The sequence below is a fragment of the Curtobacterium poinsettiae genome, assembly GCF_047226435.1.
Taxonomy (GTDB): Bacteria; Actinomycetota; Actinomycetes; order Actinomycetales; family Microbacteriaceae; genus Curtobacterium; species Curtobacterium poinsettiae.
In genome coordinates this window covers 1,931,630-2,046,972 of record NZ_CP178434.1, presented here as the reverse complement: position 1 = coordinate 2,046,972, position 115,343 = coordinate 1,931,630, and the positions used below count along the sequence as shown (strand labels likewise).

99 protein-coding genes, 1 tRNA gene and 1 pseudogene (2 of these 101 running past the window's edge) are annotated in these 115,343 nt (G+C 70.8%); 79 read left to right on the top strand and 22 right to left on the bottom strand.

Translation table 11 applies throughout. From position 1 onward, the window contains the following. Positions 1-361 carry the 5' end (the start) of a peptidylprolyl isomerase gene (locus ACL00U_RS09680; RefSeq protein WP_412873332.1) on the bottom strand. 452 nt of this gene lie to the left of the window's left edge, so 361 of the gene's 813 nt are visible here — the first part of the coding sequence; the start codon lies at positions 359-361; its stop codon lies off the left edge, out of view. 129 nt (positions 362-490) lie between these two features. On the opposite strand from ACL00U_RS09680, the gene ACL00U_RS09675 reads away from it, so the two are divergent. From ACL00U_RS09675 to ACL00U_RS09565, 23 genes are all read left to right on the top strand, one after another. Then, positions 491-1,843: a replication-associated recombination protein A gene (locus tag ACL00U_RS09675; protein ID WP_083389349.1), complete on the top strand. Its 1,353-nt coding sequence runs from the start codon at positions 491-493 to the stop codon at positions 1,841-1,843. Positions 1,844-2,092: 249 nt separating this feature from the next. After that, on the top strand, positions 2,093-2,722 hold the full coding sequence (gene rpsD, locus ACL00U_RS09670) for a 30S ribosomal protein S4 (RefSeq protein WP_017887166.1): 630 nt from the start codon (positions 2,093-2,095) through the stop codon (positions 2,720-2,722). Positions 2,723-2,845: 123 nt separating this feature from the next. Beyond that, positions 2,846-3,028: a hypothetical protein gene (locus tag ACL00U_RS09665; RefSeq protein ID WP_017887167.1), complete on the top strand. Its 183-nt coding sequence runs from the start codon at positions 2,846-2,848 to the stop codon at positions 3,026-3,028. 60 nt (positions 3,029-3,088) lie between these two features. Further along, complete coding sequence (alaS, locus tag ACL00U_RS09660) at positions 3,089-5,746, top strand: alanine--tRNA ligase (RefSeq protein ID WP_017887168.1); 2,658 nt, start codon at positions 3,089-3,091, stop codon at positions 5,744-5,746. An 8-nt stretch (positions 5,747-5,754) separates the two neighbouring features. After that, complete coding sequence (gene ruvX, locus ACL00U_RS09655) at positions 5,755-6,198, top strand: Holliday junction resolvase RuvX (RefSeq protein WP_031259739.1); 444 nt, start codon at positions 5,755-5,757, stop codon at positions 6,196-6,198. A gap of 92 nt (positions 6,199-6,290) precedes the next feature. After that, a complete protein-coding gene (mltG, locus tag ACL00U_RS09650) occupies positions 6,291-7,871 on the top strand; it encodes an endolytic transglycosylase MltG (RefSeq protein ID WP_284761260.1) in 1,581 nt (526 codons plus the stop codon). A gap of 42 nt (positions 7,872-7,913) precedes the next feature. Then, entirely contained in the window at positions 7,914-9,134 is a 1,221-nt protein-coding gene (gene aroC / locus ACL00U_RS09645) for a chorismate synthase (protein ID WP_031259741.1), read from the top strand. Next, positions 9,131-9,712, top strand: coding sequence for a shikimate kinase (locus tag ACL00U_RS09640; protein WP_214585010.1), 582 nt, complete (start codon positions 9,131-9,133; stop codon positions 9,710-9,712). The genes aroC and ACL00U_RS09640 overlap by 4 nt, the downstream gene beginning before the upstream one ends. After that, complete coding sequence (gene aroB / locus ACL00U_RS09635) at positions 9,709-10,806, top strand: 3-dehydroquinate synthase (protein ID WP_017887173.1); 1,098 nt, start codon at positions 9,709-9,711, stop codon at positions 10,804-10,806. The genes ACL00U_RS09640 and aroB overlap by 4 nt, the downstream gene beginning before the upstream one ends. 178 nt (positions 10,807-10,984) lie before the next feature. Then, positions 10,985-12,676: an ABC1 kinase family protein gene (locus tag ACL00U_RS09630; protein ID WP_017887174.1), complete on the top strand. Its 1,692-nt coding sequence runs from the start codon at positions 10,985-10,987 to the stop codon at positions 12,674-12,676. Between the two features lie 110 nt (positions 12,677-12,786). After that, complete coding sequence (efp, locus tag ACL00U_RS09625; protein WP_017887175.1) at positions 12,787-13,350, top strand: elongation factor P; 564 nt, start codon at positions 12,787-12,789, stop codon at positions 13,348-13,350. Between the two features lie 11 nt (positions 13,351-13,361). Further along, positions 13,362-13,814, top strand: a complete 453-nt coding sequence (gene nusB, locus ACL00U_RS09620; RefSeq protein WP_017887176.1) for a transcription antitermination factor NusB — start codon at positions 13,362-13,364, stop codon at positions 13,812-13,814. Between the two features lie 24 nt (positions 13,815-13,838). Beyond that, the gene (gene pyrR / locus ACL00U_RS09615; RefSeq protein ID WP_017887177.1) at positions 13,839-14,438 is read left to right on the top strand and encodes a bifunctional pyr operon transcriptional regulator/uracil phosphoribosyltransferase PyrR; all 600 of its coding nucleotides are present in this window, start codon (positions 13,839-13,841) and stop codon (positions 14,436-14,438) included. Continuing rightward, positions 14,438-15,412, top strand: coding sequence for an aspartate carbamoyltransferase catalytic subunit (locus ACL00U_RS09610; RefSeq protein ID WP_194590527.1), 975 nt, complete (start codon positions 14,438-14,440; stop codon positions 15,410-15,412). Before pyrR ends, ACL00U_RS09610 begins: the two co-directional genes overlap by 1 nt. Beyond that, complete coding sequence (locus ACL00U_RS09605) at positions 15,409-16,767, top strand: dihydroorotase (RefSeq protein ID WP_017887179.1); 1,359 nt, start codon at positions 15,409-15,411, stop codon at positions 16,765-16,767. The genes ACL00U_RS09610 and ACL00U_RS09605 overlap by 4 nt, the downstream gene beginning before the upstream one ends. After that, complete coding sequence (locus ACL00U_RS09600; protein WP_042540296.1) at positions 16,764-17,327, top strand: hypothetical protein; 564 nt, start codon at positions 16,764-16,766, stop codon at positions 17,325-17,327. Before ACL00U_RS09605 ends, ACL00U_RS09600 begins: the two co-directional genes overlap by 4 nt. Beyond that, positions 17,324-18,523 (top strand): glutamine-hydrolyzing carbamoyl-phosphate synthase small subunit, encoded by a 1,200-nt coding sequence (gene carA / locus ACL00U_RS09595; RefSeq protein WP_140448092.1) that lies wholly within the window; start codon positions 17,324-17,326, stop codon positions 18,521-18,523. Before ACL00U_RS09600 ends, carA begins: the two co-directional genes overlap by 4 nt. Further along, complete coding sequence (gene carB, locus ACL00U_RS09590) at positions 18,523-21,816, top strand: carbamoyl-phosphate synthase large subunit (RefSeq protein ID WP_263136368.1); 3,294 nt, start codon at positions 18,523-18,525, stop codon at positions 21,814-21,816. Before carA ends, carB begins: the two co-directional genes overlap by 1 nt. An 11-nt stretch (positions 21,817-21,827) precedes the next feature. Beyond that, positions 21,828-22,712: an orotidine-5'-phosphate decarboxylase gene (gene pyrF / locus ACL00U_RS09585; RefSeq protein WP_235517503.1), complete on the top strand. Its 885-nt coding sequence runs from the start codon at positions 21,828-21,830 to the stop codon at positions 22,710-22,712. Next, positions 22,709-23,632 (top strand): guanylate kinase, encoded by a 924-nt coding sequence (gene gmk / locus ACL00U_RS09580; RefSeq protein ID WP_017887185.1) that lies wholly within the window; start codon positions 22,709-22,711, stop codon positions 23,630-23,632. The genes pyrF and gmk overlap by 4 nt, the downstream gene beginning before the upstream one ends. Positions 23,633-23,659: 27 nt before the next feature. Further along, positions 23,660-23,923: a DNA-directed RNA polymerase subunit omega gene (rpoZ, locus tag ACL00U_RS09575; RefSeq protein ID WP_017887186.1), complete on the top strand. Its 264-nt coding sequence runs from the start codon at positions 23,660-23,662 to the stop codon at positions 23,921-23,923. 5 nt (positions 23,924-23,928) lie between these two features. Continuing rightward, positions 23,929-25,140, top strand: a complete 1,212-nt coding sequence (gene metK / locus ACL00U_RS09570) for a methionine adenosyltransferase (protein ID WP_017887187.1) — start codon at positions 23,929-23,931, stop codon at positions 25,138-25,140. An 8-nt stretch (positions 25,141-25,148) separates the two neighbouring features. Next, a complete protein-coding gene (locus ACL00U_RS09565) occupies positions 25,149-27,131 on the top strand; it encodes a primosomal protein N' (protein WP_214519316.1) in 1,983 nt (660 codons plus the stop codon). A 124-nt stretch (positions 27,132-27,255) separates the two neighbouring features. On the opposite strand, the gene ACL00U_RS09560 is transcribed toward ACL00U_RS09565, so the two are convergent. Further along, positions 27,256-27,711 carry a DUF4383 domain-containing protein gene (locus ACL00U_RS09560; protein ID WP_017887189.1) on the bottom strand — a complete coding sequence of 152 codons (456 nt, stop codon included), beginning with the start codon at positions 27,709-27,711 and terminating at the stop codon, positions 27,256-27,258. A gap of 111 nt (positions 27,712-27,822) precedes the next feature. Here ACL00U_RS09560 and ACL00U_RS09555 point away from each other — a divergent pair, with 111 nt between their 5' ends. The 20 genes and pseudogenes from ACL00U_RS09555 to ACL00U_RS09460 all read left to right on the top strand — a co-directional run. After that, the gene (locus ACL00U_RS09555; protein ID WP_412873331.1) at positions 27,823-30,777 is read left to right on the top strand and encodes a hypothetical protein; all 2,955 of its coding nucleotides are present in this window, start codon (positions 27,823-27,825) and stop codon (positions 30,775-30,777) included. A gap of 67 nt (positions 30,778-30,844) precedes the next feature. Beyond that, positions 30,845-31,780: a methionyl-tRNA formyltransferase gene (fmt, locus tag ACL00U_RS09550; protein WP_259495616.1), complete on the top strand. Its 936-nt coding sequence runs from the start codon at positions 30,845-30,847 to the stop codon at positions 31,778-31,780. Then, positions 31,777-33,345: an RsmB/NOP family class I SAM-dependent RNA methyltransferase gene (locus ACL00U_RS09545; protein ID WP_259495618.1), complete on the top strand. Its 1,569-nt coding sequence runs from the start codon at positions 31,777-31,779 to the stop codon at positions 33,343-33,345. Before fmt ends, ACL00U_RS09545 begins: the two co-directional genes overlap by 4 nt. A 35-nt stretch (positions 33,346-33,380) precedes the next feature. Beyond that, a complete protein-coding gene (gene rpe, locus ACL00U_RS09540) occupies positions 33,381-34,040 on the top strand; it encodes a ribulose-phosphate 3-epimerase (protein ID WP_017887193.1) in 660 nt (219 codons plus the stop codon). A 101-nt stretch (positions 34,041-34,141) separates the two neighbouring features. Further along, entirely contained in the window at positions 34,142-34,405 is a 264-nt protein-coding gene (locus ACL00U_RS09535) for a phosphoribosyl-ATP diphosphatase (RefSeq protein WP_031259753.1), read from the top strand. Between the two features lie 70 nt (positions 34,406-34,475). Further along, positions 34,476-35,315 (top strand): ATP phosphoribosyltransferase, encoded by an 840-nt coding sequence (hisG, locus tag ACL00U_RS09530; RefSeq protein ID WP_017887195.1) that lies wholly within the window; start codon positions 34,476-34,478, stop codon positions 35,313-35,315. Beyond that, positions 35,312-36,082 (top strand): imidazole glycerol phosphate synthase subunit HisF, encoded by a 771-nt coding sequence (gene hisF, locus ACL00U_RS09525; RefSeq protein WP_259495622.1) that lies wholly within the window; start codon positions 35,312-35,314, stop codon positions 36,080-36,082. Before hisG ends, hisF begins: the two co-directional genes overlap by 4 nt. A gap of 25 nt (positions 36,083-36,107) precedes the next feature. Continuing rightward, positions 36,108-36,506, top strand: coding sequence for a phosphoribosyl-AMP cyclohydrolase (gene hisI / locus ACL00U_RS09520; protein WP_017887197.1), 399 nt, complete (start codon positions 36,108-36,110; stop codon positions 36,504-36,506). Continuing rightward, entirely contained in the window at positions 36,503-38,047 is a 1,545-nt protein-coding gene (locus ACL00U_RS09515) for an anthranilate synthase component I (RefSeq protein WP_017887198.1), read from the top strand. The genes hisI and ACL00U_RS09515 overlap by 4 nt, the downstream gene beginning before the upstream one ends. Beyond that, on the top strand, positions 38,044-38,742 hold the full coding sequence (locus tag ACL00U_RS09510; protein WP_017887199.1) for a Trp biosynthesis-associated membrane protein: 699 nt from the start codon (positions 38,044-38,046) through the stop codon (positions 38,740-38,742). The genes ACL00U_RS09515 and ACL00U_RS09510 overlap by 4 nt, the downstream gene beginning before the upstream one ends. Further along, the gene (locus tag ACL00U_RS09505) at positions 38,739-38,978 is read left to right on the top strand and encodes an HGxxPAAW family protein (RefSeq protein WP_017887200.1); all 240 of its coding nucleotides are present in this window, start codon (positions 38,739-38,741) and stop codon (positions 38,976-38,978) included. Before ACL00U_RS09510 ends, ACL00U_RS09505 begins: the two co-directional genes overlap by 4 nt. A gap of 19 nt (positions 38,979-38,997) precedes the next feature. Next, positions 38,998-39,783 (top strand): indole-3-glycerol phosphate synthase TrpC, encoded by a 786-nt coding sequence (gene trpC / locus ACL00U_RS09500; protein WP_031259757.1) that lies wholly within the window; start codon positions 38,998-39,000, stop codon positions 39,781-39,783. Positions 39,784-39,911: 128 nt separating this feature from the next. Then, a complete protein-coding gene (gene trpB, locus ACL00U_RS09495) occupies positions 39,912-41,126 on the top strand; it encodes a tryptophan synthase subunit beta (RefSeq protein ID WP_017887202.1) in 1,215 nt (404 codons plus the stop codon). Beyond that, positions 41,123-41,917: a tryptophan synthase subunit alpha gene (gene trpA / locus ACL00U_RS09490; protein ID WP_017887203.1), complete on the top strand. Its 795-nt coding sequence runs from the start codon at positions 41,123-41,125 to the stop codon at positions 41,915-41,917. Before trpB ends, trpA begins: the two co-directional genes overlap by 4 nt. A 96-nt stretch (positions 41,918-42,013) precedes the next feature. Beyond that, positions 42,014-43,000, top strand: a complete 987-nt coding sequence (lgt, locus tag ACL00U_RS09485) for a prolipoprotein diacylglyceryl transferase (RefSeq protein WP_175470759.1) — start codon at positions 42,014-42,016, stop codon at positions 42,998-43,000. A 160-nt stretch (positions 43,001-43,160) separates the two neighbouring features. Beyond that, a complete protein-coding gene (gene gltB, locus ACL00U_RS09480; RefSeq protein ID WP_412873330.1) occupies positions 43,161-47,765 on the top strand; it encodes a glutamate synthase large subunit in 4,605 nt (1,534 codons plus the stop codon). A gap of 53 nt (positions 47,766-47,818) precedes the next feature. After that, complete coding sequence (locus tag ACL00U_RS09475) at positions 47,819-49,276, top strand: glutamate synthase subunit beta (RefSeq protein WP_017887206.1); 1,458 nt, start codon at positions 47,819-47,821, stop codon at positions 49,274-49,276. 233 nt (positions 49,277-49,509) lie between these two features. Beyond that, positions 49,510-50,955, top strand: a complete 1,446-nt coding sequence (gene pyk / locus ACL00U_RS09470; protein WP_017887208.1) for a pyruvate kinase — start codon at positions 49,510-49,512, stop codon at positions 50,953-50,955. Between the two features lie 130 nt (positions 50,956-51,085). Next, complete coding sequence (locus ACL00U_RS09465; RefSeq protein WP_140448086.1) at positions 51,086-52,180, top strand: VIT1/CCC1 transporter family protein; 1,095 nt, start codon at positions 51,086-51,088, stop codon at positions 52,178-52,180. Between the two features lie 38 nt (positions 52,181-52,218). After that, a pseudogene (locus ACL00U_RS09460) lies at positions 52,219-53,310 on the top strand (acyltransferase family protein); the annotation flags it as partial. Between the two features lie 98 nt (positions 53,311-53,408). Here the strand turns inward: ACL00U_RS09460 and ACL00U_RS09455 are convergent. Then, on the bottom strand, positions 53,409-53,948 hold the full coding sequence (locus ACL00U_RS09455) for an HdeD family acid-resistance protein (protein ID WP_412873329.1): 540 nt from the start codon (positions 53,946-53,948) through the stop codon (positions 53,409-53,411). Positions 53,949-54,099: 151 nt separating this feature from the next. On the opposite strand from ACL00U_RS09455, the gene ACL00U_RS09450 reads away from it, so the two are divergent. From ACL00U_RS09450 to ACL00U_RS09440, 3 genes are read left to right on the top strand one after another with little or no spacing between them, the layout of a single operon-like run. Continuing rightward, on the top strand, positions 54,100-55,641 hold the full coding sequence (locus tag ACL00U_RS09450) for an aldehyde dehydrogenase family protein (protein WP_412873328.1): 1,542 nt from the start codon (positions 54,100-54,102) through the stop codon (positions 55,639-55,641). Next, complete coding sequence (locus tag ACL00U_RS09445) at positions 55,641-56,039, top strand: DUF779 domain-containing protein (RefSeq protein WP_194590534.1); 399 nt, start codon at positions 55,641-55,643, stop codon at positions 56,037-56,039. Before ACL00U_RS09450 ends, ACL00U_RS09445 begins: the two co-directional genes overlap by 1 nt. 52 nt (positions 56,040-56,091) lie before the next feature. After that, positions 56,092-57,315, top strand: coding sequence for a GAF domain-containing protein (locus ACL00U_RS09440; protein WP_017887236.1), 1,224 nt, complete (start codon positions 56,092-56,094; stop codon positions 57,313-57,315). Positions 57,316-57,340: 25 nt separating this feature from the next. Here the strand turns inward: ACL00U_RS09440 and ACL00U_RS09435 are convergent, their stop codons facing one another. Then, complete coding sequence (locus tag ACL00U_RS09435; protein ID WP_259552582.1) at positions 57,341-57,829, bottom strand: hypothetical protein; 489 nt, start codon at positions 57,827-57,829, stop codon at positions 57,341-57,343. A 149-nt stretch (positions 57,830-57,978) separates the two neighbouring features. Here ACL00U_RS09435 and ACL00U_RS09430 point away from each other — a divergent pair, with 149 nt between their 5' ends. From ACL00U_RS09430 to ACL00U_RS09410, 5 genes are all read left to right on the top strand, one after another. Continuing rightward, positions 57,979-58,662 (top strand): response regulator, encoded by a 684-nt coding sequence (locus ACL00U_RS09430; RefSeq protein ID WP_259495636.1) that lies wholly within the window; start codon positions 57,979-57,981, stop codon positions 58,660-58,662. Continuing rightward, positions 58,659-60,149: a sensor histidine kinase gene (locus ACL00U_RS09425; RefSeq protein WP_140448083.1), complete on the top strand. Its 1,491-nt coding sequence runs from the start codon at positions 58,659-58,661 to the stop codon at positions 60,147-60,149. Before ACL00U_RS09430 ends, ACL00U_RS09425 begins: the two co-directional genes overlap by 4 nt. A gap of 12 nt (positions 60,150-60,161) precedes the next feature. After that, positions 60,162-60,243: transfer RNA gene (locus ACL00U_RS09420), tRNA-Leu, on the top strand. Between the two features lie 128 nt (positions 60,244-60,371). Then, the gene (locus ACL00U_RS09415) at positions 60,372-60,977 is read left to right on the top strand and encodes an ANTAR domain-containing response regulator (protein ID WP_017887240.1); all 606 of its coding nucleotides are present in this window, start codon (positions 60,372-60,374) and stop codon (positions 60,975-60,977) included. A gap of 116 nt (positions 60,978-61,093) precedes the next feature. After that, positions 61,094-61,564 (top strand): GNAT family N-acetyltransferase, encoded by a 471-nt coding sequence (locus ACL00U_RS09410; protein ID WP_017887241.1) that lies wholly within the window; start codon positions 61,094-61,096, stop codon positions 61,562-61,564. A 20-nt stretch (positions 61,565-61,584) separates the two neighbouring features. On the opposite strand, the gene ACL00U_RS09405 is transcribed toward ACL00U_RS09410, so the two are convergent. Continuing rightward, a complete protein-coding gene (locus ACL00U_RS09405; protein WP_017887242.1) occupies positions 61,585-62,007 on the bottom strand; it encodes a PaaI family thioesterase in 423 nt (140 codons plus the stop codon). Positions 62,008-62,081: 74 nt separating this feature from the next. Here ACL00U_RS09405 and polA point away from each other — a divergent pair, with 74 nt between their 5' ends. The 15 genes from polA (at position 62,082) to ACL00U_RS09330 (ending at position 83,184) form a co-directional block, all read left to right on the top strand. Next, on the top strand, positions 62,082-64,724 hold the full coding sequence (polA, locus tag ACL00U_RS09400; RefSeq protein WP_412873327.1) for a DNA polymerase I: 2,643 nt from the start codon (positions 62,082-62,084) through the stop codon (positions 64,722-64,724). A 127-nt stretch (positions 64,725-64,851) separates the two neighbouring features. Next, positions 64,852-66,531 carry a DUF885 domain-containing protein gene (locus ACL00U_RS09395; protein WP_412873326.1) on the top strand — a complete coding sequence of 560 codons (1,680 nt, stop codon included), beginning with the start codon at positions 64,852-64,854 and terminating at the stop codon, positions 66,529-66,531. Positions 66,532-66,689: 158 nt separating this feature from the next. Continuing rightward, complete coding sequence (rpsA, locus tag ACL00U_RS09390; protein ID WP_042540921.1) at positions 66,690-68,168, top strand: 30S ribosomal protein S1; 1,479 nt, start codon at positions 66,690-66,692, stop codon at positions 68,166-68,168. A 92-nt stretch (positions 68,169-68,260) separates the two neighbouring features. Beyond that, positions 68,261-68,863, top strand: coding sequence for a dephospho-CoA kinase (coaE, locus tag ACL00U_RS09385; protein ID WP_412873325.1), 603 nt, complete (start codon positions 68,261-68,263; stop codon positions 68,861-68,863). A 120-nt stretch (positions 68,864-68,983) separates the two neighbouring features. Then, positions 68,984-71,056 (top strand): excinuclease ABC subunit UvrB, encoded by a 2,073-nt coding sequence (uvrB, locus tag ACL00U_RS09380; RefSeq protein WP_031259778.1) that lies wholly within the window; start codon positions 68,984-68,986, stop codon positions 71,054-71,056. Next, entirely contained in the window at positions 71,046-71,963 is a 918-nt protein-coding gene (locus ACL00U_RS09375) for an SDR family NAD(P)-dependent oxidoreductase (protein ID WP_412873324.1), read from the top strand. Before uvrB ends, ACL00U_RS09375 begins: the two co-directional genes overlap by 11 nt. A 48-nt stretch (positions 71,964-72,011) precedes the next feature. Next, positions 72,012-75,068: an excinuclease ABC subunit UvrA gene (gene uvrA, locus ACL00U_RS09370; RefSeq protein WP_056068716.1), complete on the top strand. Its 3,057-nt coding sequence runs from the start codon at positions 72,012-72,014 to the stop codon at positions 75,066-75,068. Beyond that, positions 75,069-77,123 (top strand): excinuclease ABC subunit UvrC, encoded by a 2,055-nt coding sequence (uvrC, locus tag ACL00U_RS09365; protein ID WP_042540917.1) that lies wholly within the window; start codon positions 75,069-75,071, stop codon positions 77,121-77,123. It begins immediately after the preceding gene. A 103-nt stretch (positions 77,124-77,226) separates the two neighbouring features. Next, entirely contained in the window at positions 77,227-78,126 is a 900-nt protein-coding gene (gene rapZ, locus ACL00U_RS09360) for an RNase adapter RapZ (RefSeq protein ID WP_017887251.1), read from the top strand. Positions 78,127-78,200: 74 nt separating this feature from the next. Continuing rightward, a complete protein-coding gene (gene whiA / locus ACL00U_RS09355; RefSeq protein WP_017887252.1) occupies positions 78,201-79,181 on the top strand; it encodes a DNA-binding protein WhiA in 981 nt (326 codons plus the stop codon). 269 nt (positions 79,182-79,450) lie between these two features. Continuing rightward, positions 79,451-80,455 carry a type I glyceraldehyde-3-phosphate dehydrogenase gene (gene gap / locus ACL00U_RS09350; protein WP_017887253.1) on the top strand — a complete coding sequence of 335 codons (1,005 nt, stop codon included), beginning with the start codon at positions 79,451-79,453 and terminating at the stop codon, positions 80,453-80,455. 3 nt (positions 80,456-80,458) lie between these two features. Next, positions 80,459-81,676: a phosphoglycerate kinase gene (locus ACL00U_RS09345; protein ID WP_017887254.1), complete on the top strand. Its 1,218-nt coding sequence runs from the start codon at positions 80,459-80,461 to the stop codon at positions 81,674-81,676. After that, positions 81,673-82,452, top strand: coding sequence for a triose-phosphate isomerase (tpiA, locus tag ACL00U_RS09340; RefSeq protein ID WP_031259782.1), 780 nt, complete (start codon positions 81,673-81,675; stop codon positions 82,450-82,452). Before ACL00U_RS09345 ends, tpiA begins: the two co-directional genes overlap by 4 nt. Before the next feature lie 108 nt (positions 82,453-82,560). Continuing rightward, entirely contained in the window at positions 82,561-82,812 is a 252-nt protein-coding gene (gene secG, locus ACL00U_RS09335) for a preprotein translocase subunit SecG (protein WP_017887256.1), read from the top strand. Positions 82,813-82,815: 3 nt separating this feature from the next. Then, positions 82,816-83,184, top strand: a complete 369-nt coding sequence (locus ACL00U_RS09330) for an RNA polymerase-binding protein RbpA (RefSeq protein WP_027465686.1) — start codon at positions 82,816-82,818, stop codon at positions 83,182-83,184. A 299-nt stretch (positions 83,185-83,483) separates the two neighbouring features. Here ACL00U_RS09330 and pgl read toward each other — a convergent pair whose 3' ends face one another. The 6 genes from pgl to tkt all read right to left on the bottom strand — a co-directional run bounded on the left by pgl (position 83,484) and on the right by tkt (position 91,799). Further along, positions 83,484-84,254: a 6-phosphogluconolactonase gene (pgl, locus tag ACL00U_RS09325; RefSeq protein WP_412873323.1), complete on the bottom strand. Its 771-nt coding sequence runs from the start codon at positions 84,252-84,254 to the stop codon at positions 83,484-83,486. A 100-nt stretch (positions 84,255-84,354) separates the two neighbouring features. Next, positions 84,355-85,299, bottom strand: a complete 945-nt coding sequence (locus ACL00U_RS09320) for a glucose-6-phosphate dehydrogenase assembly protein OpcA (protein WP_027465684.1) — start codon at positions 85,297-85,299, stop codon at positions 84,355-84,357. Next, the gene (zwf, locus tag ACL00U_RS09315) at positions 85,296-86,834 is read right to left on the bottom strand and encodes a glucose-6-phosphate dehydrogenase (RefSeq protein ID WP_017887260.1); all 1,539 of its coding nucleotides are present in this window, start codon (positions 86,832-86,834) and stop codon (positions 85,296-85,298) included. Before zwf ends, ACL00U_RS09320 begins: the two co-directional genes overlap by 4 nt. 22 nt (positions 86,835-86,856) lie before the next feature. After that, positions 86,857-88,455 carry a hypothetical protein gene (locus ACL00U_RS09310; protein WP_017887261.1) on the bottom strand — a complete coding sequence of 533 codons (1,599 nt, stop codon included), beginning with the start codon at positions 88,453-88,455 and terminating at the stop codon, positions 86,857-86,859. After that, complete coding sequence (gene tal / locus ACL00U_RS09305) at positions 88,455-89,567, bottom strand: transaldolase (protein WP_017887262.1); 1,113 nt, start codon at positions 89,565-89,567, stop codon at positions 88,455-88,457. Before tal ends, ACL00U_RS09310 begins: the two co-directional genes overlap by 1 nt. Before the next feature lie 138 nt (positions 89,568-89,705). After that, the gene (gene tkt / locus ACL00U_RS09300; RefSeq protein WP_017887263.1) at positions 89,706-91,799 is read right to left on the bottom strand and encodes a transketolase; all 2,094 of its coding nucleotides are present in this window, start codon (positions 91,797-91,799) and stop codon (positions 89,706-89,708) included. Between the two features lie 424 nt (positions 91,800-92,223). On the opposite strand from tkt, the gene ACL00U_RS09295 reads away from it, so the two are divergent. Beyond that, positions 92,224-93,150: a heme o synthase gene (locus tag ACL00U_RS09295; protein WP_017887264.1), complete on the top strand. Its 927-nt coding sequence runs from the start codon at positions 92,224-92,226 to the stop codon at positions 93,148-93,150. A gap of 412 nt (positions 93,151-93,562) precedes the next feature. On the opposite strand, the gene ACL00U_RS09290 is transcribed toward ACL00U_RS09295, so the two are convergent. Beyond that, entirely contained in the window at positions 93,563-94,537 is a 975-nt protein-coding gene (locus ACL00U_RS09290) for a COX15/CtaA family protein (RefSeq protein ID WP_017887265.1), read from the bottom strand. 251 nt (positions 94,538-94,788) lie between these two features. On the opposite strand from ACL00U_RS09290, the gene sufB reads away from it, so the two are divergent. The 5 genes from sufB to ACL00U_RS09265 are packed head-to-tail and all read left to right on the top strand — an operon-like array spanning position 94,789 to position 99,016. Next, positions 94,789-96,207: a Fe-S cluster assembly protein SufB gene (gene sufB, locus ACL00U_RS09285; RefSeq protein ID WP_017887266.1), complete on the top strand. Its 1,419-nt coding sequence runs from the start codon at positions 94,789-94,791 to the stop codon at positions 96,205-96,207. After that, positions 96,208-97,533 carry a Fe-S cluster assembly protein SufD gene (gene sufD / locus ACL00U_RS09280; RefSeq protein WP_017887267.1) on the top strand — a complete coding sequence of 442 codons (1,326 nt, stop codon included), beginning with the start codon at positions 96,208-96,210 and terminating at the stop codon, positions 97,531-97,533. Beyond that, positions 97,533-97,859: a non-heme iron oxygenase ferredoxin subunit gene (locus ACL00U_RS09275; RefSeq protein ID WP_017887268.1), complete on the top strand. Its 327-nt coding sequence runs from the start codon at positions 97,533-97,535 to the stop codon at positions 97,857-97,859. Before sufD ends, ACL00U_RS09275 begins: the two co-directional genes overlap by 1 nt. A 57-nt stretch (positions 97,860-97,916) precedes the next feature. Next, positions 97,917-98,687, top strand: a complete 771-nt coding sequence (gene sufC / locus ACL00U_RS09270; protein ID WP_110864537.1) for a Fe-S cluster assembly ATPase SufC — start codon at positions 97,917-97,919, stop codon at positions 98,685-98,687. Then, positions 98,687-99,016, top strand: a complete 330-nt coding sequence (locus tag ACL00U_RS09265; RefSeq protein ID WP_017887270.1) for a metal-sulfur cluster assembly factor — start codon at positions 98,687-98,689, stop codon at positions 99,014-99,016. The genes sufC and ACL00U_RS09265 overlap by 1 nt, the downstream gene beginning before the upstream one ends. A gap of 307 nt (positions 99,017-99,323) precedes the next feature. Here the strand turns inward: ACL00U_RS09265 and ACL00U_RS09260 are convergent, their stop codons facing one another. Continuing rightward, positions 99,324-99,923 carry a biotin transporter BioY gene (locus tag ACL00U_RS09260; protein ID WP_412873322.1) on the bottom strand — a complete coding sequence of 200 codons (600 nt, stop codon included), beginning with the start codon at positions 99,921-99,923 and terminating at the stop codon, positions 99,324-99,326. Between the two features lie 115 nt (positions 99,924-100,038). On the opposite strand from ACL00U_RS09260, the gene ACL00U_RS09255 reads away from it, so the two are divergent. Further along, a complete protein-coding gene (locus ACL00U_RS09255) occupies positions 100,039-101,637 on the top strand; it encodes an ABC-F family ATP-binding cassette domain-containing protein (protein WP_031259783.1) in 1,599 nt (532 codons plus the stop codon). A 595-nt stretch (positions 101,638-102,232) separates the two neighbouring features. On the opposite strand, the gene ACL00U_RS09250 is transcribed toward ACL00U_RS09255, so the two are convergent. Genes ACL00U_RS09250 through ACL00U_RS09240 form a run of 3 tightly spaced genes read right to left on the bottom strand, consistent with a single transcriptional unit; the run spans position 102,233 to position 103,958 of the window. Continuing rightward, positions 102,233-103,231, bottom strand: coding sequence for an SURF1 family protein (locus ACL00U_RS09250; protein ID WP_159558059.1), 999 nt, complete (start codon positions 103,229-103,231; stop codon positions 102,233-102,235). After that, entirely contained in the window at positions 103,228-103,536 is a 309-nt protein-coding gene (locus ACL00U_RS09245; protein WP_081612300.1) for a hypothetical protein, read from the bottom strand. The genes ACL00U_RS09250 and ACL00U_RS09245 overlap by 4 nt, the downstream gene beginning before the upstream one ends. Next, a complete protein-coding gene (locus tag ACL00U_RS09240; protein WP_052481935.1) occupies positions 103,536-103,958 on the bottom strand; it encodes a DUF3099 domain-containing protein in 423 nt (140 codons plus the stop codon). Before ACL00U_RS09240 ends, ACL00U_RS09245 begins: the two co-directional genes overlap by 1 nt. A gap of 165 nt (positions 103,959-104,123) precedes the next feature. Here ACL00U_RS09240 and fabG point away from each other — a divergent pair, with 165 nt between their 5' ends. Then, positions 104,124-104,837, top strand: a complete 714-nt coding sequence (gene fabG / locus ACL00U_RS09235; protein WP_031259788.1) for a 3-oxoacyl-ACP reductase FabG — start codon at positions 104,124-104,126, stop codon at positions 104,835-104,837. A 91-nt stretch (positions 104,838-104,928) separates the two neighbouring features. Here fabG and serB read toward each other — a convergent pair whose 3' ends face one another. Further along, the gene (gene serB, locus ACL00U_RS09230) at positions 104,929-105,567 is read right to left on the bottom strand and encodes a phosphoserine phosphatase SerB (protein ID WP_017887276.1); all 639 of its coding nucleotides are present in this window, start codon (positions 105,565-105,567) and stop codon (positions 104,929-104,931) included. 95 nt (positions 105,568-105,662) lie between these two features. Then, on the bottom strand, positions 105,663-106,904 hold the full coding sequence (locus tag ACL00U_RS09225; RefSeq protein WP_412873321.1) for a glucose-1-phosphate adenylyltransferase: 1,242 nt from the start codon (positions 106,902-106,904) through the stop codon (positions 105,663-105,665). A 47-nt stretch (positions 106,905-106,951) separates the two neighbouring features. Here ACL00U_RS09225 and glgA point away from each other — a divergent pair, with 47 nt between their 5' ends. From glgA to ACL00U_RS09210, 3 genes are all read left to right on the top strand, one after another. Next, positions 106,952-108,151 carry a glycogen synthase gene (gene glgA, locus ACL00U_RS09220; RefSeq protein WP_031259795.1) on the top strand — a complete coding sequence of 400 codons (1,200 nt, stop codon included), beginning with the start codon at positions 106,952-106,954 and terminating at the stop codon, positions 108,149-108,151. A gap of 9 nt (positions 108,152-108,160) precedes the next feature. Next, a complete protein-coding gene (locus ACL00U_RS09215) occupies positions 108,161-108,943 on the top strand; it encodes an ABC transporter ATP-binding protein (protein ID WP_017887279.1) in 783 nt (260 codons plus the stop codon). A 102-nt stretch (positions 108,944-109,045) separates the two neighbouring features. Next, entirely contained in the window at positions 109,046-109,294 is a 249-nt protein-coding gene (locus tag ACL00U_RS09210; RefSeq protein WP_017887280.1) for a type B 50S ribosomal protein L31, read from the top strand. A gap of 178 nt (positions 109,295-109,472) precedes the next feature. On the opposite strand, the gene ACL00U_RS09205 is transcribed toward ACL00U_RS09210, so the two are convergent. Together ACL00U_RS09205 and treS are read right to left on the bottom strand one after the other, a co-directional pair. Continuing rightward, complete coding sequence (locus ACL00U_RS09205; protein WP_197068681.1) at positions 109,473-110,219, bottom strand: 3'-5' exonuclease; 747 nt, start codon at positions 110,217-110,219, stop codon at positions 109,473-109,475. Between the two features lie 35 nt (positions 110,220-110,254). After that, positions 110,255-111,964, bottom strand: a complete 1,710-nt coding sequence (treS, locus tag ACL00U_RS09200) for a maltose alpha-D-glucosyltransferase (protein WP_017887282.1) — start codon at positions 111,962-111,964, stop codon at positions 110,255-110,257. Positions 111,965-112,077: 113 nt separating this feature from the next. On the opposite strand from treS, the gene ACL00U_RS09195 reads away from it, so the two are divergent. Together ACL00U_RS09195 and ACL00U_RS09190 are read left to right on the top strand one after the other, a co-directional pair. Continuing rightward, positions 112,078-113,154 (top strand): alpha/beta fold hydrolase, encoded by a 1,077-nt coding sequence (locus tag ACL00U_RS09195; protein WP_412873320.1) that lies wholly within the window; start codon positions 112,078-112,080, stop codon positions 113,152-113,154. A gap of 5 nt (positions 113,155-113,159) precedes the next feature. Beyond that, positions 113,160-114,230, top strand: coding sequence for a glycosyltransferase family 4 protein (locus ACL00U_RS09190; protein ID WP_412874066.1), 1,071 nt, complete (start codon positions 113,160-113,162; stop codon positions 114,228-114,230). Between the two features lie 154 nt (positions 114,231-114,384). Here the strand turns inward: ACL00U_RS09190 and ACL00U_RS09185 are convergent, their stop codons facing one another. After that, positions 114,385-115,116: a hypothetical protein gene (locus ACL00U_RS09185; RefSeq protein WP_412873319.1), complete on the bottom strand. Its 732-nt coding sequence runs from the start codon at positions 115,114-115,116 to the stop codon at positions 114,385-114,387. A 67-nt stretch (positions 115,117-115,183) separates the two neighbouring features. Next, positions 115,184-115,343, bottom strand: partial view of a histidine phosphatase family protein gene (locus ACL00U_RS09180; protein ID WP_412873318.1) — the final stretch only. Its footprint extends 479 nt past the window's final position; 160 of the gene's 639 nt are visible here — the last part of the coding sequence; the start codon falls outside the window, past its right edge; it ends in the stop codon at positions 115,184-115,186.

Here is a 115,343-nt window from a genome sequence, read left to right as displayed (position 1 = left end):
CGTCGAGCTCGATGCCGAGGTCGATGCTCTTGTTGAGCGTGAGCGTGCCCGTCCAGGTCGCGCCCTTCGCGATCGACTTGCTCGGCACGTCGCCGGTGTTGCCGGCCGTCGCACTGGCCGACGGCGTCGCCGTGGACGACCCGGAGGTGCTCGGTGTCGGGGCGTCCGACCCCCGCGACCCGGCGAAGGCGAGCTGCGACCCGGTGGCGAGGGCCGCGACGAGGACGAGGGCGCCTGCACCGATCAGGTTGTCGCGCACACGGCGGCTGCGCTGCCGCTCGTGCAGGCCCTGACGGGCTTGGTAGAGGCGGAGCCGCTCGCGCGCCTCACGGTTGTCACGCGCTGGGTTCTTCGGTGCCACGGTGCTGGTCTGCCCTCTCGTCGCAGTGTGCAACGAGCGTAGCCGAACGGTCACCGCCACCGGCTCGGAGGCGCGGCGTGCGTCGGTGGTGCGGCTTACGATTGCAGGATGGCAGCGGATCGTTCGGGCATGCACGCGCCCACCACGGGTGGTCGCGCCGGTCTCGCGCAGGGTTCCGTCCCGCTCGCCGTCCGGATGCGACCGACCAGCCTCGACGAGGTCGCCGGCCAGCAGCACCTGCTCGGGCGGGGCTCACCCCTCGTGCAGCTCGCCACCGGCACGCGTGACAACCCCGGCGGGGTCTCCGTGATCCTCTGGGGTCCGCCCGGCACCGGGAAGACCACGCTGGCGCAGGCCATCGCACGCCAGTCCGGCCGCGAGTTCGTCGAGCTCTCCGCCGTGACCGCCGGCGTGAAGGACGTGCGCGAGGTCATGGAGAAGGCACTGACCCACCGCGACCTGTACGGGTCGACCACGGTGCTGTTCCTCGACGAGATCCACCGGTTCAGCAAGGCCCAGCAGGACGCCCTGCTGCCCGGCGTCGAGAACGGGTGGGTGATCCTGATCGCAGCCACCACCGAGAACCCGTCGTTCTCGGTCATCTCGCCGCTGCTCTCCCGCTCCCTGCTCCTGACGCTCAAACCACTCACCGATCCCGACCTCGGCATGCTCGTCGACCGTGCGGTCGAGGACCCCCGGGGCCTCGGCGGCGCCGTCGTCCTGGGCGACGAAGCCCGCAGTTCGATCATCCGGCTCGCCTCCGGCGACGCCCGACGCGCCCTCACCGCGCTCGAGGCCGCTGCGGCATCGGCCACCGCGGCGCAGGACGATGACGACGACACCGTGCCCGTCGTCGACGCCGACACCGTCGCCGCCGCGGTCGACCGGGCACTGCTCCGCTACGACCGACAGGGCGACGAGCACTACGACGTCATCAGCGCGTTCATCAAGTCGGTACGGGGGAGCGACGTCGACGCAGCCCTGCACTACCTCGCCCGCATGATCGAGGCCGGCGAGGACTCCCGGTTCATCGCGCGGCGGATCATCATCTCCGCGTCCGAGGACATCGGCATGGCCGACCCGCAGGCGCTGTCCATCGCGGTCGCCGCGGCGCAGGCCGTCCAGCTCATCGGCATGCCCGAGGGCCGCATCCCCCTGGCCGAGGCGGTCGTCTACCTGGCGACGGCACCGAAGTCGAACGCCGCCTACAACGGAGTGAACCAGGCGATGGCCGACGTCAAGGCGGGGCGGATGGGCACCGTGCCGATGCACCTGCGCGACGCGCACTACGCCGGGGCGAAGCGACTCGGGCACGGCAAGGGGTACGTCTACTCGCACGACGCCGAGCACGGGGTCGCCGAGCAGCAGTACCTGCCGGACGCCCTCGAGGGCACCGAGTACTACACCCCGACGGCCAACGGGTACGAGCGAGAGGTCGGGCCGCGGCTCGAACGACTCCGGAAGATCACACGCGGGCACTAGTGTCGGTGCTTCTGCGCCGGGCTGGATGCTGCTAGCATTGCCGGGCCTACGTCCTGGTCCTCGAGCACGGCTGCGTCGAGGACAGAGTGCCACTCCGGTGGTACGGGGGCAGAGGTTCGGACTGTAGCCGTCCGATCCCACAGGCTCATCCCTCTGGATCCCGTCGTCGGGACCGAGCACGTGCTGCACCACTGAGCGTGCTGTTGGAGTGCCCGGCGAGTATTCAGTTCGAACAGAGAAAAGGACCCTGTGTCTACCAAGTCACGTACCCGCAGCAAGACCCGCCTGTCGCGCGCGCTCGGCATCCCGCTGACGCCGAAGGCGGCCCGTTACCTCGAGAAGCGCCCCTACGGGCCCGGTGAGCACGGCCGTACGCGCCGTCGTGCGGACAGCGACTACGCCGTCCGCCTCCGTGAGAAGCAGCGTCTGCGCGCCCAGTACGGCATCCGCGAGAAGCAGCTCCGCATCGTCTTCGAAGAGGCCCGCAAGACGAAGGGCCTGACCGGTGAGAACCTGGTCGAGCTCCTCGAGCAGCGCCTCGACGCCCTCGTGGTCCGTGCCGGGTTCGCCCGCACCACCGCGCAGGCCCGTCAGCTGATCGTGCACCGTCACATCCTCGTCGACGGCAAGCTCGTCGACCGCCCCTCCTTCCGCGTCAAGGAGGGCCAGCTGATCCACGTCAAGGCGAAGTCCGAGTCGATGGAGCCCTTCCAGGTCGCCGCTGCCGGTGGCCACCAGGAAGTCCTCCCGAAGGTCCCGGGCTACCTCGAGGTCGAGATCGAGAAGCTCCAGGCCCGCCTCGTGCGTCGCCCGAAGCGCGCCGAGGTCCCCGTGACCTGTGAAGTGCAGCTCGTCGTCGAGTACTACGCAGCTCGCTGATCCACTGATCACACCCGAACGGCGGGTCGTCCTCTCGAGGGCGACCCGCCGTTCGGCGTTCCGGCACCGGCGGCTAAGCTTGTCCGGGCATGCACCGCCCGGGTGCACAGAGGGAGAGGCACCGTGAAGCAGCTGTTCTTCGTCGCCGTCGGCATCGTCATCGGCTTCGCCGTCGCACACCGGGTCGCCCAGACCTCCGGTGGCGCCCGGCTCTTCGCCGAGGTGAACGCCAAGACGAAGGCCTTCACGGGTGCCGTCGCGGACGGCTACCGATCGCGCGACGCCGAGCTCCGCACGGACGTCTGAGCGCTCCGCTTCGAGCTGTCACGACTCTCCTCCACCCACGACCTGAACCCAGGAAGCACCATGCAGACCGCAGAGATCCGCCGCCGTTGGCTCCAGTACTTCGGTGACCGCGGCCACACCGTCGTCCCGTCCGCGTCCCTCGTCTCCGACGACCCGTCGCTCCTCTTCACGGTCGCCGGCATGGTGCCGTTCATCCCGTACCTGACCGGGCTCATCCCGGCGCCGTTCCCGCGGGCGACGAGCGTGCAGAAGTGCATCCGGACGAACGACATCGAAGAGGTCGGCAAGACCCCTCGCCACGGCACGTTCTTCCAGATGAACGGGAACTTCTCGTTCGGCGACTACTTCAAGGAGCAGGCGATCCAGTTCGCCTGGGAGTTCCTCACCAAGTCGGAGACCGACGGGGGGCTCGGCTTCTCGCCCGACGACCTCTGGGTCACCGTCTACGAAGAGGACGACGAGGCGATCGCCTTCTGGAAGCAGCACTCGTCGCTGCCCGACGAGCGGATCCAGCGTCTGGGCAAGGACACGAACTACTGGTCGACCGGGCAGCCCGGACCCGCGGGTCCCTGCTCCGAGATCTTCTTCGACCGCGGCCCCGACCACGGCATCGACGGCGGCCCGGCCACCGACGACGACCGCTACGTCGAGATCTGGAACCTCGTCTTCATGCAGTACCAGATCGCCGACGTGCGGTCGAAGTACGACTTCGAGATCACGGGCGAACTGCCGAACAAGAACATCGACACCGGCATGGGGCTCGAGCGCGTCGCCTTCATCAAGCAGGGCGTCGACAACATGTACGAGATCGACCAGGTGCGCCCGGTGCTCGACCGCGCGGCCGAGATCTCCGGCCGTCGCTACGGTGCCGTGCACGAGGACGACGTGCGCATGCGTGTCATCGCCGACCACGTCCGTTCCTCGCTGATGCTCATCGCCGACGGCGTGAGTCCGTCGAACGAGGGCCGCGGGTACATCCTCCGCCGCCTGCTCCGCCGGACCGTGCGCGCCATGCGCCTGCTCGGCGTCGAGGCCGCCACGTTCCCCGAGCTCTTCCCGGCGTCCCGCGACGCGATGCGCGACGCCTACCCCGAGGTGGCGTCCGACTACGACCGGATCTCCCGCATCGCCTACGCGGAAGAGGAGACCTTCCTCCGCACCCTGGCGCAGGGCACGACCATCCTCGACGTCGCGGTCGAGCGCGCGAAGCAGGACGGTGCCCCGTCGATCGGCGGCGACACGGCGTTCCTGCTGCACGACACCTTCGGGTTCCCCATCGACCTGACGATGGAGATGGCCGAGGAAGCCGGCGTGCACGTCGACCGCACGGCCTTCGAGACCCTGATGTCCGAGCAGCGCGCCCGGGCGAAGGCCGACGCGAAGAGCAAGAAGACCGCGATCGCCGACCTGAGCGTCTACAGCGCGTTCCGGGCGAAGGGCGAGACGACCTTCCTGGGCTACGACGCACTCGAGACCGAGACGCGCGTGCTCGGCATCATCGTGGACGGCGTCAGCGTCGACCGCGCGGTGGTGGGCGACATCGCCGAGGTCATCCTCGGCGAGACCTCGCTGTACGCCGAGTCCGGCGGCCAGGACGCCGACCAGGGCTCGATCGTCGGCAACGGGTTCGACCTCGAGGTCCTCGACGTCCAGCGACCGGTCTCCGGGCTCTGGAGCCACACCGTGCAGGTCCGCTCCGGCGAGGTCGGGGTCGGCGACGCCGCGAGCACCGTCGTCGATGCCGAGTACCGCCGTGGCGCGACCCAGGCACACTCCGCGACGCACCTGGTGAACGCGGCGCTCCGCGACATCCTGGGGCCGGAGGCGCTGCAGGCCGGTTCGTACAACAAGTCCGGCTACATGCGCCTCGACTTCTCGTGGTCGCAGCCCGTGTCGCTCGAGACCCGCTCCGAGATCGAGGAGGTCGTGAACACCGCGATCCGCACCGACCTCGAGGTGTCCACGCGCATCCTGCCCATCGACGAGGCGAAGGCCCTCGGCGCGCAGGCCCTGTTCGGTGAGAAGTACGGCGCCGAGGTCCGCATGGTCGACATCGGCGGCCCGTGGTCCCGCGAGCTCTGCGGTGGCACCCACGTGGCCTCGAGTGCACAGATCGGACTGGTCAACCTGGTGGGGGAGTCGAGCGTCGGTTCGACGAACCGCCGCGTCGAAGCGCTGGTCGGGCTCGAGGGGTTCCGCGACCTCGCCGTCGAGCGCACGATCGTGTCGCAGCTCTCCAGCGCGCTCAAGGCACCTCGTGCCGACCTGCCGGCCCGCGTGCAGAACCTGATGGAGGACCTGCGGAGCGCCCAGAAGAAGCTCGCCGAGTACGAGTCGGCGAACCTGCAGCAGCGCGTGCCCGCCATCGCCCGCAACGCCACGACCGTCGGTGCCACCACCGTGGTCGCCGAGACGGTCGACGGACTGCAGTCCGGCGACGACCTGCGCTCGCTCGCCACCGGTGTGCGGGGCCAGCTCGGTGACGGTGCTGCCGTCGTCGTGCTCGGGGCGGTCGTCGGTGGCAAGCCGATCGTGATCGTCGCGACCAACGACGCCGCTCGTGCTGCGGGCGTGCAGGCGGGCCCCCTGGCGAAGGAGGCCGCCGGCGTGCTCGGTGGCGGTGGCGGTGGCAAGCCGGACCTGGCGCAGGGCGGCGGGACCGACGCGGCCGCGCTCCCCGCGGCGCTCCGTGCCGTGACCGCACGGCTCGCGGGCTGACCGTGGGCATCCGGTCCGGGCGGCGGCTCGGCGTCGACGTCGGGCGCGCCCGGATCGGGGTCGCGGTGTGCGACCGTGACGGCCTGCTGGCGACGCCGGTCGAGACCGTCCGTCGCGACGACTCGAAGGACCTCCGGCGCATCCTCGAGCTCGCGGACGAGTACGACGTCGTCGAGGTCGTGGTCGGTCTGCCCCTGTCGATGTCGGGCGCGGACACCGCCTCGACCGAGGACGCCCGCGTGTTCGCCGCCCGGATCGCAGCGCGTCGTCCGGTGCGCCTGGTGGACGAACGACTGTCGACGGTGACCGCCCAGCGCGGGCTGCACCAGGCCGGCAAGAACACGAAGAAGTCCCGGGCCGTGATCGACCAAGCAGCCGCTGTTATCATTCTGCAACACGCGCTCGACCACGAGCGCAGTGCAGGTGCCCCTCCGGGCACCACGCTTCCCTGACAGGGCTGCCCGGTACCGCGCAAGGGTGCTCCCGTCGTCAGTCCGCGGACGACGGTGCCCAGGTGGAGTTCCCGACCGAGAGACCGAGGACGTTGGCAGACGATCTGGACTGGAACGCGATCATCGCGCCCGGCAACGACGCCGAGCGGCGGAAGGCGACTTCCGACCGCACGACAGGCACCGATGACCGCGACGACGCTGGTCGGGTGACCCCACCACCCGCGCCTCCGATGTCCCGACGCGAAGCCCGCGCACTCGAGGCCGAACGAGCCCGCGTCGCCGGCTCACCCGCCCCGGAGCCCACCGACGAGCCGCAGGCCCCCGAGCCGGCCGACGATGCTCCGGCGACCACGCGCGACGAACGCCCGGCGTCTCCCGCCGACGCACCGATCGCCACCAGCCCCGACGAGCTGCACCCCGAGGTCGCAGCACTCCTGACCGGCGAACTGCCGACCGGGTCCGCGGCGACCGCCGCGGGCGGCGGGTCCGGTGCCGACGGGACGGACCACGGCGACGCGACCGGCGGCGGTGGCGCCGCGGGAGGCGGCGGACGCGGGGGACGAGGCGGCAGAGGACGCTCCTCCAGGCAGCCGCGCGACCCGCGACCGAAGCGTCGACGCGGACCGCTCGTCGCCGGGCTCGTGATCGTCGCGGTGGTGCTGGCCGCGGGTGTCGGGGCCTACACGTTCGCCGCCCCGAAGATCCAGCAGCTGATCGGCGCGATCAGCGGTGCGCAGGAGCCCGACGACTACACCGGTGACGGCACCTCGAAGGTGACCATCACCATCAAGCAGGGGGACATCGGCGAGAACGTCGCCGCGACGTTGCAGCGCAGCGGCGTCGTCAAGGACTCGAAGGTGTTCTACAAGCTCCTGCTCGCCTCGCCGGACGTGCAGTTCCAGCCCGGTTCGTACGCGCTGAAGAAGCAGATGAGCTCGAAGTCCGCGCTGGCCGCCCTGCAGGACAAGGACAACCGGGTCCAGGCGTCGATCATCATCCCCGAGGGCACCGCGCTGGCCGACATCGAGGCCGGCATGGTCTCGAAGGCCGGCCTGACGAAGAAGCAGGTCGACGCGGCCGCGAAGGACCTGTCGGCGTACGACCTGCCGGCAGGCGTCACGACGCTCGAGGGCTGGCTCTTCCCCGCGACCTACCCGATCAACCCGGGCTGGTCCGCCGAACAGTACTTCAAGTCGATGGTCGACACGATGAAGGAGCACCTCGCCGCCGCCGGCGTCAAGGAGGCCGACCAGGAGCGCACCATCGTCTTCGCGTCGCTGGTGCAGAAGGAAGCCGGGCTCGCGGCCGACTACCCGAAGGTCGCGCGGGTGTTCCAGAACCGGCTCGACCAGGGCATGAAGCTCCAGTCCGACGCCACGGTCGCGTACGGCACGGGCAACACGCACACCGTGACCACGACCGACGAGGAGCGCGCGGACGCCTCGAACGAGTACAACACCTACGTGCACGAGGGGCTGCCGCCCGCGCCGATCTCGAACCCGGGTGACGTCGCGATCAAGGCGGTCACGGCTCCGGCCGCGGGCAAGTGGCTGTACTTCGTGACGGTCGACCTGGAGTCGGGCAAGACGGTCTTCTCGGACACCTACGACCAGCACCTGGTCGCGGTCGACCAGTTCCAGGCCTGGCTGCGGGCGCACCCCGACTACCAGTAGGCGCCGACGTCGCACGGACGAACGCTGTGGGAGGATTGCCGCATGCTTCGTTGGTTGACCGCTGGTGAGTCCCACGGACCCGAACTGATCGCCATGCTCGAGGGCCTGCCCGCGGGTGTCCCGGTGTCGTTCGAGTCCATCCGTGCCGACCTCGCACGCCGCAAGCTCGGCTACGGCCGCGGCTCGCGGATGAAGTTCGAGCAGGACGAGCTGCACGTGTCCGGCGGCGTCCGACACGGTTACTCGCTCGGCAGCCCCATCGCGATCCGCATCGGCAACACCGAGTGGCCGAAGTGGGTCGAGGTCATGAACCCCGAGCCGATCGAGTCCACCGAGATGTCCCGCGGCCGGAGCGCCCCGCTCACCCGACCGCGTCCGGGTCACGCCGACCTGGTCGGCATGCAGAAGTACGGCTTCGACGAGGCCCGCCCGGTCCTGGAGCGTGCGAGCGCCCGTGAGACCGCGGCACGCGTGGCGCTCGGCGCCGTCGCGAAGTCCTTCCTGGCCGAACTCGGCATCCGTTCGGTGGCGCACACGCTGCAGGTCGGGACGGTCCGGGTGCCGGACGGCACCGACCTGCCGCTGCCCGACGACGTGGACCGCCTCGACGAGGACCAGCTGCGCTGCTTCGACGCCGAGACCTCCGCGCGCATGGTCACCGAGGTCGAGGCCGCCAAGAAGGACGGCGACACCCTCGGCGGTGTCGTCGAGGTGCTGTTCTACGGTGTTCCGCCCGGCCTCGGCTCGCACGTCCACTGGGACCGCCGGCTCGACGCCCGCCTCGCCGCGGCGATCATGGGCATCCAGGCCATCAAGGGTGTCGAGGTCGGCGACGGCTTCGCGACCGCCGGTCGCCGTGGCTCCGCGGCCCACGACGAGCTGTACCGCGAGGACGGCGAGATCTACCGCACGAGCGACCGTGCCGGTGGGACCGAGGGTGGGATGTCCACGGGCACCGTGCTGCGCGTCCGAGCCGGCATGAAGCCGATCGCCACGATCCCGCACGCCCTGCACACGGTGGACGTCGTCTCCGGTGAGGACGCCGCGGCGCACCACCAGCGCTCGGACGTCTGCGCTGTGCCGGCTGCGGGGGTCGTCGCCGAGGCGATGGTGGCCCTGGTGCTCGCCGACGCGGTGCTCGAGAAGTTCGGCGGCGACAACGTCGTCGAGACCAAGCGCAACCTCGACGCCTACCTGGCCGCGATCCCGGAGACCCTGCGCACGCGCCGGACCGAGCCCTCGGCGACCTCGACCGACCTGTGAGCACCGACGTCCGACGCGCCGACGCGCCCGTGGTCGTCATCGGCCCGATGGGTGCCGGCAAGTCGAGCGTCGGCAAGCGGGTGGCGAAGGCCCTCGGTGTGCCGTTCACGGACACCGACCGGGCCATCGTCCGCGAGCACGGACCGATCCCCGGCATCTTCGCCGACCGCGGTGAGCCGGCGTTCCGTGCGCTCGAGGCCGAAGCCGTCCGGGCAGCGCTGTCCACGGGCGGCGTCGTCGCCGTCGGCGGGGGAGCCGTCACCCACGCGGACACCCGGCGGGCCCTGACCGGAGCGCGCATCGTCCTGCTCACCGTCTCGCCCGAGGCCGTCGCCGAGCGCATCGCCGGGTCCGACCGGCCGTTGCTGGCGAACGGTGGGATCGACGCCTGGCAGACGATCATGGACGAGCGAGCGGCCACCTACGCCGAACTCGCGCACGTCGTGGTCGACACGTCCCGACGGCCGATGTCCCGTGTGGTCGACGACGTCGTCACGTGGGTGCGCAGCGACGCTGGCACTCACGCCGCGCCCGGCAGCACGACCAGCAGCACCACCAGCACCGAAGGAGCACCGTGACCGAGCCGACCCTGCCCGCCGGGACCACCGAGATCCGGGTGGGCGGTGACGACGGCTACACGGTGGCCGTCGGCACGGACCTGCTCGGCACCCTGCCCGGGATACTGGGCCCGCGTGTCGCGAAGGTCCTGATCGTGCACTCGCCGACGCTCGGCGCCCGGGCGAACGAGCTCCGAGCACTCCTGGTCGAAGCAGGCCTCGAGGCCCTGATCGCCGAGGTCCCCGACGCCGAAGGCGCCAAGCGTGTCGAGGTCGCGGCGTTCTGCTGGCAGATCATGGGGCAGGCCGACTTCACCCGCACCGACGCGGTCATCGGCCTGGGCGGCGGTGCCGTCACCGACCTCGCCGGCTTCGTCGCCGCGACGTGGCTGCGCGGTGTCGCGTACGTGTCCGTCCCGACGAGCGTGCTCGGCATGGTGGACGCCAGCGTCGGCGGCAAGACGGGCATCAACACGAACGAGGGCAAGAACCTGGTCGGCGCCTTCTCCGCCCCCCGCGCCGTCGTCGTGGACCTCGACCTCGCCCGCACCCTGCCGCGCAACGAGATCCTGACCGGGTTCGCCGAGATCGTGAAGGCCGGGTTCATCGCCGTGCCCGAGATCCTGGACATCGTCGAGGCCGACGTCGCCCGGGTGACCGACCCGACGACGCCGGAGTTCCGCCGGGTCGTCGAGCTCGCCATCGCGCTCAAGGCCGAGGTCGTGTCGGACGACTTCACCGAGCAGGGCCGACGCGAGATCCTGAACTACGGGCACACCCTGGGGCACGCGATCGAGCACGCCGAGCGGTACCAGTGGCGCCACGGCGCGGCGGTGTCGGTCGGCATGGTGTTCGCCGCCGAACTCGCCCGGCTGACCGGACACCTGGACGACGCCACGGTCGACCGTCACCGGACGATCCTGGAGTCGCTCGAGCTTCCGACCTCGTACGGCGTCGGACGGTGGCAGGGGCTGCTCGCCACCATGCGTCGCGACAAGAAGGCCCGTGCCGGCATGCTGCGGTTCATCATCCTGGACGGCGTCGGCAAACCCGTCGTGCTCGAGGGCCCCGAGGACCACCTGCTCTTCACCGCCTACCAGGAGGTCGGCGTCTAGCCTGCTCGGTCAGCGCAGGCCCCGACGAATCCACTGCAGAGACCGAGCCCCGCGCCGGGCCCGCGCGGACCTGTGGAAGCCGCGCCGGGCCTCCAGGCTGTGGAGGAGGATGGGACGACGTGACGGACGGCACCACCCGCACGCGGCGGACCCAGCAGCGGGGAGCAGACTGACGGGCGTGCCCACCCCACCCCGACTGAGCGACCTCTCCGGCCCGCGCGACGCCGACACCGGCACGCTGCGCTCCCGGGGCCGGCGTTTCACCGAACTCCTCTCGATCGCCCGCCGACACCACCTGGTCCCCTTCCGCCGCCTCGACTTCTCGCACGACCCGGCGACCTCGGACCTGCGTCGCGACCAGGCCGAGCACCTGCGCCGCGCGCTCGAGGAAGCCGGCGGCGGGTTCGTGAAGATGGGCCAGCTGCTCTCCACGCGCGACGACCTGCTGCCCGAGGAGTGGACCGAGGGACTCGCGCACCTGCAGCGGAACGTCACGGCGGCGCCGGCGGACGAGGTCCGTGCGCTGCTCGAGCAGGAGCTCGGTGCGCCGGTCGACCAGGTCTTCGCCACGTTCGACCCGGTGCCGGTGGCGGCGGCGTCGATCGCGCAGGTGCACCGCGCCCGGCTGCCCGACGGCACCGCGGTCGCCGTGAAGGTGCAGCGGCCGGGCATCGACGCCGCCGTGCGCCGCGACGTCGACATCGCCCTGCGGGTCGTCCGGTTCATGGCCAGGTGGTCGACCGAGGCGCGACAGGTCGGCGTGCAGGACATCGCCGGCCAGTACGCGGACGACCTGATCCGTCAGGTGGACTTCGTGTCCGAGCTGCGGAACCTCACTGCGCTGCGTGCGGCCCAGGCCCGCAGCGCGCGTCCGGACGAGGTCCGGTTCCCGGACCCCTACCCGGACCTGTCCGGCCGGCGTGTGCTGGTGATGGAGTTCCTGGAGGGCGACACGCTCAGCGCGATCCGCGCCGAGCGCTCCGAGCGCGACCTCGACGCGCCGATGCGCGCGATCCTCCGCGCCTTCCTGCGCCAGGTCGTCTTCGACGGCCTGTACCACGCGGACCTGCACCCGGGGAACGTCCTGGTGCTGCCCGACGGGCGGCCCGCGTTGATCGACTTCGGATCGGTCGGGAGGCTCGACCCGGGTCTCCGGGACACGGTCCAGGACCTGTTGGCCGCCTACCTGCAGGACGACACGTCGCGGATCGCCGATGCGGTCCTGCGGATGGCGCCCGTGCGCGATGCGCACGACGAGCCCGACTTCCGTCGGGACATCGCCCGCTTCGTCGCGGACGAGCTCGGTCCGGGGGCACGCATCGGCGTCGACACCGTGGACGACGCGGTCGAGGTCTTCGGGCGGTACCGGTTGAAGCCGCCGCCGGACTTCGTCGCTGCGGCGCGTGCCCTGGCGATCTTCGAGGGCACACTCCGCACGCTCGCACCGTCCTTCGACCTGCTCGAGGAGTCCCGCGGACTCGCCCGGGAGCAGATCACCGACCAACTCCGGCCGGGCAAGCTCCGCGACCTGGCGGCGAAGGAGCTGCTCGGGGTCGTGTCCGCGGCCCGTCGGCTGCCCCGCCGGGTGGACCGCATCGGCGAGGCGATCGAGACCGGCCGGTTCACGGTGAACATCCGGCTCTTCGCGGACAGCCGCGACCGGCAGCTCGTGTCCGGCATGATCCGGCGCATCCTGCTCGTGCTGCTCGGGGCCGGGGCGGGGGTCCTGGCGATCGTGTACCTGTCGTTGCCGGCGCGGCCGACGGCGACCCTGTCCACCGGGGTCGCGGGTGCGTTGCTCGGGGGAGCGGCGGTGGTGCTGCTCGCCTGGGCGGCGATCGACGCCTGGCTCGCCCGACGACGGCGCTGAGCGCGACGGGCACCGCTCCGGCCGCCGGGCGGGCGTCCGCTACACTCGTCCGGGGCCGTCCGCGGCCCGAGGACACATCACAACACGACCGAACGGGACACCGACGACTCATGGCCAGTACCACAGACATCAAGAACGGCGCCGTTCTCATCATCGACGGCCAGCTGTGGTCGGTCGTCGAGTTCCAGCACGTCAAGCCGGGCAAGGGCGGCGCGTTCGTCCGCACCAAGCTGAAGAACGTCGTCTCCGGCAAGGTCGTCGACCGCACGTTCAACGCCGGCGCGAAGATCGACACCGCCGTCGTCGACCGTCGTGACTACCAGTTCCTCTACGAGGACGGCGACTCCTACGTGTTCATGGACACCGACACGTACGACCAGATCCCGGTCTCCGCGACCGTGGTCGGCGACGCCAAGAACTACCTGCTCGAGTCCGCGATGGTCACCATCGCCATGAACGAGGGCAACCCGCTGTACGTCGAGCTCCCGACGTCGATCGTCACCGAGGTCGAGACCGAGCCCGGCCTGCAGGGTGACCGTTCGTCCGGTGGCACCAAGGACGCGACCATCATCGCGACCGGTCACCGCATCCAGGTCCCGCTGTACCTGGAGAGCGGCACCCTGGTGAAGATCGACACGCGCGACGGCAGCTTCCTCGGCCGCGTCAACTCCTAGGCGCTGACCGTATGAGTGCTCGTTCGAAGGCCCGCAAGCGCGCCCTCGACATGCTGTACGTCGCCGAGGTGCGCGAGCTGCCGATCGCGGACGTGCTCGCCACCGAGACGGTCCGGCACCTGGACCAGCCGGAGCGTGCCTCCAGCTGGGACTACGCCCGGCAGATCGTCACGGGTGTCGACGACGCCCGTCACGAGATCGACGCCGTGATCGTCGACCACGCCCAGGGCTGGTCGATCGCCCGGATGCCGGTCCTCGACCGCTGCATCCTGCGGATGGCCGTCTGGGAGCTCCGGTTCAACCCCGAGGTCCCCGACGCCGTCGCGATCGCCGAGGCGGTCGAGCTCGCGCAGTCGCTGTCCACCGAGGACTCTGCCGGCTTCGTCAACGGCGTGCTCGGGGCCGTCGCCGGCGGTCGTGCACCGTCTGGTCGGACGGTCGCAGGAGACCAGGAGTCCCGGTAGGGTTGGCCACGTCAGCATCCTTTAATGCCGTCCAGTGAGGCGGGGAAGGGGGTCGACGTGGGAACCAGAACGGTCCTGCAACAGCCCGACATCACGCGTGCCCTGACACGCATCGCGCACGAGATCCTCGAAGCCAACCACGGGGGCTCGGACCTCGTGCTCCTCGGCATCCCGACCCGCGGCGCCGTCCTGGCGGAACGCCTCGGCCGGATCCTGGCCGGCATCGAGCCGGAGTGGTCCTCGGCCGCCGGTGGCATCGGGACGGAGCGTGTCGGCACGCTCGACGTCACCATGCACCGCGACGACCTCGGCCACGGCATCGGTCGAGCCCCCCACCGGACGGTCATCCCCGCCGGTGGCATCGACGGCAAGGTCGTCGTGCTCGTCGACGACGTGCTGTACTCCGGCCGCACCGTCCGCGCCGCGCTCGACGCGCTGCAGGGCATCGGCCGGCCGCGTGCCGTCCGGCTCGCCGTGCTCGTCGACCGCGGCCACCGCGAACTGCCGATCCGCGCGGACCACGTCGGCAAGAACCTGCCCACGGCGTCCGACGAGCGGGTCACGCTGCACCTGGCCGAGACCGACGGCGACGACACCGTGTTCATCGAGCAGGGGGTGGCGTGATGCGGCACCTGCTCTCCACCGCCGACCTGTCCCGCGACCAGGCCGTCCACATCCTCGACGTCGCCGAGGAGATGGCCGAGGTCAACACGCGCGAGGTCCGGAAGCTCCCGGCCCTGCGCGGCAAGACCGTGGTGAACCTGTTCTTCGAGGACTCCACGCGCACGCGCATCTCGTTCGAGGCCGCCGCGAAGCGTCTGTCCGCCGACGTCCTGAACTTCGCCGCGAAGGGCTCGAGCGTCTCGAAGGGCGAATCCCTGAAGGACACCGTGCAGACCCTCGGCGCGATGGGCATCGACGGCATCGTCATGCGCCACGGCGCGTCCGGTGCCCCGCGGGTGCTCGCCGACGCCGACTGGATCGACGTGCCGGTGGTCAACGCCGGCGACGGCACCCACGAGCACCCGACGCAGGCGCTGCTCGACGCCTTCACGATGCGCCGCCGCCTGCACGGCACCGGTTCGCGCGGCCAGGGCCTCGACGGCGTGCGGGTCCTGATCATCGGCGACGTCCTGCACAGCCGTGTCGCCCGCTCGAACGCCTGGCTGCTCCGCACCCTCGGCGCGAGCGTGACCTTCGCCGCGCCACCGACCCTGCTGCCCGCCACGACGACACCGTTCGGCGCCGCGGTGCACCACGACCTCGACACCGCCCTGGCCGAGGACCCGGACGTCGTCATGACGCTCCGCATCCAGCAGGAACGCATGAACGACGCCTTCTTCCCGAACCCGCGCGAGTACACGCGGCACTGGGGCCTGACGGCGGCGCGCTTCGGACGGCTGTCCGAGCGCACGCTGATCATGCACCCCGGTCCGATGAACCGCGGACTCGAGATCGCCGGCGTCGCCGCCGACGACCCCCGCTCGACCGTCGTCGAGCAGGTCGAGAACGGCGTCTCGGTCCGGATGGCCGTCCTCTACCTCGCCCTGACGGGCAACGCCGGCAACGGCACCGACGCGAAGGAGTCCGCCGCATGACCGCTCACCTGATCCGTGGCGCGCAGCTGGTCGACGGCTCGCGTGCCGACATCCGTCTGGAGGGCCGGCGCATCACCGCGATCGGGTCCGGTCTCGACGCGGTCGGCGCCACCACCGTGGACGCGGACGGGCTCATCGCCCTGCCCGGTCTCGTGGACCTCCACACCCACCTGCGCGAGCCCGGCCACGAGGAGTCCGAGACGGTCCTCACCGGCTCGCGTGCCGCGGCCGCCGGCGGCTTCACCGCCGTGAACGCGATGGCGAACTCGAGCCCCGTCGCCGACACCGCGGGCGTCGTCGAGCAGGTGCAGGCGCTCGGCGACGACGCCGGGTACGTCACGGTCCGCCCGATCGGCGCCGTGTCGCAGGGGCTGCAGGGCACGCACCTGTCCGAGATCGGTGCGATGGCGACCTCGCGGGCGAAGGTCCGGGTGTTCTCGGACGACGGCTCCTGCGTGGCCGACCCGCTGCTCATGCGCCGCGCACTCGAGTACATCAAGGGGTTCGGCGGGGTGCTCGCGCAGCACGCCCAGGAGCCACGCCTGACCATCGGCGCGCAGATGAACGAGGGCCGGCTGTCCTCCGAGCTCGGCCTCGCCGGGTGGCCCGCCGTCGCGGAAGAAGCGATCATCGCCCGCGACGTCCTGCTCGCCGACCACGTCGGGGCGCGGCTGCACGTCTGCCACGTCTCGACGGCCGGCAGCGTCGAGGTGATCCGCTGGGCGAAGTCCCGTGGCATCGACGTCACGGCCGAGGTCACGCCGCACCACCTGGTGCTCACCGAGGACCTCATCGCCGGGCACGACGGCGCCCCCGGGTACGACGCCCGCTACAAGGTGAACCCGCCCCTCCGCGCCCGGGAGGACGTCGAGGCGCTCCGCGCGGCCCTGGCCGACGGCACCATCGACATCGTCGCGACCGACCACGCACCGCACACCGCCGAGGCGAAGTGCTGCGAGTGGCCCGCCGCCGCGAACGGCATGGTCGGTCTCGAGTCGGCGCTGAGCGTGGTGCAGTCCGCCGTGGTCGACGACGGCCGGCTCGACTGGGCCGACGTCGCCCGGGTGCTGTCCGAGGCGCCGGCGCGGATCGGTCAGGTCGAGGGGCACGGGCAGCGCATCGCCGAGGGCGCGCCCGCCGAGATCACGCTCTACGACCCGTCGGCCAGCCGTGAGTTCGCGGTCACCGACCTCGCCGGCCAGTCGCAGAACTCGCCGTACCTCGGCATGACCCTGCCGGGCCGGGTCGTCGCGACCTTCCACCAGGGGTACGCGACGGTGCTCGACGGCCGGGTCGTCGACGCGGACACGATCGCGGCGCACGCCGCGGCGCTCCGGACAGGGGCGCGCGCATGAGCGGCGACACGCAGCGCTGGCTCCTCGGCGCGGTGATCCTGCTCGCGGTCGCCGCCCTGTTCGTCGCGATGGCGCGCACCTGGCGGACGCGGACCAGGAAGCAGGCGGAAGCCGTGCCTCCGGTCCGGGTGCCGGCCGACCTGGCACCGGCGGTCGGGTCGTGGGACGGGTTCACCGTCGCGACGACCCGCGCCGACCAGCCGTTGGAACGCATCACCGCAGGCGGCCTCGGGTTCCGCGGCCGCGGCGGGGTGACGGTCCACGCGACCGGCGTGGTGATGCGCCTCGCCGGTACCGACGACCGCTGGATCGCGCGCGACGCGGTCCGCGGCGCCGACCGCTCCACGTGGGCCATCGACCGCGTGGTCGAACCCGGGGGACTGGTCCGTCTGCGATGGACGGCGACCGGCGCCGCAGGTGCGACGGACCTGGACACCTACTTCCGGTTCCCGGAGGGCGACGCAGCCGCGCTGCACGCCCTGCAGGGACTGACCGAGACCGGGCCGCAGGCGACTGCGGCCGATGCTCCGCGAACCGCGGGCGAAGGGAAGAAAGCATGACACGCGAACGGGCCGTCCTGGTCCTCGAAGACGGCACCCGGTACGACGGCTGGGCCTACGGCGCCCGTGGGCGCACGCTCGGCGAGGTGGTCTTCGCGACCGGCATGACCGGCTACCAGGAGACGCTGACCGACCCCTCCTACGCCGGGCAGATCGTGGTGCAGACCGCGCCGCACATCGGCAACACGGGGGTGAACGACGAGGACCCCGAGTCCCGTCGCATCTGGGTCGCCGGGTACGTGGTGCGCGACCCCAGCCGCGTGGTGTCGAACCACCGCGCGAACGCCACGCTCGACGACCACCTGGTGCGCGACGGCATCGTCGGCATCGCAGGGATCGACACCCGCGCCCTCACCCGCCGCATCCGTGACGCCGGTGCCATGAAGGGCGGCGTCTTCAGCGGCGCCGACGCGGCACTGCCGGAGTCGGAGCAGCTGGACGCCGTGCGGTCGCAGGCCACCATGGCGGGCGCGAGCTTCTCGTCGCTGGTGTCCACCCCGGAGACGTACGTGGTGCCGGCCGAAGGTGAGCAGATCGGCACCCTGGCCGTCCTCGACCTCGGTGTGAAGGCGTCGACCACCCGGTACCTCGCCGCCCGCGGCTTCGAGGTGCACGTCGTGCCGCAGGACATCTCCGCCGAGGAGCTGGAAGCCCTCGCACCGGATGCCCTCTTCTACTCGAACGGCCCCGGTGACCCCGCCGCCTCGGACGCGCAGGTCGAACTGCTGCAGGGCAGCCTGCGCACCGGCCGGCCGTTCTTCGGCATCTGTTTCGGCAACCAGCTGCTCGGCCGTGCCCTGGGCTTCGGCACCTACAAGCTGCCCTTCGGCCACCGCGGCATCAACCAGCCGGTGCTCGACACGACCACGGGCAAGGTCGAGATCACGAGCCAGAACCACGGCTTCGCGGTCGACGCGCCCCTGGGCGAGGTCATCGAGTCGCCGGCCGGGTTCGGTCGGGTCGAGGTCTCGCACTACTCGCTGAACGACGACGTGGTCGAGGGTCTCCGAGCGCTCGACGTGCCGGCGTTCAGCGTGCAGTACCACCCCGAGGCCGCCGCCGGGCCGCACGACAGCATGTACCTCTTCGACCGGTTCGCGGACATGGTGCGCGAGCGTCGCGACGGTGAGCCGCTCGACGCGGCCACCGCCGACGCCACGACCCCCGCAGCAGACATCACCAAGGAAGCGAACTGATGCCCAAGCGCGCAGACATCAACTCCGTCCTCGTCATCGGTTCCGGCCCGATCGTCATCGGTCAGGCCGCCGAGTTCGACTACTCCGGCACCCAGGCGTGCCGCGTCCTCCGGGCCGAGGGCGTCCGGGTCATCCTGGTCAACCCGAACCCGGCGACGATCATGACCGACCCCGACTTCGCCGACGCGACCTACATCGAGCCGATCACGAACGCGTCGCTCGAGGAGATCATCCGCATCGAGAAGCCGGACGCCGTCCTGCCGACCCTCGGTGGTCAGACGGCCCTGAACGCGGCCATCGCGCTCGACGAGGCCGGCATCCTCGCCAAGCACGGCGTCGAGCTCATCGGCGCCAAGGTCGAGGCGATCCAGCGCGGCGAGGACCGCCAGCTCTTCAAGGAGCTCGTGCTCGAGTCCGGTGCCGACGTCGCCCGCAGCCACATCGCGCACACGCTCGAAGAAGCGAAGGAGTTCGCGAAGGACCTCGGGTACCCGCTGGTCGTCCGCCCGTCCTTCACCATGGGCGGCCTCGGCTCGGGCTTCGCCTACAACGAGGCCGAACTCGTCCGCTTCGTCGGCGACGGGCTGCAGTCCAGCCCGACGACCGAGGTCCTGCTCGAGGAGTCCATCCTCGGCTGGAAGGAGTACGAGCTCGAGCTGATGCGCGACAACTACGACAACACGGTCGTCATCTGCTCCATCGAGAACGTCGACCCGGTCGGTGTCCACACCGGTGACTCGATCACGGTCGCCCCCGCGCTGACCCTGACCGACCGCGAGTACCAGAACATGCGGAACATCGGCATCGACATCATCCGTCGCGTCGGCGTCGACACCGGTGGCTGCAACATCCAGTTCGCCGTCGACCCGTCCAACGGCCGCGTCATCGTCATCGAGATGAACCCCCGCGTGTCCCGCTCGTCGGCCCTGGCGTCGAAGGCCACGGGGTTCCCGATCGCGAAGATCGCCGCGAAGCTCGCGATCGGCTACCGGCTCGACGAGATCGAGAACGACATCACGAAGGTCACCCCGGCGAGCTTCGAGCCGACGCTCGACTACGTGGTCGTGAAGACCCCGCGGTTCGCGTTCGAGAAGTTCCCGGCGGCCGACGCCACCCTGACCACGACGATGAAGAGCGTCGGCGAGGCGATGGCCATCGGCCGGAACTACGCCACGGCGCTGCAGAAGTCGCTGCGCTCGCTCGAGAAGCGCGGGTCGAGCTTCCACTGGGACACCCCGGCGTCCGAGCTCGACAAGGACGCCCTGCTGGCGAAGTCGTCGATCCCGACCGACGGCCGCATCGTCACGGTCCAGCAGGCCCTGGTCGCGGGTGCCACCGCGGACGAGGTCTTCGAGGCCACCAAGATCGACCCCTGGTTCATCGACCAGATCGTGCTCATCAACGAGGTCGCGGACGAGGTCCGTGCCGCGGACACCCTCGACGCGGACACGATGCGCTGGGCGAAGGAGCACGGCTTCAGCGACACCCAGATCGCGAGCCTGCGCAGCACGGACGCGGCACCGGTCTCCGAGCAGCAGGTCCGTGACGAGCGGCACGCCCAGGGCATCCGGCCGGTCTTCAAGACGGTCGACACCTGCGCCGGCGAGTTCCCCGCCCTGACGCCGTACCACTACTCGTCGTACGACACCGAGACCGAGATCACGCCGAGCGACCGCAAGAAGGTCGTCATCCTCGGTTCCGGTCCGAACCGCATCGGGCAGGGCGTCGAGTTCGACTACTCCTGCGTGCACGCGTCCTTCGCGCTGAGCGCCGCCGGGTTCGAGACGATCATGATCAACTGCAACCCCGAGACCGTGTCGACCGACTACGACACCTCGGACCGCCTGTACTTCGAGCCGCTCACGGCCGAGGACGTCCTCGAGGTCATCGAGGCCGAGGCGGCGTCCGGCGAACTCGTCGGTGTCGTCGTGCAGCTCGGTGGTCAGACCGCACTGGGCCTGGCGAAGCCGCTCGAGGCCGCCGGGATCCCGATCCTCGGCACCAGCCCCACCGCGATCGACTCGGCCGAGGAGCGCGGGCAGTTCTCCGCCATCCTCGACGCGGCCGGGCTGCTCGCACCGCGGAACGGCACGGCCCACGACCTGACGAGCGCCACCACGGTCGCCGAGGAGATCGGGTACCCGGTCCTCGTCCGCCCGTCGTTCGTGCTCGGCGGCCGCGGCATGGAGATCCTCTACGACTCCCCGTCGCTCGCGGACTACTTCGACCGGATGGCCGACCAGGCGATCATCGGCCCGGAGCTCCCGCTGCTGGTGGACCGGTTCCTCGACGACGCGGTGGAGATCGACGTCGACGCGCTCTTCGACGGCGAGCGGCTCTACATCGGCGGCATCATGGAGCACCTCGAAGAGGCCGGCATCCACTCCGGCGACTCGGCGTGCACCCTGCCCCCGGTCGGTCTCGGCCGCGCGGAGATCCAGGGCGTCGTCGACGCGACCGAGAAGATCGCCCGCGGCATCGGCGTGCAGGGCCTGCTCAACGTCCAGTTCGCCATCGGCGCCGGCGTGCTCTACGTCCTCGAGGCGAACCCGCGCGCCAGCCGCACGGTGCCCTTCGTCTCGAAGGCACTCGGCATCCCGCTGGCCAAGGCCGCGTCCCGCATCATGACCGGCACCACGGTCGCCGAGCTCGTCGCCGAGGGCATGCTGCCCGAGCGCGACGGTGCCTTCGTGCCCGCGCAGTCGCCGGTCGCCGTCAAGGAAGCCGTGCTGCCCTTCCGGCGCTTCCGCACCCGCGAGGGCCAGGTCGTCGACTCGGTGCTCAGCCCCGAGATGCGCTCCACCGGCGAGGTCATGGGCATCGACCGCGACTTCCCGCGGGCCTTCCTCAAGTCGCAGGACGCCGCGTACGGCGGCCTGCCGACCAGCGGCACGGTCTTCGTGAGCGTCGCCGACACCGACAAGCGCGCGATCGTGCTGCCGGTGCACCGCCTGCAGCAGCTCGGCTTCACGATCATCGCGACCGAGGGCACGGCGGAGATCCTCCGGCGCAACGGCATCGAGGTCGGCATCGTCGGCAAGTACAGCCAGGGTGGCGAGAGCGTCGTCGACCTGCTGGCCACCGGCGAGGTCGACATCGTCATCAACACGCCGTCCGGTGCTGCCGGTCGTGCGGACGGGTACGAGATCCGTGCGGCCACGGTCGCGGCGGACAAGCCGCTGTTCACGACGATCGCGCAGATCGGTGCGGCCGTCGCGGCGATCGAGACGATCGGTTCGCCGCTCAACGTCCGCAGCCTGCAGGACTACGCGCTCGAGCGCGCCACCTGGTGACGGCTGCCAGCGTGGGCACGAACCGGTCAGGAGGCCCGGCCTCCTTCGGCGACCGACTCGCGTCCGCCGTGCGCGAGCGTTCACCGCTCTGCGTCGGCATCGACCCCCACGCCGCCACCCTGGCGGCGTGGGGGCTCGGCCGCGACGAGCAGGGCCTTGCCGCATTCGGCGCGGCCCTGGTCGACGCGGCTGCCGGCCGCGCGGCGATCGTGAAGCCGCAGGTCGCCTTCTTCGAGGCGGCGGGGGTGGCGGGCTACCGCGCGCTCGACGCGACGATCCGTCGGGCACGCGATGCGGGCCTCCTGGTCGTCGCCGACGTGAAACGGGGCGACATCGGGACGACCGGTGACGACTACGCGCTGGCGTGGCTGGACCGCGACGGGCCGTTCGCGGCCGACGCGATGACGGTGTCGCCGTACCTCGGGTACGGCTCGCTCCGGGGCACGATCGACGTCGCGCGCCGGAACGGTGCGGGGGTCTTCGTGCTCGCGGCGACGAGCAACCCCGAGGCCCGGGTGCTGCAGACCGCGGTGCTGGCCGAGGGACCGCGTACCGGCCGGACGGTCGCGGCCGGTATCGTCTTGGACGTGGCAGACGACAACCGGTCCGTGGGCGATCAGGCCCTGGGCGACGTCGGGCTCGTGCTCGGCGCGACCCTTCACCTCGACGACTTCGGCATCGACGCGGACGCGATCGGCTCCGCGCCGGTCCTCGCCCCGGGCTTCGGCGCCCAGGGGGCCCGCATCGAGGACCTCCGGGCGCTGTACGGCGCCCGTGCCGAGCAGGTGCTCGTGAGCGAGTCGCGCGGCCTGCTGACCGACGGTCCGGACGGGGTCGCGGCCCTCGTCGCCGACCGCGCCGACCGCATCCGCACGGCACTGGCGGCGGCAGCGTGACCGACGCGCCCGAGGGCCTGCCCGCGCACCGCACCCCGCCAGAGGTGGACCGCGTCGCCGCGGCGAAGGCCGCCGTCGCCGCACGACGCGCCCGGGCTGCGGTGAAGGCGGCGATCGCGTCGGGGGAGCGCTCCGCACTCGACGTCGCCCGTGCCGCGTGGGACGACTCGCTGGTCGAGACGACCTCGGCCGAGCGTTCGCTGCGGGTCCGCGACCTGCTCGTCAGCCTGCCGGGCATCGGCCCCGCACGAGCCGAGGCGATCATGGGGACCCTGCGGATCGCACCGTCGAAGCGCCTCGGTGGCCTCGGCACCCGGCAGCGGACCGCGCTGGCGGACTGGCTCGCCGCCCGCGGTCGCAAGCGTGGTGCCTCGAAGCTCGTCGTGCTCGCCGGACCCACCGCGGTCGGCAAGGGCACGGTGAGCGCGCACATCCGACAGCAGTACCCGGACGTCAACCTCAGCGTCTCCGCCACCACCCGGAAGCCGCGCCCCGGCGAGGTCGACGGTGTGCACTACTACTTCGTGGACGACGCCGAGTTCGACCGGATGATCCGCGACCGCGAGCTGCTCGAGTGGGCAACCGTCCACAACTCGTACCGCTACGGCACCCCGCGGCCGCCGATCGACCGTGCGCTCGACGCCGGCGAGAAGGTCATGCTCGAGATCGACCTGCAGGGCGCCCGACAGGTCCGTGACGCCATGCCCGAGGCCGTGCTGGTGTTCCTGCTGCCCCCGACGTGGGAGGAACTGGTGCGCCGGCTCATCGGCCGTGGCACCGAATCCGCGGATGAACAGGCGCGTCGTCTCGAGACCGCGAAGGTCGAGCTGGCCGCCCAGGACGAGTTCGACGTGCGGATCGTGAACTCCGATGTCGGCACCGCGGCACGTGAGGTCGTAGACTTGTTCTCTGCGCCCTGACGGGTGCACTGACTTCGAGGAGACACCATGGCCAACCCCCAGGGCATCATCGACCCGCCCATCGACGACCTGCTCAGCAAGGTCGAGTCGAAGTACGCGCTCGTCATCTTCGCGTCGAAGCGCGCCCGCCAGATCAACGACTACTACGCCGACCTGCACGAGGGCTCGCTGTTCGACAACGTCGGCCCGCTCGTCGACTCGACGATCGACGACAAGCCGCTGTCCGTCGCGCTCCACGAGATCAACGAGGACAAGCTCACCGTCACCAAGCAGCAGCAGCCCACCGACTGATCCCGGTGACTGCAGCTGCTCTCCGCCTCTTCACGTCCGAGTCGGTGACCGAGGGGCACCCCGACAAGATCTGCGACCAGATCTCGGACAGCATCCTCGACGCGCTGCTCACGGTCGACCCGAACGCGCGCGTCGCCGTCGAGACGATGGTGACCACCGGGCTCGTGCACGTCGCCGGCGAGGTCACGACCTCCGGCTACGTCGAGATCCCGAAGCTCGTCCGTGACGTCATCACCGGCATCGGCTACAACTCGTCGGACGTCTCGTTCGACGGTGCCACCTGCGGTGTCGAGGTCTCGATCGGTGCGCAGTCGCCCGACATCGCGCAGGGTGTGGACGAGTCGCTCGACTCCCGCACCGGTGCGGTCGATCCGCTCGACCGTCAGGGCGCCGGCGACCAGGGCATCATGTTCGGCTTCGCGACGAACGAGACCCCCGAGTACATGCCGGTCGCGATCTGGCTGGCGCACCGTCTCGCCGAGCGCCTGGCCGCGGTCCGCAAGTCGGGCGAGCTGTCGTTCCTGCGTCCCGACGGCAAGACCCAGGTCACCGTCGGGTACGACGGCGTCGTGCCGAAGACCGTCGAGACCGTCGTGCTCTCCACGCAGCACTCGCCGAGCGTCACGCTCGACGAGCTCACCGCCGCGATCACCGAGCACGTGATCCGTCCGGTCCTCGACCTCGTCGACCTCGACTCCTCGCACGTCGACGTCATCGTGAACCCGACGGGTCGCTTCGAGATCGGTGGACCCCAGGGCGACGCCGGACTCACCGGCCGCAAGGTGATCGTCGACACGTACGGCGGGGCCTCCCGTCACGGTGGCGGCGCGTTCAGCGGCAAGGACCCGTCGAAGGTCGACCGTTCGGCCGCCTACGCGCTGCGCTGGGTCGCGAAGAACGCGGTCGCCGCGGGGCTCGCCGACCGGCTCGAGGTGCAGGTCGCGTACGCGATCGGCCGCGCGAAGCCCGTCGGGCTCTACGTCGAGACCTTCGGCACCGGACACGTCGACGACGCCACGATCGAAGCCGCCATCCGCCAGGTGTTCGACCTGCGTCCGGCCGCGATCATCCGCGACCTCGACCTGCTCCGACCGATCTACGCGCAGACCGCGACCTACGGCCACTTCGGCCGCGAGCTCCCCGGGTTCACGTGGGAGCAGCTCGACCGTGTCGAGGAACTCCGCGCTGCCGCAGGACTCGTCGCCGCGACCGTCTGAAGCACCGCGTGACCACCGTCGCGCGCGTCGTCCTCGACTCGCCGCTCCCGCAGTTGGACCGTCTGTTCGACTACCGGGTGCCGGCCGAGCTCGAGGACGACTGCGTCGCGGGGGTCCGCGTCAAGGTGCCGCTGCGCACCGGGGCGCGGATGTCCGACGGGTACGTGGTCGAGATCGTCACCGAGGGTGAGTACCCCGGTGAGCTCAGCCAGATCGAGGCCGTGCTGTCCCCGGTGCCCGTCCTGGCGCCGGAGATCTGGACCCTCGCGCGCGCCGTCGCGGACCGGGCGGCGGGCGTCGCCTCCGACGTCCTGCGCCTCGCCGTCCCACCGCGGCAGGTGCGCGCCGAGAAGGCCTGGCTCGCCCGTGACACCGCGTGGTCGCCCCCGCCGGTGACCGCTCCGCCCGTCACCGGCTACGCCGACGGCGTCCTGGAGGCCGTGGTGACGGAGCACGGACGTGCTGCGGTCGCCGCCGTCCCCCAGCCCGTGGCGGTGGGTGACGCGGACGCACCGGTCTGGGTGCCGGGATGGGCTGCGACGCTCGCCCAGGCCGCGGCGCACACGCTGGCGGCCGAGCAGTCCGCGGTGGTCGCCGTGCCGGACTTCCGCGACGTCATCGACCTCGAGCGCGCCCTGCTCGCCGTGCTGCCGCCGGAACGGGTGGTGCGGTTCGACGCGAAGCAGACGAACGGGCAGCGTGCGAAGGCCCTGCTGCAGGCCCGCACGCACCCGGTGGTCGCGATCGGGAACCGCACGGCGATGTACGCGCCGGCGACGGAGCTCGGGCTGATCGCGATGTGGGACGACGGCGACGCCTCGTTCATCGAGCAGCGGGCGCCCTACGTGCACACGCGCGACGTCGCCCTGGTGCGGGCGGCCCAGTCCGGTGCCGCGCTGCTGTTCGTCTCGCACGCGCGCAGCACCGACGTGCAACGCCTGGTCGAGCTGCACTGGCTGCAGGACGTCGTCCCGTACCGCGTGAAGACCCCGAAGGTCATCCCCACCGTGCAGCAGACCGGGGCCGAGGGCTTCGCCGCCCAGGCGCGCATCCCGAGTTCGGCCTGGCGCGCCGCGCGCGAGGCGAGCCAGCACGGAGCCGTCCTGGTGCAGGTCGCCAGCCCGGGCTTCGGCACCGGCCTGGTCTGCGCCGAGTGCGGCGAACGGGCGCACTGCCGGGTCTGCGGCGGCCCGCTCGGCAGCCCCCACCGGGGCGCCACGCCCCAGTGCCGGTTCTGCGGTGCCCTGGCCGTCGGGTTCCGCTGCCCGACGTGCGGCAACGGCACCGTCAAGCCGGTCGGCCAGGGCGCACAGCGCACCGCGGAGGAGCTCGGGCGGGCGTTCCCCGGCACCCGGATCATCGTCGCGGACGGATCCCGTCCGCTCGACGAGGTCCCCGCCAAGCCGTCGGTCGTCGTCGCCACCCGCGGGGCGGAACCCTCGGTGCCCGGCGGTTACGCCTGCGTGCTGCTGCTCGACGGCGAGAAGATGCTCGCCCGCGAAGGGCTGCGCGTGCAGGAGGACGTGCTGCGCTTCTGGACGAACGCGGCGGCGAAGTCGGCCCCCGGCGCCGAGGTGTACCTGGTCGGGATCGGTGGGCGTCTGGCGTCTGCGATGGCCCTGTGGCGGCTCGACGGACCCGCGCACGACGAACTCACCGACCGCCGTGAACTCCACTTCCCGCCGGCCGTCCGGGTGGCGACGATGACCGGCACCGACGAGGCCGTCACCGCTGCGGTCGAGGCCCTGGGCGACGCCGTCGTCGGTCCGGTGCTCGGCCCGGTCCCCGTCGAGGACGACGCTCTGCCGGGCACGGTCCGGGCGATCGTGCGGTTCCCGTACGCCCACGGTGCCGAGGTCGCGGCGACGCTCAAGGCCGAGGTCATCCGGCGTTCGTCGACCCGGCGGGTGCTCAAGGGCGGCAACCGCCGACGGGCCGCTCCGACGCTGCGGGTGCGGCTCGACGACGCCGAACCGTTCTCCGAGGTCTGAGCCCGGCCGACCGGGTGGGCACGACTGGGTGGCCCCGACGCAGAACGACACCGCCGACGTCGTGGGACGTCGGCGGTGTCGTTCGGGGTCTGCCGCGTTGCTGCGACAGTCGGGTGTGCGCCGGTCAGGCGTTGGCGGGCCGGCGACGCTCGCGCGGCAGCACGACGCCGAGGGCGACCATGCCGATGGCGAGCACGAGGTGCAGCCAGTTGTCGGCGTTGTTCAGCGGGACGAAGTTCGCACCCGAGCTGTGCCCGGCGGTGAACAGGCCGTAGACCCACAGGACGAAGTAGACGACCCCGCCGAGCACGAGGTACATCCGCGAGCCGGTGGCCCGGTTGGCGGCGAGCAGTCCGACGACGCCGAACAGCAGGTGGACGATGTTGTGCAGCACCGACACCTGGAAGATGCCGAGCAGCATGCCCATCGACTCGTGTCCGGCGCCGGCCAGGTCACCGGTCGTGATGCCGGGGACGAACCCGGCGATCCCGACGAGCAGGAACACGATGCCGACCACGAGGGCGGCCTTCTGGACGGACGAACCGGCGTAGCGGTTGGTGGCGGTGGTGACGTCGCTCATGGTGGTTCCTTTCCTGATGTGGCTCAGACCGTACGCAGCCACCGCGCAGTCGGTTCACGGACGGTCCACGGAACGCATCCCGCCGCGCACGGCCCGTGGGAGACTCGAGGCGTGACGACGGGGGAACGGGGCGGTCCGCTCACGGGCTGGCGCTACCAGGGGACGCTGCGGCGCTACCAGCAGGACGTGCTCGACCGGGTGCCCGTGGTGCCAGGGGACCCGGTGCACGTGGTCGCGCCGCCGGGCTCCGGCAAGACCCTGCTCGGGCTCCTGCTGGCCGGCCGCGCCGGAGCCCGCGCGCTCGTCCTCGCGCCGACCGCGACGATCCGCTCCCAGTGGGCCGTCTCGGCTGCCGCGCTCGACGGTGCTCCGGCCGTCCGCGTGTCCGAGGACCCCGAGCACCCCGGTGACCTGACCGCGCTGACCTACCAGATGCTCTCGGTCCTCGAGACCGGCAACCCGCTCACCGAGCTCGCGGCTGCGGACTGGCGCCGCGAACTCGTCGAGGGCGGCCGCGACGAGCAGGCTGCGGCAGCGTGGCTCGTCGACCTCGATGGCTCCAACCCGACGGCGTACCGGAAGGGGATCGCGCGGCGCTCACGGGCCATCCGCCGTCGACTCGCCCGCGAGGACCCGGCGCTCCTCGCGACCGCGCTGCACCCGAACGCCCGGGCCCTGGTCGACCGGCTCGTCGCGCACGGCGTCGGCACCATCGTGCTCGACGAGTGCCACCACCTGCTCGACCACTGGGCCCTCGTGGTCGCGTACCTCGCCGCACGCATCCGGCAGTCCGGCCGTGAACCCCTGCTCATCGGGCTCACCGCCACCCTGCCGTCCACCGACGACCGGGACGCGCACGACAACTACACCGCGCTGCTCGGCGACGTCGACCACGAGGTCCCGACACCGGCCGTGGTGAAGGAGGGCAACCTCGCGCCCTACCGAGACCACGTCTGGTTCGTCGAACCCACGCAGGACGAGATCGCGTTCCTCCGCGAGCACGAGGACCAGCTCGCGAGCCTGGTGGCGACGACGTTCGACGACCCCGACGGCGCGGACTGGCTGGTGCACACCCTGCAGCCACCCGTCGACCAGTCCGACGGTGACCGCTCGGCCACGGCATCGCCCGAGACGCGGCTGGCCCGTGCGTTCGACACCGACTTCGCCGTCGCCGAGTCCGCCGCGCGCATGCTCGCGGAGGTCCGTCCGGACCACCCGGTCCTGGCCTTCGTCCACCACGCCGCCCGGAGCACACCCGACGCCGAGCAGCGACTCCGGCTGCTCGCCCGCTACGCCCTCGACCGGCTCCTGCCCGATCCCGACCGAGCGGAACAGTGGCAGCGGATCAAACGGTCCATCGTCGACTTCGGCTTCACCCTGACGGACCGCGGGGTCCGGCGTGGCCGCGACCCCGTCGACACCGTCCTCGCCTCGTCCGCGGCCAAGGACACCGCGGTGGGGGAGATCCTCCGGCTCGAACTCGAGCAGGAGGGCGCGGGCCGCCTGCGCACCGTCGTCGTCACGGACCACGCCACGCACGGCAACGCCCGTGGCTCGGGTGGGCGCGACGCCGGCGCGCTCCGCACCTTCGCGACGATCGCCGCGGACCCGACCCTCACCGGCCTGCACCCCGTCCTCGTCACCGCGAAGCACCTCCGCATCGCCGCCCGCGACGCCGACGTCCTGCTGCCCGCGCTCCGACGCCACCTCGGCACCGAGCTGCCCGCCAGTCCGGTGGACGGCACACCGGGGGTGCTCGCGGTGGAGACCGCCGGCACCGGCTCGGCCGCGGTCATCGCCGCCGTCTCGGCACTGCTCACCGACGCGACCACCCGTCTCGTCGTCGGCACCCGCGGACTCCTCGGCGAGGGCTGGGACTGCCCGGCGGTGAACACCCTGATCGACCTCACGGCCGTCGCGACGTCCTCCGCCACCCAGCAGCTCCGCGGCCGCACCCTGCGCCTCGACCCCGCCTGGCCCCGCAAGGTCGCCCACAACTGGACCGTCACCGCCGTCGTGCCCGCTGACGTCCCGCTCCTCGCAGCGCCGGACGTCAGCCGCATGCACCGGAAGCACGATCAGCTCTGGGGACTCCTCCGCGAGGACGACACCCAGGTCGTCCGCGGCACCGGGACCGCACTCTCCGACGCACACGCCCTGCGGCTCGCCGCGATCGTCGCCAAGGACAAGCGGCGGAGCGTCCGAGCGCTCGACGACGACATCGCGGCGGCGCTGCCGTCCCGTGAGCAGACCCACGCGGCCTGGCGCATCGGCGAGCCGTACGCCGACCGCGAGAGCACGGCGGCCGTCCTCCACGAACCCGATGCCGCGCCGTGGACCACCGGCCCCACCGCAGCCGCCGTGATGACCGTCGTGCTCGCGCTGGTGCTCGCGGTCGTCGCACAGTCGTTCCGTGTCGTCGTCGAACTCTGGCGCGCCGGCGTCGTCCTCGGCGTCGTCGGTGCGGTCCTCGCCGTGGTCGCCGCGACCGCGGTCGCCTGGCCGGTCGCCCGGCAGCTCGGCACGGCGCTGCGACAGCGGTTCGACACCGCGCACGGCTACCGGAGCGCCGTCCGCGTCGTCGTCGACGGCCTGCACCGCGCCGGACGCATCCCCGCGTACGGTGACGGCGACATCCGCGTCACCCCGACGATGGTCGGCAGGCTGCCGGTGGCGTTCACCATGGAGGCCCTCGGCGGGACCGTGGAGGACCGCCGCACGGTGACGAGCGCACTCGCCGAGGCGTTCGGTCCGGTCCGCACGCCGCGGTTCCTGCTCGAGACCGGGCGCGGCGAGGCAGCGCGGCTGCGCCGGGCACCGCTGCTGGCGCTCGCGCTGTGGATCGCACGGACGACCACCCGCGGCAACCGGTTCCTGGCGGTCCCGACGGGGATCGGACGACGGCGGGAGGACGCCGAGGCGTTCGCCGCCGACTGGGACCGTTCGGTCGGTCCGTGTCGGCTCCACGAGATCGACTCGCCGGCGTCGCTCGTGCTGCTGCTCCGCGCTCGACGTGACTCCGGAGCGACGAAGACGCCGCCGTCCCTGCGTGACCAGTGGTCCTGACGACGGGCTGGTGACGTCGGCCGGTGCTCGTGCCGGCCGCGGGCGACGCGCGTGGGACGATGGACCCATGCGTCTCGTCGTCGCCGGCAGCCCCGCTGCGGCCGTCCCCACCCTCCGCCGTCTGGCGGCGTCCGACCACGAGATCGTCGCGGTGCTCACCCGGCCGGCCACCCCGCAGGGCCGCAAGCGGGTCCTCACCCCGACTCCGGTGGCCGTCGTCGCCGCGGAGCTCGGACTGCCGGTCATCGAGGCCTCGCGCGTCGACGATGCCGTCACCGCCCAGATCGCGGACCTCGACGTCGACCTCGGCGTGATCGTCGCCTACGGCGCACTGCTCCGCCGCCCGGCCCTCGACGCCCCGCGACACGGGTGGATCAACCTGCACTTCTCCGACCTGCCGGCGTACCGCGGTGCTGCTCCCGTGCAGCGTGCGGTGATGGCCGGCGACACCCGGACCGCCGCCACGGTCTTCCAGCTGGTCGAGGCGCTGGACGCCGGCCCGGTCTACGCCGCGCGGCCCTTCGAGATCGACCCCGAGGCGACCTCGGGTGAGGTCCTCGGCGCGATGGCCGAGGTCGGTGCCGACGTCGTGGCGGACGTCGTGGACGGCATCGCCGCCGGCACCGCTGTCGCGACCGAGCAGTCCGGCGAGCCCACGCTCGCCCCGAAGCTCACGATCGACGACGGCCGCGTTGACTTCGCCGCTCCGGCAGCGGTCGTGCACGCCCGGCTGCGCGGCGTCACGCCCGAGCCCGGCGCGTACGCCCACCTGGGCGAGACCCGCGTGAAGCTGCTCCGCAGCACGCTCCAGCCAGGAGGCGCCGAGGACCCCGCCCCGTCGCTCGCGCCCGGTGCGCTCGCGCTCCACGGCGGTCGGCTGCTGGTCGGGACCGCCGACACCCCGCTCGTGCTGCTCGAGGTGCAGCCGGCGGGCAAGAAGGCGATGGACGCCGCCGCCTGGGCCCGTGGCCTCGGCGAACTGGACGGGAAGGTCCTCGCATGAGCCCCCAGACGAAGCCCCAGGCTGCCCGCCGTGGCCCCCGCCCGGCCAGTGCCCGCCGCGTGGCGTTCGACGTGCTCCGCGCCGTGCAGGTCGACGACGCCTACGCGAACCTGCTGCTGCCGACGCGCATCCGCCGTGCCGGACTCACCGCCCGCGACGCCGGGTTCGCGACCGAGCTCACCTACGGGTCGATCCGGATGCTCGGCCGCTACGACGTCATCATCGCGCTGGCCTCCGGTCGCCGGGCCGAGAACATCGAGGCGGACGTCCTCGACGTGATGCGCCTGGGCGCCCACCAGCTGCTCGCCATGCGCACGCCGACGCACGCCGCCGTCGACGCCACGGTGGAGCTCGCCCGCGAGGTCGGTGCCCGCCGCGCCACCGGGTTCGTCAACGCCGTGATGCGGAAGATCGCCGCCCGCACCGACGACGAGTGGGACGCCCTGATCACCGAGGGCCGCGCCGGGGACGCCCTGCTCGCCACCCGGTGGTCGCACCCGGTCTGGGTCGTCTCCGCGCTCCGCGACGCCCTGGCCGCCGAGCGCTCCCGCGACGAGCTCGCAGCCCTGCTCGCTGCCGACAACGCAGCACCCCGGGTGCAGCTCGCAGCCCTGCCCGGACTCGCCACCGACGAGGACATCGCCACCGCGACCGCGCGCACCGCGCCGGACGACGACCCGGGCGCCGCGTTCGCTGACGCGACCGGTGCGGACGACGTGCCCGCGGCCCTGGTGCCCGCCGTCGACGAACCGGAGGCCGACGGCGCGACCGGCACCGTGCCTCCCGTCCGGTCCACCGAACCCGTCGTGCAGGCGGACGCCGCGCCGGTGTCGCCCGTCGGGATCCGCGGCATCTCCGGCGACCCGGCACGCGTGCCGGGCGTCGCCGCCGGGCGCCTGCGCGTGCAGGACGAGGGGTCGCAGCTCGCCGCGCTGGCGCTGAGCCGCTCGTCGGCCGTGCGTGCGGGGGAGCGGTGGCTCGACATGTGCGCCGGTCCCGGCGGCAAGGCCGCGCTGCTCGCCGCCGAGGCGCAGCAGGGCGGGGCGACCCTGGTCGCCAACGAGCTCGTGCCCGCCCGGGCCGGACTCGTGCGGAACGCCCTCGGCGTGTTCGGCGACCACGTGCGGGTCGTCGAGGGCGACGCCCGTCGGTACGGCCGCGACGGCACCGGGATGACCTTCGACCGCATCCTGCTCGACGCCCCGTGCACCGGGCTCGGCGCGCTGCGTCGCCGGCCGGAGGCCCGCTGGCGGAAGCTCCCCGAGGACGTCGAGGAGCTCGCGGCGCTGCAGACCGAACTGCTCGACGCCGCCGTCCGCGTGCTCGCTCCGGGCGGGACACTGGCGTACGTGACGTGCTCGCCGCACCTGGCCGAGACGCGCGGGCAGGTCGACGCGCTGATGGGGCGGCACGGTGGCCGGCTCGAGCAGCTCGACACCGCCACGGTCGTCCGGGGTGTCGCCGCTCGTGACCCGGAGATCGCGGACGGCGCCACAGCGCAGCTGTGGCCGCACCGGATCGGCACGGACGCGATGTTCATCGCGCTGTTCCGCCGCGTCGACTGAGGCCCCGACGCGCGGCACGCCGGTAGGCTTGCCCGGTGACGATCCGCATCTCGCCGAGCATCCTGTCCGCCGACTTCGCGAACCTCGAGCGTGAACTCCACCGCATCGAGACCGCCGACCTGGTGCACGTCGACGTGATGGACAACCACTTCGTGCCGAACCTGACGCTCGGGCTGCCGATCGTCGAGCGCCTGCAGCAGGTGTCGCCGGTGCCGCTGGACGTGCACCTCATGGTCACTGACGCCGACCGCAACGCGCCGAAGTACGCCGAGACCGGTGCGTCGAGCGTCACGTTCCACTTCGAGGCAGCCGAGGACCCGGTGGCGACCGCCGCGGCGATCCGGTCGAACGGTGCCCGCGCGGCCGTCGCCGTGAAGCCCGGCACCCCGATCACCCAGGTGCTGCACCACCTCGACGCCTACGACATGATCCTGCTGATGACGGTCGAGCCCGGGTTCGGCGGCCAGTCGTTCATGCCGTCCGTGATGCCGAAGCTCGCTGACGCGCGCGCGGCGGTCGACGCCTCGGGGCTCGACGTCTGGCTCGAGGTGGACGGGGGCATCTCGGTGGACACCGTGCCCGAGGCCGTGCGGAGCGGTGCGGACACGCTCGTCGCGGGGTCGGCGGTCTTCGGCGGCGAGCCCGCCGCGCGCATCACCGACCTGCGCGAGGCCGCCGCTCGGGCACGCTCGTGACCGTGGGAGCGCCGGACGGTGCCGGCGTCGCCGAGGCGACCACCGCCTCCCGTCCGGACGGTGCGTCGGCCGCGTCAGCGGAGACCGGTAGCCTGGACCCCGTGAAGACGTTCGACGACCTGTTCCAGGAGCTCACCGAGAAGGCGCGCACGCGCCCCGAGGGCTCCGGCACCGTCGCCGAACTCGACGCCGGCGTGCACCAGATCGGCAAGAAGATCGTCGAGGAAGCCGCCGAGGTCTGGATGGCGGCCGAGTACGAGGGCGACGAGCGCACCTCGGAGGAGATCTCGCAGCTGGTCTACCACCTCCAGGTCCTCATGGTCGCCAAGGGGCTCACCCCGGCGGACGTCTGGCGACATCTGTAGGACGCGCTCGGGCACCAGCCCGCGCACCGACCTCGATCCGCCACGACCCCGACCAGAAAGCAGACCCCTGATGCTCCGCATCGCCGTGCCCAACAAGGGCTCCCTGTCCGAGACCGCGTCCGACATGCTGCGTGAGGCCGGGTACGCCGGTCGCCGTGACCCGAAGGCGCTGCACCTGCTCGACGAGCGCAACGGCGTCGAGTTCTTCTTCCTCCGCCCGCGGGACATCGCCACGTACGTGGGGTCCGGCGCACTCGACGTCGGCATCACCGGCCGTGACCTGCTGCTCGACTCCGGCTCCGAGGCGCACGAGGTCGACGCGCTCGGCTTCGCCGACTCCACCTTCCGGTTCGCCGGCACGCCCGGACGGTTCGCCTCGCTGCAGGACCTCGACGGCGTCCGCGTGGCCACGAGCTACCCCGGCCTCGTCGGAGCGTTCCTCGCCGAGCACGGGGTCACCTCGACGCTCGTGAAGCTCGACGGCGCCGTCGAGAGCGCCGTGCGGCTCGGGGTCGCCGACGCCGTCGCCGACGTCGTGTCGACGGGCAGCACGCTCCGACAGGCGGGCCTCGAGATCTTCGGCCCGGTGATCCTCGAGTCGACCGCGGTGCTCGTCTCCACCGACGAGACCATCGCCGGCATCGACGTGCTGCGTCGGCGGCTGCAGGGCGTGCTCGTCGCCCGCGGCTACGTGATGCTCGACTACGACGTCCCCACGGCACTGCTCGAGCAGGCGACGGCGGTGGCGTCCGGCATCGAGTCGCCCACGGTGTCGCCGCTGCACGACCGCGAGTGGGCGGCGGTCCGCGTGATGATCCCGCGCGACGACGCGAACCTCATCATGGACGCGCTCTACGACCTCGGCGCCCGGGCGATCCTCGTCAGCCCGATCCACGCCGCACGCCTGTGACCACCGGCGGCGTGTCGGTGCGGGTCATCCCGTGCCTCGACGTCAAGGGCGGCCGAGTCGTCAAGGGTGTCAACTTCCTCGACCTGCAGGACGCCGGTGACCCCGTCGAGCTCGCGGCGCGGTACTACGAGCAGGGTGCCGACGAGCTGACCTTCCTCGACGTCGGCGCCACGGTCGAGAACCGGGCGACGATGTACGACACCGTGACCCGGACGGCCGAACAGGTCTTCATCCCGCTCACCGTCGGTGGTGGGGTGCGCAGCGTCGACGACGTGTCGCGGCTGCAGCAGTGCGGTGCGGACAAGATCGGCGTGAACAGCGCGGCCATCGCCCGCCACGAACTCGTCGGCGAGATCGCCGACCGGTTCGGCGCGCAGGCCGTCGTGCTCTCGCTCGACGTCAAGCGGTCGGACCGGATGCCCTCGGGCTTCGTGGTCACCACCCACGGGGGGCGGACCGAGTCCGACCTCGACGCGATCGCCTGGGCACGCGAAGCCGTCGAACGCGGTGCGGGGGAGCTGCTCGTCAACTCGATCGACGCCGACGGCACGAAGAACGGGTTCGACCTCGAACTCGTGGCCGCGGTGCGCGCGGTCTCGTGCGTCCCGGTGATCGCCTCGGGAGGCGCGGGTCGCGTCGAGCACTTCGCCCCGGCCGTCGACGCGGGTGCGGACGCGGTCCTCGCCGCCAGCGTCTTCCACCGTGGCGAGATGACCGTGGGGGACGTCAAGGCCGCGCTCGGCGCGACCGGTCACGCCGTCCGCTGATCCGCCGCCGTAGGCTAGGAGTCTCATGACCGACAGCACCAGTACCGACACCGAGGCGGTCCTCGACCGCGCACACTTCGGTGCGGACGGCCTGCTCCCCGCCATCGTGCAGGAGGAATCGTCGAAGGACGTCCTCATGCTCGGCTACATGGACCGGGAAGCCCTCCGCCGCACCCTCACCGAGGGCCGTGTGACCTTCTGGTCGCGGTCGCGGAACGAGTACTGGCGGAAGGGCGACACGTCGGGACACGCGCAGTACGTCCGCGGGGCCGCGCTGGACTGCGACGACGACACGCTCCTCGTGACGGTGCACCAGGTCGGGGCGGCGTGCCACACCGGTGCGCACCGGTGCTTCGACGTCGACCCGCTCGCGCCCGTGACCATGTCCGCCCCGGCCGACGCAGCCGTGGAGGCGACCCGATGACCGCCGCGACGATCTCCGAGAACCCGCACACGACCTCCCGGCCGGAGTTCGACGGTCTGGTCGACGACCACCGTGTCATCCCGGTCGTCCGCGCCCTGTACGGCGACAGCGAGACGCCGGTCGGCGTGTACCGCAAGCTCGCCGACGGCCGCCCCGGGTCGTTCCTGCTCGAGTCCGCCGGCCAGGGCGGCCTGTGGTCGCGCTGGTCGTTCGTCGGGGTGCGGAGCTTCGGCGTCCTGACGCAGGACGGCGACCGCGCGGCGTGGATCGACACCGGCATCGACGCCGAGCGGGCCGTCGGGTCCCTCGACGGTGCCCCGCTGGACGTCCTCGCGCGGCTGCACGAGCGCTGGGCCACGCCCCGTGTGCCCGGCTCGCCGCCGCTCGTCGGCGGCACCGTGGGCTTCATCGGGTGGGAGGCCGTCCGGCAGCTCGAACACCTGCCGAACGTGCCGCCGTCCGACTTCGACGTCCCCGGTCAGGCCCTGTCCTTCGTGTCCGAGCTCGCCGCCCTCGACCACCGCACCGGGCTCGTGCTGCTCGTCGCGAGCGTGCTGAACGACGGCACGGACGACGCCGATGCCCTGTGGGCGGACGCGCAGCAGCGCCTCGACCGCATGCAGGGCGACCTGGTGCAGCCGAGCGTCGCGACCGTCGCCGAGGCGTTCGAGATCGCGGAGCCGACCCCGACGCACCGGACGAGCCCGGCCGACTACATGGCCGCCGTCGAGCGGTCGAAGGACTTCATCCGCGATGGCGACGTGTTCCAGGTCGTCATCTCGCAGCGGTTCGACCACGAGGTGACGGCCGACCCGCTCGACGTCTACCGTGTGCTCCGGACCCTGAACCCGAGCCCGTACATGTACTTCCTGGCGCTGGCGGACACCGCCGACGAGCGGTTCTGGATCGTCGGCGCCTCGCCCGAGGCGCTGGTGAAGGTGCAGGGCGACCACGCCGTCACCCACCCGATCGCCGGGTCCCGCCCGCGTGGTGCCACGCCCGAAGAGGACGTCCGCCTCGGCGAGGACCTGCTCGGCGACCCGAAGGAGCGCGCGGAGCACCTGATGCTCGTCGACCTGTCCCGCAACGACCTGCAGAAGGTGTGCGAGCCGGGCACGGTCGCCGTCACCGAGTTCATGACGGTCGAGCGGTTCAGCCACATCATGCACCTGGTGTCGAGCGTCGAGGGCCGCATCCGTCCCGAGGCCTCGGCCATCGACGTGTTCCGGGCGACGTTCCCGGCAGGCACGCTCTCGGGCGCGCCGAAGCCCCGAGCGCTCCAGATCATCGACGAGCTCGAGCCCGCCAAGCGTGGTGCGTACGCCGGTGTCGTGGGCTACTTCGACTTCGCCGGGGACGCCGACCTGGCGATCGCGATCCGCACCGCCCTGATCAAGGACGGCGTCGCCCGCGTGCAGGCCGGGGCCGGCCTCGTGGCCGACTCGGACCCGGAGACCGAGCACGTCGAGGCGGTCAACAAGGCCGCGGCCCCGTTGCGTGCCGTCGCGACGGCGAACCGGATGCGCGAGGTCCGTTCGTGAAGCGGTCGCGCCCGATCGTCGTCGTCGCCGGACTCCTGGTCGCCGGCATCATCATGCTCGCGTGGACCCAGACCTGGTTCACCGTCCGCCTGCACGCGGGAGCGGCAGTCACCTCGACGGTCGCCGCCGACGGCGCAGCGGTCGTGCCGCAGTTCACCGCGCTGGCGATCGCGAGCCTCGCGCTGTTCCTCGCGATGACCATCGCCGGACGGGTGCTGCGCATCGTGCTCGCCGCCGTGGAGATCCTGCTCGGCCTCGGCGTGGTCGTCAGCGGCATCACCGCGGCCGCCGACCCGATCGCCGCTGCACGCGGCGCCGTGGGCGAGGTCGCCGGGGTGAGCGACCTCGGCGCCGTCCGGAGCGTCGTGTCGAGCGTCAGCGTGAGCCCGTGGCCCGCAGTCGGCATCGCGGGCGGCGTGCTCGCCGTGCTGCTGGGCGTCGTCGTCATCGTGGTCCAGCGCGCCTGGCCCGGACCGAGCAGGAAGTACGGAGCCGCGACCGCCGGAGCCGCCGCCGCGGCGCGGGCCGCGGCACCCGTCGAGCGCGATGCGGTCGTCGACTGGGACGACCTGAGCGCGGGCGTGGACCCCACCACCGTGGACGGCGCGGGCGCGGGGGCGCCGAGTGACGACACGGTAGGATCGACAGGGCGTCGCTCGACCGACGACGCCGGAGCAGAACGAGGAGCACCGTGAGCAACACTGAGCCCGCAGAACTCGGCGAAGGCCACTCGCCGGCCGCCTGGACCGCCGTCGTGATCATGCTGATCGGATTCGCGGCAGGCACGCTGTTCTTCTGGTTCGACCAGCCGTGGGGCGTCTGGGCCTCCGCTGGCGTCGTCCTCATCGGCCTCATCGTCGGTGGCGTGATGAAGAAGGCCGGCTACGGCGTCGACGGTCCGAAGTTCGTCCCCAAGCACCACGGCGAATAGGGGTCTGCCGATGCCGAACGTGCTCGAGACCCTCGTCGCCGGCGCCCTCGAAGACGCCGCAGCCCGTCGTGTCGATCGCCCGTACGCGGACGTCGAACGCGACCTCGACCGGGTGGCGTCGCCCCTCGACGCCCTCGCGTTCCTGAGCCCGGGCGACCGGGTGAAGATCATCGCCGAGGTGAAGCGCGCCAGCCCGTCCCGCGGGGCGATGGCCGCGATCGCCGACCCCGCAGGCCTCGCCGCCGACTACGAACGTGGTGGCGCGTCGACGATCAGCGTCCTGACCGAGGGGCGCAAGTTCCTCGGCAGCCTCGCCGACCTCGAAGCCGTGAAGGCCCGTGTCGGGGTCCCCGTGCTCCGCAAGGACTTCATCGCCGACCCGTACCAGGTCATCGAGGCCCGGGCGTCGGGTGCCGACGTCGTGCTGCTCATCGTGGCGGCGCTCGAGCAGGCCCGCCTGGTCGAGCTGCACACGCTCGCCGAAGAACTCGGCATGCGCGTCCTGGTCGAGGCGCACTCCGGTGACGAGGTCACGCGTGGCCTGGACGCCGGTGCCCGCATCCTCGGCGTGAACGCCCGCGACCTTACCGACTTCTCGCTCGACCGCGACCTGTTCGGGTCGCTCGCCGACCGCATCCCCGACGGGGTCGTGCGCGTCGCCGAGTCCGCGGTCTCCGGTCCCGCCGACGTCGCCCACTACCGTGCAGCGGGCGCCGACGTCGTGCTGGTCGGCGAGGCGCTCGTGACGGGGAGCGACCCCGCCGCGACCCTCGCGTCGTTCATCGACGCCGCCGACCAGGCCTGACCGGCTCACCAGGCCGCCGAACCGCGGCCCGGTCCGCTCCACGCATCGAGGCCGCCGACCGCGGCCGCACGTTCCACCCGTCCGACGCGGCCGACCGGCCGCGTCGGACTCGTCCCGGGAGACACATCGTGACCTCACTCCGCGACCTGCACGGCCCCTACTTCGGCGACTTCGGCGGACGCTTCGTCCCCGAGTCCCTCGTCCTCGCGCTCGACGAGCTCGAGGCCGCCTTCCGTCAGGCCTGGGCGGACCCGGCGTTCCGTGCGGAACTCGACGCGCTGCACCGTGACTACACCGGGCGTCCGTCGATCATCACCGAGGTGCCGCGGTTCGCGAAGCACGCCGGTGGCGCCCGGATCATCCTGAAGCGCGAGGACCTGAACCACACCGGCTCGCACAAGATCAACAACGTCCTCGGCCAGGCCCTCGTCGCCCGCCGCCTCGGCAAGACCCGCCTGATCGCCGAGACCGGGGCCGGGCAGCACGGTGTCGCCACCGCGACCGCCGCAGCCCTGTTCGGCATGGAGTGCGTCGTCTACATGGGCGCCGTCGACACCGAGCGCCAGGCGCTCAACGTCGCGCGGATGCGCCTGCTCGGCGCCGAGGTGATCCCGGTCGAGACCGGTTCGCGCACCCTCAAGGACGCCATCAACGACGCCCTGCGCGACTGGGTCGCCAACGTCGAGTCGACGCACTACCTGCTCGGCACCGTCGCCGGTCCGCACCCGTTCCCCGAGATGGTGCGCGAGTTCCACAAGGTCATCGGCGAGGAAGCGCGCCAGCAGGTCCTCGACCGCATCGGTCGGCTGCCGGACGCCGTCGCGGCGTGCGTCGGCGGCGGCTCGAACGCGATGGGCATCTTCGAGGCGTTCCTCGACGACGAGTCCGTCGCGCTGCACGGCTTCGAGGCCGGTGGTGACGGCGTCGAGACCGGTCGGCACGCGGCGAGCATCACGCTCGGTCGCGAAGGCGTGCTGCAGGGAGCGAAGTCCTACCTGATGCAGGACGAGGACGGCCAGACCATCGAGAGCCACAGCATCTCCGCCGGGCTCGACTACCCGAGCGTCGGCCCGGAGCACGCGTACCTGGCGTCGATCGGCCGCGCGAAGTACCAGCCGATCACCGACACCGAGGCCATGGAGGCGTTCCGCCTGATGAGCCAGACCGAGGGCATCATCCCGGCGATCGAGTCGTCGCACGCCCTGGCCGGTGCCATCAAGCTCGGCAAGGAGCTCGGGCCCGAGGGCGTCGTGCTCGTGAACCTGTCCGGCCGCGGTGACAAGGACGTCGCGTCCGCCAGTCGCTACTTCGGCATCCTCGACGAGAACGCGGTGCAGCTGTGACCACGAACAAGACCGTCGCCCAGACGATCGACGCCGCCAACGCCGAGCGCGCCGGAGCCGTCGTCGGCTACCTGCCCGCCGGGTACCCGAACCTGCAGACCAGCGTCGACGCAGCCGTCGCCCTCGCCGAGAACGGCGTGGACGTCATCGAGTTCGGCCTGCCGTACTCCGACCCGGTCATGGACGGCCCCGTCATCCAGCGCGCAGCCGAGGAGAGCCTGGCGAACGGCTTCCGGGTCGCACAGGTCTTCGACGCCGTGCAGCAGATCACCGAGCGGGCCGACGTGCCGGTGCTCGTCATGACCTACTGGAACCCGGTGCTGCGCTACGGCGTGGACCGTTTCGCCGACGACCTCGTCGCCGCGGGAGCCGCCGGTCTCATCACGCCCGACCTCATCCCCGACGAGGCCACCGCGTGGACCGAAGCGTCCGAGCGCACCGGCCTCGACCGGGTCTTCCTCGCCGCGCCGTCCTCGTCGGACGAGCGCATGCGTCAGGCGGTGGAGTCCAGTCGTGGCTTCGTCTACGCCGTGTCGACGATGGGCGTGACCGGTGCCCGGGTCGGGGTCGACGTCGCCGCACGCACCGTGGTGTCGCGCCTGCGTGACGCCGGGGTCGAGCGCACCTGTGTCGGCCTCGGGATCTCGACGGCGGAGCAGGTCGGCGAGGTGCTCGAGTACGCCGACGGTGCGATCGTCGGGTCCGCGTTCGTCCGGGCCCTGGCCGACCTCGGTGTGCAGGGTGTGGCCGACCGGGCCGCCGACCTCGCCACCGGCGCCCGCCGCCGCTAGTCCAGTTCCTGTCGGGCCCGCGACCCGCGCTACAGTGAGCGAGGCCGACGCCACGTCGACCGCGCCCCGTCAGTTCCGAAAGGCGACAGCACCTCCATGCCCCTCCTGAGCATCCCGAGCCCGAGCACCGCCTGGCAGTACTTCGACCTGACCGCCTGGCTCCGCGACGCGTTCGGCTGGTCGCTGCCCCTCGACTTCCGCATCCACGCGTACGCGATCTGCATCCTGGTCGGGATCGTCGCCGCGGTCGTCCTCGCAAACCGTCGGCTCAACGCCCGGGGCGTCGAGCGATGGATCATCATCGACATCGCCATCTGGGCCGTGCCCGCCGGCATCATCGGCGGACGGCTCTTCCACGTGTTCACCCATGTGTCCGACTACTTCGGCCCCGGCATCGACCCGCTGTCGTTCCTGTACATCTGGGAGGGCGGGCTGGCCATCTTCGGCGCGCTGATCCTCGGGTCGGTCGGTGCCTGGATCGGGTGCCGCCAGGTCGGTCTCCGGTTCACGTCGTTCATCGACGCCGTCGTGCCGGGCGTCCTGCTCGCACAGGCCTTCGGACGCCTGGGCAACTACTTCAACCAGGAGCTCTTCGGCATGCCGACGAGCCTGCCCTGGGGGCTCGAGATCGACTCCAGCAACGCCGCGTTCCCGAAGGGCCTGCCCGAGGGCACGCTGTTCCACCCGACGTTCCTGTACGAGATCATCTGGAACGTCCTCGGCGTGGTCGTCATCCTGTTCCTGGCACGCAAGTTCACGCTGCAGTGGGGCAAGGTCCTCGGCCTGTACCTGATCTGGTACGGCGCGGGCCGCTCGGTGCTCGAGTCCATCCGCGTCGACACGAGCGAGACCTTCTTCGGCGTCCGCACGAACGTGTGGATGGCCCTCGCCGCGGTCGTCATCGGCATCCTGATCTTCGTGGTGCAGAGCCGACGGCACACCGGCAAGGAGCCGAGCCCCTACCTGCCGGGTCGCGGGCCTCGTCCGACCTCCGATGTAGACTCCGTAGACACCTTCTCGGAGCACGACGACGACGCAGCAGACGGCGTCACGAGTGACGAACCGGTCACGACCACCCGCTGAACCAGACGGTCTCCGCCACAAGCGGGGCCCAGCAACCTCGCCGGCCGCCAGGGCAACGACCACTGACGGCGGGCACGGGCACCAGTCCCGCCCGCTCGGGCGGAACGCACCACCGGGCCACCGCTGTCCCTGTTCCACTTCCTCGTGAGGACGGTTCCCCATGGCGCTCCAGCCAACCCAGCCCTCGGCACCGACGAGCCTCGTGCCGCCGCACCGACGCTTCTCCGCGATCCCGGACGCCACGGGCATGTACGACCCGGCGAACGAGAAGGACGCCTGCGGACTGGCGATGGTCGCGACCCTGCGCGGCACGCCGGGGCACGACATCGTCGACGCGGCGCTCGGTGCGCTCCGGAACCTCGAGCACCGCGGTGCCGTGGGATCCGACGCGGGCACCGGTGACGGCGCCGGCATCCTGTGCCAGGTGCCGGACGAGTTCCTGCGGGACGTCGTACCGTTCGAGCTGCCGGCAGCGGGGGAGTACGCCGTCGGGACCGCCTACCTGCCGCTGGACGACGACGCCCGGCACGCGGTGAAGGGCGCCGTCGAACGACTCGCCCGCGAAGAGGGCCTGAAGGTCCTGGGGTGGCGCGAGGTCCCGGTGCGTCCGGAGGTCCTCGGCACGCTCGCCCGCGCCGCGATGCCGGCGTTCGAGCAGCTGTTCGTCGCCTCGATCCGGCACGACGTGCACGGGGCATCGTGGAGCGGCATCGCCCTCGACCGGCAGGCGTTCCGGCTCCGGAAGCGCGCCGAGCACGACAACGACCTGTACTTCATGTCGCTGTCGAGCCGCACCATGGTCTACAAGGGCATGGTCACGACGCTCCAGCTCGAGCCGTTCTACCCGGACCTGAGCGACGAGCGCTTCACGTCGAAGCTCGCGATCGTGCACTCGCGCTACTCCACCAACACGTTCCCGTCGTGGCCGCTCGCCCAGCCGTTCCGGACCATCGCCCACAACGGTGAGATCAACACGGTGCGCGGCAACCGCAACTGGATGCGGGCGCGCCAGTCGCAGCTCGAGAGCGAACTGCTGGGCGACATGGCCCCGCTGCTCCCCATCGTCAGCCCGGGGGCGAGTGACTCGGCCTCGTTCGACGAGGTCCTCGAGCTGCTGACCCTGACCGGTCGGACGCTGCCGCACGCCGTGTCGATGATGGTTCCAGAGGCGTGGGAGAACCAGGTCGGGATGGACCCGGACCTCCGGGCGTTCTACGAGTACCACTCGATGCTCATGGAGCCGTGGGACGGCCCCGCCGCGATCACCTTCACCGACGGGTCGCTCGTCGGCGCCACCCTCGACCGCAACGGCCTGCGCCCCGGCCGGTTCCTCGTCACCGACGACGGGCTCATCGTGATGGGCTCCGAGACCGGGGTCATCGACGTGCCGGCCGCCAAGGTCGTGCGCAAGGGCCGCCTGCGCCCGGGCCGGATGTTCCTGGTGGACACCGAGGCCGGCCGCATCATCGAGGACGACGAGGTCAAGCGCGAGCTCGCCGCCTCGGGTCCGTGGGCCGACTGGCTCGAAGCCGGCCGCATCAACCTGAACGACCTGCCGGAGCGCGAGCACATCGTGCACACCCCGGCCTCGGTCACCCGCCGTCAGCGGGCGTTCGGCTACACCGAAGAAGAAGTCCGCATCCTGCTCCGTCCGATGGCCGCGGCGGGTGCCGAACCGCTCGGTGCGATGGGGTCGGACACCCCGATCGCGGTGCTGTCGGAGCGTCCGCGACTGCTCTTCGACTACTTCACGCAGCAGTTCGCCCAGGTGACCAACCCGCCGCTCGACTCGATCCGCGAGCAGGTCATCACCTCGATGGGGATGGGTCTCGGTCCGGAGCGCAACCTGCTCTCCGCCGGTCCGGAGCACGCGAAGCAGATCACGCTCGACTTCCCCGTGATCGACAACGACCAGCTCGCCAAGGTCCAGCACTTCGAGACCGAGTCGGGTCGCCACCTGACCGTCACGATCAAGGGGCTGTACCGCGTCGACGCCGGCAAGAAGGCGATGCAGAAGCGCATCGCCGCCGTGTGCGACGAGGTCGACGCCGCGATCGAGTCCGGCAAGCAGTTCATCGTGCTGTCCGACCGCGACGGCAACGCCGAGCAGGCACCGGTGCCGAGCCTGCTGCTCCTCGCGGCGGTGCACCACCACCTGATCCGCACCGAGCAGCGCATGAAGGTCGGGCTCATCGTCGAGGCCGGCGACGTCCGCGAGGTCCACCACGTGGCGACCCTGATCGGGTACGGCGCGTCGGCGATCAACCCGTACCTGGCGATGGAGACCTGCGAGAACCTGGTCCGCGCGGGCATGATCCCCGGCATCACCCCCGAGCAGGCGGTCAAGAACGTCATCAAGGCGCTCGGCAAGGGCGTGCTGAAGATCATGTCGAAGATGGGCATCTCCACGGTGTCCAGCTACGCCGGTGCGCAGGCCTTCGAGGCCGTCGGGCTCAGCCAGGAGTTCGTCGACAAGTACTTCACGGGCACCTCGTCGATCCTGGGCGGCGTCGACATCGACGTCATCGCCAAGGAGAACGCCGAGCGGCACGCCCAGGCGTACCCGCAGGACGGCGCGGTGCTGTCGCACGAGCGGCTGCAGATCGGGGGCGAGTACCAGTGGCGCCGTCAGGGTCCGCCGCACCTGTTCAACCCGGACACGGTGTTCCGCCTGCAGCACGCGACCCGTGCCCGCCGGTACGACATCTTCCGCGAGTACTCGAGCGCCGTGGACGACCAGTCCGAGCAGCTGATGACGCTCCGCGGGCTGTTCCGCTTCAAGCAGGGTGCGCGCAAGCCCATCGCGCTCGACGAGGTCGAGTCGATCGAGTCGATCGTCAAGCGCTTCAACACGGGCGCGATGTCCTACGGGTCCATCTCGAAGGAAGCCCACGAGACCCTCGCCATCGCGATGAACCGTCTCGGCGGCCGCTCGAACACGGGCGAGGGCGGCGAGGACGTCGACCGCTTGCTCGACCCCGAGCGCCGCAGCGCCATCAAGCAGGTCGCCTCCGGACGCTTCGGCGTGACGAGCATGTACCTGACGCACGCCACCGACATCCAGCTCAAGATGGCGCAGGGTGCGAAGCCCGGCGAGGGTGGTCAGCTGCCCCCGGCCAAGGTCTACCCGTGGGTGGCCCGCACCCGGCACGCGACCGCCGGTGTCGGCCTGATCTCGCCGCCGCCGCACCACGACATCTACTCCATCGAGGACCTCAAGCAGCTGATCTTCGACGTGAAGCGGGCCAACCCGGCCGCCCGCGTCCACGTGAAGCTCGTCAGCCAGTCCGGCATCGGTGCCGTCGCGGCCGGTGTGACGAAGGCCCTGGCCGACGTCGTGCTCGTGTCCGGCCACGACGGCGGCACCGGTGCCAGCCCGCTGAACTCGCTCAAGCACGCCGGCACCCCGTGGGAGATCGGCCTGGCCGAGACCCAGCAGACGCTCATGCTGAACGGCATGCGCGACCGGGTCGTCGTGCAGGTGGACGGGCAGATGAAGACGGGGCGCGACGTCGTCGTGGCCGCGTTGCTCGGAGCAGAGGAGTACGGCTTCGCGACCGCTCCGCTCGTGGTCGAGGGGTGCATCCTGATGCGCGTCTGCCACCTGGACACCTGCCCTGTGGGCGTCGCCACGCAGAACCCCGAGCTCCGCAAGCGCTTCTCCGGCAAGCCGGAGTTCGTCGTCAACTTCTTCGAGTTCATCGCACAAGAGGTCCGCGAGCTCCTCGCCGAGCTCGGCTTCCGCAGCCTCGACGAGGCGATCGGGCAGACCGACGCGCTCGACGTGGACCGCGCCGTGGAGCACTGGAAGGCGTCGGGCCTCGACCTCGCGCCGGTGCTCAAGGGACCGCACTTCGACGACGCGGAGCCGCGCCGCCACCACCGCGAGCAGGACCACGAGCTGGACCAGCACTTCGACGTGCAGCTCATCCAGCAGACCGCTGACGTGCTCGACCACGGCGGGTCGATCGCGCTCGACCTGCCCATCCGGAACACCGAGCGCGCCGTCGGCACCATGCTCGGCCACCAGGTGACCCTGCGACACGGGGAACACGGGCTGCCCAACGGTTCGATCGACGTCACGCTGCGCGGTTCGGCCGGGCAGTCGCTCGGCGCGTTCCTGCCGGCGGGCATCACGCTGCGCCTGATCGGCGACAGCAACGACTACGTCGGCAAGGGCCTGTCCGGCGGCCAGATCGTCGTCCGCCCCGACGCCGGTTCGGGCTTCGACCCGGCCGAGAACGTCATCGCCGGCAACGTCATCGGGTACGGCGCCACCCAGGGCAGCATGTTCATCCGCGGCATCGTGGGCGAGCGGTTCCTGGTGCGCAACTCCGGTGCCACGGCGGTCGTCGAGGGTGTGGGCGACCACGCGCTCGAGTACATGACGGGTGGACTCGCGCTCATCCTGGGCGAGACCGGCCGGAACCTCGGTGCCGGTATGTCGGGTGGCACGGCGTACGTCCGGGGCCTGCGCCGGGAGCACGTGAACACCGACGCCCTGGCGACCGGCGAGCTCCGGCTCGAGGCGCTCGACAGTGCCGACGTCGAGATCGTCACCGACCTGCTCACCCGGCACGCCGACGAGACGGGGTCGACGCTCGCGTCCGACCTGCTGGCGTCCGGGGACCTGAGCAACTTCGTCAAGGTGCTGCCGCGCGACTACGCGGCGGTGCTCGAGACGCGCAGACAGGCCGTCGACGAGGGGCTCGACCCCGACGGTGACATCGTTTGGAATCGGATCATGGAGGTGACCGGTGGCTGAGCGTCACGCACGTCCGGAATCGACAGAGCCCATCACAACCCTGGAGGTGACCGGTGGCTGACCCCAAGGGATTCCTGAAGGTCCAGGAACGCGAACTCCCGCCCCGGCGCCCCGTGCCCGTGCGGCTCATGGACTGGAAAGAGGTCTACGAGCAGCAGGAGTCCGGTGTCCTGAAGCGCCAGGCCGGCCGGTGCATGGACTGCGGCGTGCCGTTCTGCCACCAGGGCTGCCCACTCGGCAACCTCATCCCGGAGTGGAACGACCTGACCTGGCGCGGTGAGGGCCGTCAGGCGATCGAACGCCTGCACGAGACGAACAACTTCCCGGAGTTCACGGGGCGGCTCTGCCCGGCCCCGTGCGAGTCGTCCTGCGTGCTCGGCATCAACCAGCCGCCGGTGACCATCAAGCAGGTCGAGGTCTCGATCATCGACCAGGCGTTCCAGAACGGGTGGGTCACGCCGCACCCGCCGGAGCGCCTGACCGGCAAGACCGTCGCCGTGGTGGGCTCCGGCCCCGCCGGGCTCGCCGCCGCGCAGCAGCTCACGCGTGCCGGGCACACGGTCGCCGTCTACGAGCGGGACGACCGCATCGGCGGACTGCTCCGCTACGGCATCCCGGACTTCAAGATGGAGAAGCGCCAGATCGACGCGCGCCTCGCCCAGATGCAGGCCGAGGGCACCCGGTTCCGTGCCGGTGTCGAGATCGGCAAGGACATCACCTGGGACGACCTGAAGTCCCGCTACGACGCGGTCGTGGTCGCCACCGGTGCCACCGTGCCCCGTGACCTGCCGATCCCGGGGCGCGACCTCGAGGGCGTGCACTTCGCGATGGACTACCTGGTCCAGCAGAACAAGGCGAACGCGGGCACGACGGTCGACAACCAGATCACGGCCGAGGGCAAGCACGTCGTCGTCATCGGCGGCGGCGACACCGGTGCGGACTGCATCGGCACCGCACACCGTCAGGGCGCGCTGAGCGTGACGAACCTGGCGATCGGCAAGCAGCCGCCGCTCGAGCGTCCGTCCGACCAGCCGTGGCCGATGTTCCCGACCGTGTTCGAGATCACGAGTGCCCACGAAGAGGGCGGCGAGCGGCACTTCCTCGCCTCCACCGTCGAGTTCCTGTCGAACGACGCGGGTGAGGTCCGTGCGCTCCGGGTCGCCGAGACCGAGTACCTCGACGGCCGACGGGTGCCGAAGGCGGGCACCGAGCGGGAGATCCCGGCGGACCTCGTCCTCATCGCGATGGGCTTCACGGGCCCCGAGTCGGACACGATCGAGCCGCAGCTCGGCCTGCCGACCACGGGCTCCGGGTCGCTCGACCGCCGTGCCGACTACGCGACCAACGAGGCCGGCGTGTTCGTCGCGGGCGACGCGGGTCGGGGGCAGTCGCTCATCGTGTGGGCGATCGCCGAGGGCCGTGCCGCGGCCGCACAGGTGGACGAGTACCTCGAGGGCTCCACCATCCTGCCGGCTCCGGTCAAGGCGACCGACCGGGCGATCTCCGTCTGATGCCGGACGATCACGAGATGTCGGACCGCCACCAGATGTCGGACGGCCACCAGATGTCGGACCGCCACCGGACGACGGATCGCCGCCAGAAGACGGACCGTCTCCACCAGATGCTCACGCTCCCGTGAGCGTGAGGCCACCAGCACTCGGTAGGGTGCTGGTGGCCTCGCTTCGTTCCGCGCGGCCCCACAGCGCGGAAACCCAAGCTCCATCCACCACCACGAAGGAATCCATTGAGACGCGCAAAGATCGTTTCGACGCTCGGACCGGCAACGTCGGACTACGAGACCGTCAAGGAGATCATCGAAGCGGGCGTCGACGTCGCCCGCCTCAACCTCAGCCACGGTGACTACAGCGTCCACGAGGCCAACTACGTCAACGTCCGTCGTGCCGCCGAAGAGCTCGGCAAGCCCGTCGCGATCCTCGTCGACCTGCAGGGTCCGAAGATCCGTCTGGCCCGCTTCGCCGACGGCCCGCACGACCTGGCGGTCGGTGACATCTTCACCATCACGACCGAGGACGTCCCCGGCTCGAAGGAGATCTGCGGCACGACGTTCAAGGGCCTGCCGCAGGACGTCAAGCCCGGCGACCCGCTGCTCATCGACGACGGCCGTGTCCGCCTGCGTGTCCTCGACACCGACGGCGTGCGGGTCCGCACCGAGGTCGTCGTCCCCGGCACGGTGTCCAACAACAAGGGCATCAACCTGCCCGGTGTCGCCGTCAACGTCCCCGCGCTGAGCGAGAAGGACGAGGCCGACCTCCGCTGGGCGATCCGCCAGGGTGCCGACCTCATCGCGCTGTCGTTCGTCCGCAACGCGAGCGACGTCGTGCGTGCGCACGAGATCATGGACGAAGAGGGCAAGCGCCTGCCGGTCATCGCCAAGGTCGAGAAGCCCCAGGCCGTCGACGCGCTCGAGGAGATCATCGACGCCTTCGACAGCATCATGGTCGCCCGCGGGGACCTCGGCGTCGAACTCCCGCTCGAGGCCGTCCCGATCGTGCAGAAGCGCGCCGTCGAGCTGTCCCGCCGCATGGCGAAGCCGGTCATCGTCGCGACGCAGATGCTCGAGTCGATGATCTCGTCGCCGATCCCCACGCGCGCCGAGACCTCCGACGTCGCGAACGCCGTGCTCGACGGTGCCGACGCGGTCATGCTGTCCGGTGAGACGAGCGTCGGTGAGTACCCGGTGCAGACCGTCCGCACCATGGCCCGCATCGTGGAGTCCACCGAGGACCACGGCCTCGAGCGCATCGCGCCGCTCGGCACCAAGCCGCGCACCCTCGGCGGTGCGATCACCCTCGCCGCCGTCGAGATCGCCGAGTTCACCGAGGCGTCGTACCTCTGCGTCTTCACCGAGTCCGGCGACTCGGCCCGACGCATGTCGCGCCTGCGCCACGGCCTGCCGATCATCGCCTTCACCCCGAACGAGGCCACGCGCCGCCGGATGGCACTCACCTGGGGCGTCCGTTCGTTCCTGGTGGAGCGCAAGACCCACACCGACGAGCTCTTCTCGCAGGTGGACGACGTCCTCCTCGAGAACGGCCTGGCCGCCCCCGGCGACCGCGTCATCGTGACGGCCGGGTCCCCTCCCGGCATCGAGGGCTCGACGAACGACCTCCGCGTGCACCGGGTGGGCGACGCCCACGCCGAGGCCGCCCCGGCGTACGTCCGGGACTGATCCGACGGATCCGTCGCCACCAGGGCGCGGACGGGAGGCACGGTGCGCGCAGCACCGACCGCTTCCGGTCCGCGCCCTGCCGCGTCTCCACGGCCCTGGTGGTGACCGGACGTCGGCCGCAGGCGGCAGGATGGTCGCTGTGAGCCTCCGATCCGACACCCCGGCGCCGCGCGCCGACGTCCGCCGCTGGCGTCGTTACCTGGCCGACGAACGTGCCGAGGCGGCTGTGTACCGCAACCTCGCCGCGCGCCGTTCCGGCGAGGAGCGCGAGATCCTGGCCGCGCTGGCCGAGGCCGAGGGGCGGCACGCCGACCACTGGCTCGACCTGCTCGGCGACGACGTCGGCCGGCCGCAGCGGGGCAGCCTCCGGACCCGGGTGCTCGCCGCGCTGGCCAAGCGGTTCGGGTCGGTCTTCGTCCTCGCGCTCATGCAGCGCGCCGAGGACCGCTCGCCGTACGCCGACGACTCCGACGCGACCGCGCGGATGGCCGCCGACGAACGCATCCACGGCGAGGTCGTGCGCGGGCTCGCGAACCGCGGCCGGATGCGGCTGTCCGGCACGTTCCGCGCGGCGGTGTTCGGCGCGAACGACGGCCTGGTGTCCAACCTGGCGCTCATCATCGGCATCAGCGCCTCCGGGGCCGACCGGCACTTCGTGCTGCTGAGTGGCATCGCCGGCCTGCTCGCGGGCGCGTTGTCGATGGGTGCGGGGGAGTACGTCTCCGTCCGGTCGCAGCGGGAACTGCTCGAGGCGTCCGCGCCGCACCCCGAAGCCGGCAGGGCGGTGTCGGACCTCGACGTCGACGCGAACGAGCTCGCCCTGGTCTACCGCGCGCGCGGGATGTCCGAGGCCGAGGCGACCCAGCACGCGGCGCAGGTGCTGTCCGGCATCGGTGAACGGCGGCCGGCGACCGGTTCGACCACGGTCGCGGACGACCACGAGGCGGTCGGTACCGGGCTGAGCGCCGCGGTGTCGAGCTTCTGCTTCTTCGCCTCGGGCGCGATCATCCCGGTGCTGCCGTTCCTGTTCGGCATGCAGGGGTGGCCGGCGATCGCGGTGGCCGGCGGGCTGGTGGGCATCGCCCTGCTCGGCACCGGTGCGGTCGTCGGCGTGCTGAGCGGCGCCTCGCCCACCAAGCGCGCGTTCCGGCAGCTCGCGATCGGCTTCGGCGCGGCGGTCGTCACCTACGTGCTCGGGTTGCTGTTCGGGACCGGCTCCGCATGACCTTGGTATTCATATACGAGATGTGAGATGCTGTTGAGATGGCATCCGATCGTCTTCCCCGGCTCGACCTCGCCCACGTGGACGGACTCCGGGGGATCCTCGCGATCCTCGTCGTCCTGGCGCACACCGCTCGGTTCACCGGGGTGGCCGGAGCGCTCGAGGAATCGATGCCCGTCGTCTGGCGCCTGCTCGACGCCGGCGACGTACGGGTCCCCGCCTTCGTCGCGATCTCCGGGTTCACGCTCATGATCGCGGTGGCTGGACGGCGGGACCTCGCCCTCGGCAGCAGCTACGTGGTGTTCGCGCAGCGGCGCATCCGACGGCTCGTGCCGCCCTACCTCGCCGCGCTGCTGGTCTCGCTCGCACTCATCGCGTTCGTGCCGGTGATGGGGGTCCCGCACGGCACGCTCTGGGACGACAAGCTCCCCGTGACTTTGCAGAGCATCGTGGCGCACGTCTTCCTGGTGCACAACTTCTCGCCGGACTGGATCACGACCATCAACGGGACGCTGTGGAGCCTGCCGATCGAGATGCAGCTCATGCTCCTGATGCCGGTGCTCCTGGTCGTCTGGCGACGCGTGCCGCCGCTCGTCCTCGTCGCACTGCTGTTCGTGTTGGCCGCGGTCTCCGTCCGGACCGGGGTCGGCGCGTGGTCGGCGCCCCACTTCCTGGGCATCTTCGCCCTGGGCATGTACGGCGCGTCCCTGGTCGTCGGCCCCGAGGATGAGCTGCGCCGCCGACGTCCCCGCCTCGCGCGGGCGCTCCTGCGTCACCAGCGCTCGACGCTGGTCGTCGCCACCGTGGTGCTGGTCGCGGCGTACGGCCTGGTCGTCGTGGCGCCCGGCGCCGTGTCCGGGGTCACGGTGGGTGTCGTGGTCGGCGTCGGATCGACCCTGCTCCTGATGGTCCTCGCCGAGGGGCAGCGGACGGGGCGCGCCGGGACGCACCGCGCGCGTGGGGTGCTCGGCGGCCGGCGCCTGGTCCAGTTCGGCCTGGTGTCGTACAGCGTGTACCTGGTGCACAGCCCCTTGCTCGCGCTCGGGAACCTGCTCCTCCTGCCGCTCGACCTGCCGACCCCGGTGCAGTTCGCGCTGATGCTGTTCGGTGTCGCCCCCGTCGCCGTCGCGCTCTGCGTGCTGTTCGCCGTGGTGGTAGAGCGTCCGTTCATGAACTCGCACCAACGCGCGCTGCTCGAGGGCGCCTTCGGCCGCCGCCGCCGCGACGGCGGTCAGCGTCGGACGGCGGCGCGCGGGGGGAGCAGCAGCAGCGCAGCGGCGCCGACGACGATGAGCGCGATGCCGGCGAACACCATGAAGACCGCGAGCGCGAGCACCGGGGCGACGAGCACGGCCACGCCGCCGAGGATCGACAGCACCCCGCTCACGAGCGTCGGCACGCGCGACGATCCCGGGTGCCCGACGAACCCACCGACGGTCGACACGATCCCCTCGATCACGAACCCGACACCGGCGAGCACCGCGTAGACGACGAGCGGGATCGCCGGGTCGAGCAGGGTCACCAGCCCCGCGACCGCGACCAGGCCACCGACGATGCCGGACGTCCACCGCCACGCCGGGCGGGTGCCGTGCCCCCGCACCGCGGCGAAGACCCGCAGCGCACCGGCCACGACGAGGTACACACCGAACAGCAGTGCCACGAGCACGAGCGACGGACGGGGCCAGACGATCGCCACGATGCCCAGGGCGATGGCGACCACGGCCGTGACGACGACGAACACCCGGAACGTCCTGACGGCACGAGAATCCACGAGCGCTCCTCCCTGATCGCCAGCGCTGGTGTCCAGCACGCTACCCGTCGCGCCGTGGCCTCGTGCAACCACCTGCAACCCCCGCGGCCGTACCGTGCGGAGCAGGCACACGACCCGTGCGCCCCGACAGCGTCGTCGAAAGGGCACCACCATGACCATCGCACCTTCGCCCACCAGTTACGCCGCACCAGGCGAACCTGGCTCCCTGGTCGAGTACCGGTCCCGGTACGACCACTTCATCGGCGGCGAGTACGTCCCGTCGTCGAGCGGGCAGTACTTCGAGAACCCCACCCCCGTCACCGGCAAGGTGTTCACCGAGGTCGCCCGCGGTGACTCCACCGACGTCGACCGTGCCGTCGCCGCGGGCTGGAAGGCGTTCCCGTCGTGGGGCCGCACGAGCGCAGCCGAACGGGCCGTCGTCCTGAACAAGATCGCCGACCGCATGGAGGAGCACCTCGAGATGCTCGCCGTCGCGGAGACGTGGGAGAACGGCAAGCCCATCCGCGAGACCCTCGGCGCGGACATCCCGCTCGCGATCGACCACTTCCGGTACTTCGCCGGGGCCATCCGGGCGCAGGAGGGATCCGCCGGCGAGATCGACCACGACACCGTGGCGTACCACTTCCACGAACCGCTCGGCGTCGTGGGGCAGATCATCCCCTGGAACTTCCCGATCCTGATGGCGGTGTGGAAGCTCGCACCGGCCCTCGCCGCCGGCAACTGCGTCGTCCTGAAGCCCGCCGAGCAGACCCCGGCGTCCATCCACGTGCTCGTCGAGCTCATCCGCGACCTGCTGCCCACGGGCGTGCTCAACGTCGTCAACGGCTTCGGCATCGAGGTCGGCGCACCGCTCGCCCAGCACCCGGACATCCGCAAGATCGCCTTCACGGGAGAAACCACCACCGGTCGGCTGATCATGCAGTACGCCTCGCAGAGCCTCATCCCGGTGACGCTCGAACTCGGCGGTAAGAGCCCGAACGTGTTCTTCCCCGACGTCGCCGCCGAGAAGGACTCCTTCTACGACAAGGCGCTCGAGGGCTTCACGTTCTTCAACCTGAACCAGGGCGAGGTCTGCACGTGTCCGTCCCGGGCGCTCGTGGCGAAGGAGATCTACGACGGCTTCGTCGCCGACGGCCTGGACCGCGTCCGAGCCGTCAAGCAGGGACACCCGCTCGACCTGTCGACGATGATCGGCGCCCAGGCGTCGAACGACCAGCTCGAGAAGATCCTGAGCTACATCGACATCGGCAAGCAGGAGGGCGCGAAGCTCCTGACCGGCGGCGAACGGGCCGACCTGGGCGGCGAGCTCTCCGGCGGCTACTACGTCACCCCGACGGTGTTCGAGGGCGACAACTCGATGCGGATCTTCCAGGAGGAGATCTTCGGCCCGGTGCTCGCCCTGACGTCCTTCAGCGGCTACGACGACGCGATCGCCACGGCCAACGACACCCTCTACGGGCTCGGCGCCGGCGTGTGGAGCCGCGACGTCACGACCCTGTACCGCGCCGGACGCGACATCCAGGCCGGACGCGTCTGGTCGAACACCTACCACCAGTACCCGGCGGGCGCGGCGTTCGGCGGCTACAAGCAGTCCGGCATCGGGCGCGAGAACCACAAGATGATGCTCGACCACTACCAGCAGACGAAGAACCTGCTCGTCTCCTACGCCGACGGACCGATGGGCTTCTTCTGATGCCCGACACCGCACGGGTCGCGATCACGCCGGCGGCGGGGGAGCTCCTCCGCACCCTCACCGCCCGGCACGGCCCGCTGATGTTCCACCAGTCCGGCGGCTGCTGCGACGGCTCGAGCCCGATGTGCTACCCCGTCGGCATGTTCCGGACCGGTCCGGGGGACGTCCTGCTCGGCGCACTGCAGGTGGACGGCCTCGACCCGGTCGAGGTCTCCATGTCGGTGTCGCAGTTCGAGTACTGGAAGTACACGCACCTGACGATCGACGTGGTGGACGGTCGCGGCGGCGGGTTCTCGGTCGAGGTCCCCGAGGGCAAGCGGTTCCTCACCCGGTCGCGGATGTTCGACGACGCCGAGCTCGCCGATCTCGGCCTGGTCCCGAGGGTGGCCCGGACGTAGGCTGACCGCACGCGTCGCGACGGAGCGGCGGGTGGGGTCGATCGGAGGACGCATGCGCGCACCCGGTCGGCTCCGCCCGCTCGTCGCCGAGTCGTGGCAGCGGTCCGCCCGGGTCGACCCGGACGCGGCTCCGGTGCTCGCCCTGGGGGACGACGAACTCGACGCCGCACGGCAGGACGGCCCCCTCGCGACCCTGCTGCCAGTGGTCCGCCGGCTGCTGCTCGACGACTCCCGCTCGGCCGGGTGCGTCGTCGCCGTCGGGGACGCCGCGGGTCGCCTCGTCTGGGTCGACGGCGCCCGGTCCACCCGACGTGCCGCCGAGGACATGGGCTTCGTCCCCGGGGCCGACTGGTCGGAGGAGCGCGTCGGCACCAGCGCTCCCGGCACGGCCCTGCGCCTGGACGGTCCGGTGCAGATCCGGTCCGACGAGCACTACGCGAACGCCGTCAAGCCGTTCTCGTGCACGGCGGTCCCGGTGCACGACGCGAGTGGCGCCACCGTCGGGGTGCTCGACCTGACGGGCGACGACCGCGCCGTCGAGCGGCACACGCTGTCGCTGCTCGCCGCCACGGTCGCCGCCGCCGAGGCCCAGCTCGCCCTGGCCGCGGTCCGACCGCGCGCGCGGACACCCCACGTGCCGGCGGCCGAGCTCACCGTGCTCGGGACCGACACAGCCGTGCTCCGGATCGCCGACCGGCGTCTCCAGCTCTCCGCCCGGCACTCCGAACTGCTCGTCGTGCTCGCCGCGCACCCCGGCGGTCTCGCGGCAGCCGACCTCGCCGCCGCCGTCTACGGCGACCCGGGCGCGGTCGTCACCCTGCGCGCCGAGGTGGTGCGGCTCCGCCGGGTCCTCGCGCAGCACGCGCCGGGCGTGACGGTGACGTCGCGGCCGTACCGGGTGGTCGGAGTCCGGACCGACGTCGACGGCGTGCTGTCCGCGCTCGGACGCGGGGCGCGCCTCCAGGCCGTCGACCGGTACGCCGGACCGGTCCTGCCGGGCTCGGCCGCACCCGGCGTCGACGCGCTCCGTGACCTGGTGCGGCTGCGGTTCCGTGAGTCGGTCGTCGCCGACGGCGGAGTCGACGCCCTGCTCGCGTGGGCACGCACGCCGGACGGCGCGACGGATGCGTTCGTCCTCCGCGCGCTGCTCGCGGTGCTGCCGCGGCGATCGCCGCGACGGGCCGGTCTCGTGGCGGCGATCGAGGCGCTCGAGGGTTCCGGAGACGCTCGGGACGACCAGGCCGGGAGGCGCGCCCCGCGCGATCGGGATCGCTGACGGCGCGCGCTCCCCGGCTCGGTGATCAGGAACCGGAGGCCGGCGCAGGGGTCGTGGTCCCGTCGGGAGCTGCCGGGGCGGGTGCCGTGGCCTTCCCCGTCGCGCCGTCCTCCGGCGGGGTCGGCGCCGAGGGCTTCGCACCCTCCTTCGGCGGGGTCGGCGCCTTCCCGTCGGCGCCCCTCGGCGGGGCGGGGACGGTCGCGTGCGCACCCGCGTCCGGGAGCGCCGTGCAGCCGGGCGCCGTCGCGGGCCCGCCCTCGGGCGGTGCGGGCACCGTCGCGGTGTCGCCGTCGGCCGGAGCCGGGGCCGGGGCCGGGGCCGGCGTGGTCGCGCCGGTCGGCGCGCCGGTCGGGGTGCCCTGCGCCGGGGAGGTCGTGGCTGCGTTCGCCGTGGCGATGCCGAACCCGCCGAGCACCAGGACCGCGGCCGCGGCCGTGCCGATGCCGACCCGTCGCAGGAGCGCCCCGCGTCGTCGGGTGGGAGTGGTGGTCGAGTCGTCTCGTTCGTCGTGCATGGTGGTCACCGTTCGTCTGTCCGAGCGGATCCGGGTGATCCGCCGCTGCAGACGACGCTCGAGTCCGAATCTGAAGCATGCCTGAAGCACAGGGGTTCTCCAGCGTCCTCCATGCTCGGTGGCCGTCGGAGCGCCGTACGGTGTCCGCCGTGCCTGCTCCCGCCCGAATCCTGGTCGTCGACGACGACGACTCCATCCGCACCGCGGTCGCGACCACACTCCGCGCCGAGGGCTTCCTCGTCGCCGAGGCCGTGGACGGACGGGACCTCGTCGACGACCTGCGACGCAGCGCCCCCGACCTCGTCCTGCTCGACTGGATGCTGCCCGGACCGAGCGGCATCGTGCTCGCCGGACGGGTGCGTTCCGCCACGGACGCCGCCGTCGTCATGATGACCGCGCGGGACGAACTCGACGAGCGGTTGCGCGGTTTCGCCGAGGGGGCCGACGACTACGTGGTGAAGCCGTTCGCGATGGCCGAACTGGTCGCCCGCGTGACCGCGGTGCTCCGACGGCGTGGCCGGATCCCCTCGGTCGTCGAGGTGGGTGACCTCGTGCTCGACCCGGACGCCGCCACCGCCCGCCGCGCCGGGGTGCTGCTCGACCTCACCGCGACGGAGTTCCGCCTGCTGCGCTTCCTGGCCGAGAGCCGGGGCCGGACGGTGTCCAAGGGACAGATCACCACCCAGGTGTGGGGGTACGACGACGTCGCGGCGAACGTCGTCGAGGTCCACCTCAGCGCCCTCCGGCGGAAGATGGAGGCGCACGGACCACGCCTCGTGCACACCGTCCGGGGCATCGGGTACCGGCTCAGCGACGAGCGGACCGCAGCGTGAGGGCTGAGGCCGGGCGCCTGCGGACCACCTCGCTGCGGCTGCGGACCGTCGTCGCCATCGTGGTCCTGCTCGCCGTCCTGCTCGCCGGGCTGACGATCGCGGTCGAGGGGCTGCTCGGCGTCCGGCTCCGCGCCCAGGCCGAGGACCGCCTGCGTGACCGTGCGTCGGCCGCCGCGGCGCTCGTCGGCACCGTCGACGCCGAGGACCTGGCCGACCGGCTCTCCGCGCAGGGACTCTCGGTCCGGATCGTCCAGCCGGACGGGGACGCCGTCGAGGCCGGACCGACCCCGGACCAGCTCCGCGCCGGTCCGCCCGACCCCGGTTCCCTCCCCGTGACGGTCCCACGGGGCAGCGGGGGCGTCGGACGGACACCCACCGATCCGGCCACGCCGGCGCCCGCCGACGACGGCGCCACGATCACGTCGTCGTCGGTTCGCGAGGACGACGGTGTCCTCACCCTGGTGAGCCGGCTCGACGACGGCACCCGGATCACCCTCACCGCCGGCACCCGCGACGTCCAGGACACGCTCGTGCAGCTCGGCTGGGTGATGGGCGGTGCCTCGGCGGCGTTCCTCGGCATCGCCGTCCTCGGCGTCGTCCTGGTCGTCCGACGGTCCCTGCGACCGCTCGACCAGATGGCGACGACCGCGCGGTCGATCGCCGGCGGTGACCGTGGGCAGCGGCTCCGACCCTCGCGCCGCGACACCGAGATCGGTCGCGTGGCCGTCGCCCTGGACGAGATGCTCGACGCGGTCGAGGGCGCCGAGCGTGAAGCCGTCGCCGCAGAGGCCCGCGTCCGGTCGTTCCTCTCCGACGCCGCGCACGAACTGCGGACACCCGTCGCAGGGGTCCGCGCGGCCGCCGACACCCTGGTGCGGGGTGGCGCCGGTGACGACCGGACCCGCGAGGTGCTGGCCGTGCACGTCGTCCGGCAGGCCGACCGGGCAGCTCGGCTCATCGAGGACATGCTCACGATGGCCCGGCTCGACCGCGGGATCGAACTCGACCGGCAGGTGGTCGAGCTCGGGGCGTTCCTGGCGGCCGAGGGAGACCGGCTCCGGCTCCGGCTGCCCACCCTCGAGCTCGACGTCGTCGTGCCCGAGCACCCGGTGGAGGCCGACGTCGACGCCGAGCGGATCGCCCAGGTCCTCGGCAACCTCGTCGACAACGCGGCACGTGCGGGCGGTGCGACGGGACGGGTCGTCGTCAGCCTCGACGACCGCGGACCCGGCCCCGTGGTACGGGTCGAGGACGACGGGCCGGGGATCCCCCTGGAACACCGTGAGCGGGTGTTCGACCGGTTGGTCCGGCTCGAGGCCGCACGGGACGCCCGCTCGGGCGGAGCGGGGCTCGGGCTCCCCATCGCACGGGGCATCGCCGAGGCGCACGGCGGCGGGCTGCGGTACGGCGAGGAAGGCACGCTGGGCGGCGCCGTGTTCGAGTTGTCGCTCCCGGCGGCGACCGGGGTGGTGCGCGCGTCCTGCTAGCCTGGAGTCCTCGCGAGTGTGGTGGAATCGGCAGACACGGGGCACTCAAAATGCTCTGCCTCACGGCGTGCGGGTTCAAGTCCCGCCACTCGTACGAAATTGCTCACGGCGTGCGGGGCAGTTCGGACCCGCGTCCCGCCACTCGTACCAAGCTGCCCATCCGTCTGATCGATCTGCGTGGTCTGGGATGCGGCAGTTCCGTCGTCTAGTAGGCTTTCGTCCGTGAGTGACACAGAAGCAACAGCACCAGCACCCCGTCGCGTCGTCGTCGCCGAGGACGAGTCGCTCATCCGCCTCGACATCGTGGAGATCCTCCGCGACAACGGGTTCGACGTCGTCGGTGAAGCCGGAGACGGCGAGACCGCCGTCCAGCTCGCGACCGACCTGCGTCCCGACCTCGTCGTGATGGACGTCAAGATGCCCCAGCTCGACGGCATCTCCGCAGCTGAGAAGCTGTCCAAGAACCACATCGCTCCCGTCGTCCTGCTGACCGCGTTCAGCCAGAAGGACCTGGTCGAGCGTGCCACCGAGGCCGGCGCGCTGGCCTACGTGGTCAAGCCCTTCACCCCGAACGACCTGCTCCCCGCGATCGAGATCGCCCTCTCGCGGTACCAGCAGATCATCACGCTCGAGGCCGAGGTCGCCGACCTCGTCGAGCGCTTCGAGACCCGCAAGCTCGTCGACCGTGCCAAGGGCCTGCTGAACGAGAAGATGGGCCTCACCGAGCCCGAGGCGTTCCGCTGGATCCAGAAGGCCTCGATGGACCGCCGCCTGACCATGCACGACGTCGCCAAGGCGATCATCGAGCAGCTCAGCGCCAAGAAGTAGCGGACGCCGCAGCACAGCACCGTCGCTCACGGAACGCCGTCGGACCCCCTGGGGTCGGCGGCGTTCCTGCGTCCGAGGGCGGGGCATGGGGCGCGACCACCTGGCAGGCTGGAGGCATGGACGACGTGGTGATCCGGGCCTCCCGGCCTGACGACATGCCGGCGGTGGCCGACCTGCGGTGGCGGTGGAGCGTGGACGAGGGTGGCCGCTCACCGGCGCAGACGCCGGAGGAGTACCGCAGGGCGATGACGGAGTTCGCTGCCCGGCACCGGGAGTCGCACCGGTGCGTCGTCGCCGAGCGGGACGGCGTCGTGCTCGGCATGGCGTGGTTGGCGGTGCACCCGCGGCCGCCGGCGCCGAACGTGGACGGCGACCGGTTCGCCGCCGAGCTGCAGACGGTCTACGTGCACCCGGAGCTGCGCGGTTCCGGCGTCGCCGGACGGCTCGTCACGGCCCTGCTCGAGGTCGCGGACGAACTCGGCGCGGAGCGGACGTCGGTGCACTCGAGCGTGGACGGCGAGCGGCTCTACCGGCGGCTCGGCTTCGGCGACGCCCGCCTGCTGCTGCAGCGGCCGCCCGAGGACTGAGCGGCCGGTCGGCCCGTCGGTCAGCGACGCTCGCGGATCATGTTCGTGATCCGGACGGTGGAGCAGCGGCGACCCTGGTCGTCGGTCAGGACGATCTCGTGGGTGGTGAGCGTGCCGCCCAGGTGGATGGCGGTGCACGTGCCCGTGACCAGGCCGCTCGTGGCACTCCGGGAGTGCGAGGCGCTGAGCTCGATGCCGACGGCGTAGCGGCCGGGCCCGGCGTGCACGTTCGCGGCCATCGACCCGAGGCTCTCCGCGAGGACGACGTAGGCACCGCCGTGCAGCAGGCCGACCGGCTGGCGGTTGCCCTCGACGGGGATCGAACCGACCGCTCGCTCCGCCGAGAGCTCGGTGATGACCATGCCCATCTTCTCGGCCAGCTCGCCCGTGCCGCGGTCATCGAGGCGGGGGTCGATCGTGGTCGAGGTGGTGTCGTCGGTCACGGTCTGCGTCGACCTTCCGTGTCAGCGGGCGTCGGTAGGCTGTCCGGGTGTCGGACTCCGCAAAGCCTACCCTCATGGTCATCGACGGCCACTCGCTCGCCTTCCGGGCCTTCTACGCGCTGCCGGTCGACAGCTTCGTGAACCGCGAGGGGCAGCACACCAACGCGATCCACGGCTTCATCTCGATGCTGCTGATGCTCCTGCAGCGCGAGAAGCCCACCCACCTGGCGGTGGCGTTCGACATCTCCCGGTTCTCGTTCCGCACGCGTGAGTACGCCGAGTACAAGGGCACCCGCTCCGAGACACCGGCCGAGTTCAAGGGCCAGATCCCGCTGCTGCAGCAGGCGCTCGAGGCGATGGGCATCACCACCGTCACGAAAGAGGACTACGAGGCCGACGACATCCTCGCGACCCTCTCCACGCAGGGCTCCGACCAGGGGTACAAGGTCTACGTGGTCTCGGGCGACCGCGACTCGATCCAGCTCGTCAACGACGACGTGACGCTGCTGTACCCGTCGGTCCGCGGTGTCTCCGAACTCACCCGCTACGACCGCGACAAGGTCTACGAGCGGTACGGCATCGAGCCGCACCAGTACCCGGACATCGCGGCCCTCGTCGGCGAGACCAGCGACAACCTGATCGGCATCGACAAGGTCGGCGAGAAGACCGCGGTCAAGTGGGTCACCCAGTACGGGTCGCTCGACGGTGTCCTCGAGCACGCCGACGAGATCAAGGGCGTCGTCGGCAACAACCTGCGTGAGCAGCGGGACCGTGCCGTGCGGAACCGCCGGCTCAACCGCCTGGTCACCGACGTCGAACTGCCCGTCGGTCCGGCCGACGTCGCACTCCGTCCCGTCGACGAGAACGCGGTGCGCGAGCTCTTCGCCAAGCTGCAGTTCCGCACGCTGCTCGACCGCGTGTTCAAGGTCGCCGGGTCGGGCGAGCCCGCAGAACCCTCGGCCGAGGGCACCGTCGACGACGGTGCGCCGACCCCGCCGCCCGTCAAGACCCTGATCGACGAAGAGCTCGGCTACTGGCTCGAACGCCGGAACGCGACCGAGGCGGCGAACGGCTACGGCGTCGCGGTCGAGGTCATCGACGGACGCCTCAGCGCCATCGGCATCGCGACCCACGACGACGCCGTGCTCGTGCCGGGTGGCAGCGGCGCCCAGGACTACGAGCAGCTGTCGGCCTGGTTCGCGTCCGACGCACCGAAGCACTTCCACGACGCCAAGGCCGCGATCAAGGCCCTCGGCACCGCCGGCTTCGTGGTGAACGGCGTCGCCGGCGACGCCCGGATCATGGGGTGGCTCGCACAGCCCGGCAAGCAGGGGCAGCCGCTGTCCGACCTCGTCTACCAGGAGCTCGGCGAAGAACTGCCGACGGCCGACCCGAACCAGCTCGTCCCCGAGACCGACCCGGTCAACGTCGGAGTGCACGCCTGGTTCGTGCTCCGCGTCACCACGGCCCTGCGTGCCCGGATCGACGAGTCGTCGCTGCAGGTGCTCGACGACATCGAGCTGCCGCTCGTCTCGGTGCTCGCGGGCATGGAGACCATCGGCGTCGGCATGGACCGTCCGGTGCTCACGGGCCTGTCGAAGGAGCTGGGGGAGCGCGCCGCCGAGCTGGCGCAGCAGGCGTTCGCCGAGATCGGGCACGAGGTCAACCTCGGGTCGCCGAAGCAGCTGCAGGAAGTCCTGTTCACCGAGCTCGCGATGCCGAAGACCCGCAAGACCAAGACCGGGTTCTCGACCGACGCCGCGAGCCTGGCCGACCTGCAGGAACAGCACCCGCACCCGTTCCTCGGGCTCCTGCTGCAGCACCGCGACGCCACGAAGCTCCGGCAGATCGTCGACACCCTCGACGCCGCCGTGGTCGACGGGCGCATCCACACCCGGTACGAGCAGACCGGCACGAGCACCGGCCGGGTGTCGTCGACCGACCCGAACCTGCAGAACATCCCCGTGAAGACCGCCGTCGGTCGCCGGATCCGCTCGGCGTTCGCGGTCGCCGAGCCGTACACGACGCTCGTCACCGCCGACTACTCGCAGATCGAGATGCGGATCATGGCGCACCTCTCCGGCGACCCCGGGCTGATCCAGGCCTTCAACGAGGGCGAGGACCTGCACCGCTTCGTCGGCGCCCGGGTCTTCGGTGTCGACCCGTCCGAGGTCTCCAACGAGATGCGCACGAAGGTCAAGGCCATGTCCTACGGCCTGGCGTACGGGCTGAGCGCGTTCGGGTTGTCGAAGCAGCTGCGCATCGAGCAGTCCGAGGCCCGCACGCTCATGACCGAGTACTTCTCCCGCTTCGGCGCCGTACGCGACTACCTGCGCAACGTCGTCGAGCAGGCGCGTGAGGACGGCTACACCGAGACGATCTTCGGTCGCCGTCGTCCGTTCCCCGACCTGAAGAGCCCGAACCGGGTGCTGCGCGAGAACGCCGAGCGGGCCGCGCTGAACGCACCGATCCAGGGTTCCGCCGCCGACATCATCAAGATCGCGATGCTCGGGGTCGCCGACGACCTGCGCGACGACGAGCTGGAGTCCCACCTGCTGCTCCAGGTGCACGACGAGCTCATCCTCGAGGTCGCTCCGGGCGAGCAGGAGCGCGTCGAGGAGATCCTGCGCACCCGGATGGGCAACGCCGCCGAGCTGACGGTGCCGCTCGACGTGTCCGTCGGCGTCGGCCGCAACTGGGAGGACGCCGCGCACTGACGCGGGGCCGCCGGCCCTGGTGGTGACGGTCGACGGACAGGAGGCGCGGTGCCAGCTGGCACCGCGCCTCCTGTCCGTCGATCCGCAGCGGCCGTCCGCCGTGGTCCACCTGGGTAGGGTCGAGGGCATGACCGATGACCGTCCTGTCCGCCAGCCGTCCGCCGTCGACCGTGTCGCCGAGGACTGGGTCACCACACTCGTCGATCTCGACCCGACGACCGCCACGTACATCGGGGTGCCGGGGCGCACGGGGGAGTACGGCGACACCTCGCCCGCCGGCGCCGCCGCGCTGGCCGAGGCCGCCCGCGGCACCAAGCGTGCACTCGACGCCGCTCCGGCCGTCGACTCCGTGGACCAGGTGACCAAGGCCGACCTCGGTGCCGAGCTGGACCTCACCGTCGAGTCCTACGAGCGCAAGCTGCACCTCCGCGACCTGAACGTCATCGCGAGCCCGGCACAGTCGGTGCGCGAGATCATCGACCTGATGCCGACCGCGACCGAGTCGGACTGGCAGGACATCGCGAGTCGGCTGCAGGCGCTGCCGGATGCGCTCGAGGGCATCCGCGAGACACTGCTCGAGGGCACGCGTGAAGACGTCACCCCGGCGAAGCGCCAGGTCGCGCTCATCGCCGAGCAGGCGGCGCGCACCGGCGCCGACGGCGGGATGTTCCGTCAGCTGGCCGACTCCGCCGCGTTCGAGGGCGACGTCCCCGTGCCGGAGGCGCTCCGAGCCGACCTGCGCCGCGGTGCCGAGGTCGCGGCGGCGGCCTACCGCTCGTTCGGACAGTTCCTGGAGCACGAGCTGCTGCCGCTGGCCACCCCGGTCGACGCCGTCGGTCGCGAAGCCTACGAGCTGCACTCCCGCCGGTTCCTCGGTGCGGTCGTCGACCTCGACGAGACGTACGAGTGGGGCCTCGAGGAACTCGCCCGCATGCGGGACGAACAGGAGCGCATCGCCGACCGCATCGAGTCCGGCGCGAGCGTGGCCCGCGCGATCGAGGTGCTCGACACCGACCCAGCACGGATCCTGCACGGGACCGACGCCCTGCAGCGGTGGATGCAGGAGACGAGCGACGCGTCGATCGCCGCGATGGCGGGGACGTACTTCGACATCCCGGACCCGATCCGTCGTCTGGAGTGCCGGATCGCCCCCACGCAAGAGGGCGGGATCTACTACAGCGGCCCCTCCGACGACTTCTCCCGTGCCGGTCGCATGTGGTGGTCCGTGCCCGAGGGCGTCACCGAGTTCGGCACCTGGCGCGAGAAGACGACGGTCTACCACGAGGGCGTCCCGGGCCACCACCTGCAGATCAGCCAGGGCGTCTACAACCGCGGCGAGCTGAACACCTGGCGCCGGCAGCTGTCGGGCTCCTCGGGGCACGTCGAGGGCTGGGCGCTCTACGCGGAGCGGCTGATGGAACAGCTCGGGTTCCTCGACGACGACGGCGACCGACTCGGCATGCTCGACGGCCAGCGGATGCGTGCCGCCCGCGTCGTGCTCGACATCGGCGTGCACCTGCAGAAGACGAACCCCGACGGCGGCGGTTGGACGTGGGAGTACGCGCTCGACTTCATGGGGAAGAACGTCAACATGGACCCGGCGTTCGTCCGGTTCGAGGTGGCCCGCTACTTCGGGTGGCCGGGGCAGGCACCGTCCTACAAGGTCGGCCAGCGCGTGTGGGAGTCCATCCGCGACGAGGTCGCCGCGCGTGAGGGAGCCGACTTCGACCTGAAGGCGTTCCACCACCGTGCGCTCTCGCTCGGCAGCATCGGTCTCGACACCCTGCGCACCGCCCTGGTCGGGTGACGCGCCGTCGACCCGCCCGGTTGTGAGGCTTCGGCCGGTGCGGTTAGACTTGTGCGGCGCAATCCGCGCCACTCAATCAATCGCCACGGCGGTGCACCACGGGGGCCGAGTCCCCGCACGCCATGGCCCGACTCATGTCCGTTCGGAGCAATCTCTACATGACAACCACTACGACCAAGGCTCCTAAGCAGGTCGCCATCAACGACATCGGTTCGGCTGATGACTTCCTGGCCGAGGTCGAGAAGACCCTGAAGTTCTTCAACGACGGTGATCTCATCTCCGGCACCGTCGTGAAGATCGACCGCGACGAGGTCCTCCTCGACGTCGGTTACAAGACCGAGGGTGTCATCCCCTCGCGCGAGCTCTCGATCAAGCACGACGTCGACCCCAACGAGGTCGTCGAGGTCGGCGACGAGGTCGAGGCCCTGGTTCTCCAGAAGGAGGACAAGGAAGGCCGCCTCATCCTGTCGAAGAAGCGTGCGCAGTACGAGCGTGCGTGGGGCGACGTCGAGAAGATCAAGGAGTCCGACGGCGTCGTGACCGGGACGGTCATCGAGGTCGTCAAGGGCGGCCTCATCGTCGACATCGGCCTCCGTGGCTTCCTCCCCGCCTCGCTCATCGAGCTCCGTCGTGTCCGCGACCTCACGCCGTACCTCGGCCAGGAGATCGAGGCCAAGATCCTCGAGCTCGACAAGAACCGCAACAACGTGGTCCTGTCGCGCCGTGCGCTCCTCGAGCAGACGCAGTCCGAGTCCCGGACCACGTTCCTCAACAACCTCCACAAGGGCCAGGTCCGCAAGGGCATCGTGTCCTCGATCGTCAACTTCGGTGCGTTCGTGGACCTCGGTGGCGTCGACGGTCTCGTCCACGTCTCCGAGCTCAGCTGGAAGCACATCGAGCACGCCAGCGAGGTCGTCGAGGTCGGTCAGGAAGTCACCGTCGAGATCCTCGAGGTCGACCTGGACCGTGAGCGCGTGTCGCTCTCGCTCAAGGCGACGCAGGAGGACCCGTGGCAGGTCTTCGCCCGCACCCACGCGATCGGCCAGATCGCACCGGGCAAGGTCACGAAGCTCGTCCCGTTCGGTGCCTTCGTCCGTGTTGCCGACGGCATCGAGGGCCTCGTGCACATCTCGGAGCTCTCGAACAAGCACGTCGAGCTCGCCGAGCAGGTCGTCTCGGTCAACGACGAGGTCTTCGTCAAGATCATCGACATCGACCTCGACCGTCGCCGCATCTCGCTCAGCCTCAAGCAGGCGAACGAGGGCGTGGACCCGGAGAGCGACGAGTTCGACCCGGCGCTCTACGGCATGCCGACCGAGTACGACGACAAGGGTGACTACAAGTACCCCGAGGGCTTCGACCCGGAGACCAACGAGTGGCTCGAGGGCTACGACACGCAGCGCACCGAGTGGGAGGGCCAGTACGCGGCCGCCCAGGGTCGTTGGGAAGCCCACAAGGCGCAGGTCGCGAAGACCATCGCCGACGAGGCGCAGGGTGGCTTCGACCTCCCGGCCACGGCTTCCTCGTCGTCGTCGTCGTCCTCGTCGTTCGCCGGCGAGACGGGTGGCGCAAGCCCCCTGGCCGACGACGCGTCGCTCGCTGCACTCCGCGAGAAGCTCAGCTCGACCAACAACTGATCGAGCGGTTCGTCCCGACCGGAAGCCCGGCACCCCTGACAGGGTGCCGGGCTTCCGGGGTTTCCGGGCTTCCGGGTCGTTACCCTGTTGCCGTGCACATCATCGGACTCACGGGCGGCATCGCCGCGGGCAAGTCGACCGTCTCCCGACGCTGGGCCGAGCACGGGGCCGTCATCGTCGACGCCGATCGCCTGGCGCGGGACGCGGTGGCACCGGGAAGCCCGGGCCTGGCACAGGTCGCCGAGCGGTTCGGCGCGTCGGTCATCGCCGCCGACGGCTCGCTCGACCGGCCCGCACTCGGATCGATCGTCTTCGCGGACCCCGCGGCGCGGAAGGACCTCGAAGCCATCACGCACCCCGAGGTGTGGCGGCTCGCGCAGCAGGCGTTCGACGGAGCCGAGTCCGCTGACCCCGACGCGGTGGTGGTCTACGACGTGCCGCTCCTGGCCGAGGCTCGGGGGTCCCGTCCGCTCCGGTTCGAGGCGGTCGTGGTGGTGGACGCCCCCGCGGCGCAGCGCATCGAGCGACTCGTCGAACACCGTGGGATGCCCCGTGACGAGGCCGAGCGTCGGGTCGCCGCCCAGGCGAGTGACGAGGACCGCCTCGCCCTCGCCGACCACGTCGTCGACGCGACCGGGACCCTCGAGCGGACGATCCGCTCCGCCGACGAGGTGTGGGCCCGGATCACGGGATGAGCCGTGCGCACCCCGGAGGGCGGTCCGGTCCGGCGCCGTCGGAGGGGACAGTACGCCCAGGGCGAGCAACGTCCTCCGGTGTCAGGGGTGCCGACTAGCGTTGTCCCCATGGGTGTTGCGATCGAACCGACCCGAGCGGTGCGTCCGTTCGAGGTCATCAGCGAGTACTCGCCGAGTGGCGACCAGCCCGCGGCCATCGCGGAACTCGCCGGGCGGATCAACGCCGGTGAGACCGACGTCGTGCTGCTGGGCGCGACCGGTACGGGCAAGTCGGCGACGACCGCGTGGCTCATCGAGCAGGTGCAGCGGCCGACGCTCGTGCTCGCGCACAACAAGACCCTCGCGGCGCAGCTCGCCAACGAGTTCCGCAGTCTGATGCCGAACAACGCGGTCGAGTACTTCGTCTCCTACTACGACTACTACCAGCCCGAGGCGTACGTCCCGCAGACGGACACGTTCATCGAGAAGGACTCCTCGGTCAACGCCGAGGTCGAACGACTCCGGCACTCCACGACGAACTCGTTGCTCAGCCGGCGCGACACCGTCGTGGTCTCCACCGTCTCGTGCATCTACGGCCTCGGCACCCCCGAGCAGTACATGAACGCCTCGGTCGCACTCCACGTCGGCCAGACGATCTCCCGTGACCAGCTCGTGCGCAAGTTCGTCGCCATGCAGTACCAGCGCAACGACGTCGACTTCGCGCGCGGGACCTTCCGGGTGCGCGGCGACACCATCGAGATCATCCCCATGTACGAAGAGCACGCCATCCGCATCGAGATGTTCGGTGACGAGATCGAAGCGCTCTCCTCGCTGCACCCGCTGACGGGCAACGTCATCGACGACCTGCCCGCCGTCTCGATCTTCCCCGCGTCGCACTACGTCGCCGACACCGACGTGATGCACCGGGCGATCGTGTCCATCAAGGAAGAACTCGCGGAACGGCTCGCCGAGCTCGAGGGCCAGGGCAAGCTGCTCGAGGCCCAGCGGCTCCGCATGCGAACGACGTTCGACATCGAGATGATGGAGCAGATCGGGTTCTGCTCCGGCATCGAGAACTACTCGCGGCACATGGACGGCCGCGGCCCGGGTGAGGCACCGCACTGCCTCATCGACTACTTCCCGGACGACTTCCTCATCGTCATCGACGAGTCGCACGTCACCGTGCCGCAGATCGGTGCGATGTACGAAGGCGACGCCTCGCGCAAGCGCACCCTCGTCGAGCACGGGTTCCGTCTGCCGAGCGCGATGGACAACCGCCCGCTGAAGTGGGAGGAGTTCCTGGAGCGCGTCGGCCAGAAGGTCTACCTGTCGGCCACCCCCGGCCGTTACGAGCTCGGGGTCACCGACAGCGTGGTCGAGCAGATCATCCGCCCGACCGGCCTCATCGACCCCGAGATCGTGGTGAAGCCGAGCGACGGCCAGATCGACGACCTGCTCGAGGAGATCAAGCAGCGTGTCGAGAAGGACGAACGCGTCCTCGTCACGACGCTCACCAAGCGCATGGCCGAAGAACTCACCGACTTCCTCGGCAACGCGGGCGTGCGGGTCCGGTACCTGCACTCCGACGTCGACACCCTGAAGCGTGTCGAACTGCTCACCGAGCTGCGGCAGGGCGTGTACGACGTGCTCGTCGGCATCAACCTGCTGCGCGAGGGCCTCGACCTGCCCGAGGTGTCGCTCGTCGCCATCCTCGACGCCGACAAGGAAGGCTTCCTCCGTTCATCGACGTCGCTCATCCAGACGATCGGTCGTGCCGCCCGCAACGTGTCGGGCCAGGTGCTCATGTACGCCGACAAGATGACCGACTCGATGAAGATCGCGATCGAGGAGACCGACCGCCGTCGCGAGAAGCAGGTGGCGTACAACCTGGAGCGCGGGATCGACCCGCAGCCACTGCGCAAGAAGATCGCCGACATCACCGAGGTCCTGCAGCGCGAGAACGACGACACGAAGGCGCTCCTGCAGGGCCGCCCCGGTACGGACGGCCGTCGTTCGCCGACGCCGAACCTCAAGCGCGGGGGCATCGCGGGCGAGGGCGCGACGCAGCTCGGCGCCACCATCGCCGACCTCAACGACCAGATGCTGCAGGCGGCGGCCGAGCTGAAGTTCGAGCTCGCAGCCCGGCTGCGCGACGAGGTGCAGGACCTGAAGAAGGCCCTGCGCCAGATGGAGTCGGCCGGGCATGTCAGCTGACGCTGCCCGCACGGTCGTCGTCACCGGTTCGAGCGCCGGCCTCGGCTACCACGCCGCCGAACAACTGGCCGCGGCCGGACACCGGGTGGTGCTGGCCACGCGCGACCGCGGTCGGGCTGCGGCCGCCGAGCGCAGCATCCGGCGACACGTCGACGGTGCGTCGCTCGCCCACGTCCACCTCGACCTGGCAGACCTCGACTCGGTGCGTGCAGCCGCCGCGGAGCTCGCACAGCTGGAACCCGACGGCGTCGACGCGGTCGTGAACAACGCGGGCGTCGTCGGCGCGTCCACACAGCGGAGCACCGCGCAGGGAACCGAACTGCAGATCGGCACGAACCACCTGGGCCACTTCGCCTGGACCGGACTCGTGCTGCCCCTGCTCGAACGACGCGCCGGCCGGATCGTGCACCTCGGTTCGATCGCGCACCGGTTCGCACAGCTCGACCCGACGGACCCGTTCGGCGTCGGCCGCTACTCCAGCCATCGCCAGTACGCCCGGAGCAAGCTCGCCGTGATGCTGTTCGGGTTCGAGCTCGCCGAGCGGCTGGCCGATTCGGGGTCGCCCGTGTCGAGCGTCGTCGCGCACCCCGGTCTGTCACTCGACCGGCTGTCGCCGGTCCGACCGGACATCAGCCCGGTCCGCCCGGAACCCGAGTGGATCCGCCCGGCTGCGCGCCTCGTCGCCCAGGGCAAGGACGTCGGTGCCGAGCCGCTCGTGCACGCCGCGGTCGGTGCGGACGTGCGCTCGGGGGAGTACTGGGGTCCGGCCGGCTGGGGACAGCTCCGCGGTGCATCGACGGTGGTCGCGGCGGAACCCCGGGCGCACGACCGCACGGTCGCCGCGCAGCTCTGGACCGCGAGTGCGCGCGCTTCCGGGGTCGCGTTCGCTCTCGACGCATTCGTCTGACCCTGCTTCCCGGCCGAATGTCGGTGCCGCTTCGTAGACTCGACGACGATGACCATCACCTCTGACCCCGGTACCTCGACGTCGGGCCGGAACGCCTTCGGCGAGCCCGCTGACCTCCACCTCCCCGGCGGGAACGCACCGCACAGCACCTCCACGCTCAGCGTGCGCGGTGCTCGCGTGCACAACCTCCGTGACGTCGACCTCGAGATCCCCCGCGACTCGCTCGTCGTGTTCACCGGCCTGTCCGGCTCGGGCAAGTCCTCGCTCGCCTTCGACACGATCTTCGCCGAGGGGCAGCGCCGCTACGTCGAGTCGCTGTCCGCCTACGCGCGCCAGTTCCTCGGCCAGGTCGACCGCCCCGACGTCGACTTCATCGAGGGGCTCTCGCCGGCGGTGTCGATCGACCAGAAGTCGACCAACCGCAACCCCCGGTCGACGGTCGGCACGATCACCGAGGTCTACGACTACATGCGTCTGCTCTGGGCGCGCATCGGGGTACCGCACTGCCCGACGTGCGGCGAGGTGATCAGCAAGCAGACCGTCCAGCAGATCGCCGACCAGCTCATGCAGTTCGAGACCGGTACCCGGTTCCAGGTCCTCGCACCCGTCATCTCCAAGAAGAAGGGCGAGTTCGTCGACCTCTTCCAGGAGCTCGCAGCGTCCGGCTACGCCCGTGCGATCGTCGACGGGGAGCGCATCCAGCTCAGCGACCCGCCCAAGCTCAAGAAGCAGGTCAAGCACGACATCTCGGTCATCGTCGACCGCCTGGTGTCGAGCGACGACATCCTCGGGCGGCTCACCGACTCGCTCGAGACCGCGCTGCGGCTGACCGACGGCACCGTCGGCATCGACCTGGTGGACCACGAGGGACCCGGGGCGGTCCGGACCTACTCCGAGAACCTCTCCTGCCCGAACAACCACCCCCTGGCGCTCACCGAGATCGAGCCGCGGACGTTCTCGTTCAACGCCCCGTTCGGTGCCTGCCCCGAGTGCTCCGGCCTCGGCACGCGCATGTCGGTCGACCCCGACCTGGTGCTCGGCGACCCCGAGGCATCGTTGCGTGACGGCGTCCTGCTGCCCTGGACCGGCACCAGCGGGCTGTACTCCTACTTCGAGAAGCTGCTCGGCGGCCTCGGCAAGGAGCTCGGCTTCTCGCTCGACACCCCGTGGAACCAGCTCGACCCCGCGGTCCAGGCGTCGATCCTGACCGGCAAGGACTTCCAGGTCTCGGTCTCCTGGCGCAACCGCTTCGGCCGCGAGATGCGGTACACGAGTGGCTTCGAAGGCGTCATGCCCTACATCGAGCGCAAGTTCGCCGAGGCCGAGTCGGACTCGCAGCGGCAGCGCTTCCAGGGCTACCTGCGCGAGGTCCCGTGCCCGGTGTGCGAGGGAACCCGCCTCAAGCCCGAGGTGCTCGCGGTGACGGTGAACGACCGCAGCATCGCGGACGTCACCGACATGTCGCTCGACAACGCGTACTCGTTCATGGACGAGCTGACGCTGACCGACCGCGAAGCGCACATCGCCGCGGCGGTGCTGCGTGAGATCCGCGCGCGTCTCGAGTTCCTGCTCGAGGTCGGTCTGAACTACCTCACCCTGGCGCGTGGTGCCGGTGGCCTCTCCGGTGGCGAGGCACAGCGCATCCGTCTGGCGACGCAGATCGGCTCCGGCCTGACGGGCGTGCTCTACGTGCTCGACGAGCCGAGCATCGGCCTGCACCAGCGTGACAACCGTCGACTCATCGACACCCTGGTCAAGCTCAAGGACCTCGGCAACACGCTCATCGTCGTCGAGCACGACGAAGACACGATCCGCACGGCCGACTGGGTCGTCGACATCGGCCCCGGCGCCGGCGTCAACGGCGGCAACGTGGTGCACTCCGGTTCGTACGAGGGCATCATCGAGAACCGCGAGTCGATCACGGGTGACTACCTCGCCGGCCGCCGTGCGATCGAGGTGCCCGCCGAGCGTCGCAAGGTCAACCTCAAGCGCGCCATCACGGTGCAGGGCGCTCGGGCGAACAACCTGAAGACGATCGACGCGGACTTCCCCCTCGGTGTCTTCACCGCGGTCACGGGTGTCAGCGGTTCCGGCAAGTCGACGCTGGTGAACGACATCCTGTACAAGGTGCTCGCCAACCAGCTCAACGGTGCGCGGCACATCGCGGGCAAGCACACGCGGGTGAAGGGCCTCGACCAGCTCGACAAGGTCGTGCACGTCGACCAGGCACCGATCGGCCGCACGCCGCGGTCGAACCCGGCGACCTACACGGGCGTGTTCGACCGCATCCGGCAGCTGTTCGCCGAGACGCAGGAAGCGAAGACCCGCGGCTACCAGCCCGGTCGATTCAGCTTCAACGTCAAGGGCGGTCGCTGCGAGAACTGCGCCGGTGACGGCACGATCAAGATCGAGATGAACTTCCTGCCCGACGTCTACGTCGCGTGCGAGGTCTGCGGTGGTGCGCGCTACAACCGCGAGACGCTCCAGGTGCACTACAAGGGCAAGAACATCTCCGAGGTCCTCGACATGCCGATCAGCGAGGCGGCCGAGTTCTTCGAGCCGATCTCCGCGATCCACCGCTACATGGCGACCCTCGTCGACGTGGGCCTCGGCTACGTGCGCCTCGGCCAGAGCGCGACCACGCTCTCCGGCGGCGAGGCGCAGCGCGTCAAGCTGGCCACCGAGCTGCAGCGTCGCTCGAACGGCCGCACGGTGTACGTGCTCGACGAGCCGACCACCGGTCTGCACTTCGAGGACGTCCGCAAGCTCCTCCTCGTGCTGCAGAGCCTGGTCGACAAGGGCAACACCGTCATCACCATCGAGCACAACCTCGACGTCATCAAGTCCGCCGACTGGCTGATCGACATGGGGCCCGAGGGCGGCTCCGGTGGCGGCACGGTCCTGGCGACGGGCACCCCGGAGCACGTGGCGACCGTGCCGGAGAGCCACACCGGTGTCTTCCTGCGCGAGATCTTCGACGCGCAGGACGCCCGGGTCGGCAAGCAGCAGGCCGTCGGTGCACGCCAGGCAACCCAGAAGCAGCAGGGCGGCAAGCAGTCGGGCACGACCAAGCAGACGAGCAAGCAGAAGGCGGGTGCTCGGTAGGTGGCGGACACCGTCCCGTGGCGTCCGAAGGCGGGGGAGATCCCGACCGACCCGGGCGTCTACCGATGGCGTGACGAGGCCGGCCGGGTGCTCTACGTCGGCAAGGCGAAGAACCTCCGCGCCCGGCTGAGCAACTACTTCGCCCCGCTCCCGACGCTGCACGAGCGCACCCGGCGGATGGTCCTGACGGCCCGCAGCGTCGAGTGGACGACGGTCGGTTCCGAGATCGAGGCGCTCCAGCTCGAGTACACCTGGATCAAGGAGTTCGACCCGCCCTTCAACGTCAAGTTCCGCGACGACAAGTCGTACCCGTACATGGCGGTCACCCTGGGTGACGAAGCGCCGCGGGTGATGGTGACGCGCAACCGCAAGATCAAGGGGGCGAAGTACTTCGGTCCGTACCCGAAGATCTGGGCCGTGCACGACACCATCGACCTGATGATCAAGGTGTTCCCGATCCGGACGTGCTCGGACTCCTCGTACAAGAAGGCGATGCAGACCGGCCGCCCGTGCTTCCCGGGGCAGATCGGCAAGTGCGGTGGCCCGTGCTCGCAGAAGGTCACGATCGAAGAGCACCGGGCGCTCGTCGAGGAGTTCGTGCGCTTCATGAACTCCTACGACCGTCGGGTCATCACCGAACTCCGGCAGCGCATGGGCGCCTCCGCCGACGCGATGCAGTACGAGCAGGCCGCGAAGTTCCGCGACCAGGTCGAGGCGCTCGAAGCCGTGCTCGAGAAGTCCGCCGTGGTGCTCCGTGACTCGGTCGACCTCGACCTGTTCGGCATCGCGGAAGACGAGCTCGCCGCCGCCGTGCAGTTGTTCTCGGTCCGGGGCGGCCGCATCCGCGGTGTCCGCGGCTGGGTGGTCGACAAGGAACTCGACATCGCCACCGGCGACCTCGTCGAGCAGATCGTGCAGGGCGTCTACGTCACCGACGAACCCCCGCGCGAAGTCGTCGTCCCCGAGCTGCCAGAGGACGCCGACGCGCTCCAGGAGTGGCTCAGCAAGCGCCGGAACGGGCGTGGCACGAAGCTCAGCACCGCCCAGCGCGGCGACCGTGCGGGTCTCGCCCGGACGGCTGCGCAGAACGCCGGGCAGGCGCTCATGCTCTACAAGACCAAGCGCTCCGCCGACTACACCACCCGGGCCGCAGCACTCGCCGACATCCAGGACGCCCTCGGCATGACCGAGGCGCCGCTCCGCATGGAGTGCTACGACATCTCGCACCTGCAGGGCACGAATGTCGTCGCCTCGATGGTGGTGTTCGAGGATGGTCTGCCACGCAAGGACCAGTACCGCCGGTACTCGATCGCCGAGACCACCGACGACACCGACAGCATGCACCAGGTGCTGTCGCGGCGCCTGGCCCGGCTGGACGAGGACGCCGAGCTGCCGGACGTCCCCGACGTCACGACGGACGAGGTCGTCGAGGGGTCGAAGCCGACGAAGCGGTTCGCCTACCGTCCGCAGCTGCTGATCGTCGACGGCGGCCAGCCCCAGGTGCAGGCCGCGAAGCGCGCGATGGACGAAGCCGGCGTGCACGACATCGCCCTGGTCGGCATCGCCAAGCGGCTCGAGGAACTCTGGCTGCCGGACGACGACTTCCCGGTGATCCTGCCCCGCAACTCCGAGGCGCTGTTCCTGATCCAGCGGATCCGTGACGAGGCGCACCGGTTCGCGATCACCCACCAGCGCAGCAAGCGCAAGCGCGACGTGCGCTCACGGCTGTCCGAGATCCCCGGTCTCGGACCGAGTCGCGTGAACGCCCTGCTGAAGCACTTCGGATCGGTCGCCCGGCTGCGTGAAGCCACGGCCGAGGACATCGGCGAGGTGAACGGGATCGGTCCGGCGACGGCTGCCGCGGTCGTCTCGAAGCTGGCCCAGACGCCGACGAGCGCACCGGCCACGAGCGCGTCCAGCGCCCCCGAGCCGGACGCCGACGCGATCGCGGACACCGTGACCGAGGACGCAGCCACCCAGCAGACCGTTACCCACCCCGGAGGCCCGGTGCGGGTCCCCGAGGTGACCAGCGACGGTCCGCAGCGACCGTCGTGACGAACCCCGCGCCTCCCGTCCGTCACCGGGCGGTAGCCTGGTCCGGCAGCCGAGACCTCCCCGGGCGACGCGCCCGGGCCGCCACGACGGAGCCCACTCCCAGATGACCGACAGCGCCACCGCGACCACACACGCGTCGCAGCACGACATCCTCATCGTCACCGGCATGTCCGGGGCCGGGCGGTCCACGGTCGGCAAGGCCCTGGAAGACCTGGGCTGGTACGTCGTCGACAACCTGCCCACGCAGATGCTGGCCCCGCTGACCGAGCTCGCCGACCGTGCGGGCGAGAAGATCCCGAAGATCGCCACGGTGGTCGACGTCCGGGGCGGGCGGTTCTTCACCGACCCCGAGCACGCGGTCGAGCAGGTCCGCTCGAGCACGTCCGCGCGGGTCCGGGTGCTGTTCCTCGAGGCGACCGACGCCGTGCTGGTCCGACGGTTCGAGCAGGTGCGCCGACCCCACCCACTCCAGGGCGAGGACACCCTGCTCGACGGCATCGCCCGCGAACGCGCGCGTCTCGCCGGCCTGCGTGAGGCGTCCGACGTGGTGATCGACACCTCCGACCTCAACATCCACCAGCTCGCGAACACCGTCATCGAACAGTTCGCCGACGAGCACTTCGTGGGACTCCAGGTCACGCTGATGAGCTTCGGATTCAAGTACGGACTGCCCGCCGACGCCGACATGGTGGCGGACGTCCGGTTCCTGCCGAACCCCTACTGGGTGCCGGAACTGCGGCCCCACACCGGCCTCGACCAGCCGGTATCGGACTACGTGCTCGGCCAGGCCGGAGCCCGTCCGTTCGTCGACCGCTACGCCTCCGTGCTCGAGCCGGTCTTCGAGGGGTACCAGCGCGAGAACAAAAGACACGCTACGATCGCCATCGGCTGTACCGGCGGGAAGCACCGCTCGGTCGCCATCGTCGCCGAGTTGGCGAACCTCCTCCGCGGGATGCCAGGCGTCGCCGTGCGTGTGAAGAACCGAGATCTCGGCCGGGAGTGACCGTCCCTCCGGCCGCTCCCACGCCCGTGCCGCCGGATCTGCGGGAACCACTGAATGAAGTTAGGAATGATGCTGTGCCGTTGACTGCCGAGGTCAAGGACGAACTGGCCAGGGTCGCCGTGAACCGCAACACGGTCCGCGCCGCCGAACTGGCCACGATCCTCCGGTTCGCCGGTGGTCTGCACGTCATCTCGGGCCGCATCGCGGTCGAGGTCGAGCTCGACACCCGGATCATCGTGCACCGGGTCCGCAAGGACCTCGCCGAGCTGTACGGCGTGCGCAGCGAGGCGTCGGTGGGGTCGTCCGCATCCTCCCGTCGCGGGACCCGCTACCTGGTCCGCGTGCTCGAGGCGGGGGAGACCCTCGCTCGCCAGACCGGCCTGATGGACGCCCGTCGTCGACCCGTCCGCGGGCTGCCGAACCGCCTGACCACGGGCAACCGCGAGGACCTCGCCGCCATCTGGCGTGGTGCGTTCCTCGCCTCCGGCACCCTGACCGACCCCGGTCGGGCCGCTGCGCTCGAGGTCACCTGCCCCGGCAACGAGGCCGCGATGGCCCTCGTCGGTGCCGCGTCGCGTCTCGGTGTCGCCGCCAAGGGCCGCGAGGTCCGCGGGGTCCACCGCGTCGTCATCCGCGACGGTGAGGCCATCGGTCAGATGCTGACCGTCATGGGCGCCGCACGCACCACCGCCGACTGGGAGGAGATGCGCCAGCGCCGCGAGGTCCGTGCGACCGCGAACCGCCTGGTCAACTTCGACGACGCGAACCTGCGCCGTTCCGCGCAGGCCGCCGTGGCCGCCTGCGCCCGGGTCGAGCGCGCGCTCGAGATCCTCGGCGAGGACGTCCCCGACCACCTGCAGTACGCCGGCACGCTGCGCCTGCAGCACCGCGACGCCTCGCTCGACGAGCTCGGCCAGCACGCGGACCCGCCCATGACCAAGGACGCCATCGCGGGTCGCATCCGTCGCCTGCTGGCGATGGCCGACAAGCGGGCCTCCGACCTCGGCATCCCGGGTACCGAAGCGAGTGTTCCCGAGGAGCTCGAAGGGGTCTGACACGGGTCTGTCGACCCTGCGGACGGGAGGCGCGGTGCCAGCTGGCACCGCGCCTCCCGTCCGTTTCCGCACCCGTTCCCGGACCCGTGCCAGGCCTGGTCGGCGACCGTCCGGACGGACCGTCATCCCGCTCGGGCACGCAGTGTCCGACTGCTAGGGTCGTTACGGCGACGTTACGGGGCGTATCGTCCACCACACGCGGGCCCGCCAGGGTGCGCGACTCCCGAAAGCAGCGCCCCCTGGGCGCTCCACACTCACCAGGAGATCCATTGACCGTCAAGATCGGTATCAACGGCTTCGGCCGCATCGGCCGTAACTTCTTCCGGGCCGCCCTCGCGAAGGGCTCCGACCTCGAGATCGTGGCGGTGAACGACCTCACCGACAACGCGTCGCTCGCCAACCTGCTGAAGTTCGACTCCATCACGGGTCGTCTCGGCGTCTCCGTCGAGCTCGACGGCGACAACATCGTCGTCGACGGCAAGGCCATCAAGGTCCTCGCCGAGCGCGACCCCGCCAACCTGCCCTGGGGCGAGCTGGGTGTCGACATCGTCATCGAGTCCACCGGGTTCTTCACCAAGGCCGCCGACGCGCAGAAGCACATCGACGCCGGTGCCAAGAAGGTCATCATCTCCGCCCCGGCCTCGGGTGACGACGTCACCATCGTGCTCGGCGTGAACGAGGACCAGTACGACGCTGCGAACCACCACATCATCTCGAACGCGTCCTGCACCACGAACAGCCTCGCGCCGCTCGCCAAGGTGTTCCACGACAAGTTCGGCATCGAGCGTGGCCTCATGACGACGGTGCACGCCTACACCGCCGACCAGAACCTGCAGGACGGCCCGCACAAGGACCCCCGTCGTGCCCGCGCCGCCGCGCTGAACATCGTCCCGACCTCGACCGGTGCCGCCAAGGCCATCGGCCAGGTCATGCCGGAGCTCGCCGGCAAGCTCGACGGCTTCGCCCTGCGCGTCCCGGTCCCCACCGGCTCGATCACCGACCTCACCCTCGAGACCAAGTCCGAGGTCACCGTCGACGAGATCAACGCCGCCTACAAGGAGGCCGCAGAAGGTCCCCTCAAGGGCATCCTGCTCTACAGCGAGGACCCGCTGGTGTCGACCGACATCACCACGGACCCGCACTCCTCGATCTACGACTCCGGCCTGACCAAGGTCATCGGCGGCCTCGTGAAGATCACCTCGTGGTACGACAACGAGTGGGGCTACTCGAACCGCCTCGTCGACCTCACCGAGTACGTCGGCGAGCGTCTGTAACACATGGCCCTCCGCACCCTCGAGGACCTCGGCGACCTCGCCGGCAAGCGTGTCGTCGTCCGTTGTGACCTGAACGTCCCGCTCAAGGACGGCACCATCACGGACGACGGCCGCGTGCGGGCGTCGCTGACCACCCTGAACACCCTCGTCAACGCCGGCGCGCGCGTCATCGTGATCTCGCACCTGGGTCGCCCCGACGGGGAGCCCAAGCCCGAGTTCTCGCTCGCGCCGGTCGCCCAGCGGCTCTCCGAGCTGCTCGGCAAAGAGGTCACGTTCGTCGGCGAGACCGTCGGCGACGAAGCGACCGCCGCGGCCGAGGCCCTCGAGGACGGCGACGTCCTGCTGCTCGAGAACCTCCGGTTCAACCCGGAGGAGACCTCGAAGGACGCCGCCGCGCGGAGCGCCTTCGCGGACCGCATCGCGGCCCTCGGTGACGCCTTCGTCTCCGACGGCTTCGGTGTCGTGCACCGCAAGCAGGCCTCGGTCTACGAGCTCGCGTCCGCGCTGCCCAGCGCGGCCGGGTCGCTCATCGAGACCGAACTGCGGGTGCTCGAGCGGCTGACCACCTCGCCGGAACGGCCGTACACGGTCGTGCTCGGCGGGTCGAAGGTCAGCGACAAGCTCGGTGTCATCGACCACATCCTGCCGAAGGTCGACACGCTGTGCATCGGCGGCGGCATGCTCTTCACCTTCCTCGCGGCCCAGGGCCACGGGGTCGCGAAGTCGCTGCTCGAAGCCGACCAGCTCGACGTCGTCCGCGAGTACCTCTCGCGTGCGAAGGAGCTCGGCGTCACCATCGACCTGCCGACCGACGTCGTGGTGGCATCCGGCTTCGCGGCCGACGCCGACCACGAGACCGTCGCGGCGGACGCCATCGAGTCCTCGTCGTTCGGAGCGGACGGCATCGGCCTCGACATCGGCCCGGAGACCGCAGCGCGGTTCGCCTCGGCCGTCTCGGGTTCGAAGACCGTGTTCTGGAACGGCCCGATGGGCGTGTTCGAGTTCCCGGCCTTCGCCGCCGGCACGAAGACCGTCGCGCAGGCGCTCACCGAGGTCGACGGCCTCGGCGTCGTCGGTGGTGGCGACTCCGCTGCCGCCGTGCGCTCGCTCGGCTTCTCGGACGACCAGTTCGGCCACATCTCGACCGGTGGCGGTGCGAGCCTCGAGTTCCTCGAGGGCAAGTCGCTGCCTGGTCTCGAAGCACTGGGGTGGACAGCATGACCCGGACTCCGTTGATCGCGGGCAACTGGAAGATGAACCTGGACCACCTCCAGGCCATCGCCACGGTGCAGAAGCTCGCGTGGACCCTCAAGGACGCCCGGCACGACTTCGACGACGTCGAGGTCGCGGTCTTCCCGCCGTTCACGGACCTGCGGAGCGTGCAGACGCTCATCTCGGCCGACAAGCTGCCGATCCACTTCGGTGCGCAGGACCTGTCGCAGTTCGACTCCGGTGCCTACACCGGTGACGTCTCCGGCGCGTTCCTGGCGGCGCTCGACGCCCAGTACGTCATCGTCGGCCACTCCGAGCGGCGCACGCTGCACGGTGAGACCGACGAGGTCGTCGCGGCGAAGACCGCAGCGGCAGTCAAGCACGGCCTCGTCCCCGTGGTGTGCGTCGGCGAGACCGGCGAGCAGCGCGAGGAGCGCGGCGCCGGTGTCGTGCCGGTCGAGCAGCTCCGCGTCGTGCTCGACGCGGTCAAGCCGGCCGACATCGTCGTGGCGTACGAGCCGGTCTGGGCCATCGGGTCCGGCCAGGCGGCCACGGCCGAGCAGGCGCAGGACGAGTGTGCGGCCATCCGTCGCGGCATCGCTGCTGCCTGGGGCGACCAGGCCGCTGCGGACACCCGGGTGCTCTACGGCGGCTCGGTCAAGTCCGGCAACATCGCGGGGTTCCTCCGCGAGCCCGACATCGACGGCGCGCTCGTCGGTGGCGCTTCGCTCGACGTGCAGGAGTTCGCGGCCATCGCGCGGTTCCGTCAGCACGTCGGGCTGTAGTCCACAGGCGTCGTCGCGGGCAGTCGTCCGCACCACTCCCGTCCAGGTACCGGCCGTGCTCCGCGCGGCCGGTACACTGGTACGGCTGACTGACACGAAAGGTACGTCGTGGCGATACTCTCCGTCGTGCTGCAGGTCCTGCTCGCAATCACGAGCCTCCTGCTCACGCTCCTCATCCTGCTGCACAAGGGCCGCGGTGGTGGCCTCTCCGACATGTTCGGCGGTGGGGTCACGAGCAACCTCGGTGCGTCCGGCGTGGCCGAGCGCAACCTCAACCGCATCACGGTGATCCTCGGTCTGGTCTGGATCGTTTCCATCATCGTGCTCGGTCTCATCAACAAGTTCACGGCGGGGGTCTGATCCATGGCAAGCGGAGGCAGTGCAATCCGAGGGTCTCGCGTCGGCGCGGGACCGATGGGCGAACAGGACCGCGGGGTCCAGGCCGAGCGCGTGGCGATCTCGTACTGGGACGCCCTCGGCAACGAGGTCGTGCGGTACTTCGCCGCCAACCTCCCCGACGAGGAGATCCCCGAGACGGTGGACTCGCCGTCGAGTGGTCTCCCGGCTGGGCGCGACAAGGAGAACCCTCCCGTGGTCTCCAAGACGGAGCCCTACAAGACCCACCTCGCGTACGTGAAGGAACGCCGCACCGAGGAAGAGGCAGCGCAGCTCCTCGAAGACGCGCTGCAGCAGCTCCGCGAGCGTCGCGGCACCGCGGCGAAGAAGGCGTAGCGCCCACACACTGACGAAGGCCCCCGCACCGGATGGTGTGGGGGCCTTCGTGCGTCCGTCCGTCGGGGGAGGAGGGCGCGCGGGGAGCCGGCTCGTCGAGTGGAGTGGTCACGAGATGCCGCGTGCGGTGCGCCGGGGTTGCACGTCGTGTCGCCTGCGGCGCGCGCGGGCGACAGTTCGTGACCGCCCGGTATCGCGACGGCGGGGTGTCGAGACCGCGGGCGGTGGGCGCGACCACTGACGGACAGGAGGCCCGGTGCCAGCTGGCACCGGGCCTCCTGTCCGTCAGGAACGCGCGTCTAGTACGTCGACGCGATCAGGTTCTCGGGGACGTCGCGGGCGGCGTCCTGGTCGACGAAGAAGACGGTGCGCTTGCGGCCCTGCACGCCTCCGACGGGGACGTCGTCGACCGACGCGCCGGCGAGGGCGAGCCCCAGCACCGACGCCTTCTCGGCGCCGGACAGGATGACCCAGACGCGCTGCGAGGCGTTGATCACCGGGTAGGTGACGGTCAAGCGCTGCTGCGGCGGCTTGGGGGAGTCGTCCACCGACACGACAGCGCGGTCGGTGACGGTGAGCTGCGGGAACTCCGGGAAGAGCGACGCGGTGTGTCCGTCCGGGCCGACACCCAGCAGGGTGATGTCGAAACGCGGAGCAACGGCACCCTCGGGCGCGGCGTCCTGCAGCTCACGCTCGTACCGGCTCGCAGCGGCCTCGATGTCAAGCCCGCCGTCCGAGGCCGGCATCGGGTGGATGTTCGACGCGGGGATGTCCACGTGGTCGAAGAAGTCGGTCTGCGTGCCGGTGGTGTTGCGGTCGGCGTCGTCCGACGGGACCCAGCGCTCGTCGACCCACCAGACGTGCACCTTCGACCAGTCGACGCTCTCGCGCGCCGGCGATTGGCCGATCGCGGCGAGGACGAGGGACGACACCGAGCCACCGCTGATCGCGATGTCGGCACGCTCCTGCTCGTCGAGCACGTCGATGATCTTGGTGATGAAGCGTGCGGCGACCGAAGCGCCGAGGGCCTGCTTGTCGGGGTGCACGAGCACCCGCCGTTCGTTGGTCACGTGACTCCCGTGTTCGTGGCGGCCGACCGGTCGTCCGACCGCCTTCGGTCCGGTCGGGCCGCCTGCACCAGACAGACGGCCCGACCGTGTGGGGTGTGGATCAGCGGGCGATGGTCTCGCGCAGCTGGGGCACCCCGTGCTTGACGACGTCTCCGAAGAGGACGTCCGGGTCGAGTCTACGGAGTTCCTCGGCCAGGCAGTCACGCAGGTTGCGGCGTGGCAGCGACAGGTCGTGCGTCGGCTGCCCGGGCATCGAGAGCGTGGCGACGTCCACCAGGGAACGCTCGAGCTCGATGGTCCCGGACTCGCGGACGAGCTTCACGCCGTGGATACCGCTCGACCCCGTCGCACGGGGCGACGTGACGACGGACACCGGCACCTGGAGCTGCAGCTGCAGCCAGGCGGCGAGCAGGATCGTCGACGGGCTGTCGGACGCTCCGGAGACCTCGACCGCGGTGATCGGCTCGTACGGTGGCTGGTCGAGCGCCGCGGCGAGCTGGTTCCGCCACAGGGTGAGACGGGTCCAGGCGAAGTCGGTGTCACCCGGCACGTAGGACGCGCCGAGGGCCTCGATCGCACCGTTCGGGTCCTTCTGCGCGGCAGCGTCGGTGATCCGGCGCTGCGCGATGCGGCCCAGGGCCGACGCCGCGGGCTGCTCCGGAGCCGTCTGCGGCCACCAGGCCACGACGGGTGCGTCCGGCAGCAGGAGCCCGGTGACCAGGCTCTCCTCGTCGGTCGCGGTCTCGCCGTACGCACGGAGGACGATGACCTCGCTCGCACCCGCGTCGCTGCCGACACGGATCTGCGCGTCGAGGCGCCCGGGGGACTTCGTGTCACCGCTGTTCTTCGAGACGATGATCACGCGCATCGGGTGCTCGCGGGACGCTTCGTTCGCCGCCTCGATCGCCTCTTCCTCGTGGCCGAGGGCCGTCGAGATGATGAGGGTCAGCACCCGGCCGAGGGCGACGGCGCCGCCCTCTTCGCGGATGCGGACGAGCTTCTTCTGGATCTTCGACACCGTGGTGTCGGGCATGTCGATCTTCACGGACGCCTCCAGGTCCGACCGTCGCGGGCGAGCAGGGCATCGGCGGATGCCGGACCCCACGTGCCGGGACGGTACTGCTCGGGCTGGCCCTGCGTGGCCCAGAACTCCTCGATGGGGTCGAGGATCTTCCAGGACAGCTCGACCTCCTGGTGCCGCGGGAACAGCGGCGGGTCACCGAGGAGCACATCGAGGATGAGTCGCTCGTACGCCTCGGGGGATGCCTCGGTGAACGCGTGGCCGTAGCCGAAGTCCATCGTCACGTCGCGCACCTGGGTGCCGACGCCCGGGACCTTCGAGCCGAAGCGGAGCGTGACGCCCTCGTCCGGCTGGACGCGGATCACCAGGGCGTTCTGCCCGAGCGGGGACTGCGAGTTGCCGTAGACGTCCTCGGGGACGCGCTTGAACACGATCGCGATCTCGGTCACACGACGGCCGAGACGCTTGCCGGCGCGCAGGTAGAACGGGACGCCCTGCCAGCGACGCGTGGCGATGTCGAGCTTGATCGCCGCGTAGGTCTCGGTGCCGGACTCGGGGTCCATGCCGCCTTCCTCGAGGAAGCCGAGCACCTTCTCGCCGCCCTGCCACCCACCGGCGTACTGCCCGCGGGCGGTTGCGGTGGAGAGGTCCTCGGGCAGACGCACGGCGGAGAGCACCTTCTCCTTCTCGGCGCGCAGGTCCGCGGCCTTGAACGAGACGGGCTCCTCCATCGCGGTGAGCGCGAGGAGCTGCAGCAGGTGGTTCTGGATGACGTCGCGCGCCGCGCCGATGCCGTCGTAGTACGCGGCTCGTCCGGCGACGCCGATGTCCTCGGCCATCGTGATCTGCACGTGGTCGACGTAGTTCGAGTTCCAGATGGGTTCGTACATCTGGTTCGCGAACCGGAGCGTCAGGAGGTTCTGGACGGTCTCCTTGCCGAGGTAGTGGTCGATGCGGAACACGTCGTCGGGAGCGAAGACGCTCTCGACGATCGCGTTGAGCTCGCGCGCGGTGCGGAGGTCGGAGCCGAACGGCTTCTCGACGACCACGCGGCTCCAGGAGCCCTCGCGCTTCTCGGTCAGCCCGGACAGCTTGAGCTGCTCGGTGACGACCGGGAACATCTTGGGTGGGATGGACAGGTAGAACGCGTGGTTGCCCAGCGTCCCGCGCTCGGCGTCGAGGTCGTCGACGGTGCGCTTGAGCTCGCGGAACGCCTCGGGGTCGTCGAACGAGCCCTGCACGAAGCGGATGCCCTGTTCGAGCTGACGCCAGACGTCCTCGTCGAACGGGGTGCGGGAGTGCTCCTTGACGGCGTCGTGCACGAGCTGGGAGAAGTCTTGGTCCTCCCAGTCGCGACGAGCGAACCCGACGAGCGCGAACCCCGGGGGCAGGAGCCCCCGGTTGGCCAGGTCGTAGACCGCGGGCATCAGCTTCTTGCGTGACAGGTCGCCCGTCACGCCGAAGATGATGAGCGTGCTCGGTCCCGCGATCCGGTTCAGTCGACGATCCGTCGGCAGCCGGAGCGGGTTGTGCTCCGGGGTGATTGCCACCGGTGACATGAGTCGGTGAACTCCTTACGAGTCAGGGGGAGACGGCGGCCGCGATCGCCGCGGTGGCGGCGAGGACGTCCGACGTGGTGAGGGTGAGGACCGGTCGGCCGTGTTCGGCGAGGACACTCGCGTCACCGGCCGCCTGGGCCTGGAGGAGCTGCCCGAACGTGAACGGCCGACCCGGGATCGCCAGGTCCTCGGCTTCGTCGGCCACGATCTGCAGGAACACTCCCGTTGCGGGGCCGCCCTTGTGGTACTGGCCGGTCGAGTGCAGGAACCGCGGGCCGTACCCGAAGGTGACAGGGCGTTCCGTGCGCGCCGCGATCGCGTCGCGCAGCGACTCGAGGCCGCTGTTCGCGGTGCGGTCGACGTACGCCTGCACCGACACGTAGCCGGTCGGGTCGAGTGCGGACACCAGGCCCGACACGGCTTCCGAGAGCGTCGCACCGATGGCGAGTCCGGGCGTCGCGCGGACGGCGATGCCGTCCTCGGAGAACGCCGGCTCGGCCGCTGCGGGGCGGTCGTCGAGCAGTGCGCGCGTCGCGACCTTGGCGGCCTCGACGTCGGGCTGGTCGAACGGGTTGATGCCGAGCAGGCGACCGGCGACCGCGACGGCGTACTCCCAGACGAGGATCTGGCCGCCGAGCGTGCCGGTGATCTCGACCTCGCCCTCGGCCACGTGACGCTCGTCCTCGCGCGAACCGACCAGGCGGATGACCTGGACGTCGGGCAGGCCGGCGGTGACCTCGGGGGAGTCCGCGTGCAGCACGACGGGCAGCAGGCCGCGGCCGTCCTTGCCGGTCGACTCCGCGATCAGCTGTTCGACCCAGTCGCCGAAACCGACGATGTGCGTGCCGTCGGGCACGATGGCGATCTTGTCGCGCAGCGGCTCGGTGCCGGCGAGGACCGCACCGAGCACGAGCCCGGGGTTCTCGTCCAGGTCGACCGAGAGCAGCGCGGAGATGGCGTCGGCTTCGTCGAGGAGCTCGGCGATGTCCGCTCCGGCGAGACCGGACGGCACGAGGCCGAAGGCGGTGAGCGCGGAGTAGCGGCCGCCGACGGTCGGGTCGGCAGTGAAGACGCGGTACCCGGCGTCGGTCGCGGCTGCCTCGAGCGCGGAGCCCGGGTCGGTGACGACGACGATGCGGCCGGCCGGGTCGATGCCGGCGTCGCGGAACGCCTGCTCGTAGACCCGGCGCTGCGAATCGGTCTCGAGCGTCGAACCGGACTTCGACGAGACGACGAGCACGGTGCGCTCGAGGTCGGTCGTCACGGCGGCGTGGACCTGCGCGGGATCGGTCGAGTCGAGGACCGTGAGGGGGACACCGGCCGTGCGCGTGATGACCTCGGGTGCGAGCGACGAGCCGCCCATGCCGGCGAGGACGACATGGTCGACCCCTTCGGCACGGAGCGACTCGCGCAGCGCGGTCACCTCGGCGACGAGCGGGCGGGAGACCGAGACGGCCTCCACCCAACCGAGGCGCTTCGACGCCTCGGCCTCGGCGGTGGCTCCCCACAGATCGGCGTCCTGGGCGGTGATGCCCGAGGCCACCAGGTCAGCGACGAGCCGCGGGACCACCTGTTCGATGGCCCGCGCGGCGTCGCCGCTGGCTGCGATGGAAACCGTCACTACTTGGCGCCCTCGAGCGCTGCCTTGACGGTGTCGACGAGCTCGCCCCAGGAGACGTTGAACTTGTCCACGCCCTCCTTCTCGAGCAGCGCGACGACCTCGTCGTAGTCGACACCCTGCGCGGCGAGCTGGTCGAGGACCTGCTGCGCCTGGTCGAAGGTGCCGGCGATGGCGTCGCCGTGGATCTCACCGTGGTCGAACGTGGCGTCGAGCGTCTTGCCCGGCATCGTGTTGACGGTGTTCGGGGCGGCGAGCTCGGTCACGTAGAGCGTGTCGGGGAGCGACGGGTCCTTGACACCGGTCGAGGCCCAGAGCGGACGCTGCGTGTTGGCACCGGACTCGAGCAGGCCCAGGGCGCGCTCGGAGGCGAACGCCTCGGTCCAGACCTGGTAGGCGAGCTGCGCGTTGGCGATGCCGGCCTTCGACTTCAGGGCCTTGGCCTCGTCGGTGCCGACGGCGTCCAGGCGCTTGTCGATCTCGGAGTCGACGCGCGACACGAAGAACGACGCGACCGAGTGGATCTTGGAGAGGTCGTGGCCGGCGGCCTTGGCCTTCTCGAGCCCACCGAGGTAGGCGTCGATGACGGCGCGGTAGCGCTCGAGCGAGAAGATCAGCGTGACGTTGACGGAGATGCCCGCGCCGATGACCTCGGTGATCGCCTCGAGACCCTCGAGCGTCGCCGGGATCTTGATGAGGACGTTCTCCTTGCCGACCTTCTCGAACAGGAACTTGGCCTGCTCGATGGTCTTGGCGGTGTCGTGCGCCAGACCCGGCTCGACCTCGATCGAGACGCGGCCGTCGAAGCCCTTGGTCTCGTCGTAGATCGGCTTGAAGACGTCGGATGCGTTCGCGACGTCCTGCGTGGTGATCGCGAAGATCGCGTCGGTCACGTCGGTGCCCGCAGCGGCGAGCTCCTTGACCTGCGCGTCGTAGCGCTCGCCCTTGGCGAGGGCCGACGCGAAGATCGTCGGGTTCGTCGTCACACCGACGACGTTCTTCTGCTCGATGAGCTCGGTGAGCTTGCCGGTCTCGAGGAGCTCGCGGGAGAGGTCGTCGAGCCAGATGCTCACGCCGACCGCGGAGAGGGCGGCGGTGGGGGTGTTCTCAGCCATGTGTTTCTCTTCTTCTTTCATCGACGGGTCCGTGAGGACCGTGAGTCGGGGTTTCGGGGACGGGAGGCCCGTGGCGGAACCGAGCCGGGCCTCCCGGAAGAAGGGCCGGATCCGGAAACCGGACCCGGCCCTTGCAGGTCAGGAAGCTGCGATCGATTCCTTCGCGGCGGCCACGACGTGCTCCGTCGTGAAGCCGAACTCCTTGAAGAGCGTCTGGTAGTCGGCCGAGGCACCGAAGTGCTCGATCGAGACGCTGCGGCCCTTGTCGCCGACGATGTCGCGCCAGCTCATGGCGATGCCGGCCTCGACCGACACGCGAGCGGTGACGTCCTTCGGGAGCACCTGGTCCTGGTAGTTCTCGGACTGGGCGCGGAACCACTCGATCGACGGGGCGCTCACGACGCGGGCGTTGATGCCCTCGGCCTTGAGCTGCTCGCGAGCCTCGACCGCGATCTGGACCTCGGAACCGGTCGCGATGAGGATGACGTCCGGGGTGCCGTTGGGCGCCTCGGCCAGGACGTAGGCACCCTTGGCGACGTTCTTCGCCGAAGCGAAGACCTCGCCCGAGGCGTCGCCCTCGCCACGCTCGAACACCGGCAGGTTCTGACGGCTCAGCGCGATGCCGGCCGGGCGGTCGGTGTGCTTGAGCATCTCGAGCCACGCGTACGCGACCTCGTTGGCGTCGGCCGGACGGACGACGTCGAGACCCGGGATCGCACGCAGCGACGAGACCTGCTCGATCGGCTGGTGCGTCGGGCCGTCCTCGCCGAGGGCGACGGAGTCGTGGGTCCAGACGTAGATCGCCGGCGCCTGCATGAGCGCGGCGAGACGGACCGCCGGACGCATGTAGTCGCTGAAGATGAGGAACGTGCCGCCGAAGGGGCGGGTGTTCCCGTGCAGGACGATGCCGTTGAGGATCGAGCCCATGGCGTGCTCGCGGATGCCGAAGTGCAGCACGCGGCCGTACGGGTCGGTGCTCCACGTCGAGGTCGAGGCCTCGGCCGGACCGAAGGACTTGGCACCCTCGATCGTGGTGAGGTTCGACTCGGCGAGGTCGGCCGAACCGCCCCAGAACTCGGGCATCAGCGGCGCGATGGCGTTGATGACCTTGCCGGAAGCGGCACGGGTCGAGACGGCCTTGTCCGCCGGGAAGACCGGGAGCGCTGCTTCGAGGCCCTCCGGGAGCTCCTTCGACTGGACGCGGTCGAACAGTGCCTTCTTGTCGGCGTTGGCTGCGGCCCACGCGTCGAAGGACTTCTGCCACTCGGCGTGCTCGGCCTGGCCCTTGGCGACGGCGCCGCGGGTGTACTCGAGGACCTCGGGAGCGACCTCGAAGGTCTTGTCGGTGTCGAAACCGAGGATCTCCTTGAGGCCCTTGATCTCGTCGGCGCCGAGCGCTGAACCGTGGATCTTGCCCGAGTTCTGCTTGGTCGGCGACGGCCAGCCGATGATCGTCTTGAGGACGATGAGCGACGGCTTGTCGGTGACCTGCTTGGCGGCCTCGATCGCGGCGTGGAGCTCCTCGGCGTCCTCGGAGTACTCGCCGTTCTTCTTCCAGTCGACGATCTGGACGTGCCAGCCGAGCGCCTCGTAGCGCTCGGGGACGCTCTCGGAGAACGCGATGTCGGTGTTGTCCTCGATCGAGATCTGGTTCGAGTCGTAGAACGCGATGAGGTTGCCGAGCTGCTGGCGACCGGCGAGCGAACCCGCTTCGTTGGTCACGCCCTCCTGCATGTCACCGTCGCCGGCGATCACGTAGGTGAAGTGGTCGAACGGCGACTGGCCGGCCGGGGTCTCCGGGTCGAACAGGCCGCGCTCGAAGCGCTGGGCGTAGGCGAAGCCGACCGAGGACGCGAGGCCCTGGCCGAGCGGGCCCGTGGTGATCTCGACACCGTCGGTGTGGCCGTACTCCGGGTGACCCGGGGTCTTCGAGCCCCACTTGCGCAGGTGCTGCAGGTCCTCGAGCTCGAGCCCGTAGCCGTGCAGGTAGAACTGCACGTACTGGAGGATCGAGGCGTGACCGGCGGAGAGGATGAAGCGGTCGCGGCCGATCCAGGTGGCGTCGCTGGGGTCGCGACGCATCACCTTCTGGAAGAGCAGGTGGGCGAGCGGAGCAAGGCTCATCGCGGTGCCGGGGTGACCGTTGCCGGCGGCCTCGACCGAGTCGGCGGCGAGAACGCGGGCCGTGTCGACGGCCTTCCGGTCGATGGCGTCCCAGGTGAATTCAGCCACTTGGATGTTGACCCTTCTTGATGCGACATGTGCGAGGGCTCGTGCCATCGCACGGACATGTGGCCATCCCGGGGCCGAGTCGTGTCGCCGTCTAGCGGCGGCCGACCGGCTCATCGCGGCCGACGTCATCGGGGCGCGCACTGCGGGAGGGCGTGTCCAGCATAGTGACCCGGTACTCAGAAGGGGTTCAGGTGACCCCCGATGTTCACACCGGGGTGGCCGACGACGGTCGATCCGGGCGTGTCGAACGCGTCCGGATCACGCCGGGATGTCGGAGCGGGGCACCGTTGCGGCGCTTCCATCCCGTAAACTGATCGGGACCCGTGGACATTCCGGGTCAGCGCATGCCCGGACGCCGCCGCAGTCGTCCACCGAGTGTGCGAGCTGATGCGAACAGACTGAGGTTCCCTTGCCGACTGCCACCGTGACCCGGCCCGACACCGATCGACCCCGATCGCCGCTGTCCCGCAAGGTCCGTGCGTACGTCTCGTTGACGAAGCCGCGCGTGATGGAGCTGCTGCTCGTCACCACGGCCCCGACGATGTTCCTCGCCGAGCGCGGCGTCCCCGACCTGTGGCTCGTCTTCTGGACGATGCTCGGCGGAGCGATGTCGGCCGGTTCGGCGTCGGCCTTCAACTGCTACATCGACCGCGATATCGACCGGCTCATGAAGCGGACGAGCACCCGGCCGCTGGTCACCGGCGAACTCTCCGACCGTGAAGCCCTCGTGTTCTCGTGGATCCTCGGCGTCCTCTCGACGGCGGTGCTCGGCTTCCTGGTGAACTGGCTCGCGGCGGCGCTCAGCGTCATCGCGATCCTGATCTACGTGTTCGTCTACACGCTGTGGCTCAAGCGCCGCACGCCGCAGAACATCGTCTGGGGTGGCTCGGCCGGCTGCATGCCCGTGCTCATCGGCTGGGCGGGTGTCACCGGATCGCTGACCTGGACCCCCGTCATCCTGTTCATGGTGATCTTCCTCTGGACGCCGCCGCACTACTGGCCGCTGTCGATGAAGTACCGGGACGACTACGACGCCGCCGACGTGCCGATGCTCGCCGTCGTACGTGGTCGGACCGTCGTCGGCCTGCAGGTCGTCCTGTACGCCTGGGCGACCCTCGTCTGCTCGCTCCTGCTCATCCCCGTCGGGCACATGGGTCCGCTGTACACGGTGGTCGCGCTGGCCGGTGGCATCTGGTTCGTCGTCGAGTCGCACCGCCTGTACTCGCGGGCGATCCAGCACGTCGAGCACGTGCATCCGATGCGGGTCTTCCACAGCTCGATCACGTACCTGACGCTGCTCTTCATCGCGGTGGGCATCGACCCGCTGCTGCCGCAGGTCTTCACCTTCTAGGGCGGTCGCGCCGGCGCCGCCGCAGGCGCGTGCTCGGTCCGCAGGACGCCGTCGTGTCCGGTTGACGCCGTCGTATTGGCAAGACGCCGTCGTGTCCGCAGGACGCCGCCACCCCGACGAGACGCCGCCGAATCCGGCGGCGTCTCGCGCGTTCGGCGGCGTCTCGGCAGGACACCGGCGTCTTGTGCTCGGCACGCGGCGGCCTGGAGGCGCGGTGCGGGCCCGCCACGGGCCTCCCGTCCGGCGCGCGGCGCGTCTGCCGCGGCGCGGACGCGACTGGCTGGGGAGCACACGTAATGCGGGCTCGGTCCGACGGGGTGTCCGGCCGACCACCACAAACGCGACACCCCACGAGTCGAACGACTCGTGGGGTGTCGGAGAACGGGTGTCGAGCGCGCGACGCGCCCGGGCGTCAGGCGACGATGGGCTCCCGGACGGCGTCGCGACCGGCCGATGCCCGCGTGGACAGCACCACGGCGGTGACGGCGCCCACGAGGAGCCCGGCGAGCACCATGTGCGTGCCGACGAGCCCGACGGGCAGACCGGTGCGTGCCTGCGTGAGGCCGACCGCGATCTGCAGGAACTCGACGACGAGCAGCAGCAACGGCCACTTGCTCGGCCTGCCCAGGCGGACGGCTCCGATGACGAGCACCAGGGTGAGCGCGAAGAGGGCGTACGCCGGCCAGGCGTGCACGTGCTCCATGACCGCGGGGTCGAACCCGGTGCGGTGCAGGCGTCCGCCGTCGACCGCTTCGTCAGCGCCGGCGTGCGGGCCGCTGCCGGTGGTCAGGATGCCGACGAGCACGGTCACGACGACGGCGGCGACGGTGCCGCGGACGACGCCGGTGTACCAGCCGGGGACGAGCCGCTCGGTCGTGCGGGGGCCGTGCACGGTGCGGTAGACCAGGGCAGCGGTCACCGAGGTGAGCGCGGCGGAGACGACGAAGTGCAGTCCGACCACGAAGGGGTTCAGGTTCGTCCACACGCTCATGCCGCCGATCACGGCCTGCACCGGGATCGCGACGCCCTGAGCGAACGCCAACCAGAACAGTTCCGGCCGCGTGCGGAGCATCCGGACGACCGCCAGGAACATCGCGACGGCCACGATCACGAGCACGAAGGTCAGCAGACGGTTGCCGAACTCGATGATGCCGTGGACGCCCATCTCCGGCGTGGAGACCAGCGAATCCGCCGTGCACTTGGGCCAGGTGGGGCATCCGAGGCCCGACGCGGTGAGGCGGACCAGGCCGCCTGTGCCGATCAGCACGACCTCGACCACGAAGGACGCCCAGGCCAGTGCGACGACGCGGCGGTCGACCGCACGGGGGAGCGACCACCACCGTCCGGTCCGGAGATCCTGCTCGACGGGGGATCCGACGCGTGTCACGAGGGTGGTGCCTTCCTGTTGTTCCGTGCAGTGAACCTGTAGGATTCGAGGGTTCAGCAGCAGTCAAGTCTAGGCAGGCGCCGGCTCCGAATGGGCCGAGATCGCCGATCACTCCACGGACTGCGTGGAACCATAGTCGTTGCGAGGGAGCAGCACCGGGTCCGCATGTCAGCGGTCCACGGTGGAATGGCGTCCAGACGCCACGGGTTGACACCTGTAACGCTGTCCCGCGAGAAGGAAACGAGGAGACCATGTCCGACGTGCTCATCGACCGTCCCGAGCTCGAAGGGCTCGGCCAATACGAGTTCGGCTGGTCCGACTCCGACTCGGCAGGGTCCTCCGCCCGTCGTGGGATCTCGGAAGAGGTCGTCACCGACATCTCGAACCTCAAGGACGAGCCCGAGTGGATGCTGAAGAACCGCCTCAAGGGGCTGTCGCTCTTCGGCCGCAAGCCGATGCCGACGTGGGGTGCCGACCTGACGGGCATCGACTTCGACAACATCAAGTACTTCGTGCGCTCCACCGAGAAGCAGGCGCAGTCGTGGGAAGACCTCCCCGAGGACATCCGTGCGACCTACGAGAAGCTCGGCATCCCCGAGGCCGAGCGCCAGCGCCTGGTCGCCGGCGTCGCCGCGCAGTACGAGTCCGAGGTCGTGTACCACCAGATCCGCGAGGACCTGGAGCAGCAGGGCGTCATCTTCATGGACACCGACACGGCGCTCCGTGAGCACCCGGAGCTGTTCGAGGAGTACTTCGGCACCGTGATCCCGGCCGGCGACAACAAGTTCGCCGCGCTGAACACGGCCGTCTGGTCCGGTGGGTCGTTCGTCTACGTCCCCAAGGGCGTCCACGTCGAGATCCCGCTGCAGGCCTACTTCCGGATCAACACCGAGAACATGGGTCAGTTCGAGCGGACGCTGATCATCGCGGACGAGGACTCGTACGTCCACTACATCGAGGGCTGCACCGCTCCGATCTACAAGTCCGACTCGCTGCACTCGGCCGTCGTCGAGATCATCGTGAAGAAGAACGCCCGCGTTCGCTACACGACGATCCAGAACTGGTCGAACAACGTCTACAACCTCGTCACGAAGCGTGCGATCGCGCACGAAGGCGCGACGATGGAGTGGATCGACGGCAACATCGGCTCCAAGGTCACGATGAAGTACCCGTCGATCTACCTCGCCGGGGAGCACGCCAAGGGCGAGACGCTCTCCGTGGCCTTCGCGGGCCCCGGCCAGCACCAGGACGCCGGCGCGAAGATGATCCACATGGCGCCGTACACGACGTCCTCGATCGTCTCCAAGTCGATCGCCCGTGGCGGCGGTCGTGCCGGGTACCGCGGCGAGGTCCGGGTCGACCCGGGCGCGCACCACGCGGCCAACACCGTGCGCTGTGACGCCCTGCTCGTCGACACGATCAGCCGGAGCGACACGTACCCGGCGATCGACATCCGTGTCGACGACGTGCAGCTGGGGCACGAGGCCACGGTCTCGCGTGTCAGCGAGGAGCAGCTCTTCTACCTCATGTCCCGCGGCATGGCCGAGGACGAGGCGATGGCGATGATCGTCCGTGGTTTCATCGAGCCGATCGCCCGCGAGCTCCCGATGGAGTACGCACTCGAACTCAACAAGCTCATCGAGATGAGCATGGAAGGATCCGTCGGCTAGATGTCCAGCACCACCCCTCCCCACATCGACCAGCCGATCGAGCCCGCTGCCGCAGCGCAGGGCGGCACCCAGCACGGCGCCGGAGCCCACTCCGACGGCGGCTGGGACGCCCCCGACAAGAAGGTGCCGGTCCAGACCCGCTCCGAGCGGTTCCAGTCCGGCGACGTCGAGGCGTTCCCGAAGGTCACCGGCCGAGAGGTCAACTGGAAGTTCGCGCCGCTGACCAAGCTCCAGCCGCTGCTGGACGGCCCGCTCGACGGATCCGCCTACCCGTACCTCGCCCGCCAGTCCGAGGGCGCCGACGTCGAGTGGGGTCGCAGCGACGACCCCCGCGTCGGCACCGCCGGCCTGCCCGAAGACCGCGCGGCGGCCGCGGCCTGGAGCGCCCGTGACGCGGTCCTGGCGATCACGATCAAGGCCACCGAAGCGCACGAGTTCATCACGGTGACCCGCTCCGACTTCGGGTCGCAGCCCCGCGCCGCGCACACGGTCATCACGGCCGAGCCGAACGCGCAGGGCATCGTCGTGCTCGACAACCGCGGCAGCGCCCTGCTGAGCGAGAACATCGAGATCGTCGCGCAGCAGAACGCACGACTGACCGTCGTCAGCCTGCAGGACTGGGACGACGACGCGGTGCACGTGTCGACGCACTTCGCCGAGGTCGGGCGCGATGCCTTCCTCAAGCACGTCGTGGTCTCGCTCGGCGGCGACGTCATCCGGGTCAACCCCTCGACGCACCTCGGTGCGCAGGGTGCCGACACCGAGATGTACGGCGTGTACTTCGCCGACGCCGGCCAGTACATCGAGCAGCAGGTCTACGTGAACCACGACGCGCCGAACACGCGCGGTCGGGTCAACTACAAGGGTGCGCTGCAGGGCCAGGGCGCGCACACCGTCTGGATCGGTGACGTCCTGATCGGTCGCGCCGGTGACGGGACCGACTCGTACGAGCAGAACCGCAACCTCGTGCTGACGGACGGCACCCGTGCCGACAGCATCCCGAACCTCGAGATCGAGACGGGCAACATCGAGGGTGCCGGTCACGCGAGTGCCACCGGTCGCTTCGACGACGAGCAGCTGTTCTACCTGCAGTCCCGCGGAGTCCCGGAAGAAGAAGCGCGGCGTCTCGTCGTGCTCGGCTTCCTGGTCGAGGTGATCCAGAAGATCGGTGCGCCCGAGCTCGAGGAACGCCTCATCGCCGCGGTCGAGCAGGAACTCGCCGAGGGCCGTTCGGTCATCGCGGCACCGGCCGAGTCCGGCGCCGAGCCGGCCGCCGCGCCGCAGGCACCCGCACCGCAGACCGCCGCTCCGCAGGCCAACGCCTGATGGCCGAGAAGGTCTGCGCCGAAGCCGACATCGCGGTGGACAGCCCGATGCGGGTGGTCGTCGGTGGCACGGCGGTCGCGATCGTGAAGGACTCGTCCGGCACGGTCCACGCCATCGGCGACACCTGCACGCACGGCGACATCTCGCTGGCCGAGGGCTTCGTCGAGGGTGACTCGCTGGAGTGCTGGGCCCACGGGTCCCGCTTCTCGCTGACCACCGGCAAGCCGCAGAACTTCCCGGCCTACGAGCCCGTCCCGGTCTTCCGGGTCGAGGTCCGCGACGGCGACGTCTACGTCGACGTCCAGGACGTCGTCCCGGTCGACTGAGCACCCCAACACTTCCCGCGGCTGACGCCGCACCACAGCTGCAACCGAAGGAACGCAATGTCCACTCTGGAAATCCGTGACCTCAAGGTCTCGATCGACACCGACCAGGGCACCAAGGAGATCCTGAAGGGTGTCGACCTCACCATCAACGAGGGCGAGATCCACGCGATCATGGGGCCGAACGGCTCCGGTAAGTCCACGCTGGCGTACACGATCGCCGGCCACCCCCGGTACAACGTCGTCGGTGGCACGATCACCCTCGACGGCGAGGACGTCCTCGCGATGAGCGTCGACGAGCGTGCCCGTGCCGGCATGTTCCTGGCGATGCAGTACCCGGTCGAGATCCCCGGCGTCACGGTGTCGAACTTCCTCCGCACCGCCAAGACGGCGATCGACGGTGAGGCCCCGGCCCTGCGCGGCTGGATCAAGGAACTCCGTCAGTCGATGGCCGACCTGAAGATGGACTCGTCGTTCGCCGAGCGCAACGTCAACGAGGGCTTCTCCGGTGGCGAGAAGAAGCGCCACGAGATCATGCAGCTCGAGCTCCTCAAGCCGAAGTTCGCCGTCCTCGACGAGACCGACTCCGGCCTCGATGTCGACGCGCTGAAGATCGTCTCCGAGGGCGTCAACCGTGCCAAGGCCGCGACCGGCCTCGGTGTACTGCTCATCACGCACTACACGCGCATCCTCCGCTACATCAAGCCGGACTTCGTGCACGTGTTCGTCGCCGGCAAGATCGCGGAGCAGGGCGGCCCCGAGCTGGCCGACCGCCTCGAGAACGAGGGCTACGACCGCTACGTGCAGGCCGCCGCCGAGGCGCAGGCCTGATGATCGCCGCACTCGCTCCCGACAAGTTCGACGAGGTCGTCGAGGGCCTGAAGGAGGTCCAGGACCCGGAGCTCGGCGTGAACATCGTCGACCTCGGCCTGATCTACGACCTCGCCTGGGACGACGACGCCAACGCCCTCGTCATCAGCATGACGCTCACCAGCGCCGGCTGCCCCCTGACCGACGTCATCGAGGGTGACACCGCGAACGCGCTCGACGGCATCGTGGACGCCTTCCGGATCAACTGGGTCTGGATGCCGCCGTGGGGTCCGGAACGGATCACCGACGATGGACGCGAGATGATGCGCGCCCTCGGGTTCGCGATCTAGGCGCGACCCACAACGGACGGGAGGCGCGGTGCCAGCTGGCACCGCGCCTCCCGTCCGTTTGTGCGCACGCCACGCGCGGGGCGCGCCGCCGAGTGGTCGCAACCGCCCGCTCACGTTCGCCGAGTGGTCGCGTTCGGTCGGCTGACCCCGCTCCAGGCGACGGAACGTGACCACTCGGCATCCGGGCAGTGGGGAGTCGTGACCGCACTGACAGCCCGGCGCCGCGGCCGCCTGCCTGCCCGCCCACGCGCTGCGGACGCAGAACGGCCCCACACCGATCGGTGCGGGGCCGTTCTCGTGCGAGGGGTCAGCGGCGGCCGACGGCCTTCCACGCGAGCGGCAGGATGCCGGCGGCGATGAGGGCCTTGGCGACGCCACCGATGATGAACGGGTACAGGCCGGCGGCGAGCACCGACTGGACGTCGTTCGGGGCGCCGAGCTGGCCGAGCGCCACGGCGAGGTACGGCAGGCCGGTCACGAACGGGATCGCGCTCGCGAGCAGCATCGCGACCGCGGCACGACCGACGTTGCGGTCCCAGTTGCGGCGGGCGAGCCAGCCGACGAGCCCGGCGGCCGGGATGAAGCCGATGACGTACCCGAAGCTCGGCAGGGCCAGGGCCTGCAGGCCGCCCTGCAGGTCGGCGAAGAACGGGGCACCCGCGAGTCCGGCGACGGCGTAGACGAGCAGCGAGAGCATGCCGCGACGTGCGCCGAGCGTCGCGCCGACGAGCACGACGGCCAGCGTCTGCCCGGTGACCGGGACCGGCCACATCGGGACCTCGAGCTGCGCCATCGCGGCGGTGAACAGGGCTCCGCCGGCGACGAGGGCGGCGTCGGTGGCCAGCCCGTGCGTGCGCAGACGGTCGGCGAGGACTGCGCGGGGAGCGAACCCGGTGGCGTTCGTCATGGATTCTCCTAGAATGGACTGCTGGTTCCGTTCGGAACCATCGGTCCCGTCAGCGTAGCGGTGCACCTCACGCACACACCGTTGTGCAAACCCACCAACTGATTGGACGTCCACTGTGCTTGCCGTGCACGAACTCGAGATCCGCGTCGGAGCTCGTCTCCTCATGGAAGAAGTGTCCTTCCGTGTCGAGAAGGGCGACAAGATCGGACTCGTCGGCCGCAACGGCGCGGGGAAGACGACGATGACCAAGGCCCTCGCGGGCGAGACGCAGCCGAACGGCGGCACGATCGACCGCGGCGGGGAGATCGGCTACCTGCCGCAGGACCCCCGCTCCGGCGACCCGGAGGAGACCGCGCGGAAGCGCATCCTCGACGCCCGCGGGCTCGGTGAGCTCGTGGAGGGCATCCGCCTCGCCACGCTCGACATGGCGAGCGACGACGCGGCCGTTGCCGAGAAGGCGATGCGGCGCTACAGCCGTCTCGACGACCAGTTCAACGCGCTCGGTGGCTACGCGGCCGAGGCCGAGGCCGCCTCGATCGCGTCGAACCTGAAGCTGCCGGACCGCATCCTCGACCAGCAGCTCAAGACGCTCTCGGGTGGTCAGCGACGGCGCATCGAGCTCGCCCGCATCCTGTTCTCGGACGCCGAGACGATGATCCTCGACGAGCCGACCAACCACCTCGACGCCGACTCCGTCGTGTGGCTCCGCGAGCACCTGAAGACCTACCCCGGCGGCGTCATCATCATCTCCCACGACGTCGAGCTCGTCGAAGAGGTCGTGAACCGCGTCTTCTACCTGGACGCAAACCGCCAGACCATCGACATCTACAACATGGGCTGGAAGCTCTACCAGCGGCAGCGCGTCGCCGACGAGGAGCGCCGTCGCAAGGAGCGCGCGGGTGCCGAGAAGAAGGCCGCCACGCTCAAGGACCAGGCCGCTCGGTTCGGTGCGAAGGCCTCGAAGGCCGCCGCCGCGCACCAGATGGTCGCGCGTGCCGACAAGCTGCTCGCCGGCCTCGAGGACGAGCGCGTCGCCGACCGCGTGGCGAAGATCCGTTTCCCCACGCCGGCGCCGTGCGGTCGTACGCCGCTGATGGCCGAGGGGCTGTCGAAGTCCTACGGCTCGCTGGAGATCTTCGCCGGTGTCGACCTGGCGATCGACCGCGGCTCCCGCGTGGTCATCCTCGGCTTCAACGGTGCGGGCAAGACGACGCTGCTGCGCATCCTCGCGGGTGCCGACCAGCCCGACACCGGTGAGATCCAGCCAGGCCACGGTCTGCGCATCGGCTACTACGCGCAGGAACACGAGAACATCGACATCAACCGCACGGTGATCGAGAACATGGTGTCTGCGTCGACGGACCTCAACGAGACCGAGGCCCGTCGGGTGCTCGGGTCGTTCCTGTTCACCGGCGACGACGGCTACAAGAAGGCCGGCGTCCTGTCCGGTGGTGAGAAGACGCGTCTGTCGCTCGCGATGATCGTCGTCTCGGGGGCGAACGTCCTGCTGCTCGACGAACCGACGAACAACCTGGACCCGGCGTCACGCGAGGAGATCCTCAACGCCCTGGCCGGCTTCGAGGGCGCGGTCGTCCTGGTGTCCCACGACGCCGGCGCGGTCGAGGCGCTCAACCCCGAGCGCGTGCTGCTGCTGCCGGACGGCACCGAGGACCACTGGAACAAGGACTACGCGGAGCTCATCGAACTCGCGTAGCCGCTTGCGAGACGCCGTCGTGTCCACACGACGCCGCTGAGCCGTCGAGGCGCCGCCGGACACGGCGGCGCCTCGCCGACGTGGGGGCGTGTCGCGATGACGACGGCGTCTTGCGCACCGGCCTCGGAGTCGGCCGGGCGAGGCCCGTGCGCACGGTGCCGCGTTCGCGGGCCGGTGCGGTGTTGCGTGGTGGGTGCGCGCTTGTGGCGGCGCACGGTGCGCGGAAGCGCGCACGGGGTTGCGAGGTGCGCACGGTGCGGTCTGGAGGCGCGGTGCTGGTCGTGTGTCGCGCCTCCCGTGCGCACGGTGCCGCGTTCGCGGTCCGGTGCGGTGTTGCGTGGTGGGTGCGCGCTTGTGGTGCTGCACGGTGCGGGGAAGCGCGCACGGGGTTGCGAGGTGCGCACGGTGCGGTCTGGAGGCGCGGTGCTGGTCGTGTGTCGCGCCTCCCGTGCGCACGGTGCCGCGTTCGCGGTCCGGTGCGGTGTTGTGTGCTGGGTGCGCGCTTGTGGCGGCGCACGGTGCGCGGAAGCGCGCACGGGGTTGCGAGGTGCGCACGGTGCGCTGACGCGCACACACGCGCACACACGCCAGCGCGTCAGCGACGGGACGCGATGAGCTCGTCCTCGATCTCGGCGTCTGTCTTCGGCTTGAGGTTCTTGCGGCGTTCGCGCTCGAGGGCACGCTCGCGCTCCTCGGGGTCGTCCTGGTTGAGGTTCCGGTACTCCTGCACCATCACGTACGCCAGGAACCCGAAGCCCCCGGCGGCGAACAGGAACCACTGGATGAAGTAACTCAGGTGCAGCCCGGTGTCGGCGTTCGGGCGATCCCAGCCGAGCGGGCGGGCCTCGGTCGGGGCGGGGGACTCCGAGGCGAGCTGCCCGTACGCACCGGTCCAGATGGGGTCGTCGACCTTGTTCGCCACGTCGGCCAGGGTGACCGACTGCACCTGGTCGGTGTCCTTCGGGTCGGAGCGGCCGGGGATGCGGGGTTCGCTCTGCTGCAGCCGGACGACGGCGGTGACCTCGCCGGACGGGGGAGCGGGAACGTGGTCGGGGGCGTCCTGCGCGTTGCCGGTCGGGACCCAGCCGCGGTCGACGATGAAGGCGCGGCCCTCGGACGTGACGAGCGGGGTGAGGACCTCGAACCCGGGCTGCCCGTTGTGCACGCGGTTGCGGACGAGCAGCTGGGAGTCGACGTCGTACCGGCCGGTGACGGAGACCCGGAGCCACTCCTGCTCGTCCTGCCAGCTCGACGCCCTCGGCAGCGCCCGGTCGAGGGGGACGGGAGTGTGGTCGTAGTTCTGCGCGACCTGCTCGTTCTGCCGGACCGCTTCGTTGCGGCGGTCCCACTGCCACATGCCGAACAGCGTGCAGACGATGGCGAAGGCGACGGCGATCGCGAAGTAGCCGAGCCAGCGGCGGCTCCGGACGAAGCGCCAGCCGACGAAGGGCTCGTCGGAGCGGCTGATCGAACCCGAGTCCGAGCCCGACCCCGAGTCCGAGCCAAAGCCGGAGCTCGATCCAGCGGCGGCACGCTGCAGCTTGGCGGCGTGCTTGCGGCCGTACCGGGACTGCGGGTCGAAGCCGTCGGTCATCGCGAGGTGCCGGTGGCGCGCACCCCGACGTCGTTCTTCGGCGCCGCCACCGGGTCGCGCTCGTCGTCGAGGCGGTCGACGTCCTCGTGCATGCCGGTGACGCGCACCGGGAACGAGCGGGACCGCAGGTAGTCGGCCAGGAAGTCACGGTGCTCGTCGCACGCCGCCCAGATCTTCACGCGGTCGATCGCGTGGATGCGGGGGTTGCGCCAGTTCACGCGCCAGCCGGCCGTCGAGGTGCAACCCGCTCGCGAGCACACCGGGGTCGATCCGGGCTCGGTCTGCAGGTCGAACGTCGCACCCATCAGCGGGGCCCCCACATCTTCGATCGGTCGCCGTTGCGCTGCCACTCGTCCTGGGCGTGCTGCGCCTGCTGGCGGAGGCGGTCCTGTTCGTCGCGGTAGGCCTGGGCCCGTGCATCCTCCTGCTGTTCGCGGAGGCGCGGGTCGACGGCGTCGTACAGCTCGATGGACCCGGCGGGGGAGATCATGTCGCTCTCGGTCCGGCTGCCGGCGTTCGCGATGACGACGGCGACCCAGGGGATCACCGCGGCGAGGACGATCGGGATGACGGCAAGCCACGAGTGCCAGGTCGAGTACACGAGCACGGCGGAGATGAAGAGGACCACTCGGATGGCCATCTGCCAGACGTAGCGGGACAGGCGGTGCGCCCGGTCCTGCTCCGGTGTGTCCGGCAGCGAGGTGATGCTCGTGTGCGTGCTCTTCATACAGATGGTCTCCGTCTACCCGTGGTCAAGCCTAATCCCGCCGGGCCGATCATGGGTGCGCCGCGCGCGAACCGGCAGGGTGGTCGGCTCCGGTACGCTCGTCCGGGCGTGTCCGCCGGGTCCCCGGCACCGCGTGCCGAGCAGAACCCACCGAACGGAGCGACCATGAGCACCCCCCGTACCGTCCTCATCACCGGCGGCAACCGCGGCATCGGCCGCGCGCTGGCCGAGCGGTTCGTCGCAGCCGGCCACCGGGTCGCCGTGACGTCGCGCAGCGGTCAGGGTGGTCCCGAGGGCGCGCTGACGGTGCAGGCCGACATCACCGACACGGCCTCCGTCGACGCCGCGTTCACGCAGGTCGAGGCCGAGTTCGGTCCGATCGAGGTCCTCGTCGCGAACGCCGGCATCACGAACGACCAGCTGCTCCTCCGCATGTCCGAGGACGACTTCACCAGCGTCGTCGACACGAACCTCACCGGCACCTTCCGCGTCGTCAAGCGCGCCACGAAGGGCATGATGAAGGCCAAGTTCGGGCGCATCGTGCTGATGTCGAGCGTCGTGGGTGCCTACGGCCAGATCGGCCAGGTCAACTACGCGTCCTCGAAGGCCGCCCTGGTCGGCATGGCCCGCTCGATCACCCGTGAACTCGGTTCGCGTGGCATCACCGCCAACGTCGTCGCGCCCGGCTTCATCCAGACCGACATGACCGCCGCGCTCTCCGACGAGCTGCAGGCCGAGTTCAAGAAGGCGATCCCGGCCGCCCGCTACGGCACGGTCGACGACGTCGCCGACGCCACGCTGTTCCTGGCGAGCGACGGCGCCGGGTACGTCTCCGGTGCGATCATCCCCGTCGACGGCGGCCTCGGGATGGGGCACTAGCCACCACCTGCGCGCCGTTTCGTGCCCAGCGACCGTCCACGGGTGCTCGCGCGCCTGACGTGTCGCTGAGCGCGAAGACCAGCCGGTCCGCTCAGCCGCGCAGGCCGAGCGTCGCGAGCACGGCGGACAGGTCACGGTCGACGACCGCGACGTCCGCCTGCTCCCGCACGCGCGGCTTCGCGTCGAACGCGACCGACAGCGCCGCGACCCGCATCATCTCGAGGTCGTTCGCGCCGTCCCCGATCGCGATCGTCCGTGCCGGGTCGACACCGTCGGCGTCCGCCCACTCGCGGAGCGCGACGGCCTTCGCGTGCGCGTCGACGACGTCGCCGAGCACGCGGCCGGTCAGTACGCCGCCGCTGACCTCGAGCCGGTTCGCCCGGCAGTGGTCGAGGCCGAGCTGCTCGGCGAAGGGGTCGAGGACCTCGTGGAACCCGCCCGACACCACGCCGACGGTGCCGCCGGCGGCGTGCACGCCGCGGACGAGCTGGTCGGCGCCCCGCGTCACACGGACCGCCTGCTGCGCGCGGACGAAGACGTCCGCCTGGAGGCCCGCCAGGGTCGCGACACGCTCCCGGAGGCTCTCGGCGAAGTCGAGTTCCCCGCGCATGGCGCGCTCCGTGATCGCCGCCACCTGTGGCCGGGTCCCGGCGCTGTCGGCGAGCAGTTCGATCACCTCGTCCTCGAGGAGGGTGGAATCGGCATCGAGGACGACGAGGAAGCGGGGCACGCACCAACGGTACCGACTGGCGGAGGCACGGCCGCGTCGGGGACGCGAGCCGTGCCTCAAGACCGTCCGTTCGGGGCTGCGCCCCGGGTGCGTCGTCACGCGTCGACGCGGACGCCCTTGCCCACCACGGTGATGCCGGACGCGGTGACGGTGAAGCCGCGTGCCTCGTCGGCCTCGCGGTCGACGCCGACCTGCGCACCCGGTGCGAGGACGACGTCCTTGTCGAGGATGGCGCGGTGTACGATCGCGCCGGCGCCGATGGTGGCGCGCTCGAACACGATCGAGTCGAGGACCTTCGCACCGGAGTCGATCGAGCACCACGGCCCGATCATGCTGCGCTCGACCTGGGCACCCGACACCAGGCAGCCGAGCGACACGAGCGAGTCGACCGTGGAGCCGGTGTTGCCGTTCGCGTCGCGGACGAACTTCGCCGGCGGCAGGTTCGTCTGCTGGTTGAAGATCGGCCAGTCCTGGTTGTACAGGTTGAAGACCGGGACCGGGGCGATGAGGTCCATGTGGGCGTCGAAGAACGAGTCGATCGTGCCCACGTCGCGCCAGTAGTACTTGTCGCGGTCGGTGGACCCGGGGACCTCGTTGCGCTGCAGGTCGTACACGCCGGCGTCGCCGCGGTTGACGAAGTCGGGCACGATGTCGCCGCCCATGTCGTGCGCGGAGGTCTCGAGCTGGCCGTCGCGCAGGACCGCGTCGACCAGGGCGTCCGCGTTGAACACGTAGTTGCCCATCGAGGCCAGGATCTCGCCGGGGGAGTCGGCCAGGCCGATCGCGTCCTTCGGCTTCTCGAGGAACGCGTCGATCTTGGTCGGGTCGTCCTCGGCCACCTGGATCACGCCGAACTGGTCGGCGAGGCCGATCGGCTGGCGGATCGCCGCCACGGTGACACTGCGGCCGGAGGCGATGTGCGCCTCGACCATCTGGTGGAAGTCCATCCGGTACACGTGGTCCGCGCCGACGACGACCACGATGTCGGGGCGTTCGTCGCGGAGCAGGTTGAGCGACTGCAGGATCGCGTCGGCCGACCCGGCGAACCAGCGCTTGCCGAGCCGCTGCTGCGCGGGGACCGACGCGACGTAGGAGCTGAGCAGCCCCTCCATCCGCCAGGTCTCCGCGACGTGTCGGTCGAGACTGTGCGACTTGTACTGGGTCAGGACCACGATCTTGTTGAGACCGGAGTTCACCAGGTTCGACAGTGCGAAGTCGATGAGACGGAAGTTGCCGCCGAACGGGACGGCGGGCTTCGCGCGATCGGCGGTGAGCGGCATGAGTCGTTTGCCTTCGCCACCGGCGAGCACGATGCCGAAGACCTTCTTTGGAGCCATGCCGCTCACAGTAGGCGTCAGCACTGGGAACCGGTTACCTTGAACCAGTGCGAGTCGATCTGCTGACCAGGGAGTATCCGCCGGAGGTCTACGGCGGAGCCGGTGTCCACGTGTCCGAACTCACCGCCGCGTTGCGGTCGGGAACGGAGACGGAAGTCCGTGTCCGGGCCTTCGGGGCCTTCCGTGACGAACCCGACGTGTGGGGCTACCGGACCCCGGACGGCCTCGGCCAGGCGAACGGCGCACTGCAGGCCCTGGGCACCGACGTGGCCATCGCGGCCGACGTCGAGGGCGCCGACCTCGTGCACTCGCACACCTGGTACGCGAACTCCGCGGGCCGGATCGCGCAGCTGACCTACGGCATCCCGCACGTCGTCACCGCCCACAGCCTCGAGCCCCTGCGCCCGTGGAAGGCCGAGCAGCTCGGCGGCGGCTACCGCCTGTCCAGCTGGATGGAGCGCGAGGCGTTCGAGAACGCCGACGGCGTCATCGCGGTCTCGAAGGCCATGCGTGCGGACATCCTGCGTTCCTACCCCTCGATCGACCCGGCGAAGGTGCACGTCGTCTACAACGGCATCGACATCGACGCGTGGAAGCCGACCGTCGACGAGGACGCCGTGCGTGCCCTCGGCATCGACCCGACGCGCCCGAGCGTCGTGTTCGTCGGACGCATCACCCGGCAGAAGGGCCTGCCGTACCTGCTCCGCGCCGTGGCGTCGCTGCCGTCGGACGTGCAGATCGTGCTGTGCGCCGGCGCGCCGGACACCCCCGAGATCCTGGCCGAGGTCACCGCGCTCGTCGAGGGGCTCCGCGCCGAACGCGAGGGCGTCGTCTGGATCGACCGGATGCTCGCGCACCAGGAGATCGTGAACGTGCTGTCCTCGGGCACCGTGTTCGTCTGCCCGTCGGTGTACGAGCCGCTCGGGATCGTGAACCTCGAGGCGATGGCGTGCGGGATCCCCGTCGTCGGCACCGGCACCGGGGGCATCCCCGAGGTCGTCGCCGACGGGCTCACCGGTCGCATCGTCCCGATCGACCAGGTGCAGGACGGCACCGGCACCCCGACCGACCCCGACCGCTTCGTGGCCGACCTCGCCGCGACCCTGGCCGAGGTGCTCGCCGACGAGGGGCTGGCGAAGCTCATGGGACGCGCCGGACGGCTGCGTGTCGAGACCGAGTTCACCTGGGACGCGATCGCCACCAGGACACGGCAGGTCTACGACCAGGTGCTCGGCCAGAACCCGTAGGCTGGTCGCATGCCCTCGGTCGTGCGCTTGTCAGACGTCTCCGTGGTCCGCAACGGGGCCACCATCCTCGACGCGATCTCGTGGGAGGTGCAGGACGACGAACGCTGGGTCGTGCTCGGCGCGAACGGCGCCGGCAAGACGACGCTGCTGCAGGTCGCCGGTGCCCAGACGTTCCCGACCTCGGGCGACGTCGAGGTGCTCGGCACCGAGCTCGGTGGGGCAGACCTGTTCGAGCTCCGCCCGCGCATCGGCTTCGCGTCGACCGCCCTGGCGCGTCGCATCCCCGTCACCGAGAAGGTCATCGACGTCGTGCTCACCGCGGCGTACTCGGTGACGGGGCGCTGGAACGAGGAGTACGAGGAGCTCGACGTCCGTCGTGCGCAGCGCGTGCTCGAGGAGTGGGGCCTGGGGTCCTTCACCGACCGCACGTTCGGCGACCTGAGCGACGGCGAGCAGAAGCGCGTGCAGATCGCCCGGGCCGTGATGACCGACCCGGAGATCCTGTTCCTCGACGAACCGGCCGCGTCGCTCGACCTCGGCGCCCGTGAGAGCCTCGTCCGCACCCTCGGCGGCTACGCCCAGAGCGCCGACTCGCCCGCCATCGTCATCGTGACCCACCACGTCGAGGAGATCCCGGCCGGGTTCACCCACGCACTGGTCCTCGCCGACGGCCACGTGCAGGCTGCCGGCCCCATCGACGAGGTCCTGACCGACCAGACCCTGACCGAGGCGTTCGGCATCGACCTCTCGGTCACCAAGGACGCCGGTCGCTACACGGCACGCGCCGCGTAGCGCTGCGATCCCGCCGTCTCTCTGGTATCGTGGACGGCTGGCGCAAGCCGACGACTTCCCGCGCAGTTCGCGCAATCCCACCACCGCTATCGAGGAATCTCCATGAAGACCGACACCCACCCCGAGTACCGCGCCATCGTCTTCCGCGACCTGGCCTCCGGTGAGACGTTCCTGACGCGTTCGACCGCGAACAGCGACAAGACCATCGAGCTCGACGGTGCGACCTACCCGGTCATCGACGTCGAGATCTCGTCCGCTTCGCACCCGTTCTACACGGGCAAGCAGCGCATCCTCGACTCGGCCGGCCGCGTCGAGAAGTTCAACCAGCGCTTCAAGGGCTTCAGCAAGTAAGCAGCCCCCACGCAACGCCGACGGGCGGCCCTCCTGCAGGAGGGCCGCCCGTTCGCGTTGTGCGGTGTCTCCGGCGGCCGCTGGCCCGGGCCCGCAAGACACCGGTGTTCGCGCGTCACACCGGGTTGTGCGGGTGTTCGGCGCACGAACACCGGTGTCCCGCGCGGGCTGTGCGGGGTCAGGCGCCGTTGCGGTGCGGCCAGCGGCCGTCGGCGGTGAACGACGGGTCGCGCTTCTTGCGCATGTAGTCCTGGAACGACGCGGCCTGCTCGGCGCACCAGCCGACCTGCTTGCGGTGGAGTGCTTCGGCGGAGATGCCGAGTTCGTCCGGGTACTTGCCCGCGATGGCCTGGGCGACACGCCCGGCAGCGATGGCGTCCGCGCCGGCGTCGTGGGCGTCGTCGAGGGTGACACCGTAGAGCTCGGACGCGGCTTCAAGCGTGCGCTTGCCCTTGCGGAAGGTGTCGAGCGCCTTGTCGATCACGAGCGGGTCGACGACGTTGCCGATGACGGGGGAGGCGAACCCGTGCCGCTTCGCTTCGCGGTCGAGGACGGTGAGGTCGTAGGGGGCGTTGTAGATCACGAGCGGGATGCCCCGGGCGAACACGGCTTCGATCGCGGCGATGATCTCGCCGACGACCTCGGCCGCGGGACGCCCCTCGGCCTGGGCACGTTCGGTCGTGTACCCGTGCACGGCCGCGGCGCCCTCGGGGATGGGGACGCCCGGGTCGGCGATCCACGCGCCCTCGACGATGGAGGCCCCGGTCATGTCGATGAGTCCGACGTGGGCCGTGACGATGCGGGCCGTCTCGACGTCGACCCCGGTGGTCTCGAGGTCGAAGACGCCCAGCGCGTGCCACCAGGGGCGACCCGTGAGGTCCTGGGACGGAGCGGGTGCGTCGAGCTGTGCTGTGGGGAACGTCACGCGGTCAGGCTAACGGGACGCACCGACACCCCCGACTACCGGGTCGGCGCGCCGACGTGCAGCCAGTAGAACGACTGCGTGCCCATGGTGAGCGTGACGGTGCCGTCCTCGTCGAACGACGGGAACGAGCTGCCGCCGAACAGGTCGTAGAGCGGGCGACCCGCGAACTCCGGCGCGGAGATCGTGACCGAGGTCGGGTTCGTCGCGAACGAGAACACGCACAGGACGTCCTCGGCGGACGGCCCGAACTGCTGCCCGGAGCCCTCCCACGAGCGGACGAAGGCGAGCACCGAGTCGTTGGAGGTCTCCTGCACGTTCAGGGAGCCGAGGCCGAACACCGGGTGGGCCTTGCGGGTGTGGATGACGTTGCGGACCCAGTGCAGCAGCGAGCGCGACTGGGCCAGCTGCGCCTCGACGTTGACCTGCGCGTAGTTGTACACGAGCGACTGCACGACGGGCAGGTAGAGCTTGCCCGGGTCGGCGGTGGAGAAGCCGGCGTTGCGGTCCGGCGTCCACTGCATCGGCGTGCGGGACGAGTCGCGGTCCGGCAGCCAGATGTTGTCGCCCATCCCGATCTCGTCGCCGTAGTACAGGAACGGTGAACCGGGCAGCGAGAAGAGCAGCGCGTGGATGAGCTCGAGCTCGGCGCGCGAGTTGTCGAGCAGGGGAGCGAGACGTCGGCGGATACCGATGTTCGAGCGCATCCGTGGGTCGTAGCCGTACCAGCCGTACATCGCCTGCCGGTACTCCTCGCTCACCATCTCGAGCGTGAGCTCGTCGTGGTTGCGGAGGAAGACGCCCCACGCGGCGCTGGCCGGCACGTCGAGGGTCTCGGACAGGATCGCCTTGAGCTCGGCGGCGTGCTGGGCGCGGAGCGAGTAGAAGATGCGCGGCATCACCGGGAAGTCGAACGCCATGTGGCACTCGGGCTCCTCGTCGGTGCCGAAGAAGGCTGCGGTCTCACGCGGCCACTGGTTCGCCTCGGCCAGGAGCACCCGGCCGGGGTACTCGTCGTCGACCATCGCGCGGAGCTTCTTGATGAACTCGTGCGTCTCCGGCTCGCCCTCGCCGTTGCCCTCCTCCGACTCGAACAGGTACGGGATCGCGTCGAGCCGGAGCCCGTCGACGCCCATGTCGAGCCAGTGCCGGACGACGTCGTAGATGGCCTCGATGACGGCGGGGTTCTCGAAGTTCAGGTCGGGCTGGTGCGAGAAGAAGCGGTGGAAGAAGAACTGGCGTCGGACCGGGTCGAAGGTCCAGTTGGACTCCTCGGTGTCGACGAAGATGATGCGGATGTTCGAGTAGTCCTCGTCCGTGTCGCGCCAGACGTAGAAGTCGCCGTAGGGGCCGTCCGGGTCCTCGCGGGACTGCTGGAACCACTCGTGCTGGTCGCTGGTGTGGTTGATCACCATGTCGATCACGATGCGCATGTTCCGCTCGTGCGACTTCGTGACGAGCTCGCGGAAGTCGTCGAGGGTGCCGAACTCCGGCAGGATCGCCCGGTAGTCGGCGATGTCGTAGCCACCGTCACGCATCGGCGACTGGAAGAACGGCGGCAGCCACAGCGCGTCGACGCCGAGCCACTGCAGGTAGTCGAGCTTGCCGATCACGCCCTGGATGTCGCCGATGCCGTCCCCGTTGGAGTCGACGAACGACCGGATCATGCACTCGTAGAAGACCGAGCGCTTGTACCACTGCGGGTCGAGCGTCAGGCCGGGCAGCTGGATCGGGGCTGTGAAGGTCACCGTGCTCCTCGTCGTCGTCGACGGACCGCTCGACGGCCCGCCCCGGACACGATAGGCGCGAGATGCTGCGGGTGTCCGGGGATTCGTGCGGTTCGCTCCCTAGACTGACGCCGATGCAACCGCCCGTGCTCTCCCCGTACCAGTCGTTGATGGCCGCCACCCCGGTCGTGCACCGGGCCGTCCAGGTCGACGGCCGGACCACGCACTACTGGGTCTACGGGCCCGAGGGCGCGGATCGCACCGTGCTCGCCGTGCACGGGTTCCGCGGGGACCACCACGGCCTCGAGACGATCGCCGCGCACCTGGACGATGTCCGGGTGATCGTGCCCGACTTGCCCGGCTTCGGCGTGTCCGATCCGCTGCCGGTGTCCGACATCGACGCGTACGTCACCTGGCTGACCGGGTTCCACGCCGCGCTCGGGCTCGGGCGCGACACCGTCGTGCTCGGGCACTCGTTCGGGTCGATCGTGGTGTCGGCCACCGTCGCCGCCGGTCTCGACACCCGGCTGCTCGTGCTCGTCAACCCCATCGCCGCCCCGGCACTGCAGGGTCCGCGTGCCGTCGGGACCGCGATCGCGATCGGGTACTACCGTGCCGGCGCCGTGCTGCCGAAGCCGATCGGGCTCGGGATCCTGCGGAACGGTGCGATCGTCCGGGCGATGAGCATCGCGATGCTGAAGTCGCACGACCCCGTCGTCCGCCGGTGGGTCCACGATCAGCACGACCGGTACTTCTCGGCCTTCGCGAACCGTACGAGCGTGCTCGAGGCGTTCCGCACCTCGGTCACCCACGACGTGTCCGAGTACGCCGACCGGATCGACGTGCCCGTGTTGCTCGTCGCGGCGGAGCACGACGACATCACCGCCGTGCCCGAACAGCGTGCACTCGCCGAACGCCTGCGGGACGCCGAGCTCGTCGTGATCCCGGGTGTCGGGCACCTGGTGCACTACGAGACACCGGCTCCGGCCGCCGCCGCGGTGCTGCGCCGGATGGCGGACACGGCCGCGCGCCCTGGACGGGGCCGCGGCACCAGGGCGGGCCGACCGTCGGGGGCGGGGCGGGCCTCCCGCACGACCGCGGCGAAGGTGACCGAGGCGAAGACGGCTCCGGCGAAGTCGAACACCACGAAGCCGAACGCCACGAAGGCGACCGAGGCGACGGCGAGCGACACGAAGGAGACCGACGCGTGACGCGCCTGCGCATCGGGATCGACTGCCGGTACGTGCGGATCGGTCGGCACGACGGCATCAGCCGGTTCACCGCCGGAGTGGTCGCGAACCTGCCGGACCGACACGACTTCGTGCTGCTCGTCCACGACGAGCGCCAGCTCGAGTCGCTGCCGCCGGACCTGCCGTGGGAGCTGCTGCCGGCACCGACGGACGCGGGGGAGCCGCTCGTCGCCCGGCGGGTCAACCGTCTGGGGCTCGACGCGGTGTTCTCACCGATGCAGACGATGGGGTCGCGCGGGCGCCGGTACGCGCTCGTCCTGACGCTGCACGACCTGATCTACTACCGCAACCGCACGCCCCCGCGGGAGTTCTCGTGGCCGCTGCGGCTCGGCTGGCGGGCGTTCCACCTGTCGTGGGCGCCACAGCGGTTCCTGCTGAACGGTGCGGACGGGGTGGTGACGGTGTCGGAGACGACCGCCGGGCTGATCGCCGAGCACCGGTTGACGAGCCGACCCGTGACGGTCGCGTACAACGCGGCCGACCCGGCGACGCCACGGGCGACCGGAGCGCCGCGCGAGCGCTCCCTCGTCTACATGGGGTCGTTCATGCCGTACAAGAACGTCGAGACCCTGGCGGCTGCGCTGCCGCTGCTCGGGGCGGACTGGACGCTGCACTGCATGTCGCGGGTGTCCGGTGCCGACCGGGCGCGACTCGAGGGGCTCGCTCCCGCGGGGACGATCGTCTTCCACGACGGCGCGACGGACGAGGAGTACCTGTCCGTGCTCCGTTCGGCCACGGCGCTGGCGACCGCGTCGTACGACGAGGGGTTCGGCATCCCGCTCGTCGAGGCGATGGGCGTCGGGACCCCGGTCGTCGTCAGCGACATCCCGATCTTCCGCGAGATCGGTGGTGATGCGGCCGAGTACTTCGAACCGGCGTCGCCGTCCGCCGTCGCCGCGGCCGTCCGGCGGGTCGAGGACCGGTGGGACGAGGCTTCGCTGCGGTCGATCGAGCGTGCTCGGCGGTTCCGGTGGCAGGACTCGGCGGAGCAGGTCGTCCGGGCCGTCGAGCGGGCCGTGGGGGACCGGCGGGCCTGAGGGCCGGCGCACGCGGGCTCGCGGTTCGGGCTCGGGGCGCTGCGCGCGGTCTCGCGCTTCGTGGCGATGCGGAACGACGCTGCCGATGTCGTACGACGTCGACCGTGTGGTTCCACGTCGCCCGGCCGCGACCACCGCACCACACCTCCTTCCGCTACTGCCGCGCGATCACCTGCACGTCCGCCCCGGGGAACACCTTCTGCGTCTCCTCGGTCACCCGCGACACGATGGGCGGCACCGCTGCTCCCCGCCCCGGGGTCCGCACGACGATCGACTGGTCCCGTGCGGTGTCGGACGGGTCGCCGCCGCGCTCCCACGAGCAGCGGACCGCGGTGACCCCGCCGATGCGGTCGAGCGTGTCCGCCAGCGCGAGTCGCTTCGCCGCGACCTCCCCGGCTCCTGTGACGCCGATCTGCAGGCTGCCGAGGTCGGCGATCACGACGACGCGGACGCCGTTGCCACCGGACTCGTCGGCTGCTCGGCTGATGGCGGCGACCAGGTCACGTCTGGCAGCGCGGTCGAGCGAGGGGTCGGCGCGGACCGTCGCGACCGCGTCGTAGCTCGCGAACCCGGTCTTGGCCGGGGCGTGGTGCCGCACCTCGATGACGCCGGGCAGGTCGTCCACCCGCGTGTCGAACCGGTCGAGCGCGACGTCCGGCCGTGGGAAGACCCCGCCGATGCCGTTCTGCACGGAGCCGATGATCGACCCGAGCGCCACGGCGATGACCGCGGCCACGACGAGGACGCTCCCGCCGATGACGAACCAGGTGCGGGCGCGGGTGCGCGTGGGGATGCTCGCCGTCTCCGGGCCGAACACGCGGTCGAGGTCGTCGTCGGACGGATCGGGGGCATGCCGGCCGTGTCGGCTGGTTCCGTCGTCGGACATCTGGCTCCCGTCACCCTGGGTTGCGGGTGGTCCCCGGTGTGCGGGTGCGTCGGAGCGTAGTCCCCGGTCAGCCCCGGCGTTCCAAGGGGTTCTGGTACTCGAACGCCGAGCCGCCGGTGGCGTCGGAGACGTCGTCGATCGGGTCGTCGAACCGGACGAGTTCGGCGTGGAAGCGCTCCGGGTCCCACCGGAACGAGTGGATGGACCCGTTCCGGATCGGGGTGTGG

Excerpts from the sequence above, each read along its gene's own strand:
- ACL00U_RS09675 (WP_083389349.1), top strand. The coding sequence starts at position 491 with ATGCACGCGCCCACCACGGGTGGTCGCGCCGGTCTCGCGCAGGGTTCC.
- alaS (WP_017887168.1), top strand. The coding sequence starts at position 3,089 with ATGCAGACCGCAGAGATCCGCCGCCGTTGGCTCCAGTACTTCGGTGAC.
- aroC (WP_031259741.1), top strand. The coding sequence starts at position 7,914 with ATGCTTCGTTGGTTGACCGCTGGTGAGTCCCACGGACCCGAACTGATC.
- efp (WP_017887175.1), top strand. The coding sequence starts at position 12,787 with ATGGCCAGTACCACAGACATCAAGAACGGCGCCGTTCTCATCATCGAC.
- nusB (WP_017887176.1), top strand. The coding sequence starts at position 13,362 with ATGAGTGCTCGTTCGAAGGCCCGCAAGCGCGCCCTCGACATGCTGTAC.
- pyrR (WP_017887177.1), top strand. The coding sequence starts at position 13,839 with ATGCCGTCCAGTGAGGCGGGGAAGGGGGTCGACGTGGGAACCAGAACG.
- ACL00U_RS09610 (WP_194590527.1), top strand. The coding sequence starts at position 14,438 with ATGCGGCACCTGCTCTCCACCGCCGACCTGTCCCGCGACCAGGCCGTC.
- ACL00U_RS09605 (WP_017887179.1), top strand. The coding sequence starts at position 15,409 with ATGACCGCTCACCTGATCCGTGGCGCGCAGCTGGTCGACGGCTCGCGT.
- ACL00U_RS09600 (WP_042540296.1), top strand. The coding sequence starts at position 16,764 with ATGAGCGGCGACACGCAGCGCTGGCTCCTCGGCGCGGTGATCCTGCTC.
- carA (WP_140448092.1), top strand. The coding sequence starts at position 17,324 with ATGACACGCGAACGGGCCGTCCTGGTCCTCGAAGACGGCACCCGGTAC.
- carB (WP_263136368.1), top strand. The coding sequence starts at position 18,523 with ATGCCCAAGCGCGCAGACATCAACTCCGTCCTCGTCATCGGTTCCGGC.
- rpoZ (WP_017887186.1), top strand. The coding sequence starts at position 23,660 with ATGGCCAACCCCCAGGGCATCATCGACCCGCCCATCGACGACCTGCTC.
- ACL00U_RS09560 (WP_017887189.1), bottom strand. The coding sequence starts at position 27,711 with ATGAGCGACGTCACCACCGCCACCAACCGCTACGCCGGTTCGTCCGTC.
- fmt (WP_259495616.1), top strand. The coding sequence starts at position 30,845 with ATGCGTCTCGTCGTCGCCGGCAGCCCCGCTGCGGCCGTCCCCACCCTC.
- ACL00U_RS09545 (WP_259495618.1), top strand. The coding sequence starts at position 31,777 with ATGAGCCCCCAGACGAAGCCCCAGGCTGCCCGCCGTGGCCCCCGCCCG.
- hisG (WP_017887195.1), top strand. The coding sequence starts at position 34,476 with ATGCTCCGCATCGCCGTGCCCAACAAGGGCTCCCTGTCCGAGACCGCG.
- hisI (WP_017887197.1), top strand. The coding sequence starts at position 36,108 with ATGACCGACAGCACCAGTACCGACACCGAGGCGGTCCTCGACCGCGCA.
- ACL00U_RS09515 (WP_017887198.1), top strand. The coding sequence starts at position 36,503 with ATGACCGCCGCGACGATCTCCGAGAACCCGCACACGACCTCCCGGCCG.
- lgt (WP_175470759.1), top strand. The coding sequence starts at position 42,014 with ATGCCCCTCCTGAGCATCCCGAGCCCGAGCACCGCCTGGCAGTACTTC.
- gltB (WP_412873330.1), top strand. The coding sequence starts at position 43,161 with ATGGCGCTCCAGCCAACCCAGCCCTCGGCACCGACGAGCCTCGTGCCG.
- ACL00U_RS09465 (WP_140448086.1), top strand. The coding sequence starts at position 51,086 with ATGGTCGCTGTGAGCCTCCGATCCGACACCCCGGCGCCGCGCGCCGAC.
- ACL00U_RS09450 (WP_412873328.1), top strand. The coding sequence starts at position 54,100 with ATGACCATCGCACCTTCGCCCACCAGTTACGCCGCACCAGGCGAACCT.
- ACL00U_RS09445 (WP_194590534.1), top strand. The coding sequence starts at position 55,641 with ATGCCCGACACCGCACGGGTCGCGATCACGCCGGCGGCGGGGGAGCTC.
- ACL00U_RS09440 (WP_017887236.1), top strand. The coding sequence starts at position 56,092 with ATGCGCGCACCCGGTCGGCTCCGCCCGCTCGTCGCCGAGTCGTGGCAG.
- ACL00U_RS09435 (WP_259552582.1), bottom strand. The coding sequence starts at position 57,829 with ATGCACGACGAACGAGACGACTCGACCACCACTCCCACCCGACGACGC.
- ACL00U_RS09410 (WP_017887241.1), top strand. The coding sequence starts at position 61,094 with ATGGACGACGTGGTGATCCGGGCCTCCCGGCCTGACGACATGCCGGCG.
- polA (WP_412873327.1), top strand. The coding sequence starts at position 62,082 with ATGGTCATCGACGGCCACTCGCTCGCCTTCCGGGCCTTCTACGCGCTG.
- ACL00U_RS09395 (WP_412873326.1), top strand. The coding sequence starts at position 64,852 with ATGACCGATGACCGTCCTGTCCGCCAGCCGTCCGCCGTCGACCGTGTC.
- rpsA (WP_042540921.1), top strand. The coding sequence starts at position 66,690 with ATGACAACCACTACGACCAAGGCTCCTAAGCAGGTCGCCATCAACGAC.
- ACL00U_RS09375 (WP_412873324.1), top strand. The coding sequence starts at position 71,046 with ATGTCAGCTGACGCTGCCCGCACGGTCGTCGTCACCGGTTCGAGCGCC.
- uvrA (WP_056068716.1), top strand. The coding sequence starts at position 72,012 with ATGACCATCACCTCTGACCCCGGTACCTCGACGTCGGGCCGGAACGCC.
- rapZ (WP_017887251.1), top strand. The coding sequence starts at position 77,227 with ATGACCGACAGCGCCACCGCGACCACACACGCGTCGCAGCACGACATC.
- ACL00U_RS09345 (WP_017887254.1), top strand. The coding sequence starts at position 80,459 with ATGGCCCTCCGCACCCTCGAGGACCTCGGCGACCTCGCCGGCAAGCGT.
- tpiA (WP_031259782.1), top strand. The coding sequence starts at position 81,673 with ATGACCCGGACTCCGTTGATCGCGGGCAACTGGAAGATGAACCTGGAC.
- ACL00U_RS09330 (WP_027465686.1), top strand. The coding sequence starts at position 82,816 with ATGGCAAGCGGAGGCAGTGCAATCCGAGGGTCTCGCGTCGGCGCGGGA.
- zwf (WP_017887260.1), bottom strand. The coding sequence starts at position 86,834 with ATGTCACCGGTGGCAATCACCCCGGAGCACAACCCGCTCCGGCTGCCG.
- tal (WP_017887262.1), bottom strand. The coding sequence starts at position 89,567 with ATGGCTGAGAACACCCCCACCGCCGCCCTCTCCGCGGTCGGCGTGAGC.
- sufB (WP_017887266.1), top strand. The coding sequence starts at position 94,789 with ATGTCCGACGTGCTCATCGACCGTCCCGAGCTCGAAGGGCTCGGCCAA.
- sufD (WP_017887267.1), top strand. The coding sequence starts at position 96,208 with ATGTCCAGCACCACCCCTCCCCACATCGACCAGCCGATCGAGCCCGCT.
- ACL00U_RS09275 (WP_017887268.1), top strand. The coding sequence starts at position 97,533 with ATGGCCGAGAAGGTCTGCGCCGAAGCCGACATCGCGGTGGACAGCCCG.
- sufC (WP_110864537.1), top strand. The coding sequence starts at position 97,917 with ATGTCCACTCTGGAAATCCGTGACCTCAAGGTCTCGATCGACACCGAC.
- ACL00U_RS09265 (WP_017887270.1), top strand. The coding sequence starts at position 98,687 with ATGATCGCCGCACTCGCTCCCGACAAGTTCGACGAGGTCGTCGAGGGC.
- ACL00U_RS09260 (WP_412873322.1), bottom strand. The coding sequence starts at position 99,923 with ATGACGAACGCCACCGGGTTCGCTCCCCGCGCAGTCCTCGCCGACCGT.
- ACL00U_RS09250 (WP_159558059.1), bottom strand. The coding sequence starts at position 103,231 with ATGACCGACGGCTTCGACCCGCAGTCCCGGTACGGCCGCAAGCACGCC.
- ACL00U_RS09245 (WP_081612300.1), bottom strand. The coding sequence starts at position 103,536 with ATGGGTGCGACGTTCGACCTGCAGACCGAGCCCGGATCGACCCCGGTG.
- ACL00U_RS09240 (WP_052481935.1), bottom strand. The coding sequence starts at position 103,958 with ATGAAGAGCACGCACACGAGCATCACCTCGCTGCCGGACACACCGGAG.
- fabG (WP_031259788.1), top strand. The coding sequence starts at position 104,124 with ATGAGCACCCCCCGTACCGTCCTCATCACCGGCGGCAACCGCGGCATC.
- ACL00U_RS09225 (WP_412873321.1), bottom strand. The coding sequence starts at position 106,904 with ATGGCTCCAAAGAAGGTCTTCGGCATCGTGCTCGCCGGTGGCGAAGGC.
- ACL00U_RS09215 (WP_017887279.1), top strand. The coding sequence starts at position 108,161 with ATGCCCTCGGTCGTGCGCTTGTCAGACGTCTCCGTGGTCCGCAACGGG.
- ACL00U_RS09210 (WP_017887280.1), top strand. The coding sequence starts at position 109,046 with ATGAAGACCGACACCCACCCCGAGTACCGCGCCATCGTCTTCCGCGAC.
- ACL00U_RS09195 (WP_412873320.1), top strand. The coding sequence starts at position 112,078 with ATGCAACCGCCCGTGCTCTCCCCGTACCAGTCGTTGATGGCCGCCACC.
- ACL00U_RS09185 (WP_412873319.1), bottom strand. The coding sequence starts at position 115,116 with ATGTCCGACGACGGAACCAGCCGACACGGCCGGCATGCCCCCGATCCG.